This is a genomic window from Enterococcus saccharolyticus subsp. saccharolyticus, from assembly GCF_029023825.1.
GTDB lineage: Bacteria > Bacillota > Bacilli > Lactobacillales > Enterococcaceae > Enterococcus_F > Enterococcus_F saccharolyticus.
In genome coordinates, this window is sequence record NZ_CP118957.1 from 1 (window position 1) to 115,343 (window position 115,343).

General features: G+C 37.7%; 115 protein-coding genes, 2 pseudogenes, 1 riboswitch and 1 other annotated feature (1 of these 119 running past the window's edge). Of the genes and pseudogenes, 90 read left to right on the top strand and 27 right to left on the bottom strand.

Annotated features, from left to right (window positions below; all coding sequences use genetic code 11):
• From dnaA to gyrA, 6 genes are all read left to right on the top strand, one after another.
• Positions 1-1,338 carry a chromosomal replication initiator protein DnaA gene (gene dnaA / locus PYW32_RS00005; RefSeq protein WP_016176034.1) on the top strand — a complete coding sequence of 446 codons (1,338 nt, stop codon included), beginning with the start codon at positions 1-3 and terminating at the stop codon, positions 1,336-1,338.
• Positions 1,339-1,497: 159 nt separating this feature from the next.
• Positions 1,498-2,628, top strand: a complete 1,131-nt coding sequence (gene dnaN, locus PYW32_RS00010) for a DNA polymerase III subunit beta (protein ID WP_016176035.1) — start codon at positions 1,498-1,500, stop codon at positions 2,626-2,628.
• Between the two features lie 226 nt (positions 2,629-2,854).
• Positions 2,855-3,091 carry a S4 domain-containing protein YaaA gene (gene yaaA / locus PYW32_RS00015; protein WP_016176036.1) on the top strand — a complete coding sequence of 79 codons (237 nt, stop codon included), beginning with the start codon at positions 2,855-2,857 and terminating at the stop codon, positions 3,089-3,091.
• Positions 3,078-4,202, top strand: coding sequence for a DNA replication/repair protein RecF (gene recF / locus PYW32_RS00020; RefSeq protein WP_016176037.1), 1,125 nt, complete (start codon positions 3,078-3,080; stop codon positions 4,200-4,202). The genes yaaA and recF overlap by 14 nt, the downstream gene beginning before the upstream one ends.
• Positions 4,199-6,148 carry a DNA topoisomerase (ATP-hydrolyzing) subunit B gene (gene gyrB, locus PYW32_RS00025; RefSeq protein ID WP_016176038.1) on the top strand — a complete coding sequence of 650 codons (1,950 nt, stop codon included), beginning with the start codon at positions 4,199-4,201 and terminating at the stop codon, positions 6,146-6,148. The genes recF and gyrB overlap by 4 nt, the downstream gene beginning before the upstream one ends.
• Before the next feature lie 18 nt (positions 6,149-6,166).
• The gene (gene gyrA / locus PYW32_RS00030) at positions 6,167-8,632 is read left to right on the top strand and encodes a DNA gyrase subunit A (protein ID WP_016176039.1); all 2,466 of its coding nucleotides are present in this window, start codon (positions 6,167-6,169) and stop codon (positions 8,630-8,632) included.
• Between the two features lie 47 nt (positions 8,633-8,679).
• On the opposite strand, the gene PYW32_RS00035 is transcribed toward gyrA, so the two are convergent.
• Positions 8,680-9,477 (bottom strand): MurR/RpiR family transcriptional regulator, encoded by a 798-nt coding sequence (locus PYW32_RS00035; protein WP_016176040.1) that lies wholly within the window; start codon positions 9,475-9,477, stop codon positions 8,680-8,682.
• Positions 9,478-9,639: 162 nt separating this feature from the next.
• Between PYW32_RS00035 and PYW32_RS00040 the strand changes: the two genes are divergently transcribed.
• The 12 genes and pseudogenes from PYW32_RS00040 (at position 9,640) to PYW32_RS00095 (ending at position 21,583) form a co-directional block, all read left to right on the top strand.
• Positions 9,640-11,085: a glycoside hydrolase family 1 protein gene (locus PYW32_RS00040; RefSeq protein ID WP_016176041.1), complete on the top strand. Its 1,446-nt coding sequence runs from the start codon at positions 9,640-9,642 to the stop codon at positions 11,083-11,085.
• A 238-nt stretch (positions 11,086-11,323) separates the two neighbouring features.
• Positions 11,324-11,623, top strand: a complete 300-nt coding sequence (rpsF, locus tag PYW32_RS00045; RefSeq protein WP_016176042.1) for a 30S ribosomal protein S6 — start codon at positions 11,324-11,326, stop codon at positions 11,621-11,623.
• A gap of 47 nt (positions 11,624-11,670) precedes the next feature.
• Complete coding sequence (gene ssb, locus PYW32_RS00050) at positions 11,671-12,177, top strand: single-stranded DNA-binding protein (protein ID WP_016176043.1); 507 nt, start codon at positions 11,671-11,673, stop codon at positions 12,175-12,177.
• 24 nt (positions 12,178-12,201) lie between these two features.
• The gene (gene rpsR, locus PYW32_RS00055) at positions 12,202-12,441 is read left to right on the top strand and encodes a 30S ribosomal protein S18 (RefSeq protein ID WP_016176044.1); all 240 of its coding nucleotides are present in this window, start codon (positions 12,202-12,204) and stop codon (positions 12,439-12,441) included.
• 152 nt (positions 12,442-12,593) lie between these two features.
• Positions 12,594-14,051, top strand: a complete 1,458-nt coding sequence (locus tag PYW32_RS00060; RefSeq protein ID WP_016176045.1) for a GGDEF domain-containing protein — start codon at positions 12,594-12,596, stop codon at positions 14,049-14,051.
• 5 nt (positions 14,052-14,056) lie between these two features.
• Positions 14,057-14,509, top strand: a complete 453-nt coding sequence (gene rplI, locus PYW32_RS00065) for a 50S ribosomal protein L9 (protein ID WP_016176046.1) — start codon at positions 14,057-14,059, stop codon at positions 14,507-14,509.
• A 104-nt stretch (positions 14,510-14,613) separates the two neighbouring features.
• A complete protein-coding gene (dnaB, locus tag PYW32_RS00070; protein ID WP_016176047.1) occupies positions 14,614-15,984 on the top strand; it encodes a replicative DNA helicase in 1,371 nt (456 codons plus the stop codon).
• 95 nt (positions 15,985-16,079) lie between these two features.
• Positions 16,080-18,005: a fructose-bisphosphatase class III gene (locus PYW32_RS00075; RefSeq protein ID WP_016176048.1), complete on the top strand. Its 1,926-nt coding sequence runs from the start codon at positions 16,080-16,082 to the stop codon at positions 18,003-18,005.
• A gap of 147 nt (positions 18,006-18,152) precedes the next feature.
• A pseudogene (locus tag PYW32_RS00080) lies at positions 18,153-18,353 on the top strand (tagatose-bisphosphate aldolase); the annotation flags it as partial.
• A gap of 220 nt (positions 18,354-18,573) precedes the next feature.
• Positions 18,574-19,866 (top strand): adenylosuccinate synthase, encoded by a 1,293-nt coding sequence (locus PYW32_RS00085; RefSeq protein WP_016176050.1) that lies wholly within the window; start codon positions 18,574-18,576, stop codon positions 19,864-19,866.
• Positions 19,867-19,954: 88 nt separating this feature from the next.
• Positions 19,955-20,824, top strand: a complete 870-nt coding sequence (locus PYW32_RS00090) for a DegV family protein (protein WP_016176051.1) — start codon at positions 19,955-19,957, stop codon at positions 20,822-20,824.
• Positions 20,825-20,938: 114 nt separating this feature from the next.
• Entirely contained in the window at positions 20,939-21,583 is a 645-nt protein-coding gene (locus PYW32_RS00095) for a VTT domain-containing protein (RefSeq protein ID WP_016176052.1), read from the top strand.
• Positions 21,584-21,620: 37 nt separating this feature from the next.
• Here PYW32_RS00095 and PYW32_RS00100 read toward each other — a convergent pair whose 3' ends face one another.
• Positions 21,621-23,243, bottom strand: coding sequence for an ABC-F family ATP-binding cassette domain-containing protein (locus PYW32_RS00100; protein WP_016176053.1), 1,623 nt, complete (start codon positions 23,241-23,243; stop codon positions 21,621-21,623).
• A gap of 111 nt (positions 23,244-23,354) precedes the next feature.
• Positions 23,355-23,627 (bottom strand): hypothetical protein, encoded by a 273-nt coding sequence (locus PYW32_RS00105; protein ID WP_016176054.1) that lies wholly within the window; start codon positions 23,625-23,627, stop codon positions 23,355-23,357.
• A 118-nt stretch (positions 23,628-23,745) separates the two neighbouring features.
• Here PYW32_RS00105 and PYW32_RS00110 point away from each other — a divergent pair, with 118 nt between their 5' ends.
• Positions 23,746-24,564: a ZIP family metal transporter gene (locus PYW32_RS00110; protein ID WP_016176055.1), complete on the top strand. Its 819-nt coding sequence runs from the start codon at positions 23,746-23,748 to the stop codon at positions 24,562-24,564.
• Positions 24,565-24,609: 45 nt separating this feature from the next.
• On the opposite strand, the gene PYW32_RS00115 is transcribed toward PYW32_RS00110, so the two are convergent.
• A complete protein-coding gene (locus tag PYW32_RS00115) occupies positions 24,610-25,107 on the bottom strand; it encodes an FUSC family protein (protein ID WP_016176056.1) in 498 nt (165 codons plus the stop codon).
• Between the two features lie 176 nt (positions 25,108-25,283).
• Between PYW32_RS00115 and PYW32_RS00120 the strand changes: the two genes are divergently transcribed.
• Positions 25,284-25,976, top strand: coding sequence for a PASTA domain-containing protein (locus PYW32_RS00120; protein ID WP_016176057.1), 693 nt, complete (start codon positions 25,284-25,286; stop codon positions 25,974-25,976).
• Positions 25,977-26,083: 107 nt separating this feature from the next.
• On the opposite strand, the gene PYW32_RS00125 is transcribed toward PYW32_RS00120, so the two are convergent.
• The 3 genes from PYW32_RS00125 to proB all read right to left on the bottom strand — a co-directional run bounded on the left by PYW32_RS00125 (position 26,084) and on the right by proB (position 28,407).
• A complete protein-coding gene (locus PYW32_RS00125; RefSeq protein ID WP_245558504.1) occupies positions 26,084-26,284 on the bottom strand; it encodes a hypothetical protein in 201 nt (66 codons plus the stop codon).
• Between the two features lie 75 nt (positions 26,285-26,359).
• Positions 26,360-27,604 (bottom strand): glutamate-5-semialdehyde dehydrogenase, encoded by a 1,245-nt coding sequence (locus PYW32_RS00130; RefSeq protein WP_016176059.1) that lies wholly within the window; start codon positions 27,602-27,604, stop codon positions 26,360-26,362.
• A 2-nt stretch (positions 27,605-27,606) separates the two neighbouring features.
• Complete coding sequence (gene proB / locus PYW32_RS00135) at positions 27,607-28,407, bottom strand: glutamate 5-kinase (RefSeq protein WP_016176060.1); 801 nt, start codon at positions 28,405-28,407, stop codon at positions 27,607-27,609.
• A gap of 249 nt (positions 28,408-28,656) precedes the next feature.
• Here proB and PYW32_RS00140 point away from each other — a divergent pair, with 249 nt between their 5' ends.
• The 4 genes from PYW32_RS00140 to PYW32_RS00155 all read left to right on the top strand — a co-directional run bounded on the left by PYW32_RS00140 (position 28,657) and on the right by PYW32_RS00155 (position 32,961).
• Complete coding sequence (locus PYW32_RS00140) at positions 28,657-29,637, top strand: P1 family peptidase (protein ID WP_016176061.1); 981 nt, start codon at positions 28,657-28,659, stop codon at positions 29,635-29,637.
• Positions 29,638-29,877: 240 nt separating this feature from the next.
• A complete protein-coding gene (locus tag PYW32_RS00145; RefSeq protein ID WP_016176062.1) occupies positions 29,878-30,381 on the top strand; it encodes a dCTP deaminase/dUTPase family protein in 504 nt (167 codons plus the stop codon).
• An 11-nt stretch (positions 30,382-30,392) separates the two neighbouring features.
• The gene (gene radA, locus PYW32_RS00150; protein ID WP_016176063.1) at positions 30,393-31,763 is read left to right on the top strand and encodes a DNA repair protein RadA; all 1,371 of its coding nucleotides are present in this window, start codon (positions 30,393-30,395) and stop codon (positions 31,761-31,763) included.
• Positions 31,764-31,842: 79 nt separating this feature from the next.
• Positions 31,843-32,961 (top strand): PIN/TRAM domain-containing protein, encoded by a 1,119-nt coding sequence (locus PYW32_RS00155; RefSeq protein ID WP_016176064.1) that lies wholly within the window; start codon positions 31,843-31,845, stop codon positions 32,959-32,961.
• Positions 32,962-33,408: 447 nt separating this feature from the next.
• Here PYW32_RS00155 and istB read toward each other — a convergent pair whose 3' ends face one another.
• From istB to PYW32_RS00190, 7 genes are all read right to left on the bottom strand, one after another.
• Positions 33,409-34,188, bottom strand: coding sequence for an IS21-like element helper ATPase IstB (gene istB / locus PYW32_RS00160; RefSeq protein ID WP_016176065.1), 780 nt, complete (start codon positions 34,186-34,188; stop codon positions 33,409-33,411).
• A gap of 11 nt (positions 34,189-34,199) precedes the next feature.
• Positions 34,200-35,420 (bottom strand): IS21 family transposase, encoded by a 1,221-nt coding sequence (istA, locus tag PYW32_RS00165; RefSeq protein WP_016176066.1) that lies wholly within the window; start codon positions 35,418-35,420, stop codon positions 34,200-34,202.
• Positions 35,421-35,619: 199 nt separating this feature from the next.
• Complete coding sequence (locus PYW32_RS00170) at positions 35,620-37,116, bottom strand: FtsX-like permease family protein (protein ID WP_016176067.1); 1,497 nt, start codon at positions 37,114-37,116, stop codon at positions 35,620-35,622.
• Positions 37,117-37,142: 26 nt separating this feature from the next.
• Positions 37,143-37,550: a YxeA family protein gene (locus PYW32_RS00175; protein ID WP_016176068.1), complete on the bottom strand. Its 408-nt coding sequence runs from the start codon at positions 37,548-37,550 to the stop codon at positions 37,143-37,145.
• Positions 37,551-37,576: 26 nt separating this feature from the next.
• The gene (locus PYW32_RS00180; protein WP_016176069.1) at positions 37,577-38,212 is read right to left on the bottom strand and encodes a putative bacteriocin export ABC transporter; all 636 of its coding nucleotides are present in this window, start codon (positions 38,210-38,212) and stop codon (positions 37,577-37,579) included.
• Complete coding sequence (locus PYW32_RS00185; protein WP_245558503.1) at positions 38,209-40,356, bottom strand: hypothetical protein; 2,148 nt, start codon at positions 40,354-40,356, stop codon at positions 38,209-38,211. Before PYW32_RS00185 ends, PYW32_RS00180 begins: the two co-directional genes overlap by 4 nt.
• A gap of 70 nt (positions 40,357-40,426) precedes the next feature.
• On the bottom strand, positions 40,427-40,729 hold the full coding sequence (locus tag PYW32_RS00190) for a lactococcin 972 family bacteriocin (RefSeq protein ID WP_016176071.1): 303 nt from the start codon (positions 40,727-40,729) through the stop codon (positions 40,427-40,429).
• Positions 40,730-41,141: 412 nt separating this feature from the next.
• Between PYW32_RS00190 and gltX the strand changes: the two genes are divergently transcribed.
• From gltX to PYW32_RS00240, 10 genes are all read left to right on the top strand, one after another.
• Complete coding sequence (gltX, locus tag PYW32_RS00195; RefSeq protein ID WP_016176072.1) at positions 41,142-42,599, top strand: glutamate--tRNA ligase; 1,458 nt, start codon at positions 41,142-41,144, stop codon at positions 42,597-42,599.
• Positions 42,599-42,796 (top strand) — a binding site (T-box leader). It overlaps the preceding gene by 1 nt.
• Positions 42,797-43,173: 377 nt before the next feature.
• Positions 43,174-43,728: a serine O-acetyltransferase EpsC gene (gene epsC, locus PYW32_RS00200; RefSeq protein WP_016176073.1), complete on the top strand. Its 555-nt coding sequence runs from the start codon at positions 43,174-43,176 to the stop codon at positions 43,726-43,728.
• Positions 43,700-45,106, top strand: coding sequence for a cysteine--tRNA ligase (cysS, locus tag PYW32_RS00205; protein WP_016176074.1), 1,407 nt, complete (start codon positions 43,700-43,702; stop codon positions 45,104-45,106). Before epsC ends, cysS begins: the two co-directional genes overlap by 29 nt.
• Positions 45,106-45,498, top strand: coding sequence for a Mini-ribonuclease 3 (locus PYW32_RS00210; RefSeq protein WP_016176075.1), 393 nt, complete (start codon positions 45,106-45,108; stop codon positions 45,496-45,498). The genes cysS and PYW32_RS00210 overlap by 1 nt, the downstream gene beginning before the upstream one ends.
• A 19-nt stretch (positions 45,499-45,517) precedes the next feature.
• Positions 45,518-46,459, top strand: coding sequence for a ferrochelatase (gene hemH, locus PYW32_RS00215; RefSeq protein ID WP_016176076.1), 942 nt, complete (start codon positions 45,518-45,520; stop codon positions 46,457-46,459).
• 55 nt (positions 46,460-46,514) lie between these two features.
• A complete protein-coding gene (gene rlmB / locus PYW32_RS00220; RefSeq protein WP_016176077.1) occupies positions 46,515-47,348 on the top strand; it encodes a 23S rRNA (guanosine(2251)-2'-O)-methyltransferase RlmB in 834 nt (277 codons plus the stop codon).
• The gene (locus PYW32_RS00225) at positions 47,345-47,881 is read left to right on the top strand and encodes an NYN domain-containing protein (RefSeq protein ID WP_016176078.1); all 537 of its coding nucleotides are present in this window, start codon (positions 47,345-47,347) and stop codon (positions 47,879-47,881) included. The genes rlmB and PYW32_RS00225 overlap by 4 nt, the downstream gene beginning before the upstream one ends.
• A gap of 86 nt (positions 47,882-47,967) precedes the next feature.
• Positions 47,968-48,519, top strand: coding sequence for a sigma-70 family RNA polymerase sigma factor (locus PYW32_RS00230; RefSeq protein ID WP_016176079.1), 552 nt, complete (start codon positions 47,968-47,970; stop codon positions 48,517-48,519).
• Between the two features lie 161 nt (positions 48,520-48,680).
• A complete protein-coding gene (locus PYW32_RS00235; RefSeq protein ID WP_016176080.1) occupies positions 48,681-48,926 on the top strand; it encodes a Veg family protein in 246 nt (81 codons plus the stop codon).
• 56 nt (positions 48,927-48,982) lie between these two features.
• Positions 48,983-49,417, top strand: a complete 435-nt coding sequence (locus tag PYW32_RS00240) for a GNAT family N-acetyltransferase (RefSeq protein WP_016176081.1) — start codon at positions 48,983-48,985, stop codon at positions 49,415-49,417.
• Between the two features lie 37 nt (positions 49,418-49,454).
• On the opposite strand, the gene mscL is transcribed toward PYW32_RS00240, so the two are convergent.
• A complete protein-coding gene (mscL, locus tag PYW32_RS00245; RefSeq protein WP_245558560.1) occupies positions 49,455-49,919 on the bottom strand; it encodes a large conductance mechanosensitive channel protein MscL in 465 nt (154 codons plus the stop codon).
• 156 nt (positions 49,920-50,075) lie between these two features.
• Between mscL and yfmF the strand changes: the two genes are divergently transcribed.
• From yfmF to PYW32_RS00310, 13 genes are all read left to right on the top strand, one after another.
• Positions 50,076-51,335, top strand: a complete 1,260-nt coding sequence (yfmF, locus tag PYW32_RS00250; protein ID WP_016176083.1) for an EF-P 5-aminopentanol modification-associated protein YfmF — start codon at positions 50,076-50,078, stop codon at positions 51,333-51,335.
• Position 51,336: 1 nt separating this feature from the next.
• Positions 51,337-52,632: an EF-P 5-aminopentanol modification-associated protein YfmH gene (yfmH, locus tag PYW32_RS00255; protein ID WP_016176084.1), complete on the top strand. Its 1,296-nt coding sequence runs from the start codon at positions 51,337-51,339 to the stop codon at positions 52,630-52,632.
• A gap of 72 nt (positions 52,633-52,704) precedes the next feature.
• Positions 52,705-53,616 (top strand): helix-turn-helix domain-containing protein, encoded by a 912-nt coding sequence (locus PYW32_RS00260; RefSeq protein ID WP_016176085.1) that lies wholly within the window; start codon positions 52,705-52,707, stop codon positions 53,614-53,616.
• 40 nt (positions 53,617-53,656) lie between these two features.
• Positions 53,657-54,238: a CDP-diacylglycerol--glycerol-3-phosphate 3-phosphatidyltransferase gene (gene pgsA, locus PYW32_RS00265; protein ID WP_016176086.1), complete on the top strand. Its 582-nt coding sequence runs from the start codon at positions 53,657-53,659 to the stop codon at positions 54,236-54,238.
• Positions 54,239-54,363: 125 nt separating this feature from the next.
• Positions 54,364-55,608 carry a competence/damage-inducible protein A gene (locus PYW32_RS00270; RefSeq protein ID WP_016176087.1) on the top strand — a complete coding sequence of 415 codons (1,245 nt, stop codon included), beginning with the start codon at positions 54,364-54,366 and terminating at the stop codon, positions 55,606-55,608.
• Between the two features lie 110 nt (positions 55,609-55,718).
• Positions 55,719-56,759 carry a recombinase RecA gene (gene recA, locus PYW32_RS00275; RefSeq protein WP_016176088.1) on the top strand — a complete coding sequence of 347 codons (1,041 nt, stop codon included), beginning with the start codon at positions 55,719-55,721 and terminating at the stop codon, positions 56,757-56,759.
• Between the two features lie 265 nt (positions 56,760-57,024).
• Positions 57,025-58,581 (top strand): ribonuclease Y, encoded by a 1,557-nt coding sequence (gene rny, locus PYW32_RS00280; RefSeq protein WP_016176089.1) that lies wholly within the window; start codon positions 57,025-57,027, stop codon positions 58,579-58,581.
• Positions 58,582-58,647: 66 nt separating this feature from the next.
• Positions 58,648-58,863: a hypothetical protein gene (locus tag PYW32_RS00285; protein WP_016176090.1), complete on the top strand. Its 216-nt coding sequence runs from the start codon at positions 58,648-58,650 to the stop codon at positions 58,861-58,863.
• Positions 58,864-58,932: 69 nt separating this feature from the next.
• The gene (locus tag PYW32_RS00290; protein ID WP_016176091.1) at positions 58,933-59,127 is read left to right on the top strand and encodes a hypothetical protein; all 195 of its coding nucleotides are present in this window, start codon (positions 58,933-58,935) and stop codon (positions 59,125-59,127) included.
• Positions 59,124-59,369 (top strand): hypothetical protein, encoded by a 246-nt coding sequence (locus PYW32_RS00295; RefSeq protein WP_016176092.1) that lies wholly within the window; start codon positions 59,124-59,126, stop codon positions 59,367-59,369. Before PYW32_RS00290 ends, PYW32_RS00295 begins: the two co-directional genes overlap by 4 nt.
• 157 nt (positions 59,370-59,526) lie before the next feature.
• Complete coding sequence (locus PYW32_RS00300) at positions 59,527-60,744, top strand: ammonium transporter (protein ID WP_016176093.1); 1,218 nt, start codon at positions 59,527-59,529, stop codon at positions 60,742-60,744.
• Positions 60,745-60,757: 13 nt separating this feature from the next.
• Positions 60,758-61,099 carry a P-II family nitrogen regulator gene (locus PYW32_RS00305; protein WP_016176094.1) on the top strand — a complete coding sequence of 114 codons (342 nt, stop codon included), beginning with the start codon at positions 60,758-60,760 and terminating at the stop codon, positions 61,097-61,099.
• A gap of 124 nt (positions 61,100-61,223) precedes the next feature.
• On the top strand, positions 61,224-61,499 hold the full coding sequence (locus PYW32_RS00310) for a hypothetical protein (protein WP_016176095.1): 276 nt from the start codon (positions 61,224-61,226) through the stop codon (positions 61,497-61,499).
• A 40-nt stretch (positions 61,500-61,539) separates the two neighbouring features.
• On the opposite strand, the gene treR is transcribed toward PYW32_RS00310, so the two are convergent.
• From treR to PYW32_RS00325, 3 genes are read right to left on the bottom strand one after another with little or no spacing between them, the layout of a single operon-like run.
• Positions 61,540-62,256, bottom strand: a complete 717-nt coding sequence (treR, locus tag PYW32_RS00315) for a trehalose operon repressor (RefSeq protein WP_016176096.1) — start codon at positions 62,254-62,256, stop codon at positions 61,540-61,542.
• 53 nt (positions 62,257-62,309) lie between these two features.
• Complete coding sequence (gene pgmB / locus PYW32_RS00320; protein WP_016176097.1) at positions 62,310-62,960, bottom strand: beta-phosphoglucomutase; 651 nt, start codon at positions 62,958-62,960, stop codon at positions 62,310-62,312.
• A 15-nt stretch (positions 62,961-62,975) separates the two neighbouring features.
• Positions 62,976-65,582 carry a glycoside hydrolase family 65 protein gene (locus PYW32_RS00325; RefSeq protein ID WP_016176098.1) on the bottom strand — a complete coding sequence of 869 codons (2,607 nt, stop codon included), beginning with the start codon at positions 65,580-65,582 and terminating at the stop codon, positions 62,976-62,978.
• A gap of 293 nt (positions 65,583-65,875) precedes the next feature.
• On the opposite strand from PYW32_RS00325, the gene treP reads away from it, so the two are divergent.
• The 15 genes and pseudogenes from treP to PYW32_RS00400 form a co-directional block, all read left to right on the top strand.
• Positions 65,876-67,903, top strand: a complete 2,028-nt coding sequence (gene treP, locus PYW32_RS00330) for a PTS system trehalose-specific EIIBC component (protein ID WP_016176099.1) — start codon at positions 65,876-65,878, stop codon at positions 67,901-67,903.
• An 81-nt stretch (positions 67,904-67,984) separates the two neighbouring features.
• On the top strand, positions 67,985-68,383 hold the full coding sequence (locus PYW32_RS00335; protein WP_016176100.1) for a hypothetical protein: 399 nt from the start codon (positions 67,985-67,987) through the stop codon (positions 68,381-68,383).
• Between the two features lie 19 nt (positions 68,384-68,402).
• Positions 68,403-68,849: an IS200/IS605 family transposase gene (gene tnpA, locus PYW32_RS00340; protein WP_016176101.1), complete on the top strand. Its 447-nt coding sequence runs from the start codon at positions 68,403-68,405 to the stop codon at positions 68,847-68,849.
• Complete coding sequence (locus tag PYW32_RS00345; protein WP_016176102.1) at positions 68,839-69,981, top strand: RNA-guided endonuclease TnpB family protein; 1,143 nt, start codon at positions 68,839-68,841, stop codon at positions 69,979-69,981. Before tnpA ends, PYW32_RS00345 begins: the two co-directional genes overlap by 11 nt.
• A 346-nt stretch (positions 69,982-70,327) precedes the next feature.
• Complete coding sequence (locus tag PYW32_RS00350) at positions 70,328-71,131, top strand: Cof-type HAD-IIB family hydrolase (protein ID WP_016176103.1); 804 nt, start codon at positions 70,328-70,330, stop codon at positions 71,129-71,131.
• A gap of 9 nt (positions 71,132-71,140) precedes the next feature.
• The gene (locus PYW32_RS00355) at positions 71,141-71,728 is read left to right on the top strand and encodes a pentapeptide repeat-containing protein (RefSeq protein WP_016176104.1); all 588 of its coding nucleotides are present in this window, start codon (positions 71,141-71,143) and stop codon (positions 71,726-71,728) included.
• A gap of 283 nt (positions 71,729-72,011) precedes the next feature.
• The gene (ispE, locus tag PYW32_RS00360) at positions 72,012-72,863 is read left to right on the top strand and encodes a 4-(cytidine 5'-diphospho)-2-C-methyl-D-erythritol kinase (RefSeq protein WP_016176105.1); all 852 of its coding nucleotides are present in this window, start codon (positions 72,012-72,014) and stop codon (positions 72,861-72,863) included.
• Positions 72,864-73,025: 162 nt separating this feature from the next.
• On the top strand, positions 73,026-73,955 hold the full coding sequence (locus tag PYW32_RS00365; RefSeq protein ID WP_016176106.1) for a metal ABC transporter substrate-binding protein: 930 nt from the start codon (positions 73,026-73,028) through the stop codon (positions 73,953-73,955).
• 12 nt (positions 73,956-73,967) lie between these two features.
• Complete coding sequence (locus PYW32_RS00370) at positions 73,968-74,648, top strand: metal ABC transporter ATP-binding protein (protein WP_016176107.1); 681 nt, start codon at positions 73,968-73,970, stop codon at positions 74,646-74,648.
• Positions 74,621-75,454: a metal ABC transporter permease gene (locus PYW32_RS00375; protein ID WP_016176108.1), complete on the top strand. Its 834-nt coding sequence runs from the start codon at positions 74,621-74,623 to the stop codon at positions 75,452-75,454. Before PYW32_RS00370 ends, PYW32_RS00375 begins: the two co-directional genes overlap by 28 nt.
• A gap of 153 nt (positions 75,455-75,607) precedes the next feature.
• Positions 75,608-76,429: a pur operon repressor gene (gene purR / locus PYW32_RS00380; RefSeq protein ID WP_016176109.1), complete on the top strand. Its 822-nt coding sequence runs from the start codon at positions 75,608-75,610 to the stop codon at positions 76,427-76,429.
• 169 nt (positions 76,430-76,598) lie between these two features.
• Positions 76,599-77,000: a nucleoside-diphosphate kinase gene (ndk, locus tag PYW32_RS00385; protein ID WP_016176110.1), complete on the top strand. Its 402-nt coding sequence runs from the start codon at positions 76,599-76,601 to the stop codon at positions 76,998-77,000.
• A 91-nt stretch (positions 77,001-77,091) separates the two neighbouring features.
• A complete protein-coding gene (glmU, locus tag PYW32_RS00390; protein WP_016176111.1) occupies positions 77,092-78,465 on the top strand; it encodes a bifunctional UDP-N-acetylglucosamine diphosphorylase/glucosamine-1-phosphate N-acetyltransferase GlmU in 1,374 nt (457 codons plus the stop codon).
• Positions 78,466-78,579: 114 nt separating this feature from the next.
• A complete protein-coding gene (locus PYW32_RS00395; RefSeq protein ID WP_016176112.1) occupies positions 78,580-79,560 on the top strand; it encodes a ribose-phosphate diphosphokinase in 981 nt (326 codons plus the stop codon).
• 403 nt (positions 79,561-79,963) lie between these two features.
• Positions 79,964-80,266: pseudogene (locus PYW32_RS00400) on the top strand (histidine phosphatase family protein); the annotation flags it as partial.
• Between the two features lie 13 nt (positions 80,267-80,279).
• On the opposite strand, the gene PYW32_RS00405 reads toward PYW32_RS00400, so the two are convergent.
• Both PYW32_RS00405 and PYW32_RS00410 read right to left on the bottom strand, forming a co-directional pair.
• Positions 80,280-81,899, bottom strand: a complete 1,620-nt coding sequence (locus PYW32_RS00405) for a peptide ABC transporter substrate-binding protein (RefSeq protein WP_016176114.1) — start codon at positions 81,897-81,899, stop codon at positions 80,280-80,282.
• Positions 81,900-81,909: 10 nt separating this feature from the next.
• Positions 81,910-82,227 (bottom strand): cupin domain-containing protein, encoded by a 318-nt coding sequence (locus tag PYW32_RS00410; RefSeq protein WP_016176115.1) that lies wholly within the window; start codon positions 82,225-82,227, stop codon positions 81,910-81,912.
• A gap of 164 nt (positions 82,228-82,391) precedes the next feature.
• Positions 82,392-82,493: riboswitch (TPP riboswitch) on the top strand.
• Positions 82,494-82,559: 66 nt separating this feature from the next.
• Between PYW32_RS00410 and thiT the strand changes: the two genes are divergently transcribed.
• From thiT to thiD, 7 genes are all read left to right on the top strand, one after another.
• A complete protein-coding gene (gene thiT / locus PYW32_RS00415; RefSeq protein ID WP_016176116.1) occupies positions 82,560-83,129 on the top strand; it encodes an energy-coupled thiamine transporter ThiT in 570 nt (189 codons plus the stop codon).
• Between the two features lie 16 nt (positions 83,130-83,145).
• Entirely contained in the window at positions 83,146-83,355 is a 210-nt protein-coding gene (locus PYW32_RS00420) for a thiaminase II/PqqC family protein (RefSeq protein WP_016176117.1), read from the top strand.
• A gap of 126 nt (positions 83,356-83,481) precedes the next feature.
• Positions 83,482-83,775: a thiaminase II/PqqC family protein gene (locus tag PYW32_RS00425; RefSeq protein WP_248636502.1), complete on the top strand. Its 294-nt coding sequence runs from the start codon at positions 83,482-83,484 to the stop codon at positions 83,773-83,775.
• Positions 83,776-83,786: 11 nt separating this feature from the next.
• Positions 83,787-84,302 (top strand): energy coupling factor transporter S component ThiW, encoded by a 516-nt coding sequence (gene thiW / locus PYW32_RS00430; protein WP_016176120.1) that lies wholly within the window; start codon positions 83,787-83,789, stop codon positions 84,300-84,302.
• Complete coding sequence (gene thiM / locus PYW32_RS00435) at positions 84,299-85,114, top strand: hydroxyethylthiazole kinase (protein ID WP_016176121.1); 816 nt, start codon at positions 84,299-84,301, stop codon at positions 85,112-85,114. The genes thiW and thiM overlap by 4 nt, the downstream gene beginning before the upstream one ends.
• On the top strand, positions 85,111-85,731 hold the full coding sequence (thiE, locus tag PYW32_RS00440; RefSeq protein WP_016176122.1) for a thiamine phosphate synthase: 621 nt from the start codon (positions 85,111-85,113) through the stop codon (positions 85,729-85,731). Before thiM ends, thiE begins: the two co-directional genes overlap by 4 nt.
• Positions 85,732-86,553 carry a bifunctional hydroxymethylpyrimidine kinase/phosphomethylpyrimidine kinase gene (gene thiD / locus PYW32_RS00445; RefSeq protein WP_016176123.1) on the top strand — a complete coding sequence of 274 codons (822 nt, stop codon included), beginning with the start codon at positions 85,732-85,734 and terminating at the stop codon, positions 86,551-86,553.
• 190 nt (positions 86,554-86,743) lie between these two features.
• Here the strand turns inward: thiD and PYW32_RS00450 are convergent, their stop codons facing one another.
• Positions 86,744-87,532: a hypothetical protein gene (locus tag PYW32_RS00450; RefSeq protein WP_016176124.1), complete on the bottom strand. Its 789-nt coding sequence runs from the start codon at positions 87,530-87,532 to the stop codon at positions 86,744-86,746.
• Between the two features lie 195 nt (positions 87,533-87,727).
• On the opposite strand from PYW32_RS00450, the gene PYW32_RS00455 reads away from it, so the two are divergent.
• The 15 genes from PYW32_RS00455 to PYW32_RS00525 all read left to right on the top strand — a co-directional run bounded on the left by PYW32_RS00455 (position 87,728) and on the right by PYW32_RS00525 (position 104,899).
• The gene (locus PYW32_RS00455; protein WP_016176125.1) at positions 87,728-88,441 is read left to right on the top strand and encodes a class A sortase; all 714 of its coding nucleotides are present in this window, start codon (positions 87,728-87,730) and stop codon (positions 88,439-88,441) included.
• A gap of 20 nt (positions 88,442-88,461) precedes the next feature.
• On the top strand, positions 88,462-90,135 hold the full coding sequence (locus PYW32_RS00460; protein ID WP_016176126.1) for a patatin-like phospholipase family protein: 1,674 nt from the start codon (positions 88,462-88,464) through the stop codon (positions 90,133-90,135).
• Between the two features lie 31 nt (positions 90,136-90,166).
• Positions 90,167-90,385, top strand: coding sequence for a YdbC family protein (locus PYW32_RS00465; protein WP_016176127.1), 219 nt, complete (start codon positions 90,167-90,169; stop codon positions 90,383-90,385).
• A gap of 15 nt (positions 90,386-90,400) precedes the next feature.
• On the top strand, positions 90,401-91,282 hold the full coding sequence (locus PYW32_RS00470; RefSeq protein WP_016176128.1) for a YicC/YloC family endoribonuclease: 882 nt from the start codon (positions 90,401-90,403) through the stop codon (positions 91,280-91,282).
• Between the two features lie 143 nt (positions 91,283-91,425).
• Positions 91,426-92,040, top strand: coding sequence for a guanylate kinase (gene gmk / locus PYW32_RS00475; protein ID WP_016176129.1), 615 nt, complete (start codon positions 91,426-91,428; stop codon positions 92,038-92,040).
• A gap of 5 nt (positions 92,041-92,045) precedes the next feature.
• Positions 92,046-92,351, top strand: a complete 306-nt coding sequence (gene rpoZ / locus PYW32_RS00480; RefSeq protein ID WP_016176130.1) for a DNA-directed RNA polymerase subunit omega — start codon at positions 92,046-92,048, stop codon at positions 92,349-92,351.
• Positions 92,352-92,511: 160 nt separating this feature from the next.
• Positions 92,512-94,866, top strand: coding sequence for a primosomal protein N' (gene priA, locus PYW32_RS00485; RefSeq protein ID WP_051113394.1), 2,355 nt, complete (start codon positions 92,512-92,514; stop codon positions 94,864-94,866).
• Between the two features lie 15 nt (positions 94,867-94,881).
• Positions 94,882-95,373: a peptide deformylase gene (gene def, locus PYW32_RS00490; RefSeq protein WP_016176132.1), complete on the top strand. Its 492-nt coding sequence runs from the start codon at positions 94,882-94,884 to the stop codon at positions 95,371-95,373.
• Positions 95,366-96,307 carry a methionyl-tRNA formyltransferase gene (gene fmt, locus PYW32_RS00495; RefSeq protein ID WP_016176133.1) on the top strand — a complete coding sequence of 314 codons (942 nt, stop codon included), beginning with the start codon at positions 95,366-95,368 and terminating at the stop codon, positions 96,305-96,307. The genes def and fmt overlap by 8 nt, the downstream gene beginning before the upstream one ends.
• 1 nt (position 96,308) lies before the next feature.
• A complete protein-coding gene (gene rsmB / locus PYW32_RS00500) occupies positions 96,309-97,658 on the top strand; it encodes a 16S rRNA (cytosine(967)-C(5))-methyltransferase RsmB (RefSeq protein ID WP_016176134.1) in 1,350 nt (449 codons plus the stop codon).
• Positions 97,659-97,671: 13 nt separating this feature from the next.
• Positions 97,672-98,412 carry a Stp1/IreP family PP2C-type Ser/Thr phosphatase gene (locus PYW32_RS00505; RefSeq protein ID WP_016176135.1) on the top strand — a complete coding sequence of 247 codons (741 nt, stop codon included), beginning with the start codon at positions 97,672-97,674 and terminating at the stop codon, positions 98,410-98,412.
• Positions 98,409-100,628, top strand: a complete 2,220-nt coding sequence (pknB, locus tag PYW32_RS00510) for a Stk1 family PASTA domain-containing Ser/Thr kinase (RefSeq protein ID WP_016176136.1) — start codon at positions 98,409-98,411, stop codon at positions 100,626-100,628. The genes PYW32_RS00505 and pknB overlap by 4 nt, the downstream gene beginning before the upstream one ends.
• A 132-nt stretch (positions 100,629-100,760) precedes the next feature.
• On the top strand, positions 100,761-101,228 hold the full coding sequence (locus PYW32_RS00515; RefSeq protein WP_016176137.1) for a CtsR family transcriptional regulator: 468 nt from the start codon (positions 100,761-100,763) through the stop codon (positions 101,226-101,228).
• A gap of 5 nt (positions 101,229-101,233) precedes the next feature.
• Positions 101,234-103,714 (top strand): ATP-dependent Clp protease ATP-binding subunit, encoded by a 2,481-nt coding sequence (locus tag PYW32_RS00520; RefSeq protein ID WP_016176138.1) that lies wholly within the window; start codon positions 101,234-101,236, stop codon positions 103,712-103,714.
• Positions 103,715-103,852: 138 nt separating this feature from the next.
• Positions 103,853-104,899 (top strand): LLM class flavin-dependent oxidoreductase, encoded by a 1,047-nt coding sequence (locus tag PYW32_RS00525; RefSeq protein ID WP_016176139.1) that lies wholly within the window; start codon positions 103,853-103,855, stop codon positions 104,897-104,899.
• 310 nt (positions 104,900-105,209) lie between these two features.
• On the opposite strand, the gene PYW32_RS00530 is transcribed toward PYW32_RS00525, so the two are convergent.
• From PYW32_RS00530 to PYW32_RS00555, 6 genes are all read right to left on the bottom strand, one after another.
• The gene (locus PYW32_RS00530) at positions 105,210-106,199 is read right to left on the bottom strand and encodes a helix-turn-helix domain-containing protein (protein ID WP_016176140.1); all 990 of its coding nucleotides are present in this window, start codon (positions 106,197-106,199) and stop codon (positions 105,210-105,212) included.
• Positions 106,200-106,522: 323 nt separating this feature from the next.
• Positions 106,523-106,747 (bottom strand): ATP-binding protein, encoded by a 225-nt coding sequence (locus PYW32_RS00535; protein ID WP_016176141.1) that lies wholly within the window; start codon positions 106,745-106,747, stop codon positions 106,523-106,525.
• A gap of 33 nt (positions 106,748-106,780) precedes the next feature.
• Entirely contained in the window at positions 106,781-107,413 is a 633-nt protein-coding gene (locus PYW32_RS00540) for a sensor histidine kinase (RefSeq protein WP_016176142.1), read from the bottom strand.
• A gap of 13 nt (positions 107,414-107,426) precedes the next feature.
• On the bottom strand, positions 107,427-108,092 hold the full coding sequence (locus PYW32_RS00545; RefSeq protein WP_016176143.1) for a response regulator transcription factor: 666 nt from the start codon (positions 108,090-108,092) through the stop codon (positions 107,427-107,429).
• Between the two features lie 8 nt (positions 108,093-108,100).
• Complete coding sequence (locus tag PYW32_RS00550; protein WP_016176144.1) at positions 108,101-108,418, bottom strand: hypothetical protein; 318 nt, start codon at positions 108,416-108,418, stop codon at positions 108,101-108,103.
• 212 nt (positions 108,419-108,630) lie between these two features.
• Positions 108,631-109,512 (bottom strand): LysR family transcriptional regulator, encoded by an 882-nt coding sequence (locus PYW32_RS00555; RefSeq protein WP_016176145.1) that lies wholly within the window; start codon positions 109,510-109,512, stop codon positions 108,631-108,633.
• 251 nt (positions 109,513-109,763) lie between these two features.
• Between PYW32_RS00555 and PYW32_RS00560 the strand changes: the two genes are divergently transcribed.
• The 6 genes in view from PYW32_RS00560 to PYW32_RS00585 are tightly spaced (at most 42 nt apart) and all read left to right on the top strand, a layout consistent with a single transcriptional unit that may run on beyond the window.
• Positions 109,764-110,510 (top strand): amino acid ABC transporter ATP-binding protein, encoded by a 747-nt coding sequence (locus PYW32_RS00560; protein WP_016176146.1) that lies wholly within the window; start codon positions 109,764-109,766, stop codon positions 110,508-110,510.
• A 10-nt stretch (positions 110,511-110,520) separates the two neighbouring features.
• On the top strand, positions 110,521-111,225 hold the full coding sequence (locus PYW32_RS00565) for an amino acid ABC transporter permease (protein ID WP_016176147.1): 705 nt from the start codon (positions 110,521-110,523) through the stop codon (positions 111,223-111,225).
• Positions 111,222-112,073, top strand: a complete 852-nt coding sequence (locus tag PYW32_RS00570; protein ID WP_016176148.1) for a transporter substrate-binding domain-containing protein — start codon at positions 111,222-111,224, stop codon at positions 112,071-112,073. Before PYW32_RS00565 ends, PYW32_RS00570 begins: the two co-directional genes overlap by 4 nt.
• A 20-nt stretch (positions 112,074-112,093) precedes the next feature.
• Positions 112,094-112,936 carry a dimethylarginine dimethylaminohydrolase family protein gene (locus PYW32_RS00575; RefSeq protein WP_016176149.1) on the top strand — a complete coding sequence of 281 codons (843 nt, stop codon included), beginning with the start codon at positions 112,094-112,096 and terminating at the stop codon, positions 112,934-112,936.
• A gap of 13 nt (positions 112,937-112,949) precedes the next feature.
• Entirely contained in the window at positions 112,950-114,584 is a 1,635-nt protein-coding gene (locus PYW32_RS00580) for a hypothetical protein (RefSeq protein WP_016176150.1), read from the top strand.
• A gap of 42 nt (positions 114,585-114,626) precedes the next feature.
• On the top strand, positions 114,627-115,343 hold the 5' portion of the coding sequence (locus PYW32_RS00585; RefSeq protein WP_016176151.1) for an NAD(P)-dependent oxidoreductase. The gene runs 237 nt beyond the window's last position; only the first 717 of its 954 coding nucleotides appear in the window; its start codon is at positions 114,627-114,629; the stop codon falls past the right edge of the window.

Sequence of the window (115,343 nt, forward strand, 5' to 3'; positions counted from 1 at the left end):
ATGCCATCTCTGGATGCTATATGGAAAGAGTTGCAAGACAGCTACAAAAAAGAAATGAATCCAGTTAGTTACAATACATGGATCGAACCTGCTATGCCTCTTTCCTTTCAAAATAACGAATTAATTATTGAAGTACCGACAGCTGTTCAAAAAAATTATTGGGAAAAAAACCTTGCAGGTAAAATTCTTGAAACCTTCTTTATGATGAGTGGTGAAGAAATTCTTCCAGTATTTGTGACACCAGATGAAGCCGATATCTATAAAAAGCGCGTAGCAAAACAAAATCGAGACCTTGCTGCAACCAATGAATCAAATGCTTCTATGTTAAATCCCAAATATACATTTGACACGTTTGTCATCGGAAAAGGAAATCAAATGGCTCACGCTGCGGCATTAGTGGTTGCCGAAGATCCAGGGTCTATTTATAATCCCTTGTTTTTCTATGGTGGGGTTGGTTTAGGAAAAACCCATTTAATGCACGCCATTGGACATCAAATGTTGGTCAAACGACCACATGCTAAAATCAAATATGTGAGCAGCGAAAATTTCACTAATGATTTTATTAACTCCATTCAAAAGAATAAAATGGAAGAATTTCGAAATGAATATAGAACCGTGGATTTATTATTGGTAGATGATATTCAATTTTTGGTTAATAAGGAAGGAACACAAGAAGAATTCTTTAATACCTTTGAAGAACTTTATCGAAACAATAAACAAATTGTGTTAACGAGTGATCGTTTGCCAAATGAAATTCCAACATTGCCACAACGACTAGTTTCACGTTTTGCTTGGGGATTATCTGTGGATATCACACCACCGGATTTAGAAACACGAACTGCTATCCTACGTAAAAAAGCCGAAGCTGAAAATTTGGAAATTCCTGATGATACTTTGAGTTACATTGCTGGTCAAATCGATTCTAACATTCGTGAATTAGAAGGTGCTTTAGTACGTGTACAAGCCTTTGCGACCATTCAAAGTGCCGATATTACAACGAGTTTAGCTGCGGAAGCCTTAAAAGCTCTCCAAGCAAGCGAAACTTTGCGCCAAGTATCTGTCTTAGACATTCAAGAAGAAGTAGCCAACTACTACCATATTCAAATAAAAGATTTAAAAGGAAAAAAACGCGTCAAAAGCATCGTGGTTCCACGTCAAATTGCAATGTATCTGTCACGTGAAATGACGGATAATTCCTTGCCCAAAATCGGTGCAGAATTTGGTGGCAAAGATCACACGACAGTTATCCATGCCCACGAAAAGATTCAGCAATTATTGAAAAATGATCCCATCATTCAAAATGAAATTTCTGAAATCAAAGGCTTGTTACTAAGGTAGTGTGTATAACTAACAAAAACTGTACACAAGTTACCCCCAGCTTATTCACAGGCAAATAACTCGATTCTATTGTGTTTATAGCTAGTTTTCCACATTATTAACAGCCCTACTACTACTACTATCTTTATTCTTTAAAATAATATAAAAGGAGATCCTAATATGAAAGTAACGTTAAATCGTTCAACCTTTATTCAAGAATTACAAACAGTCCAAAGAGCTATCTCTTCAAAAACTACCATGCCGATTTTAACAGGTGTTAAAATTGAGCTTTCAAATAATGGATTAACCTTAACAGGAAGTAATGCAGAGATTTCAATCGAATCATTTTTAAGTGTTACGAATGAAAAAGCACAAATGATGATTGAACGTACCGGAGCAGTTGTTTTACAATCTCGATTCTTCGGAGAAATTATCCGTCGTTTACCAGAAGACAACTTTACGATGGAAGTCATTGAAAACAATCAAGTCAATATTACTTCTGGAAAAGCCAACTTTACTGTTAATGGATTAGACGCTGATAGTTATCCACATTTACCAGTTGTGGATAGTCAAAACCAAATTACGATTCCTATCCATGTATTGAATAAATTAATTGGAGAAACTGTTTTTGCTGTTTCTCAACATGAAAGCCGTCCTATTTTAACTGGAGTTCATTTCATTTTGGAAAATCAAAAATTATTAGCTGTTGCTACCGACTCACATCGTTTAAGCCAACGTGTCATTCCTTTAGAAAGTGGTACGGAAGCATTTAATATTGTGATTCCTGGAAAAAGTTTAACTGAACTTTCTCGTTCAGTGGGCGATGAAGGAGAAGATGTCAAAATTAGTATCATGGACAACCAAGTATTGTTCGAAACGAAAACGATGAAATTTTATTCTCGTTTATTGGAAGGAACCTATCCAGATACAAATCGTTTGATTCCAACAAGTTTTAATACAGAAATTGAATTCACTGTCCCAGAATTGTTATCAGCAATTGAACGTGCTTCTTTACTGTCTCATGAAGGACGTAATAACATCGTTCGTTTGCACATTGCTAGCGATGGAGTTATTTTATATGGAAACTCTCCTGAAATCGGGAAAGTAGAAGAAGTATTAAATTACGAAAAAGTTTCTGGTGATCCGTTAGATATTTCTTTCAATCCGGATTATATGAAAGCTGCGTTACGTGCCTTTGGTCCAACAACGATTAGTGTTCGTTTTATTTCAGCCATTCGTCCCTTTACGTTGGAACCAACAGAAGGCAATGGAGAATTTATCCAATTAATTACTCCGGTTCGTACAAATTAGTCACGATTTTCAATCCTTTTGAAAAATTGCTGAAAGGTCAAACTGAAATGAGAATTATGCAAAGAAGGGCTTAAAAACGATTTTAAGCCCTTCTTTTTGTTTTAAATAAAAATTGTCTAAATGAATCAAAACTTCTGAAAACGAGAAATATACGGATAAATTTGTTTTATTCCTCTAAAAGAGGTATAATATAAGCATATGTCTCTAAGTAGAATTGAGGGAAAAAATGAAAGAGAAAATCATTTTAAAATCAGATTACATGACACTCGGTCAAGTTTTAAAAGAAGTGAATGTTATCAGCAGCGGCGGTCAAGCCAAATGGTATTTAGCTGAGAACACTATTTTTATTGATGGAGAACCTGAAAATCGTCGTGGTCGTAAAATATATGATGGCATGATGATCGAGATTCCAGAAGTCGGTACCTTCTTTATGACAAAGGAACACGACGATGCGTCTGAGTAATCTTCAGCTACAAAATTTTCGAAACTATGATGACTTGTCTTTGACGTTTACCAAGAACCTAGTTATTTTTCTAGGCGAAAATGCACAAGGCAAGACAAATGTGTTAGAAAGTATTTTTGTACTGGCGATGACGCGTAGTCACCGAACAACCAACGAACAAGAATTAATTCAATGGGACAAAAATCTTGCAGCCATTCGAGGAACCATTGAACGCCAACATACTTCCGTCCCTTTGGAATTATTTTTAACGAAAAAAGGGCGTAAGACAAAAGTTAATCACATCGAACAAAAAAAATTAAGTAGTTACATTGGTCAACTCAACGTCATTTTATTTGCCCCGGAAGATTTGTCCTTAGTCAAAGGTAGTCCACAATTAAGACGTAAATTTTTGGATATGGAAATCGGCCAAATAGATCCAGTCTATCTCTATGATTTGGTGCAATATCAAAAAGTCTTAAAACAACGTAACCAATATTTAAAGCAACTAGCAGAGAAAAAACAAACAGATGAACTATACTTAGAAGTTTTAACTGAACAATTAGTGGAATTTGGTAGTAAAGTGCTGATTGCAAGGCAAAAATTTGTCAAACGTTTGGAATATTGGGCAAGTCAACTGCACCACAAAATTAGTCAAAACAAAGAAAATCTAGTCATTGATTATATTTCCAGTGTGCCTGACGCGCCTTGGGATAATTTGGAAGCTGTGCAAACAGCCTTTCGTCAAGCGCTAGAAAAAGTGAAAAACAAAGAGCAATTTCGTCAAGTCACATTAGCGGGTCCACACCGTGATGATTTGATTTTTTTGATTAATGAGAAAAATGTTCAAACATTTGGTTCTCAAGGACAGCAACGAACCACAGCTTTGAGTGTGAAGTTAGCTGAAATTGATTTGATGAAAGAAGAAACAGGGGAGTATCCAGTCCTCTTACTGGATGATGTGATGAGTGAATTAGATGACGCCAGACAATTGCATTTACTAGAAACAATTGAAGGCAAAGTCCAAACGTTTTTAACAACCACCACGTTAGAACATGTGAAAGATAAAATGACCGTAGAACCAGAAATTTTCTACGTTCGTCAAGGTCAATTAGAAGGAGAGAGTGCGGAGTGACAGAAGAAGAAAAAATGTTAAATGAACGCGCAAAAGAATATGATGCGAGTCAGATTCAGGTCTTAGAAGGTCTAGAAGCAGTAAGAAAACGTCCCGGAATGTATATCGGTTCTACCAGTTCAGAAGGTTTACACCACTTAGTATGGGAAATTGTGGACAACTCGATTGATGAAGCTTTAGCCGGTTTTGCGACTAGTATTCAAGTGATTATTGAAGAAGACAATAGTATTACGGTTATTGATGATGGACGTGGTATTCCTGTGGATATCCAAGCAAAAACTGGTCGACCAGCTGTGGAAACAGTCTTTACCATCTTGCATGCTGGGGGTAAATTCGGCGGTGGCGGCTATAAAGTGTCTGGTGGATTGCACGGGGTAGGTTCGTCAGTTGTTAACGCGTTATCCACAACTTTAGATGTAAAAGTGCATAAAGAAGGCAAAATCTATTACCAAGAATACAGTCGTGGAAAAGTCGTTGCTGATTTGGAAGTGATTGGTGAAACAGACCGTCATGGAACCGATGTTCACTTTATCCCTGACCCAGAAATTTTCACCGAAACGACTGTTTTTAACTTTGAAAAGTTAGCGACACGTGTTCGTGAATTAGCCTTTTTAAACAAAGGATTATTTATTTCGATTGAAGATCGTCGTGAAGAAGAACCAGTGAAACGTGAATACCATTACGAAGGCGGAATTAAGAGTTATGTTGAGCATTTAAACGCGAATAAAAATGTCTTATTCCCAGAACCGATTTTCCTTGAAGGCGAACAACAAGATATTACGGTTGAAGTTTCGATGCAATACACAGACGGTTACCATTCAAACATTTTAAGTTTTGCCAATAATATCCACACATATGAAGGTGGAACACATGAATCAGGTTTTAAAACAGCTTTAACACGTGTGATTAATGATTATGCTCGTAAGCAAAAGTTGATGAAAGACAATGATGAGAACTTAACGGGTGAAGATGTCCGTGAAGGCTTAACAGCTGTCATTTCGATTAAACATCCTGATCCACAGTTTGAAGGACAAACCAAAACAAAGCTAGGTAATTCCGAAGTACGTACAGTGACTGACCGTCTATTTTCAGAACATTTTTCTAAGTTCTTAATGGAAAATCCTTCTGTAGGTCGCCAAATTGTGGAAAAAGGTCTATTAGCTTCAAAAGCACGCCTTGCAGCCAAACGTGCACGTGAAGTGACTCGACGTAAAGGCGCGTTGGAAATCAGTAATTTACCAGGAAAATTAGCTGATTGCTCAAGTAATGACCCTGAAAAAACAGAATTATTTATCGTCGAAGGAGATTCTGCCGGTGGTTCTGCTAAGCAAGGACGTAGCCGTGAATTCCAAGCGATTTTACCGATTCGTGGGAAAATCTTGAATGTGGAAAAAGCCAGCATGGATAAAATTTTAGCGAATGAAGAAATCCGTTCGTTATTCACAGCTATGGGGACAGGTTTTGGTGCTGATTTTGATGTTGCCAAAGCGCGTTACCACAAGTTGGTTATCATGACCGATGCCGATGTCGATGGGGCACATATTCGTACGTTGTTATTAACATTATTCTATCGTTACATGCGTCCAATTGTGGAAGCAGGCTATGTATATATCGCCCAACCACCATTGTATGGTGTCAAACAAGGGAAAAACATTACCTACATTCAACCAGGCAAAAATGCCGAAGAAGAATTACAAAGAGTCATTCAATCATTACCAGCAACACCAAAACCAACTGTTCAACGATACAAAGGGTTGGGAGAAATGGATGACCATCAGTTGTGGGAAACAACAATGGACCCAGAAAATCGTATGATGTTACGTGTTAGTGTAGATGATGCCATTGAAGCAGACCAAGTTTTTGAAATGTTAATGGGTGACAAAGTAGAACCACGTCGCGCATTCATTGAAGAAAATGCCCACTATGTTAAAAATCTTGATATTTAACGATAAGGAGGAGAAATTTTGGAAGATCAAAAGAAAAATATTCATGACGTCAATCTGACCAGTGAAATGCGCGAATCCTTTATCGATTATGCCATGAGTGTCATTGTTGCCAGAGCGTTACCAGATGTGCGAGATGGATTGAAACCTGTTCACCGTCGTATTCTTTACGGCATGAATGAATTAGGGGTAACACCAGATAAACCACATAAAAAATCTGCCCGTATTGTTGGGGATGTTATGGGGAAATATCATCCACATGGGGATAGTGCAATTTACGAATCAATGGTTCGAATGGCGCAACCATTTAGTTATCGTTATATGCTTGTGGATGGCCATGGAAACTTTGGTTCTGTGGATGGCGATGGTGCCGCAGCGATGCGTTATACCGAAGCGCGTATGAGTAAGTTAGCTGTGGAAATGTTGCGAGATATTAACAAGAATACTGTGGATTATGTGAGTAACTATGATGATACCGAACGTGAACCACAAGTTTTACCCGCACGTTTCCCTAACCTGTTAGTAAATGGGACAACAGGGATTGCAGTAGGGATGGCAACGAACATTCCTCCTCACAATTTGAATGAAGTTATTGCTGCGATTGATTTATTGATGGACAATCCTGAAGTGACGACCAATGAATTGATGGAAGTTTTACCTGGACCAGACTTTCCCACAGGTGGATTAGTCATGGGGAAATCCGGTATTCGTCGGGCGTATGAATCAGGAAAAGGTTCGATTACTGTCCGCGGAAAAGTCGAAATTACGGAAATGCCAAATGGGAAAGAACGTATCTTAGTAACGGAATTGCCTTATATGGTTAATAAAGCCAAACTAATCGAACGTATTTCTGAATTACATCGTGAAAAACGAATTGAAGGTATTACCGATTTACGTGATGAATCGTCACGTGAAGGGATGCGTATCGTAATTGATGTCCGTCGTGACGTAAGTGCTTCGGTTATTTTAAATAACTTATACAAAATGACAGCATTGCAATCATCTTTTGGTTTCAACATGTTGGCGATTGAAAATGGTGTGCCAAAAGTATTGAGTCTAAAACGTATTTTAGAAAACTACATTGAGCATCAAAAAGAAGTAATTACGCGTCGTACGATTTTTGAAAAAGAAAAAGCCGAAGCGCGTGCGCACATTTTAGAAGGTTTACGAATTGCTTTAGATCACATCGATGAGATTATCGCGATTATTCGTGGTTCAAAAACCGATGGTGAAGCCAAAGCAACTATGATTGAAAAATTCCGTTTATCTGAACGTCAAGCACAAGCGATTTTAGATATGCGTCTGCGTCGTTTAACTGGTTTAGAGCGCGATAAAATCGAAGCTGAATACCAAGAATTATTGAAATTAATTGAAGATTTAGCAGATATTTTAGCACGACCAGAACGAGTAGCAGAAATTATTCAAACCGAATTACATGAATTAGGTCAACGTTTTGGGGATGCACGTCGGACAGAATTATTAGTCGGCGAAGTCTTGAGCTTAGAAGACGAAGATTTAATTGAAGAAGAAGAAATCGTGATTACGTTAACTAACAATGGATACATCAAACGTGTGGCGAATAGCGAATTCCGCGCACAACGTCGTGGCGGTCGTGGTGTGCAAGGAATGGGCATTCACGATGAAGATTTCGTGCGTACCTTAGTTTCTTGTTCGACACATGATACTTTGTTATTCTTTACGAATGCTGGGAAAGTATATCGTGCAAAAGGATACGAAATTCCAGAATATGGTCGTGCAGCGAAAGGAATTCCTGTGATTAACTTATTAGGAATTGACTCAAGCGAACGAATTCAAACAATTATTTCCGTTTCTGGTAAACCAGAAGAAGGTAATTACTTGTTCTTTACAACAAAATTAGGTGTGGTGAAACGAACTTCTGTGATGGCCTTTTCGAATATCCGTAGCAACGGATTAATTGCGATTGGTTTGAAAGAGGGCGATGAATTAGTCAATGTCTTATCAACAAAAGGCGACGACGTCATGATTATCGGCACTCATAAAGGGTATTCGGTCACATTTAAAGAAGAAGTGGTTCGTGACATGGGACGTACAGCTGCCGGTGTTCGTGGGATTCGCTTGCGTGAAGACGATTATGTTGTAGGCGCTGCGGTCATTCGTGAAGGTGATGAAGTGTTAGTCATCACCGAGAATGGGTATGGAAAACGTACAGCAGGTAGTGAATATCCAATTAAAGGTCGCGGTGGTAAAGGAATTAAGACTGCGAATATCACAGCGAAAAATGGACCATTAGCTGGTTTAACAACAGTCACTGGTGAAGAAGACATCCTATTAATCACAAATAAAGGGGTCATTATTCGCTTTAGCGCAGAAACAGTTTCGCAAACTGGACGTGCTACATTAGGGGTTCGGTTGATGAAAATGGAAGAAGATGCCAAGGTAGTGACAATGGCATCTGTTGATCCAGAAGTAGATGAAGTAGTGGAAACACCAGAAATAGCTGAATAATAAAAAGTCGTACCTTGCAAGATTTTCCTGCAGGTACGACTTTTTTATTAGTGTTTGCCATAAAGACTAGCAAAACGGCGAACAATAAAATCAATGAAAAAGGTTAATGGATACGTGCCTATTTGTAAATAATTATTACTTGTTGCATGGATAGTTTGATCAAAAAAATTCGTGAAGACATTTTTGGTATGTTGTGTAATTAAGACGGAGTATGCAGCGCTATTCGTAATTTTATTCACCAAATCGGCATTTTTATTAAAAATTGTGCCAAAAGAAGAAAAGACAATAATCATCGTTTGTTCATTAGCTTGTTGAATCATCGTGTTCAAAAGGGCTTCTTCTTCAGGAACAACGGTGATTTTGTTGCTCATCATTAAGGAGGTCTGCATACTCTTGGCTAAGTCTAACGTTGAACTATAGCCAATTAAAATCACTTCTTGTGCCTCGTGAATGTTTTGTAGTAGTCGATCGATTTCAGCATGATTCAGATGCGAAACGACATCATCTATCGATTGCTTGATTTCATTGGCGTAAAATTGTAAATATTCTTGCGGATTACTTTGAATATGCTGGGCTTCTTTTTTGGACATTCGTAGTCCTTGGAAATTAGAAAATTTTTTAGCTGCGGCAATTTCTTTCTTTAAAGTGGCATAAGAATGCAAGTTAAAATGTTTGCAAAAGCGTGAAATCGTAGCGGCTGAAACGAAACATTCGTCAGCTAATTCAGAAATACTCATAGTTGGAATTTTTTCTTGATGATTTAAAATATAGAGGATGATTCGAAAATAAGTATCATTTTCGTCATGGGCATTTAAGTATTTAAGGAAATTTTGGTAATCAAACATGGATTGGCTTCCTTTCTAAATCTAAAACCAAAATTTTCATAAACATGAAAATTTTAATTGGAAATGAAAAATTGTCTCTGATTTCGAAAAAATTATTCGTTGCCTTCATGATACACTATCCTCAGAAATAAGAAAACAAACAACGGAAGGAATGGACACACAATGGGATTTCCAGAAGGATTTTTATGGGGTGGCGCGACAGCTGCGAATCAATTTGAAGGTGCTTTTTTAGAAGATGGTAAAGGGTGGTCAACAGCCGATACAGCAAGATATACAAAACTAGATGATCCGACCAAATTTTCATTGTTACAACCAATGACAACTGCGGATGTAGCATTCGCTCAAGCAGATCAAGACGGCATTTATCCAAAGCGTTACGGCATTGATTTTTATCACCGTTACCAAGAAGATATTGCGTTGTTTGCTGAAATGGGATTCAAAACGTTTCGTCTATCGATTTCATGGCCACGTATTTTTCCAAATGGGGACGAATTAGAGCCAAATGAAGCAGGGCTGCAATTTTATGATAAGGTATTTGATGAATGTTTAAAATATGGGATTGAACCATTGGTGACTTTATCGCATTATGAATTTCCTTTAGGATTAGCCTTAAAACACAACGGTTGGGAAAGTCGTGAAACGATTGCTCATTTTGAGCGTTATGCCCGTGTCGTTTTCAATCGTTACAAAGATAAAGTGAAATATTGGTTAACATTTAACGAAATTAATATTATTGGCATGACTGGCTACCTTAGTGGTGGGATTTTAGCCGATAAAACGGATCATTTATTACAAGCGCAGTACCAAGCTGCGCACCATCAATTTTTAGGTAGTGCTTTAGCCGTGAAAGCCTGTCATGAAATCATTCCGGATGCTAAAATTGGTAATATGTTAGCTCGTATGGAAGCTTATCCTGAGACCTCTAACCCTAATGATGTGATGGAAAGTATTTATGCGGATCATACGAATTTATTTTATAGCGATGTACAAATTCGTGGCTATTATCCTGCCTATATGGATAAATTCTTTAAAAAACATCAAATTGTGATTCAAAAAGAAGCAGGTGACGATCAATTGTTGCGTGAAGGAACCGTAGATTTTATGTCCTTTAGTTATTACATGAGTAGTATTGCTTCTTCTGACACGGAAGGGGAAGAAACTGCGGGCAATTTACTGGGTTCTAAGAAAAATCCTTATCTAAAATCAAGTGATTGGGGTTGGCAAATTGATCCAGTTGGCTTACGTGTGACGCTGCATAAGTTATATGATCGCTACCAAGTGCCTTTATTTATTGTAGAAAATGGCTTGGGTGCAAAAGATGTCGTTGAAGAAGATGGTTCCATTCATGATGATTACCGCATTGATTACATGCGTGACCACATTCAAGAAATGGCTTTGGCGATTGAAGAGGGCGTCGATTTAATGGGATACACACCATGGGGCTGTATTGATTTAATTAGTGCGAGTACCAGTGAAATGTCGAAACGCTATGGTTTTATCTATGTCGACCAAGATGATGAAGGCAATGGGACACTTGCACGTTCGAAAAAAGATTCCTTTGAGTGGTATAAAAAAGTGATTGCGACAAATGGCGCGGATATTGAGTAAGTATTAGCGAAGCGAAAGTGACGAAACATGCCGTTACTTTCGTTTTTTTTAGTGGTTTTTTGTTATAATGGCGTACTTAATTATGAAAATCAAATTCATTCAATTTAACAATCATAACAAAAAACTTGCGTGGGGAATAAAAAGAGTGTATAATTTATCTTTGTGAGTAGTCTTATGAAGACCATTCTCTGCTCCTAGATTGTACTAGGGGCCAAAGTCCATAGGGAGGTGAAAATCAATGGAAAATACGAAATATGAAATTCTTTATATTATTCGTCCAAACATTGATGAAGAAGCAAAAACTGCTTTAGTGGAACGTTTTGACGCTATTTTGACTGATAACGGAGCGGAAGTTCTTGAGTCAAAACTTTGGGAAAAACGCCGTCTAGCATATGAAATGAACGGATTCCGTGAAGGTATCTATCACATCGTTAAAGTGTCTTCTCCATCAAACGCAAATGCAATCAACGAATTTGACCGTCTTGCTAAAATCAACGACAGCATTATTCGTCACATGATTGTTAAAGAAGAAGCTTAATAACTTGTTTCACGTGAAACAAAATAACGATGAAGGGATGATGAATTTTGATTAACAACGTTGTATTAGTAGGAAGATTGACAAAAGATCCTGATTTACGTTATACCGCAAGTGGTACGGCTGTTGCTACTTTCTCATTAGCAGTGAATCGTAATTTTACGAATCAGAGTGGTGAAAGAGATGCAGATTTTATTAACTGTGTGATTTGGAGAAAATCAGCAGAAACACTAGCAAATTATGCCCGTAAAGGTACATTGCTTGGAGTGACAGGAAGAATTCAAACAAGAAACTATGAAAACCAACAAGGTCAAAGAGTTTATGTTACTGAAGTTGTAGCAGAAAACTTCCAATTACTAGAATCTCGTTCAACTAGCGAACAACGTCGTGGAAGCGATGGCGGCGATTTTGGTGGAAATCAATCAAACTTTGGAAACAGCTACAATCAAAATCAAACATCTCAACAATCAAACGGAATGCCTAGTTTTGATCGAGACAACTCTGATCCATTCGGGGGTTCATCAATCGACATTTCAGATGACGATTTACCATTCTAAGAAATTTGATAGGAGGGAAATAGGATGGCACAACAAAGAAGAGGCGGACGCAAACGTCGTAAAGTAGACTATCTTGCAGCTAATCATATCGAACACGTTGATTACAAAGACGTTGAATTATTAAAAAGATTTATCTCAGAACGCGGTAAAATTTTACCACGTCGTGTAACTGGTACTGGTGCTAAAAACCAACGTAAATTAACAGTTGCTATTAAACGCGCACGTATTATGGGATTACTTCCATTCGTAGGCGAAGAAAATTAATTTTCCAAGATCTCACTGGTTTAGCTAGTGAGGTCTTTTTTTGCCTAAAGAAAATGAAAAAGCAAGATTCATGAATTTGTGGTAAAATAAAGGGCAAAGTTTTTCATTTTGTTGGCGTTCATTATAGATGAATCGAGATAAAGGAGTAAAATATGACAACAGCAATTGGTATTATCTCACTAGATAATTACGATGATGTAATTGATAAAATGGATGACAAACATATTTCTTACCTCAATACTTTAGTCACAACATTGATTTCTGACTGGGCAAGTGACTATCATATTTTTTATAAACGTATTAATTCAGAACGTTATTTTTTTGTAGCGGATACAGCAGATATTTTACGGATGCAAGAAAAACAATTTGATTTATTACAACATATGAAACAAGCTGATATTCATAGTGAATTAGTTTTGACGATGAGTATGGGGATTGCTTATGGTGAGGCATCTGCTGAAAAAATCGGCGAAATTGCTCAAAGTAATCTGGATATGGCTTTGGCTCGTGGGGGCGACCAAGTTGTAGTCAAAGATACAAATCCACAAGCAAAACCACAATTTTTTGGTGGCAATACAGATGGAACAATTAAACGGACGCGAACTCGTTCACGCGCAATGAATATGGCATTAAACCGTATTTTTAAAGACAATCAAAAAATCTTTATCATGGGGCATCGTTACCCTGATATGGATGCGATTGGTGCTGCTTTTGGGGTGGCAACGCTTGGAAGATTTTTAAATAAAGAGTGCTATATTATTTTGAATCGTGATGAAGTAACAGCCGATATTACACGTGGATTAGCAGAAATTGATAATTATCCTGAAGTCAAAGATATGGTTATTTCGAGTCATGAAGCATTGGCATTGTTGGATAAACACAGCGTATTAGTGATGGTTGATTATCATAAACCTTCGATGTCGATTTCTCAAGAAGTCTATGAGGCTTGTGAAAAAATCGTTATTATTGATCATCATCGTCGTGGCGATGAATTTCCTATAAATCCACTATTGACGTACATTGAAGCTTCGGCATCGTCTGCGTCAGAATTAGTGGCGGAATTGATTCAATATCAAGCGGATAAGACACATGGACTATCCAAAATTACTGCGACATTATTATTGGCCGGTATTTATGTGGATACGAAAAGTTTTGCTGTCCGTACCACAGGAAGAACATTTGATATTGCAAGTTATTTAAAAAATCATGGAGCGGATTTATCAATTGTCCATGATTTATTGAGTTCTGATTTAGAAGCGTATTTACAAATTAGTGAATTGGTTTCGCGCAGTGAACATGTGACACCGGATATTGTGGTTTCCATCGGTCCAAACGATAGAGCCTATGATAATGTGACTGTAGCCAAAGCAGCAGATACACTGTTATCAATGAATGACATTCAAGCAGCTTTTGTGGTGACCAAACGCTTGGATCAACGTATTGGGATAAGTGCCCGTAGTTCTGGTAAAGTGAACGTTCAAAAGTTAATGGAAAACTTCGGTGGTGGCGGACATTTCACGAATGCGGCGACGCAAATTGAGGGGCAAACGCTTGAAAAAGTCCGGGAAATGCTATTTAATGAATTAAGAAGACTAGCAAAAAAGGAGTAATCAATATGAAAGTTATTTTCTTAGAAGACGTAAAAGGAAAAGGCAAAAAAGGGGAAGTCAAAGAAGTTCCTACTGGTTATGCCCAAAATTACTTAATTAAAAATAATCTGGCAAAAGAAGCGAATCGTGAAAGCTTAGCAGAAATGTCAGGCAAGAAAAAAGCTAAAGAAAAACAAGATGCTGAAGCACTTAAAGAAGCACAAACACTCAAAGATTTCTTAGAAAAAGAAGAAACAGTCGTTGAAATTAAAGCAAAAGCAGGTGCTGATAGTCGTCTATTTGGTTCAATTCCTTCCAAACAAATTACAGATGCACTAAACAAACAATACAACGTTAAAGTAGACAAACGTAAGGTGGATTTGAAACAACCGATTCGTTCATTAGGTTTTACTGATGTGCCAGCCAAATTGCATCCAGAAGTTACAGCAACCATTAAGGTACATGTAGTTAGCGAATAATACACACGTAGGCAGATTTCGAGAGTTCGGGTCTGCCTTGCGCTTTGCATTTTAGCCAAATAATTGTAGAATAAATGGACTGACTAAGTATAGGAGAGAAACGTATGAATGAAGTTTGGCAAGATCGTGTGCCACCACAAGATATCGAAGCAGAACAAGCCGTCTTGGGGGCCGTTTTCCTTGATTCTGATGCCATTATCGAAGCAATGGAATTGATTGAGCCCCGTGACTTTTACCGTCGCAGTCATCAAATTATCTTTCAGTGCATGATTCAATTGAATGACCGCAATGAAGCGATTGATCTGATTACATTAAAAGCTGAAATTGAAAAAAGTAATGCCTTAGAAGATGTAGGTGGAATTAGTTATTTAACTGAACTAGGTCAAGCGTCTCCCTCTTCAGCAGGTGTCTCCCACTATGCAAAAATCGTGGATGATAAAGCAACTTTGCGTAATTTAATTCAAGCTGCCAACCGAATAGTCACGAAAGGTTTCGAGCAAGATGAAGAAGTTCAAGCAATTGTTGATGATGCAGAAAAAAGCATTTTAGAAGTATCCGAAAAAAGAAACAGCACAGGCTTTCAATCCATTGCGGATGTCTTAAATCGAACAATTGAAAATATTGACCGTTTGGCACAAAATGATGAAGAAATCACTGGCCTACCAACGGGGTATCAAGCCTTAGATAAAATGACAGCAGGATTACAAAAAGAAGAATTAATTATTTTAGCCGCACGACCAGCTGTAGGTAAAACTGCATTTGCATTGAATATTGCTCAAAATGTAGGGACAAAAACCGATAATACGGTCGCTATTTTTAGTTTGGAAATGGGCGCTGAATCATTGGTAAGTCGGATGCTTTGTGCAGAAGGTTCGATCGAAGCAAGTCATTTGCGTACCGGGCAATTAACAGATGATGAATGGCGAAATTTAATTGTTGCAATGGGGAGTTTATCCCGTGCTAGTATCTATATCGATGATACACCCGGGATTAAAATTTCAGAAATTCGCGCACGTTGCCGAAAATTAGCACAAGAAAAAGGGAATTTAGGCTTAATTTTAATTGACTACTTGCAATTGATTGAAGGAACGGGTCGTGAAAGTCGTCAACAAGAAGTTTCGGAGATTTCACGTCAATTGAAAAAACTCGCTAAAGAATTAAAAGTACCCGTAATTGCATTGTCTCAGCTTTCACGTGGTGTGGAACAACGTCAAGACAAGCGTCCGGTTTTAAGTGATATTCGTGAATCGGGTTCGATTGAGCAAGATGCCGATATTGTGGCCTTTTTATATCGTGATGATTATTATCAACGAGAAGGCGATGAGGATGAAAATAGTGAGGAACCACAAAACGATAACGTTATCGAAGTCATCATTGAAAAAAACCGTAGTGGTGCTCGTGGGACGGTGGAATTACTTTTTATCAAAGAATATAATAAATTTTCTTCGCTTTCTCCAAGGGAAGAATTTGCTTAAGAACTGCTTTGGCGGTTCTTTTTTTTATGACTTGTATTTTAATCTTGTACAAGTTAAATAATTTTGATATAGTACTGAACAAACGGGGTGAGTCTATGTCAAAGGAAAAATATTATGCTTTATTAAAAGAAAAATTTCAAAATAAGGAAAATGTTGTTACCGAGATTATTAACTTAGAAGCGATTTTGCATTTACCGAAAGGAACAGAGCACTTTGTGAGTGATGTTCACGGGGAATTTGCGGCATTTGATCATGTATTACGCAATGGTTCAGGGAGTGTCAAAGAAAAATTAGTCGAGTGTTTTGCAGATACGTCTGTGGATATTGATGATTTAGCAACCTTGATTTATTATCCAGAAGAAAAAATGCAATTGGAAAAAGCGCGGATGACCCAAGCCGAACGTGAGCAATGGTACGGTGAAAAAATCCAATTGTTAATTCAAGCGATTAATTTTTCTAGTAGAAAATATACACGTTCCAAAGTACGAAAAGCTTTACCGAAGCGTTTTAGTTATATCATTGAAGAATTATTAACCGAATCCCAAAAAGAGCCAGGCAAAGAAGGCTATTTTCATGCCATTATTGACAAAATTATTCAACTCCATCAAGCGACGGCATTAATTAAAGATTTATGCTATTTAATTCAACGCTTTGTTGTGGATCACCTGCATGTTGTCGGTGATATTTATGATCGTGGACCAGCACCGGATTTTATTATGGAGCGCTTGATTCAACATCATTCTGTTGATATACAGTGGGGCAATCATGATATTGTTTGGATGGCCGCGATGGCCGGTTCACCGATTGCGATTATGAATTTACTACGTATTTGTGCGCGTTATGGCAACTTAGATATTGTTGAAGAACGTTATGGTATCAATGTTCGTCCGCTTGTTGAATACAGTAAAAAACATTACGTTGCGGATGCGAAATTTGCCCCTAAATTAGCGCCAGATGAAGACGAATTAACCGAAACAGAAAAAGAATATTTGAATGTTGTCCAACAAGCAACGACAATCTTGCAATTTAAACTCGAAGGTCAACTTATTGATCGTCGCCCTGATTTTCGCATGAATGACCGGCATATGTTGAAAAATATTCATTATGAGACGCAAGAAATTACATTGAAGGGGAAGACGTATCCTCTGGTTAATTTTCAAGCGCCAACAGTCAATCCCCAAAATCCTTGTGCTTTAACGACAGAAGAGGAGCGCTTATTAAAGAAATTGATGCTCTCATTTCAAGCGTCAGAAAGACTGCGTCGTCACACGGATTTCTTAATTGAAAAAGGCAGTATGTACTTGTGTTATAACGGAAATTTATTGCTCCACGGCTGTATTCCATTACATGAAAATGGTGATTTCAAGTCGTTTCGTATCAATCAAAAACAATATGCGGGCAAAGAATTATTGGATTTCTTTGAAAAACAAGTGCGTAAAAGTTACAAAGATTATTCGGTTTCTGATGATCTAGCGACCGATTTATTGTGGTATTTGTGGACAGGCGAATGCTCTTCGTTATTTGGTAAAAATGCGATGACTACTTTTGAACGTTATTACATTGAAGATAAGAAGATTCATAAAGAAGAAAAAAATGCCTATTACTATTTGCGTAATGAAGAACACATTTGCCAAGATATTTTGGCACTGTTTGATTTACCAATTACTGGGCACATTATTAATGGCCATACACCTGTGAAAGCAAAAAAAGGCGAAAGCCCGATTAAAGCGAATGGTCGCTTGTTAGTGATTGATGGAGGCTTTGCGAAAAGTTATCAACAAGAAACAGGGTTGGCAGGTTATACGCTGCTTTCAAATAGTTATGGCTTACAGTTAGTCGCCCATCAACCATTTTCATCTGTGGATGAAGCTGTGGAAAGTGGCACCGATATTCTATCGACCAAACGTTTGGTCGAGCGCGTGGATACGCGAACGACGGTTGGTAGTACGAATACTGGTCAGAAATTAAAACAAGAAATGACTGCCTTAGAAACCTTGTATCAAAATTATGAAAAATGTTAAAAAAGCTATCCGCCAAAGCTGCTTGGCGGATAGCTTTTTTTATTGTTTTTCCACAGTGATTGTGGATAACAGCGCATTCATTTGTTCATCGGTGACTTCTGGATACCAATTCATCGCATTACAGGTAGAAAATTGTAAGGCACTAGTCAACGTTTGCGCTTTGCAAAAGACGCTGGTTCGACCTTTAATGGTGTCTTATGTGGACGTGCAATATGGGCAGATGGAGTGGAAGTTTTCATTCAAGAAGGTGAAGCAGCAGCGATTGAATGGTTACGCACACAAGGAAAACAAAATGTGGATGAATTGAATGCTATGTTAGCAGAAACGGCAACACCAGTCACCGTATAAAACATCAAAACTATCAATCGAATGGTTGATAGTTTTTTTGTTGATTCCACTTTGTTTTGTTCGTTTTTTTTATCCATTTATCAATTTTATTTCGATTAATGTTCGTCTTTTTCTTTTTTTAATAATTAAAAATATGTGAATATTCGATTTTTATTGAAATTACTTGAAAAACTTGTTACAATAATTTAGGAATGCACTAAATAAAGAAAGAGGTATTCATATGTCATCAGTGGTAGTTGTAGGTACGCAATGGGGCGATGAAGGAAAAGGGAAAATCACCGATTTCCTAAGTGAAAATGCAGAAGTCATCGCTCGTTATCAAGGTGGAGACAATGCAGGTCACACAATCAAATTCGATGGTGTCACATACAAATTGCACTTAATCCCATCAGGAATTTTCTACAAAGAAAAAATTAGCGTGATCGGAAATGGTGTGGTAGTTAACCCGAAATCTCTAGTAAAAGAATTAGCTTATTTAAAAGATCATAATGTTAGCACAGAAAACTTACGTATTTCAGATCGTGCGCACGTTATCTTGCCTTACCATATCAAATTGGATCAATTGCAAGAAGATGCTAAAGGCGAAAACAAAATCGGTACAACAATTAAAGGTATCGGACCAGCTTACATGGATAAAGCTGCTCGCGTGGGTATTCGCGTAGCTGATTTGTTAGACAAAGAAATTTTTGAAGAACGTCTACGTATTAACTTAGAAGAAAAAAATCGTCAATTCGTTAAAATGTTTGATTCAGAACCAATTGAATTTGCTGATATTTTTGAAGAATATTATGAATATGGGCAACAAATTAAACAATATGTGACAGACACTTCAGTTATTTTGAATGATGCGTTAGATGAAGGCAAACGTGTCTTATTCGAAGGCGCACAAGGTGTGATGTTGGATATTGACCAAGGAACATACCCATTCGTTACTTCGTCTAATCCAGTTGCAGGTGGTGTCACAATCGGTAGTGGTGTGGGACCTTCTAAAATTGATAAAGTAGTGGGTGTATGTAAAGCATATACTTCTCGTGTGGGTGATGGCCCATTCCCATCAGAATTATTTGATGAAGTTGGCGATACGATTCGTGAAGTTGGTCGTGAATATGGTACAACAACTGGTCGTCCACGTCGTGTGGGTTGGTTTGACTCAGTAGTGATGCGTCACTCTCGTCGTGTATCAGGAATCACGAACTTATCATTGAACTCAATTGACGTATTGAGTGGTTTAGAAACTGTTAAAATTTGTACAGCTTACGAATTAGATGGTGAATTGATTTACCATTACCCAGCAAGCTTAAAAGAATTAAACCGTTGTAAACCAGTCTATGAAGAATTACCAGGTTGGTCAGAAGACATTACTGGATGCAAATCATTAGCTGAATTACCAGAAAATGCACGTAACTATGTTCGTCGTATTTCTGAATTGGTTGGTGTTCGTATTTCTACTTTATCAGTAGGTCCAGACCGTAACCAAACAAACATCTTAGAAAGTGTTTGGTCTCAAATTTAATTAATCAAAGATTCATCAGAATACACATTTTCTGATGAATCTTTTTTCTTTTGGTATAATAATAACACTAGGTCAGGAGGCGAAAGAAATGTTTCAAATTATTACTGATGCGTGTTGCGATTTACCTGCAGAAATCCTAGATCAAGCAAATGTTGCCTATATTCCGATGATATTAACTCTAGACGGGAAAGAGTATGTCGATGATTTAGGTCAAACGTTTGATTACGATGGATTTTTAAAATGTCTACAAGAAAATAAACAACCGATAACTTCACAGATTAATATCGGTCGTTATATGGAATATTTTCGTCCACATGTGGAAAATGGCGTGCCCATTTTATATATCGGTTTTTCTTCGGGGCTTAGTGGCTCCTATAGCAGTGCCTTACAAGCAGTAGAATTGTTAAAAGAAGAATATCCACAAGTGACGATTCACTGTGTGGACACGAAAGCTGCCAGTTTAGGGGAAGGTATGTTAGTCCTAGAAGCTGCACGTATGCAACAAACAGGTCAAACATTAGAAGAAATTGTGCAATGGTTAGAAACGTATAAAATGCATGTCCGTTCTTGGGTTATGGTGAACGATTTGAAGCATCTTGAAAAAGGTGGACGTATTTCTAAGGCAGCGGCGACCATTGGTGGTCTATTACATGTGAAACCCATTATTACAGTCGATACAGAAGGCAAGTTACAAAATGTGGATAAAGTACGAGGACGCAATAAAGCCATTCATAAAATCGTCGAAGAAACGACGCGTGATGCCGATTTAACGATGGTGAATCAATTTTATTTAGCCCATAGCGGTGATGAGGCAACTGCTCAACAAATTTTGGATGAATTAAAAGCCAGTTATCCAGAGGTTCCAATCATTCGTTATTCATTAGGGCCAACGATTGCAAGTCATACTGGGTATGGCTGTCTGGCATTGTTTTCGATGGGGAAAAATGAACGTGTCTAGGTATAATTTTTGATTATTTCTTATGTTTTTTCTTTTCGTCTGTTCTTTTCTATCAAAAGTGGTATGATAAAAAACAGTAAAAAACGATACTAAGAAAAGATGGATGGGAAGAAAATGATTATTATTGATTTTATTTTGCATGTAGATGAACATTTACTTTATCTAGTGCAACAATATGGGGCGGGGATTTATCCGCTATTATTTGCTATTTTATTTATTGAAACAGGATTGGTGGTTTTTCCTTTTTTACCAGGCGATTCGTTGCTGTTTGCAGGTGGTGCTTTAGCGGCCATTAGTGATAGTTTGAGTTTACCGTTAATCCTTGTAACATGTGTTGTTGCTTCTATTTTAGGCAATACGATTAATTATAGTTTAGGTCGTCATTTTGGTACACATGCACTATACGAAGGGAAATTATCACGTTTTATCAAAGCAGAGGAATTGCAAAAAGCGGAAGATTTCTTCAATGAAAAGGGCAAGTTCACAATTTTTATTGGACGCTTCTTACCCTTTATTCGGACATTCGTACCATTTATTGCTGGTTCAACTAAAATGAATCGCAGTACGTTTATGTTTTACAATGTCATTAGTGGTTGTTGCTGGGTATTCATCGCAACCCTCGCTGGTTATTTCTTAGGAAATATTCCTTTTATTAATGCCCATTTTTCAATGATTATGCTCGTTATCATTTTTGTTTCATTATTGCCAATGCTAATTTCTGTAGCAAAAGGCTGGCGAGCAAGAAGACAAGCACAATAAAAAAGGTTCGTGAATGTGACATTCACGAACCTTTTTTTTATTCGTATAACGCAGCGACGCGTTTTTGTAAATCTGCATTTTCTAAGAATTCATCGTAAGTTGTTTCTGCACGATCCACAATTCCATTAGCAGAGACCACGATAATGCGGTTAGCTAACGTTTGGATAAATTGATGGTCATGTGAAGCAAATAATAATGAACCTGTAAATGCCATTAACCCTTCGTTTAATGCTGAAATTGATTCTAAGTCTAAGTGGTTGGTTGGATCATCTAAAACCAAGACGTTTGCTTTTGACAGCATGTTTTTTGATAACATACAACGGACTTTTTCGCCCCCAGATAGGACGTTGACTTTTTTCAATACTTCATCGCCAGAGAACAACATTCTTCCTAAGAAACTACGTAAGAAAGTATTGTCATCTTCTTCTTTGCTCGCATATTGACGTAACCAATCTAAAATTGTTAAATTGTTGTCAAATTCCGCGCTAGGGTCTTTTGGCAAGTAAGATTGACTTGTTGTTACACCCCAACGAACAGTTCCTGTATCAGGTGTTAATTCGCCCATTATTACTTTGAATAAAGTAGTCGTTGTAATATCGTTGTTAGCGACAAATGCCACTTTATCGTCTTTGTTCAAAGTAAATGAGATGTTGTCTAAGATTTTTTTACCGTCGATTGTTACACTAACATTTTCAACTTGTAACAAGTCATTGCCGATTTCGCGTTCTGGTTTGAATCCAACGAATGGGTAACGACGAGAAGAAGGTTGAATGTCATCTAAAGTAATTTTATCTAACATTTTTTTACGAGAAGTCGCTTGTTTCGATTTTGAAGCATTCGCAGAAAATCGTGCGATAAAATCTTGTAATTCTTTGATTTGTTCTTCTTTTTTCGCATTTGATTGCGATTGTAATTTCGCAGCTAATTGACTTGATTCTAACCAGAAATCGTAGTTTCCGACATATAATTTAATTTTACCAAAATCTAAGTCAGCCATGTGCGTACATACTTTGTTTAAGAAATGGCGGTCATGAGAGACCACGATAACTGTATTTTCAAAGTTAATTAAAAATTCTTCTAACCAAGCAATCGATTGGATATCTAATCCGTTGGTCGGCTCGTCTAGTAATAGAACGTCTGGTTGGCCAAATAGCGCTTGTGCTAATAACACTTTGACTTTTTGTCCAGCAGTTAATTCGCCCATGTGTAGTTGGTGTAATTCTTCTGGGATGTTTAATCCTTGAAGTAAGACAGCAGCTTCTGGTTCAGCTTCCCAACCATTTAATTCGGCAAATTCACCTTCTAGTTCAGCAGCACGAATACCATCTTCATCGCTGAAATCTTCTTTCATATAAATTGCGTCTTTTTCTTTCATCACGTCATAAAGGCGTTTATGTCCCATAATCACTGTTTCGAGTACACTATAATCTTCGTAGTCGAAGTGATTTTGCTTTAAGACGGCCATACGTTCATCAGGACCTAATGTCACATTTCCTGTTGACGGTTGGATTTCTCCGGATAATATTTTTAAAAAGGTTGATTTACCAGCACCATTTGCACCGATCAAACCATAGCAATTTCCGGGTGTAAACTTAATATTCACATCATCAAAAAGTTTGCGATCTGAAAAATGCAAACTAACATCACTTACTGTAATCAATTCTTTTCCTCACTTTTACATGTATTCTAGACCAAGGTCTCCTAGCATTATATCGGTGATAGTCAAAAGTTTCAAGGTATTGCGTTGGAATTCACGAATTCATCGATTTTTTTAAGGCGCAAATGAAATTTTTATAAAGAGAATGGCTAAAAAAGACAAGGTAATAAAAAGCAAGGGACTAAAACTAATAATCAGTGTGATGAGATGAATCGGTGAGTGTTCCTTTTTATAAGAAATAAATGACACGATACCGGAGATGAATGACAGAATAATTGCGAGCCAATCACCAAATGCCGATCCGACTAAAAATGTTCGTGTGATAGGTACCCACACAACGGCAATAACCAAAACTGCTAACCCAACAGTCACTATTTTTCGCAACATAAGCTTTTCCTCCTTTTCTATTAGTATAACAGGTTTTATCGCACCTTTTCTTGATATTTCTTTTGGTTAACCTTAAAATAAAAACGATATCATTGATTAAAGATAGTGGAGGAAAAAAATGGTCGATTGGTTAGTAAGTTTACAACCGTGGCAACAAGCATTAGTGGGGACAGGATTTACGTATTTTATGACAGCTTTAGGTGCCGCATTGGTTTTTTTCTTTAAAAGTATTAACCGTAATGTATTAAGTACGATGTTAGGGTTTGCTTCAGGGGTAATGATTGCGGCGAGCTTTTGGTCGTTATTAGATCCAGCGATTGAACGAGCAACAGAAAATGGCGATATTCCGTGGTTAGTCGTGAGTATTGGCTTTGGTTTGGGTGGGTTATTTTTATATGTAGCTGATAAAATTTTACCGCATTTACATTTTGGACAAGATGAGCAACCAGAAGGCATTCCGAGTCATTTTAAGCGGACTATTTTGTTGGTCTTCTCAATCACACTGCACAATATTCCAGAAGGATTAGCTGTCGGCGTGGCTTTTGGGGCAGCTGCCAATGCTGATGATCCACGTGCCGCGATTTTAGCAGCATTATCAGTCGCCATTGGGATTGGTATTCAAAATTTCCCAGAAGGTGCTGCAGTTTCGATTCCATTACAACAAGAAGGCTTAAGTCGCACGAAGGCCTTTTTCCATGGGCAAGCCTCAGGATTTGTTGAACCAGTTGCTGGCGTTATTGGTGCATTATTAGTCACAAAAATGACCGTCATTTTACCTTATGCGTTAGCATTTGCAGCAGGCGCAATGATTTATGTCGTTGTGGAAGAATTGATTCCAGAAGCACATTTGTCTTCGCCAACGAGACGTCATTTTGGCGTGTTTGGTACAATGTTAGGATTTGTCATTATGATGATTTTAGATGTGGCGTTGGGGTAGAGGTTTTATTAAAACAAATATTAACTAGAAAAAAGATTTGGAAACTCAGTTGTTTAACTGTTTTTCCAAGTCTTTTAGCATTTTTCTATTGGGCAATAATTGATTCACACCTATTGCTACAAACATTCCGATAAAACTATCGATGACTCGCGCAAAAGCATAGTGATACGATTCAGTTTCAGGAATCATAAATAAAATCGTCAATAAGGTTGCACATGCGCCAACGGTTCCTTCTTGATAGCCAAAATGTGACAAGAGGGAAATCATAAAAATAATCAATAAGGGCATAATAAATAGTTGTACTTCTTTACCATCGCCAAATAATTTAAACAGAAAAATAGCCACAATTGAAAACATCGCACCAAAGGTATTTCCTACCACGCGGTGTTTCCCAAATTTCAACGTGTTTATCATATCTTCTCGTAACGTAAAAACGGCTGTTAATGCAGCGACGACATAGGTTTCACGATGAAAGACAATACTAATTAAAATACAAATAAAAACACTTAGCCCAGTTTTAATCGTACGTAATCCGATTTTCACAGATGGTTCCTCCATTTTTTGCTAGATAATTGGTAGTATAGCAAGAAATTTACTGAAAATGAAATGAAAAATAAAAATGACATTCAAAATCTCCACAATATCTCACAAGTGTCGTTGTGAATATTCTTTGCTATAATGGTATTGAGAGCGGATTTTCTTAAATAGGAGGAAGGACGATGGCAAAAAAAGAAAGAAGTATTGGGAAACTTCTCGGTCCAGTGGGCAAAGTGTTACGAGTGCTTCCTGATTCAACCGAATTGATTAATAAAACAATTGAAGAAACGGCCCCGATTATTTCCAAAGAATTGGATAGTCGCCGTGAAAATAAAAAATTGTATCGTGATGTGCCGGAAGTTGTAGAATTAGATATCACACGCGCCAAAGATATTTTAGAAGATTTAGGCTTTATCACACAGGAAGTTTTAGCCAAACCAATGAAAAAATATCAAAATAAAACAGCGGGTGAAGTGGTCGCAATTTCACCTAAAGGAAAAAAAGCGAAAATCGGCTCATTAATTAAACTGTATTATGTGGATGAACAAGTCATTTCCGAATCACGTCAACGTGAATTACCTGATGTGATTGGAATGAATGTAGAGGAAGCAAAAGAATTTTTATTGAATGAAGGCTTAAAACCTGTGTTGAAATTAGCGACACCGCATAAAAAATATGCGCATACCCATGAAAATATTGTGGTAGATTCTGATCCCAAGTTAGATTTGTTTCATAAATATGTGAAAACTGGTAGTCTCATTTATCTGTATTATGTCAATGATTACGTGGTCAAGCAAAGCAAACAATTGTTAGAAGAAAAAACAGTAAAAGAAACAAAACCTAAGAAAACCTTGTTTTTTAAGCATAAAAAATAAAGAGGCTGAAAAACAGCCTCTTTTAGATGGGAGATTGCCCAATAGGAGCTTTCTCTGCAGTTTAAATCGAGTAACCTTTTGTGAGGTCACTCGTTTTTTGTCTATTATTAGTAATATCGACGATTGTTATATTTTTTAGAACCAGTTAACCAACGGACAATAAAGAATGCGATTAATAAGGGAATACCAAATTTAAAGGCTACGTAAAACAATCCACCTACTAAGGATAAAATAATTTTAAGAGCGAAACTTGCGATAATCAAACCAATCACTAACTTCATAATATTTGACACTGTCGAATTATTCATCATTTTTTCCTCCTGTTTTCTTCTTGTATTTAATTTATCAAAAATAAGAGAAGAAAACATCCGACCTAAGAAGGATTATCCACGAATTTGTCCATCACCGTAGACGATATATTTTGTGGATGTTAGTTCTGGTAAGCCCATTGGTCCGCGAGCATGCAGTTTTTGGGTAGAAATCCCGATTTCTGCACCAAAGCCAAAAACAAATCCATCTGTAAAACGTGTGGATGCATTGACGTAAACAGCAGCAGCATCGACTTCTTTTAAGAATTTTTGTGAGGCAAAGTAATTGTCGGTAACGATAGCTTCTGAATGTTTGGTGTTGTAACGATTAATATGCGTAATGGCTTCTTCAATCGAATCCACAACTTTTACTGCCAAAATATAATCAAGATATTCTGTTGCCCAATCTTCTTCTGTCGCTACGCTAGCATTTGGTAAAAATGGCAGCGCACGTTCATCGCCACGGAATTCAACTTGACCATCAAGGGTTTCTGCCAATTTTGGCAAGAAAAATTCAGCAACATCTTGGTGTACTAATAGCGTTTCGATTGCATTGCAGACAGAAGGGCGTTGCACTTTGGCATTGACTGCAATATCTAGTGCCATTTGTAGTTGTGCGTCTTTATCCACATAGACATGATTGTTTCCAGTTCCTGTTTCAATCACTGGTACAGTCGCTGTTTCTTTCACGCGTTGAATTAACCCAGCACCTCCACGAGGAATTAACACATCTAAATATTCTGTTAGTCGCATCAATTCGTTGGCAATAGCATGTGAAGTATCATCAATAAATTGAATCGCATAAGGTGAGAAATCATTAGCAACGAGTGTATCTTGCAAAATTTTTACTAAAATTTGATTGGAATAGAAGGCTTCTTTCCCGCCCCGTAAAATGACCGCATTGCCGGTTTTGAAACACAAACTAGCGGCATCTGTTGTTACGTTTGGACGTGATTCATAAATAATCCCGATGACGCCTAATGGCACGCGTTGACGACCAATCATCAAACCATCCGCGTTTTTCCACATTTTTTCCACTTCACCAATTGGATCTGGTAATTGAATAACTTGGCGAATGCCATCTGCCATTTCTTTAATGCGTTCTTCAGTTAAACGTAGACGATCTTTCATGGTTTCTTTGATGCCATAATCATCCGATTTTGCTAAGTCTTGTGCATTTGCTTCTAAAATTACAGGCGTATTTGCTTCTAGTGCATCGGCCATTTTTGCCAATAATTGATTTTTTGTTGCGGTATCTAACAAACCTAATTGATACGCACTTTCTTTGGCTTGTTGCCCTAATTTGTTTAAATCTGTCATACTCATTCCTCCTTAAAGAATGTTCCAATTTCTTCGCCGTTGACAATATCAAAAATAACTTTGGGACTTTTACCATTTGCTAAGACCATGGCACTGTGATTTTCCAACACGCGTTGCGCTGCTTTTAGCTTGCTGTACATGCCACCTGTACCATATTGACTGCCTTTGCCACCTGCACGAGAATACAAATCATCATTGATTTCTGTCACTCGTGAATACAATTTGGCATTTTTATTCGTCGTTGGGTTATCGGAATAAAAGCCATTAATATCAGAAAGCATAATCAATAAATCCGCATCAATCAATTGTAGTACGATAGCAGAAAGTTGGTCATTATCACCAAACTTGGTGGTGTGATCTAACTCATCGACTGCCACCGTATCATTTTCATTAATGATGGGAATGATGCCCATTTTTAACAACTGATTCAAGGTATTGACTACATTTTTGCGGCTTTCCGGAAATTCAATGACATCACGTGTTAATAAGACTTGCGCTGTTTGTTGGCTATAGGTTCCAAAACGTTGGCCATAAATAGACATAAGTTCGGCTTGTCCAACAGCTGCGACGGCTTGTTGTTCAGGGATTGACGCTGGGCGACGTCCCATGTTCAATTTATTCATCCCTACACCGACTGCTCCAGAAGAAACCAAGATAACTTCTTTCCCACGATTTCTTAAATCTGTTAATGCAAATGCCAATTCATCAATACCAGCTAAATTAATATTGCCATTGGGGTAGATTAAGGAACTAGTTCCAATTTTAATGACGACACGTTTGGCTTTGTGTAAATTTTTTCGCATAAGCTACCTCTTTTAGTTTATATAGTGTTTCTATTGTACTAGCAAAAAGGTATTTCGTCATGTAAATTCTTTCAAATTTCAGAAAAATTGAGCGAGATTTTTTTATAAAAAAGATACGTCCCCTTCTAGCAATGTCTAGGTTATAAGCCAGTCACCAAAATAGTGCTAGCGAAATAATGCAAACTTGCTTACAATTAATACCAATAACTAACGTAGCGAAAAAAATTGAAATGAAAGCAGGAACAAGCGATGGCAAATAATACACAAAGTCTTAACTGGAAAGTTATTCCAATCAGTGCAATCGAAGGTGTGCGTTTTGGTCAAGTGCAACGGATGGATGGTATGACTGGCGTCTCTGTTGCTTTGTTAGAAAAGAATAACGCAGGAGTAGATATTAGTGGGGGCGGACCAGCAAGTCGTGAAGCACATTTATTGTCGCCACTCACAGATGATAAATCAATGAATGCGGTGGTTTTTTCAGGTGGTTCAGCTTATGGATTAGCCGCTTCGGACGGTGTCATGCGTTACTTAGAAGAGCGTCACGTTGGGTATGCTGTGGGAAAAGTCGTGGTCCCCTTAGTGGTTCAATCGTGTATTTTTGATTTGAATATTGGACATGCGAAGATTCGACCTGATGCGGACATGGGGTATGCGGCTTGTGTTGCTGCGGAACAAGCCGCAGAACCACTTTCTGGAAGTGTGGGTGCCGGTACCGGAGCAACAGTCGGCAAATTATGTGGGATGCCACAAAGTCAAAAAGCTGGGGTGGGGTATTTTGCTGTGGAAGTGGGAGACTTGCAAATTGGCGCCATGGTTGTGGTGAATGCTGTCGGTGATGTTTTCGATTATCAAACAGGAAAAAAAGTAGCGGGAGTAGTTACCCCAGACCGGCGCAATTTTTTACCAACAGATGACTTAATGATTCAGGCACAACAAGCGTTAACGAACGGTGCCAATACGACATTGGCAGCTATTTTTACGAATGCAAAATTTTCAGCACCTGAAATGAATCGTATTTCAGTCATGGCACGCACTGGTTTGGCTCGTTCTGTGCGACCAGTCAATACGATGGCAGATGGCGATGCGATTTATACTTTTTCACTTGGAGAGGTGGTAGCTGATGTGAATATGGTGGGAGCGTTAGCGGCAAATGTTCTTTCAGAAGCTATCTTAAAAGCGCTAGCACACTCAACGATTTCTGAAACAGACTATTTGCAGCTAATTGAATAACTTTTCTTTGATCCAGTAGACAGATGAACGATGCAATTAGTGTCGTTCATCTTATTTGTGTACGCAACTACAACCATTGTCGTTCAATTACGAAAAAAGGTAGTCATAGTTTTACGTTTTCTCAACAGAAGAAACAAACTTTCTTCGTATTTTTTGCGTAAGCTAAGAGCAAATCCATTAACTTTCAGTTTTTATGCGAACTTATGTTAAAATGAGCATAGTATTTATTGGAGGTTTATGATGAAAAAACGAGGATTTGAACGTGTCACAAGTTTTGAAGGACAAAATATTAATTTACCTGTACGTGCAACCAATCATGCGGCAGGTTACGATTTTGAAGCAGCAGCAGATGTAGTAATTCCAAGTATTTGGAAGCAGTTTTTCTCACGAAAAGTTGGCGACAATCAAACGCTAGAAAAGAAAATTAAACCTGTATTAGTTCCCACTGGTATTAAAGCTTACATGGGTGACGATGAATTTTTACAATTAGCGAATCGCTCAAGCAATCCCTTAAAACGCTTTTTGATTTTAAGCAATGGAGTAGGCGTCATTGATAGCGATTATTATAACAATGCTTCAACTGAAGGACATATCATGTTCCAATTTACCAATGTTGGTTTACGTGATGTCACGATTAAAAAAGGAGAACGAATTGGTCAAGGAATTTTCTTGCCATTTTTAAAAGCCGATCAAGATGAAACAACTGGTGAACGCACAGGTGGTTTTGGTTCTTCTGATAAATAAGGAGGGCAAAGATGGCAAAAAAAGCAAAAACACAATTTGAATGCCAACACTGTGGGTATATTTCCCCTCGTTATTTAGGAAAATGTCCGCAATGTGGCAGTTGGAATTCAATGGTGGAAGAAAAAATTCAAGATACCTCGGATCGTAGGTCACGCACCACTTTGACAGGACAAAAGATGCAACCAATGAAATTAGCGGACGTTGTGCCCAAAAAAGAACCCCGTGTCCAAACGCAACTAGGCGAGTTAAATCGTGTGTTGGGTGGCGGAGTGGTACCTGGTTCAATGGTATTGCTTGGTGGTGACCCGGGAATTGGGAAATCGACGTTACTGTTGCAAGTCTCACAACAATTGGCGGCAACCGGCGGCAAAGTCTTATATGTTTCCGGAGAAGAAAGTGCCGAGCAAATTAAAATGCGGGCGCAACGTTTAGGCGTGGTGGATAATGAATTTTATTTATATGCAGAAACGGACATGCACGATATTAGTCGGGCGATTGAAAACTTGGAACCCGATTATGTCATTATTGACTCGATTCAAACGATGACACAACCTGATATTAGCAGTGTCGCAGGAAGTGTGAGTCAAGTTCGTGAAACCACAGCTGAATTGCTGAAAATTGCCAAAACCAATGGCATTGCGATTTTTATTGTTGGTCATGTGACCAAAGAAGGTTCGATTGCTGGTCCACGAATGTTGGAGCACATGGTTGATACAGTGTTATACTTTGAAGGAGAACAACATCAAAGTTTCCGAATTTTACGGGCGGTTAAAAATCGTTTTGGTTCAACCAACGAAATTGGTATTTTTGAAATGCGTGAAGGTGGTTTGGAAGAAGTCGCTAATCCATCACAAGTTTTTCTGGAAGAACGTTTAGCAGGAGCGACGGGTTCTGCGATTGTCGTAGCAATGGAAGGCAGTCGCCCGATTCTTGTCGAAATCCAAGCTTTAGTCACACCGACAATGTTTGGGAATGCCAAACGGACAACGACAGGTCTTGATTTCAATCGTGTATCGTTGATTATGGCCGTTTTGGAGAAACGAGCAGGCTTGTTATTGCAAAATCAAGATGCCTATTTAAAAGCGGCTGGTGGCGTGAAATTAAACGAACCTGCGATTGACTTGGCGATTGCCGTTAGTATTGCTTCAAGTTACAAAGAAAAAGGCACCGAAGCGACAGAATGTTTTATCGGTGAGATTGGATTAACTGGTGAAATTCGTCGCGTGAATGCGATTGAACAACGTGTCAAAGAAGTGCAAAAGTTAGGATTTAAAAAAGTCTATGTTCCTAAAAATAACTTAGTCAATTGGGAACCACCCAAAGGAATTGAAGTTGTTGGTTTAGTAACATTAGATGAAGCATTAAAACGTGTTTTTCGTTAAGAAAAAGAAAACATCGTAGATTAAACTCATTCAGTATGAGAAAATAGAGTCATACTGAATGAGAATTGGAGGATGGAATATGCAAAAACGTGTCATTACAGCTCTCATGGTTATTGCCGGTGCAAGTATTGGTGTGTCGTTACTACCACTTGCTTGGAATACCATTGGACAAACCAACAATGACTGGCTAAATAATACAGTAACCAATAGCTTATTAGGTGCAATTATTTTTTATTTATTTTCATTGCTAGTGGTGAATCAAATTTCAGCTGGGATTAAAAAAATTGAGAAAAGGCTAAGCGAATTTAGTCTGACGTACTTATTATTTGGTGCGATTGGGACGATTATCGGTTTAATTATTGGATTAATTGTTTCGATTCCGTTTTATAATTGGAATGTTCCTTTTGTAAATAGTGTGGCACCGATTTTGGTGATGTGTTTACTTGGTTATTTAGGATTTCAAATTGGTACTACGCGTATTGAAGAATGGAAGAAAATTTTTGGTCCGAAAAATAAAAAAGTGGAACCACAAACAGAACAGCAATTGTTAGATCGTAAATCCGAAGATGCGTTTCATAAATACAAAATCTTAGATACGAGTGTCATTATTGATGGCCGTATTTATGATATTGCTAAAACAGGCTTTTTAGAAGGCGTTATCATGATTCCAAATTTTGTCTTGTATGAATTACAATACATTGCTGATTCTGGCGATAGCTTGAAACGTGTACGTGGACGTCGTGGTTTGGATATTTTAAATGCGTTACAAAAAGAAGAAGGAATCACAGTGGAAATGTATGACGGTGATTTTGAAGATATTGCTGAAGTCGATAGTAAATTGTTGCGTTTAGCAAAATTGTTAGACGGTGTCGTTGTGACCAATGACTACAACTTAAATAAAGTTGCGGAATTTCAAAATGTACCAGTTTTAAATATCAATGCGTTAGCTAATGCAGTGAAACCTGTTGTCATTCCAGGTGAAGCGATGGAAGTGCTAGTTGTCAAAGCTGGAACGGAACGTCAACAAGGGGTAGCGTATTTGGATGATGGAACGATGGTCGTTGTGGAAGATGGGCAACATTATATGAACGAACGAATCAAAGTCATTGTGACGAGTGCTTTACAAACAGCAGCCGGTCGCATGATTTTTGCCAAACCAGCACATTCTGGTCGTGGTATTGATAATAAAGAGAATTAAGAAGTCTGTGACAACAGCTTCTCTCTCAAACTAGTCGAATGTAGTGTTCGGCTAGTTTTGTTTTTACTTATCTAGAAACAATCAATACTCCATTCAATACAGTGAAGGCATTAAAGTTATTTTTTAATAAATCACTCCTCTTATTGAATGAAATCTTATGGATCTTTTATTATTTTTTTAGTAGGTATTTACTCAATGGTTTGAGAAAATATAGTTGAATTTGGCTATATAAAAATCAATAAGTGATAATAAACTATCAAAGTAATTTTTGAAATCTATTTTGTGGTCTTTCTGATTGATATAGTACATCATTATGTTTGTAAAATGTCAACCCCGGTTAGGAAATGCTCTTTTTCACCGGTTTGAAAAATGTCGTTTTTCACCGGTGACATTTTGTACTTCACCGGTTGAATTTGAAAAACAACGGACCGGCATTTGAAACACCGGTTAAGTTTTATTAGTTATCGGTTCTTTCATTCGAAGCTCTTTTGATTCACGGTAATCCTTCATACGATAAGACTGACCCGTGATTTGAAACCTGATGGAATGATGAACCAATCGATCCAGAATAGCACCCGTCACGGCCGTATCCTGAAAGATTTCGCCCCACATCGATAGTGGGGTATTCGTTGTAAAAATGGTTGAATGAGCTTCATATCTTAATCGTATCAGTTGGAAAAGCAAGTTTGCTTCCTGTTTGGCAATGGGAAGGTAGCCGATTTCATCAATAATTAATAGATGATAGTTGGCATAACGCTTAAGCACACGTTCCAAAGTCCCTTTTTGATAAGCAGCTTGAAGCTTTTGAATCAACTCATGACAATTGATAAATAGAGTTTTTACGTTCTGACGGCAGGCTTCCACACCAATCGCTATCGCTAAGTGTGTTTTCCCTACTCCAGAATTTCCAATAAAGAGGATATTCTGTGTCCTCTCCATAAATCCCAAGCTTTCTAACGAAAGGATTTCTTGTTTAGGGATACTCGGCTGGAATTGGAAATCAAAATCTTTTAATTCTCGGTGCGTTGGAAATTTCGCTTTTTCAATCATCCGTTGGATTTTGGTATGATGACGGAATTCTAGTTCACGAGTAGTCAATTCAAGGAGTGCATCAGAAAAAGAGATTCCTTCTCGATTGACCAATTCGGCATAGTTGGGATAATATTCCTGGATTCTTCTTAAACCAAGTCTTTCAAAATTATCAAGCAGCTGAATGTGTTTACTCATACTCTTATCTCCTAGACCTCATCATATTGGGACAACGAATTTTCAATATAAGAGAGAATATCCGCCTCGTCATCATGTTTCATTAAATCCGATTTTAGAATCTCGACAAGATCCGTCCGTTGATAGTTAAATTTTTTATCACTTAGATAGTGAGAATTGATTCGTTCTCCGTTATAATGAATATGAATTTGGTCGTCTGAAGATAATTCAATATCGACCTCTTCACCAATATATTTAGTGGGAACTGAGTACTTACTATTTCGAAATTGAACGAGCGATTCTGCGGTAACGATACGGGTAATATCGTCTTCCGTGTATTTGTACAACAGCTGGTCATCGAAATCGTGTAAGTGCTCTTTTTCTGCTTCCAACAAATATGCCGGCGCTTCACCAGTTGCCTGAGAATGTTCATAATTGAGTTCATCCATTAACATATGGACGAGTTCAATTAATTCCGTTTCATCATAAAATAAGTAATTCCACACTCGAAGTCGTTCTACGGTTCTGGCCAATGCCTCTACTTTCCCTTTGGTTTGTGGGCGAAAGGGACGGCAAGCGATTGGATTAAATCCGGCATCTTTGGCGAATTCATAGAAAGTATCATTAAATTTCACTTTCGTGAATTGTGTTTTTGAACGATCAACGACCGTTTTCATATTATCGAACCATATCTCCGTTGGAACACCTCCAGATAATTTAAATGCCTCAATCAAGCAGTTAAATAACGTATCTTGTTTGCGATCAAAGGTTAGATCTAGATACTTGTATCGTGAATAACCCAAGACATACAGAAAAATGTTAAAAGTAATTGCTCGGCCCTCTCTGGTATAAAGCGTCATATTCTCTTTCCAATCGACTTGGGCGGAAAGTCCTGGGGACGTTTCAATTCGTATCGTTGCTTTTTTGACTTTCTCTACCTTGATCGTGCGGCAATAATCGCGCAGGATCGTAATTTTACCCTCATAGCCTAAGCGCTTGATTAATGAATAAATAGCTGTGGCAGAACAGCCGTCCGCAACTTTCTCTTCAATCAGCGGTTTAAATGGATCCAATTTACTAATTTTTTTAGAAGAAGACCTCTTGATGATTTTGGTTTTCTCACCTGTACCTTCTCTAAAATGATTACGTACTGTTCGTGGGTCACAGTCGTATTGTCTGGCCAATTCGGCGTAATTTGGTTTGATATTGTTCATAATGTAGAATTTCACTCCTTCTTGAATATCTTTCCTCACTCAGTTACCTCCTTGTAATGGGATGAGTTAAGTATATATTCAAAATTGTATGATTTCCGACATTTTTCAAACCGGTGTTTTAGGACATTTTACTACCGATGTTTACAGTAAAAATTATAATAAAATAAAACATCCACGTAACATATGATACTACGTAGATGCTTTATTAAAAAAAACTCTTTTTATATTATACTATTGATTAAATTAACAGTATCTTTTTAGGATTTAGGTGCAAAATATATAATAAAGATCCAATTAAAGACAGTAGAATAAGTAAAATTATTACCAATACTATAAAAATATAATATATACTTTTGTAGCTTTCCTTGTATAATTCTTGAACATCATCTTGGGAAATTGATTCATCGGAAATTTTGCTCATTAAATACTCTTCTTCTGAATTACTAACATTATCTTCTAGTAATAAACTATCAGTAGAATAAACAAAAGAGTTAGAAATATGCTTTTCTAGAATTATGCTCGACACTAGAGATAAACTGACTGATATACATGATATTATTAATACCTCTATTATTATTTGTTCCATTATTTTTTTCTTTTGCGCACCTAATGCTAATAACACAGCTATTTCATTTTTTCTTTGTTTCATAAATAAAATGACTACTAAATTTATGATTATAATGCTAGACAATACAGTACCCAACAAAATATTTATAGAAATTTTATTAAGATTTTCTATATTTCCACTTATCAAGGAATATTGATTATCTGTGGTTATGACTTTGAAATAACTATTTTGTAAAATAGCATTCGCTTCTTCAGTAAAATAACTTACACTGTCAATATTTTTCAACTTATAATATGGGGTTCCCAAAGTAACAAGTTCATTTATTTGTTTTTCAGTCATAGGGGTTCCATCTGAATTGATATAAAAATCAGGATTCAACTCATTAAAAATTGCTATGGTCTTTTTATTGTAATTCTTCACAAACTCATTAGAAAAATACATAGTGTTAACTTGTTCTTCCAATAGAGCAGCTTGGTTTTCATCAATATTTTTATTTTTGATATTAGATTTTGTTATATCGAAAATACCAATAATTTCAATAGGAACACTGTAAGTTTTGATATTGAAACTTTCATTTGTTTGCAGCACTGATTTGATTAATATATCTAAAGTAATCTTATCATTGATATTCAAATTATTACTATCTGCTAAATTTTTTGATATTATGGCTTTACCAGAATCGTCTTTTATATCGTTCTTTTCAAACAGAACACCATTTTCTAGTTCGATTATACCATTGTCAATGTCTATTAACTCATGATTGTTTACACCCTTGAATGTTACTATATTCTGTTTTTCAGTATCATTGTTAGTATCTAATTTTACAGCATTAAGATTCTTCGTTTCAGCAATTCCATATATATTATATTCAAATTTTTTGATATATGGGCTTTTAGAAATATCTTCTATCATATCGACAGTTAATATTTCTTTATCAGGAGAATAACTATTATTTTCCTTATCTTTTTCTATCAACTCATAGTTTAATGATATAGTACCAGAAGCACCCAACCTACTTTTAATCTCTTTCTCTACTTTTTGGCTACTTGTGTAAATCATAAAAGAGCTTATTATCACAGTTCCTAATATAAATATAATCATAAATAGAATAAGTGTCATTTTTTTTTGCCTATAAATACTTAGTAATGCTCTATCTAAAATTTTCATTGTCATTCTCATCTTTTATATTGATATTATTTTTGTAAATATGGTTTTATTTCATCAGGTATCTGATTCCAAGAAATAAAATTTATTTTATATACGTATGCGCCTTTATGGACTACTTCTGCATAATTTTTCCCCTCTGGTGATTGCCCACCTGAAAATGTTAGTCTGTTAATATCTTCAGGTGAATCGACTACCAAAGTATCATAATCATCAGGAATTTGAAATTCTCTATTTTTGGCTTTATCTACATCATAATCTTGGCCATTATTATAAGTCACTTGTTTTGGCAAAGAGGCATAGCCTGTAGTTTTTTTTAGCAATGGATTTAATCTATCTATCACGTCATTTTCATATACTATCTTATTAGCATAAATACTAAAAGATCCAAGAATAATAAAGACAGCAAGTAGGAAAAATATAAAAATTTTTTTCATTGTTCAGTCACCTCATAATTATTTATCTATAATTCAATTATTCGATCGCATTCATTAGCTACATGTTCATCATGCGTTACTATTAAAATAGTTTTGCCCATACTATTAATCTTTTTTAATATATTTAGTACCAAGTCTCTATTTTTAGAATCGAGTGACCCAGTAGGTTCATCAGCTAAAATTATACTACTAGGTTTTATTATGCTTCGCGCCAACGACACTCTTTGTTGTTCTCCACCAGAAAGTTCATATACTTTCATCTTTTCATACCCTATCAGATTTACTTCTTTTAAAGCATTACTAACGATTTGTACTTTTTTTTCTTTTGAATTATTAGTATACTTTAGTGCCATAATTAAGTTTTCTTCAACGGTAAAATTGTCAATTAGTGCAAAATTTTGAAATAAATACGATATCTCTTGTCTGATAATAATATTTGCCTTTTTTGAATTAATTTTAGGAGCCCGTTTGTCATGTATATATAATTCTCCAAATTCCAATTTTTCTATTAGACCAATAGTATTTAATAAAATAGACTTACCACATCCACTAGGCCCTACTAAAGCAATCATTTCTCCTACTTTAATCGAACAATTAAAATCAGAAAAAAGAATTTTTTCATTAAATTTTTTTGAATAGTTAGTAATTTTTATAGCATTCATAAACTTCCTCCTTTTAAAGAAGTACTCAATAATAAACTGTCTTGTTTTTTTAACATAAAGGATAAGATAGAAAAATCCAAAACTAGCATAGTAAGATAAATAATTAAGGATAAAATACTGACTCCTAAAACAATGGATTCAATAGTACCAAAAATATATATGATTAAAACATTTACTATTTGTCTTTTGTATCTATCAAGAAAAGAATAACCTAGGAATCGTGAAACTAAAAGCTCTTTTCTTTGCGTGATTATTGTTATTAAAGAAATATAGAAGGAACTCAAGGAACTTATACAGAGAAATAGTAATAACACTATTATCATTACAGACGTGCTTATTTTTATTTGATCTAGTTGGGTCTTATAACCTGCACTAAATGCGTCTGTTAATTTCAAGTTGTTATCCTCTAAATTATGCTGAGTAATAGCTTTTTGTATATTATCTAAATGATTTTCTGTGTTTATAATTTTTAAAGGATTGGATATTGCACTATCTAACAATCTACTGTTATTTGCTGTTAAAGAATATTCGTCCATTAATAAAATTATAGGGTTATTTAATAAGCCTTTATTATCATCAATCAATTCAATGTTATTAGAAAAAAGTTCAATATCTTCGTAATAATATAAAATCGTAACAGGAATTTCATCAATACTTGTATATCGTTTACTTTCTTCTATATAGCTATTTATGTGAGGTTTGATAAAAGCTTCGATTTTTTTTGTTTCGCTTTTTTGATTAATAGGCACTAACAAATTAAAAGAGTTTGATATTATATTATTTTTGTTAATTAAATTAAATTTATTTATATAATTCCAATTAGCCTGAACAACATGATAAAAATCGTTTGACTTAAAATGAATATCTTTATATTCTTTCGTATTTATTGGATCTAAATCAATAGGTAATAATTTTTCACTAAACATGTATTCTGCATCAGAATTTTTTTCTAATGTTTTAAAAAAATTCAATACTTTATTACTCAATATACGATTATTATCCAAGCTTTCTTGAAATTCGTTACCTGTATATTCATAATTTGATAAAGTTACATATTTTTTTTGTTCTTCATATATACTTTGAACATTAAGGTTTTCAATTAACATGTTTATCCCAGATGAAACACTAGGAATGATTAATATCAAAATTGTAAATATTATAAATTTACAAAGATAATTAAAGTATAATGTTAATTTAGTGTTAAAGTAATTCTTTATCATATTTGATAACTTATATGTGTCTATTATAATTAATGAAAACAAAAGACACGCATTATAAAAAATAAGAATTAATATTTGAAGGAAAATAAGATATACTAAATATTCAATAGTAACATTTGGTATAAGAAAAAAGTGTATTGGAATAGACATAATGAGAAGGATGATTGGAATAATTAATTGGTTTTTGGTGAGTATTCTCAACGCATGTAAATTAGTAAACCCTTGTAATTTTAAAACACCAATCAGTTTTAGATTGGATAATGGTTCAAAAAAGATTACCATCATCAATAGTAATACTAAAATAGCTACTATACCTATTAAGATGTAAAAAATAACCCCTTGCTTATATTCTTTGAAATAAGGGATATTTAATAAATCCGCTTTATCTAAATCGAATTCTGTAGATATGGAATTTAAGAAGGACTCTTTATCTTCCACTACAATAGTATACTTACCATTTATCGAAGTGTTATTGTCTTTAAAAAAGGCTTGCAGTGGTCCAAAAACAAGTGGAGTATCATTAAACATGTCATTAATTAGACCTACTTGATTGCTATTTTCAGTTTTATATGTAGCAATAATTTCATCTTTGTCATTTGGTAATCTACCCGAACGTAAGTTGATGTCCAATGTCTCAAAGTAATTTTCTGCAAAAATTCCAGATTTATATATTGTTAAGATGTTGTTTCGATATATTTCATCTGTCCTAATAATTGAAGCGTCATACTTTCTAGCTATAGATTCCAGTGTAGTTAATCCTTGATTAGCATTCATTTTAGAATTTTTAATATAAATTTCAAATGAATTATTTAATCTGCCTATATTTTCAATATTATTGATATCTTTTTCTTTGTAATATAAAGTAAAAACAAGGCTAGAAACTACTAGTATTAGAGACATAATTACTGTAATTGTTTTTTTCAAAGCTATTCCCCCAATAGCATAAAATATAATAAGTAACACGTGGATTAATTATCCACGTGTTACTTATTTTTTACCAGTTATTGTAATAAAAATTACAACCAGAAAATTCAAATAATCTAGCAGTAGCCGTTAAATTAGCACTTTTTGATTGAGAAGCAATTTTGTCCCCTTTTGTTACAGTTGCTGAATGTGCTTTAGTTCTATGCCAATATCGTGACTGAGAACCTAAACCACTAACAACTGTATCCCAAGTATGAGTACTGTTAGAGAAATGTATTGCTCCAAAAACAGTTGTTCCTGAGGTAAATAAAACTACACTCATTAACGAAAGAATAACAACTTTTCTAATATTCCACTTTTTCTTTTTAATCATTTTTACCCCTCCTTATCTAGTATTTAATATTACTATATTTTAAATATTCATTCAACCAGTTGTGATGAAATAACTGGTTGAATTTTATTTTAAAGGGTGTTTTTTTGAATTTTTGACTACTATCAGGATGATTTTTCACCTTTTTTTATTTTTGTTATACACTTATTCGTTGTTTTCACTTGATTTTATATAGTTAGTCTTTCAAAAGTTTATTAATCATGGAGGAAACCTTTAGTAAAAGCCTAAAGAAAGAGAAAAAATTGTTCGAAAAGTGGATTAGTTGGTCGGTTGACTTTACTAATCTGCTTATTAAATGTACAATTCTAGCTGAAGGCTTATTTTTTAGATAAGCAGGAATCTATTATCGAAGCTAATTGTTAGCATTCGCATTCAAAAGAAGAGGAAGATGACAATGACAAAAGTACGTGTGCGTTATGCACCAAGTCCAACTGGGCATTTACACATCGGAAATGCTCGAACAGCATTATTTAACTATTTATATGCGCGTCACAACGATGGCGAATTTATTATTCGTATTGAAGATACTGACCAAAAACGTAATATTGAAGATGGCGAAAAAAGCCAATTAGAAAACTTAAAATGGTTAGGCGTTGAATGGGATGAATCTCCAGAAAATCCAGGAGCATATGGTCCGTACCGTCAATCAGAACGTAAAGAAATTTACCAACCATTAATTGACCAATTATTAGCAAGCAATCGTGCGTACAAATGTTATTGTACAGAAGAAGAACTAGAAGAAGAACGTGAAGCGCAACGTGCGCGTGGCGAAATTCCTCGTTACAGTGGCAAATGTGCGAACCTTTCTGTGGCAGAACAACAAGCAAAAGAAGCAGCGGGAATTCAACCAGTGATTCGTTTCCGCGTACCAAAAAATGCGGAATACAAATTTGATGACATCGTAAAAGGTGAAATTGTTTTTGAATCAGATAATGTTGGTGGCGATTTTGTTATTCAAAAACGTGATGGTATGCCAACTTACAACTTTGCGGTAGCCGTTGATGACCATGAAATGAAAATCACCCATATTTTACGTGGCGATGACCATATTGCCAATACGCCAAAACAAATGATGATTTATGAAGCATTTGGTTGGGAAACACCACGTTTTGGTCACATGACATTGATTATTAATTCTGAAACAGGGAAAAAATTAAGTAAACGTGACGAATCAATTTTACAATTTATCGAACAATACCGTGAACTAGGGTACTTACCAGAAGCAATGTTTAACTTTATTGCGTTATTAGGTTGGTCGCCAGTGGGTGAAGACGAATTATTCTCTCCAGAAGAAATCGTTAAAATATTTGATCCAACTCGCTTAAGCAAATCACCAGCTGCTTTTGACGGTAAAAAATTGGAGTGGATTAACAACCACTACATGAAACAATTAGACTTAGACGTATTAACAGATATGTGTTTACCTTATTTAATTGCAGATGGTCGTATGGAAGAAAATCCAACACCAGAACGTTTGGAATGGTTGAAAAAAGTTGTTAGCTTGTATCAACCACAAATGAGTTATGCTGCTGAAATCGTTGATGTCTCTAACTTGTTCTTTACAGAGCATCCAGTATTAGATGAGGCAGCTAAAGAAGTGTTAGCAGGTGAAACCGTTCCAACTGTTTTACAAGCCTTTAAAGCACAATTAGAAGCGATGGATGTTGTTGATGCACCAACTGTCAAAGCAGCCATTAAAGCAGTTCAAAAAGAAACTGGCGTCAAAGGTAAAAACCTGTTTATGCCAATCCGTGTTGCTGTTTCAGGACAAACACATGGACCAGAATTGCCAGATACAGTTGAATTACTAGGAAAAGAAAAAGCTTTAGCACATTTAAATCAAGTTTTATAATAAACACAGTGAACAGACGAAGTACAAGTGCCCTTTTTTAAAGAGAGATTGCGGGTGGTGAAAGCAATCATTAAGGACTTGGAAATGCACCTGGGAGTGGCTTTGGTAAAAACCAAAGACGGCAAAGCCCGTTACGCTTAGATGAGGCAGAGAGATTCTGCAAATAAAAGTGGAACCACGCCCAAAGCGTCTTTTAAATAGGGAAACCTATTTAAAAGACGCTTTTTGCTGTGAATCACAGCGATTCGTCGACCGTAGGGAGAACGAGAGCTGATGATGAACAGCACTAGCAGAGCGAAGCGAGGGTAGTTCCCCTCCCCCGAATCACAGCGATTCGTCGACCGTAGGGAGAACGAGAGTTGATGATGAACAGCACTAGCAGAGCGGAGCGAGGGTAGTTCCCTTCCCCCAAATCACAGCGATTCGTCGACCGTAGGGAGAACGAGAGCTGATGATGAACAGCACTAGCAGAGCGAAGCGAGGGTAGTTCCCCTCCCCCGAATCACAAAACAAAGCAAGGTTAGACAGATCCCTAAAGATACACACAACAATGAAAAAAAGAAGGTGAATGAACATGAGTTGGTTAAAAAAGGCCGTCCAAGCAGTTAAAAATAATGATCCTGCCGCGCGTTCAACTGCTGAAGTTATCTTGACTTACCCCGGAATTCATGCGCTATTTTGGCATCGTATTTCTCATTTTTTATATCAACATCAATGGTATTTATTAGCAAAAATGAATGCACAATTCTGGCGGTTTATGACCGGTATTGAAATTCATCCTGGAGCAAAAATTGGTCAAGGCGTTTTTATTGATCATGGAATGGGTTTGGTGATTGGTGAAACAGCAGAAGTCGAAGATGATGTGATTTTGCATCATAATGTCACATTAGGTGGAACAGGAAAGCATAAGACAAAACGTCATCCGACTGTTAAAAAGGGCGCACTGATTTCTGCTCATGTTCAGATTTTGGGGCCTGTGACCATTGGTGAACGAGCAAAAGTCGGTGCCGGAGCGGTCGTATTACATGATATTCCAGCCGATGCAACTGCCGTTGGTGTACCAGCGAAAGTTGTCCGAATGAAAGGAGAGAAAATTACGAATGATCAAGATTTACAACACATTAAGTAGAACAAAAGAAGAATTTCATCCTCTAAAAGAGGGAAAAGTGAAAATGTACGTTTGCGGACCAACCGTTTATAATTATATCCATATTGGGAATGGTCGTAGTACGGTTTCTTTCGATACAGTTCGTCGTTATTTAGAATTTCGAGGGTATGAGGTTAATTATGTTTCTAATTTTACAGATGTTGACGATAAAATTATTCGAGCAGCAAAAGAATTAAAAATCACTGCGCCAGAAGTAGCAGATCGTTTTATCGAGGCATTTACCGAAGATACGCAAGCCTTGAATGTCAAACCTGCCTGCGCCCATCCACGTGTTATGGATCATATTGATGATATTATTGATTTCATTCAAGTTCTGATGGATAAAGGGTATGCTTATGAAGCAAAAGGCGATGTGTATTATCGTACACGTAAGTTTGAAACTTATGGGAAATTAAGTGACCAATCGATTGATGAATTAGAAGTTGGTGCTAGTCAACGAACTGGTGAGGAACAACAAATTAAAGAGGATCCATTGGACTTTGCATTATGGAAATCCGCCAAACCTGAGGAAATTTCTTGGGAGTCACCATGGGGACATGGGCGTCCAGGTTGGCACATCGAATGCTCGGTAATGGCGACGAAATTACTAGGGGATACCATTGACATTCACGGTGGTGGGCAAGATTTAGAGTTCCCACATCATGAAAATGAAATTGCCCAAAGTGAAGCCAAAACTGGTAAAACTTTCGCGAACTACTGGATGCATAATGGTTATGTAACAATTGGTGATGACGATGAAAAGATGAGTAAATCCCTAGGTAATTTCGTGACAGTTCATGACATGGTACAACAAATTGACCCACAAGTTTTACGTTTCTTTATGGCGACAACACAATACCGTCGTCCAATTCGTTACAGTGAAACAACGTTAAAAGAAGCGGCAACCAACTTGCAACGACTACGCACAGCGTATGAAAATGCTGGTTTCCGTTTAGCTGATGCCCAAGAATCACTAGCTGAAGACACTGAAAAAGTGACAGAAATCGAAGCGTTAGTGATTCGTTTTACCGAAGAAATGGATGATGATTTCAACACAGCTAACGGTATTACAGTTGTTTATGAATTAGCAAAATGGTTGAATATGTATAGTGAACAAGCGGCAGTCTCACAAGTTGTTTTGGAAAAAGCCCGCGCAACCTTTACGCAATTACTAGACGTTTTCGGAATTGTTTTCCAAGAAGAATTAGTGGATGCAGACATTGAGGCATTCATTGAAGAACGTAATCAAGCACGTAAAGATCGTAATTTTAGTCGCAGTGATGAAATCCGTGATTTATTGAAAGAACAAGGGATTATTTTAGAAGATACCCCTCAAGGAACCCGATGGAGAAAAGAATAATGAGAGATTACCGACAATTAAATGGTTTAGCCTTAGCGTACGTAGGGGATGCAATTTACGAAGTGTATATTCGTGATTACCTCGTGTCGCAAGGACAGACTCGCCCTAATCAGTTGCATCGCCTGGCCACTCACTATGTTTCTGCAAAAGCCCAAGCAGCTTTGGTCCAAAAAATGTTAGAAGAAGACATTTTAACGGAAGAAGAGCAAGATTTTTATCGTCGTGGACGAAATAGTAAAAGTCATACAAGTGCCAAAAATGCTGATATTACAACGTATCGTATTTCGACTGGTTTTGAGGCACTGATGGGTTATTTGCATTTGACTGAACAAAAAGCACGTTTAGAAGAACTCATTCAATGGTGCATTGAAGCAGTCGCTGAACAAAAATAGAAGCAGAAGGAAAAGTGGCATGACGAAAAAAGGGATTCTAATTGTGAATCTGGGAACGCCTAAAAGTCCCACTACGGCACATGTAAGAGAGTATTTAAAAGTATTTTTGTCTGACCCACGTGTGATAAAAACGCCGCCTGCTATTTGGAAACCTATTTTAAATGGCATTATTTTGCGGACACGTCCGCAAAAATCGGCAAAACTATATGAAAGCATTTGGCGCAAAGAAGGTTCGCCACTGTTGATTTATGCCAAGCAACAACAAGCATATTTGCAAGCATTATTGCCGGATACTAAAGTCGCATTAGCCATGTCTTATAGTCATCCATTCATTCCAGAAGCGATTGATCAATTGCTAGCAGAAGGCATTGATGATTTAACAATTTTACCTTTGTATCCGCAATACTCTGGTACAACAGTTGGTTCAGTTTTTGATGATGTCATGAAGTATTTTGTGAAAAGCGATAAAATTATTAACTTGCATTTTGTCCGCTCGTTTTATGATCATCCGTTGTATATTCAATATTTTGCGGATAAAATTAAAGCCCAACTTGCCAAACAACCAGTGGACGCGTTATTGTTTACGTATCATGGGATTCCCGTTTCTTATGTAACCGATGGCGATGATTACCCAAGCGAATGCACGAAAACAACGGAATTAATTATGCAACAACTGAGTGATGTGCCTTTTTACCAAACGTATCAGTCTAAATTTGGTCCAGCAGAATGGTTAACTCCTGCAACTGACGCGACCTTAACCGATTTGCCGAAAAAAGGGGTCAAAAAAATCTTAGTGATTGCTCCTGGATTTGTCGCAGATTGCTTAGAAACAATTGAAGAATTGGAAGAAGAAAATAAAGGATATTTCATGGAAAACGGTGGCGAAGAATTTTATTATCTCCCACCATTTAATGATGATCCACAATTAGCAGAAATTTTAAAACAATTAGCAACAAATTAATGAAACGCCGCCTCAGTCTTCTGGGGTGGGCTTTTTATACAAAGGATGAAGAATAATGAAGAAAAATTTTAAAAATGATCGTCGTCGTAATGATAAGCACAACGACAAACGTCGACCAAATGCGCGTGAAGATAAGCCGACTGTCCGAACTGATGAAGAAATCGATGAGAACTTTGTTTTTGGTCACCATGCAGTCGTGGAAGCCTTAAAACAAGGTCGTGGCAATAAATTATTCGTTTCAGAGGATGCTCGCGGTGATAAAATTGATGAATTAAAAGAAGTGGCTCGCGAACAATCCGTTCCGATTAAATGGGTACCAAAACAAAAATTAGATCAAATGAGTAATCAAGGAGTACATCAAGGGCTAATTTTAGCAATCACACCGTATGAGTACTTATCATTACCTGAATTAATGGAGCAAAGCAAAGAAAATCCGTTTTATTTGATTTTAGATAATTTGGAAGACCCGCATAATTTTGGTTCAATTTTACGTACAGCCGATGCCAGTGGAGTAGATGGTATTATTATTCCTAAACATCGCGCAGTGGGTATTACTCCAGTTGTAGTCAAAACATCTACAGGAGCTGTGGAACATGTTCCCGTTGCTCGAGTGACAAATATTCATCAAGCCATCAAAGAACTAAAAGAAAAGGGTTTTTGGATTTTTGGTACCGATATGAAAGGCACACCGTATTCTAAATGGAATGCCCAAGGTTCAATTGCTTTAATTATTGGGAATGAAGGTCGTGGTATGAGTGAAGGCTTGAAAAAAGACGTCGATGAAATGCTGACGATTCCAATGGTAGGTCATGTGCAAAGTTTGAACGCATCGGTTGCTGCCGGCCTGTTAATGTATGAAGCCTTTAGACAACGAGGCGATAGCCTATGAAAACACAACTGTTGCTAGTCGATGGATACAACATGATTGGTGCTTGGCCGGAATTAGCGACATTAAAAAATCAAGATCGTTTGGAAGATGCACGTGAAGCCTTGTTGCAACGTCTATCAAACTATGCGAAATACGAAAACATTCGCGTGATTGTGGTTTTTGATGCCCAATTAGTGCCGGGCATTACGCAAAATTATAACAAATATCAGTTGGAAGTTGTCTTTACCGAAGAAGGCGAAACAGCAGATAGTTACATTGAGCGGACAGCCGGTGAATTAAATAATCGCTTAACCCAAGTAACTGTAGCAACAAGCGATTTAGCAGAACAATGGGTGGTATTTTCACAAGGCGCCTTGCGTACTTCCGCTCGAGAATTATATAAGACCGTTCAAAAAACGGAAAAAACGATTCATCAACACCAACAAGATATCCATTTTACTAATTATCGTCGCAACTCGCCATGGGACGAAAACCAGTTAAGTGCATTAGAACAGAAATTAAAAGAATTGAGTCAGAAGAAACCAAAAAAATGACCAAACTTGAAACAATCAATGAGAGAATCTTCAACATAAACATGCTATGCTCTTTTCATCAACTGATGGAAGGAGCTTTTGTTTTTATGCAGCATTTAATTCGCCAAGCAAAAAACGGTGATGATGACGCCTTGCGTGAATTGTTTTCACATTATCGCCCGTTAATTTATAGTATTCGTAATAAGTATTTTTTGCGTGATTTTGACGATCAAGATTGGCTTCAAGAAGGCCTGATTACGTTCCATGATTGTCTCCAAAGTTTTGAACCGGGATTTGGTACCACTTTAGGAGCTTTTTTCAAGCGTGCATTTGAAAATCGGATTCGCAGTTTTGTGCGAAAAGAATGTGCATATAAACGGAAAAGCAATCAACAAACCGTCTCATATGAACAAAAATTTTTACAAGAAGGTAGTGAAGGAATAGCTGAATATACAATGACTGACAATCCTTTAGATCATATTGTGATACAAGAAACGTTAGCAGAATGCCAAGACTTATTATCAGCCTTAGAAAAAGAAGCATTTGCTGTTTACGTTTTAGGAAATCAGGTCAGCAACTATTCCGAACGCACCTTGCGCAGTGCCTATGATCGTTCTAAACGAAAAATTACGCAGCAATTACGACAAGCTGAAAAGTAACAACTTGCTTTTGTTAGCTATGAGCAAATACGCGGCATGAATAAAATTTTGTGCATTATTTTTCTGATGAACCGGTAGATAGAAGTTGAAATTTTATTTGTATTGTGGTAAACTTGAAATTTTCAGACAATTATGTTAGAATAGATTTCGAGGTGAACGTGATGCCAACAACTTTAGCTACAATTAAAAAAGACTTGGAAGGTCGTATCGGCAGCGAGATTATGCTGGTTGCTCAGACTGGACGTAAACGTCAAACAGAACGCCGCGGAATCTTGACAGAAACATATCCATCTGTATTTGTGGTGGACCTTGATCCAGACGAAAATTCGTTTGAACGTGTTTCCTATAGTTACTCAGATATTTTGACAAAAACAGTCGAAATTGAATTTCTATCAGAGGCAGTCTAATAAGAAATTAAAAGGGCTTAGCGAATGCGCAAGCTCTTTTTTAGTGGAGGAAATGAATGAATATTCAGATAAAATCTTTTTCAGAATTAACAACGGTTGAGTACCATCGCTTACTAGAGACGCGCGTAGCAGTTTTTGTCGTAGAACAAAACTGTCCTTATCAAGAAATCGATACCATTGATTTAGAAGCAACACATCTTTGGTTTGCAGATGAAGCAGAACATATTTTAGCCTATGCCCGGATTTATCAAGAGGCTGAAACGGTACATTTTGGTCGTGTCTTAGTGGCAAAAACCATGCGTCAGCAACAATTAGGCAAAAAATTGTTAACCGAAGTGATGAGCTTTATTGAAGAAAACTATCCACAGCAACCGATTGAAATCGGTGCACAAGCCCATTTACAAAAATTTTATGGTGCATTTGGCTTTCAACCGATTTCTGAAGAATATTTAGAAGATAGCATTCCACATATAGATATGGTGAAAAAATAACGCACATTGAGTAGAATCAATGTGCGTTATTTTTTTATTATTTCGTTTCTTCGCTTTCTTGTTTCTCTTCCTCAACGATTTCAACGTCGATTGGTAAACCAGATTGTAAACGTAATAAATCGCGAATTTCAGCTAAGTAATCTTCAGCTGTTACTTCTTCTTCCTCTTCTTCTTCAGGAGCTTTGTGGAAGTTTTGTAGCTTGTTGATACCTTTAACGACTAAGAATAACACGAAACCGGTAATTAGGAAGGTAATAATTGCGCTAATCACACTACCGAAATCGAATATTACGCCTTTTCTTGGGGACCAAATTAATGCACCTAGGGAATCATCCATGCTTGTTGAGTTAGTGAATAGACTAATAACTAAAGCGATCAATGGAGTAATTAAACCATCAACGACTTTGGTAACAATTGCTGTAAATGCACTACCAATAACAACCCCGACTGCAAGGTCAATGACATTGCCTGTAACGATAAACTCTTTAAATTCTGCCAATATTTTTTTCATTGGAATTCTCCTTTCTACTTTGGTAAATGTAGTATAACGGAATTGTAGGTAATTGAAAAACAATAAACGCCACAATTCTGTTAATTTTCTGTAATCCATGCCCTATGTTATAATCGATAAGAATGACATAGAAAAAGGAGCAAAAAGATGGCGATACAATTACAACCAGGTATTCAATTAACGGTAATTCCAACTGAAAAATATAAAACAATTCGTACCTTTCTTCGCTTTTCAGCACCTCATAGCAAGCAAACAGCGGCGAAGCGTACCTTATTAACTAGTTTACTGGAAACCAACAGTTTACATTACCCAGACCAAACAGACCTCAGTGCGAAACTAGCAGATTTATATGGTGCAAGTTTTGGTTTAAACGTTGGTAAAAAAGGAAATCTTCATCAAATTAATGTGGCGCTATCTTTGGTGAATGGTAAATACATCGGTAATGATGAGGTGTTTACCGAGGGAATGAATTTCTTAAAAGAAATTCTTTTTTATCCTAATATTAAAGAGAATACCTTTGATCAAGAAACATTTCGTTTAGAAAAAGACAATCTTATTGCGTATATCAAAAGCTTATATGAAGATAAACAAACGATGGCATCACTACGTTTACAAGAACTGTATTTTAGTGAAGATGCCAATCAAAAAGTACCAAGTTTTGGTACGTATCAACACCTAGAACAAGTTACTGCGCAAGAATTAGTGGAAACATATCAAGCGATGTTGCACCATGACCAAATTGATATTTTTGTGGTTGGCGATATTACCGAAGCCCAAGTCAAAGCAGCTTTTGCTACTTGGGAATTCCCACAAACCAAACGTCAGCGTCCGGAAATTTTCTACCAACAACCTGCTAGTGCTACTATTAAAGAAGAAGTGATCCATGAACCAGTTACTCAAGCAAAGCTTAATCTAGGGTATCAAACATCGGTTTATTATGGAGACTCTCGTCGATTTGCGTTGATGATTTTTAATGGATTATTTGGTGGATTTCCACATTCAAAACTCTTTTTAAATGTGCGAGAAAAAGAAAGTTTAGCTTATTATGCCTCAAGTAGTGTGGATACTTTCCGTGGGTTAGTGACTGTGCAAACAGGAATTGATGGTAAAAATCGTGCACGAGTCTTGGCTTTAGTTGAAGAACAGTTGGCAAGTTTGTGTGCCGGTGAATTTACCGAGGCAGAAATTGACCAAACCAAAGCGATGTTACGCAATCAATTTTTATTATCCTTAGATAATCCACAAGCATTGATTGAAACTGCGTATTTGAATCAATGGTTACCAGAAACAAAACTATCAGAAGAGGAATTTCTATCTTCCTTAATGGCTGTAACAAAAGAGGAAATCCAAGCAGTTGCACAAGATATCACACTACAAGCAATCTTTGTTTTGGATGGAGAGGAATAGCATGGAGAAAAAAGTTTACGAACAACTCAATGAAACACTTTATAAAGAAGTCTTACCGAATGGTTTGCGTGTCTTTGTTTTACCAAAACCAGGGTTTCATAAAACCTATGGGCTATTCAGCACTAATTATGGTTCAATTGACAATGAATTTGGTTATGCTGGTGAAGAAATGACCCGTGTTCCTGATGGGATTGCGCATTTTTTAGAGCATAAATTATTTGAAAAAGAAGATGGCGATGTCTTTCAGCTATTTGGCAAACAAGGAGCATCTTCCAATGCATTTACAAGTTTTACAAAAACGAGTTATTTGTTTTCGGCGACCGATCATGTCAAAGAAAATTTGTTAACGTTGATTGATTTTGTCCAAGACCCATATTTTACAAAAGAAACCGTTGAAAAAGAAAAAGGGATTATTGGCCAAGAAATTCAAATGTACGATGATGACCCAACATGGCGTCAATTTTTTGGTATTTTGAAAAACCTATACCCAAAACATCCGTTGCACATTGACATTGCAGGTACGATTGAAAGTATTGCCGAAATTACAGCAGAAGACTTGTATCACTGCTATCACACGTTCTATCATCCAAGCAATATGACTTTATTTGTGGTAGGAAATGTTGATCCAGAAGAAATTTTAGCAATGGTTCGTGACAATCAAGCAAGTAAAACCTTTGCGGAAATTCGTGAAATTAAGCGTCATTTTCCAGAAGAAACTGCTGCAGATATTGTCCCATTTAGTACCGCGCAAATGCCAGTGAATCGAACCAAAGTCGTGATCGGCATTAAAGGATTCCAAGCAGACTTACCACAAGAATCTTATGAATTATTGCGTTTTAGAACAGCACTTAATTTATTGTTCCAATTGTTAATTGGCAACACCAGCAAAAATTATTTACGTTTGTATAATGAAGGTGTGATTGACGATACGTTTGGCTTTGAATTTTCGTTAGATCGTAGTTTCCATTTTGCCGATTTTTCTGGAGATTCGGATAACCCAGATGCTTTTTCAGCAGCAATTGAAGAACTACTGTTGGGCTTTGCAAAAGATCCGGAAGTAAATGAAGCGAATTTAGTACTTTTGAAGAAAAAAATGCTAGGAAAATATTTCCAATCGCTGAATTCATTAGAATTTATTGCCAATCAATTTACACAAGATTTGTTTGGTGACGTGACATTATTTGATGTCCCAGAAGTGATTCAATCGATTCAATTAACCGATGTTTTAAATGCCGGGCATCAATTTATTCAAAAAGAAGCATTTAGTCGTTTTTATTTGTCACCATTAGAAAAATAAGTTTTAAAATTTGTTTGAGACTGCACAATTAGCTATCCTCAACACGTTTTATTTATGGTATTCTAGGATATAATGATTTTAAAGACTGGAGAAGATGGACGAGTGGGCAATGAACTAATTATTGGAGATCGTTTACGGCAAGCCCGAAGAAAACAAAATATCAGCATCAATGAATTGCAAAAGCAAACCAAAATTCAAAAACGCTATTTAGAAGCCATTGAACGAGGTGCATTTGATGTATTGCCGGGAGAGTATTATGTACGTTCTTTTATTCGTGAATATGCAGCAGCAGTAGGCGAGGATGGCGATTATTTAGTCGCAGTTTTTGATGGGAAAGACAGCTTTGAAAAAGAGCCACCTAAACGCTCGGAACTAGAAAAAGTAAGTGGTTCACGCAAAGCGCAACACGAAGAGACTGTGCGACGTAGAAAGACACTAACTGAATATACGCCAATAGTTTTATTAGGGTTGGTTGCTTTGACGATTATTACAATTGTCGGCTATATGACCTGGCAAGATCGCCATGCGACACCAATTATTGGCAATCAGAGTCAACCGGCTGTCACTGTAGACCCATCTCTTGTTTCCAATACCGAAACATCGACTCATGTTTCAAGCGAGAAACAATCAAGTGAGTCTGAACTTGAAAAAAAGTTGTCAATCAAACGTGAAGAATCGACACAATCAGATGCAATTTTTACCATTTCCGGAGCAAAGAATCCTCTTGAGTTGACGTTTGTAGGGAAAAAGGATCGTTGTTGGATAGGTGTATTGGTAAATAATGACTACGTGTTTCAACAAACATTAACACAAGATGAAGAAGCAACAATGACTTTACCAGAAGGTGTCACCGAAGCAATGGTTACTTTAGGAGAAAGTGCAAATGTTGAGGTGAAAGCCGATGGAGAAGTGGTGGATTTTAATGATTCAAAATTTGCTATGCTGCAAAAAAATCTTCATTTCACGATTTCTTATCAAGAGTAGTTGTTTTTTGTAACCGAGACGAAAGAAAAGGGGAACGTAAGTGAATTTACCAAATAAGTTAACTGTTTTAAGAATTTTTATGATACCAATTTTTATCGTGATTTTAGCGATACCATCCCTAGACTGGGGAACGCTGACAGTGGGATCTGTGGAATTAGAAGTGACCCATTTAGTGGCTGCAATTATTTTTGCGATAGCAAGTTTTACTGATTGGTTGGATGGTTACATTGCTCGTGCGCGTGGCTTAGTCACTAACTTTGGGAAATTTGCTGATCCATTAGCAGATAAAATGTTGGTGATGACAGCATTTATTATGTTAGTCGAATTAGGAAAATCACCTGCATGGATCGTGGCGATTATCGTTTGCCGTGAATTAGCTGTGACTGGCTTACGACTATTGTTGGTTGAAGGTGGCGAAGTAATGGCAGCTGCCTGGCCAGGGAAAATCAAAACAGCCACACAAATGTTGGCAATTATTTTCTTATTAGTGGATAATGTCCCATTTAATTTAATCGGTGTACCCGTAGATCAAATCATGTTGTATATTTGCTTAATCGCAACCATTTATTCAGGTGTAGATTATTTTGCGAAAAATACAGCGGTATTCAAAGGTTCAATGTAAAAAGAAAGTCAAACATCTTTGCGGTGTTTGGCTTTTTTAGTGTAAACGACTTTCTTTGCGAAATTTCTTCAATGCTTTAAAATAAAAAGGGTAAAACGACGTATATTAGAGTAGGAGTGTGACACATGAAGGCAGAAATTATTGCAGTAGGAACCGAGTTGTTATTGGGGCAAGTAGTCAATACAAATGCGACTTTTTTATCAGAAGAATTAGCAGGATTAGGCATTGATGTTTATTATCATAGCGTGGTAGGTGATAATGCAGAACGTTTGGAATCATTGCTAGAGTTAGCAGATCAACGTAGTGAATTGATTGTTTTGTGTGGGGGCTTAGGACCCACCGAAGACGATTTAACCAAACAAGTCACAGCAGCGCATGTAGGGCAAGAATTAGTGCGCGATGAAGTAGGGTATCAAAATTTACTATCATTTTTTGAAAAACGCCAACGCCCTATGACGGAAAATAATCTTTTGCAAACGTTAGTTTTTAAAGAAGGTATTTCATTGCAAAATAGCGCTGGTTTAGCGGTAGGTATCTTTTATACTTCTATTAAGGGAAATCATTACTTACTACTTCCAGGCCCCCCTAGCGAGCTAAAACCGATGTTCTATCACGAAGTCGTACCTTTGCTTCAAAAACAATTCCAAAAAGAAGAACAATTAATTTCTCGTGTGTTACGTTTTTATGGGATTGGTGAATCACAATTAGTTACGGACTTAGCAGATTTGATTCAAGGCCAAACGAATCCTACGATTGCGCCTTATGCAAAACCAAATGAAGTAACGTTGCGTTTAACGGTCAAAACAACCGATGAAACCGAAGCAATCACTCAACTGGATGTATTAGAAGCAGTCATTCAAGAACGAGTCGGCGAATTTTTCTATGGTTATGGCGAGGAAAATTCATTGGCCAATGTCGTGGTTGATTTATTAAAAGAAAAACAGCAAACTTTAACAGCCGCAGAAAGTCTCACAGCAGGCGCTTTTCAGTCAGCATTAGGAGATATTTCTGGTGTTTCTGAAGTGTTTTTGGGTGGATTTGTCACATATTCTGCACAAACAAAAGCGAATTTTCTAGGAATTGATCGCGACTTTTTAGAACAAGTTGGCACAGTGAGTCAAGCATGTGTTGAACAAATGGCTCTGCATGCACGCAAATTGGCACAGACAGATTATTCAGTAGCTTTTAGTGGGGTAGCTGGACCAAATGAATTAGAAGGGCAACCAGCGGGAACTGTGTGGATTGCTTTAGCAAGTGAGCAAGGTGTCCATAGTCAAAAATACCATTTTAGTAGAGATCGCAGTTACATTCGTCATAGTGCAGTAATGGCAGGACTTGATTTGCTTCGTCGAGAACTTTTAAATAAATAGGCGAATGTTTGTTCGCATGTTTGTTGCTTTTTATAAGAATAAAGGGTATGATAGATACATGAAGAAAAACATGTAATTGACATGATTTGAATATAAGGAGGATTATCCGAGTGGCAGATGATCGTAAAGCAGCCTTAGATGCTGCATTGAAAAAGATTGAAAAGAATTTCGGTAAAGGCGCAGTAATGAAACTTGGTGAAAAAGCAGATCAACGTATCTCAACTATTCCAAGTGGTTCATTAGCACTGGATGTCGCATTAGGTGTAGGTGGATTCCCACGAGGGCGTATCGTAGAAGTCTATGGACCAGAAAGTTCTGGTAAAACAACGGTTGCTTTACATGCTGTTGCAGAAGTTCAAAAACAAGGTGGAACTGCCGCATTTATTGATGCAGAGCACGCTTTAGATCCTCAATATGCAGAAAAATTAGGTGTAAATATTGATGAACTATTACTTTCTCAACCAGATACTGGTGAACAAGGTCTAGAAATTGCCGATGCATTAGTATCAAGTGGTGCTGTTGATATTGTTGTTATTGACTCAGTAGCAGCCTTAGTACCACGCGCTGAAATTGATGGTGAGATGGGTGATGCTCACGTTGGTTTACAAGCACGTTTGATGTCTCAAGCATTACGTAAACTTTCAGGAACAATCAACAAAACAAAAACAATTGCCTTATTCATTAACCAAATTCGTGAAAAAGTTGGGGTAATGTTTGGGAATCCAGAAACAACACCTGGTGGACGTGCCTTAAAATTCTATGCGACAGTCCGTTTAGAAGTACGTCGTGCTGAACAATTAAAATCTGGAACAGATATTATTGGGAACCGCACAAAAATTAAAGTGGTAAAAAACAAAGTAGCGCCACCATTTAAAGTAGCCGAAGTTGATATTATGTATGGCGAAGGAATTTCTCAAGTTGGGGAATTATTAGATATGGCAGCTGAAAAAGACATCATTGATAAAAGTGGTGCATGGTATTCATATAAAGGTGACAGAATTGGACAAGGTCGTGAAAATGTCAAAAATTATATGAAAGATCATCCAGAAATGGTTGCTGAAGTTTCTGCACGTGTTCGTGATGCGTACGGTATTGGTACAGGCGAAACGTTAGTGGAAGAAGAACAGGAAGAACTTCCGGTAGAAAAATAAGCAGTTATGATACGGTAAGAGCCTGTTAGAGGTTCTTATCGTATTTTTTATACGAAAAAAAAGCGAAAATTAAACAATGGTAGCGCATGCGTTTTCGTTGAACATCGCCTTTTTTAAGTTGACACTCTTCCTTACAAACATTAGAATAAAATTGTGTGTATAACACACATATGCAAGTAGGCATATTGATAATTTTATTCTAATGTTTGTTTATCAAAAAACTACAAATTGAAAATAAGAAAGATAGTATGGAGGTGATTCATCAATGGGACTTAACATTCTCCTCGCTATCATCGGATTAATTGTCGGTCTATTCGCTGGTATTTTTGTCACAAATTCTCGCCATGAAAAAGCTGTGAACGGCGCGAAAAATACTGCAGAAGGTATTTTAACTACTGCCAAAAAAGAAGCAGAGACTTTACGAAAAGAAGCGTTGTTAGAAGCTAAGGAAGAAAATCAAAAGTACCGATCAGAAATTGAAAGTGAGTTGAAAGAAAGCAGACTTGAGCTAAAATCACAAGAAAACCGCTTACTACAAAGAGAACAATTACTTGATCGCAAAGATGATTCTTTGGAAAAACGTGAACATTCGTTGGCTAATAAGGAACATAAAGTCAGTGAAAAACAACAATTAATAGACGAGCGAGAAAAAGAAGTTGAAAAACTAATTGGCGAACAACAAGCAGAATTAGAACGAATTGCTGCATTGTCTAGAGAAGATGCAAAAGACATCATTATGAAAGCAACCGAAGAAGAGTTGAATCATGAATTAACGGTTATGGTAAAAGAATCCGAACAACGTGCCAAAGAAGAAGCTGACCGCAAAGCGAAAAACTTGCTTTCATTAGCGATTCAACGTTGTGCAGCAGACCAAGTATCAGAAACAACCGTCTCTGTTGTAACCTTACCAAATGATGAAATGAAAGGCCGAATCATCGGTCGTGAAGGAAGAAATATTCGTACGTTAGAAACATTAACAGGCATCGATTTAATTATTGATGACACACCAGAAGCAGTTGTGTTATCTGGTTTTGATCCAATTCGACGCGAGATTGCTCGTATGACATTAGAGAAACTGATTCAAGATGGACGTATTCATCCAGCGAGAATCGAAGAAATGGTTGAAAAATCACGGAAAGAAATGGATGAACGCATTCGCGAATATGGTGAACAAGCAGCCTTTGAAGTTGGTGCGCATACTTTACATCCAGATTTAATCAAGATTTTAGGACGTTTACGCTTTAGAACAAGTTATGGTCAAAACGTCTTGAATCACTCAATCGAAGTGGCGAAGTTAACAGGCGTGTTAGCTGCTGAGTTGGGTGAAGATATTCAATTAGCAAAACGTGCAGGTTTATTACATGATATCGGAAAAGCACTCGATCATGAAATTGAAGGTTCTCACGTACAAATTGGTGCAGAACTAGCTGCGAAATACAAAGAAAATCCAGTGGTAATCAATGCCATCGCTTCTCACCATGGCGATACAGAAGCAACTTCTGTCATCTCTGTCTTGGTAGCAGCAGCTGATGCCTTGTCTGCGGCTCGTCCGGGAGCACGTAGTGAATCACTTGAAAACTATATTCGTCGTTTAGAAAACTTAGAAAATATTTCAAACAGCTTTGCCGGTGTTGCCTACAGTTTCGCTGTTCAAGCCGGTCGTGAAGTGCGTGTGATGGTTAAACCAGAAGAAATCTCAGATATGGATGCTGTTCGTTTAGTACGAGACATCCGTAAGAAAATTGAAGATGAACTGGATTATCCAGGAAATATTAAAGTAATCGTCATTCGTGAGACACGAGCAACTGATTACGCTAAATAATCAAAAAGGCATCCTCTAAAAAGAGGGTGTCTTTTTTCATGTTATACTACAAGAAGAGGTGATTTTATGCGTAAAAACGACCAACAATTCATTAAAACTCATCCGTATCTCCATCTTATTTTGGTGATGATTGTGGCTAGTCTTATTGGCATAACGATTGAATATGTCATCAATCAAGATTTTATTGGTTCGGGTTTTTTTACAAGTCTCATTTTATTACTGATTGAAATGTTACGAATACGAAAAAAAGAGACACATCACAAATTAGATAAACAGAAGTAGGAGCGTGGCTTTGTTTTTAAGACTTGCCATGCTTTTTCAGTGTAATAGGCAATAGGCAGGAGGTATCACATGAAAAGTAAAATCGGCTTAATCTTAACCTGGGGAATGATAATTAGTGGGGCGTTAGGTTTTATTGTATTTGGTAATAAAGAAGGTCGCTTCAAATACTACCAAGATGGATTAAGTATAATCATTCAAAATCAAACCAACCCTTGCAGATTAATGTCTTACAATCAGAAGCGGAACAAATTTTGTTTTCAATGAACGTATCACCACACACTATTCACAGTGTAACCAACCAAAATATTTTGCCTAATGATCAAGATATGTCTGTGATTATAGATTATAAATTCTCTGGAGAAACGCATCGTTTACAAGGTTTTCCCTATATTGATTCAATGGAAACGAAATATGTGTTGGAATTAGAATTTAATGAAAACGGAGAAGTTTTTTCTTCCGGATTAGGAGATGGACGTGTCATTTTAAGAGATAACGTATTGGAATAAATGATGAAGACTTATTCCAAATAAAAATTGCTTATCCATGTTATAAAATGTAACATCAAAAGTTATAATTTTCAGATTATTTTCACTTTTTATGTAAAAACACTAGATTTACTGAAAAAGTGATGTTATGATTTCTAACATAAAAGGAGGCGGTACTATGGATACAGGAAATATTGCATTTATCTTGCTATGTGCGGCACTAGTTTTTCTTATGACGCCAGCATTAGCATTCTTCTACGGGGGGTTAGAACGAAGAAAAAATATTTTAAACACAATGATGATGGTTATCGCAACCATTGGACTAGCATCCGTCTTATGGATTATTATTGGGTATTCGTTATCATTTAGTGGTGAAAATTCATTTGTTGGAAACTTTGATAAAATGTTCTTTAATGGGGTCACTGCAGAAGATGCAGGGGGGATTCCAGAATCATTATTTGCAGCATTTCAAATGATGTTTTCAATTATTGCTGCAGCGATCATTACAGGTTCAGTAGTAGGTCGTATGCGTTTTTCAGCAATTTTTACATTTATTGCATTTTGGTTAATCTTAATTTATTATCCAATGGCTCATATGGTATGGGGCGGCGGATTTTTACATCAAATTGGTTCGATTGACTTTGCCGGTGGGAACGTGGTGCATATTAGTTCAGGATTTGCGGGATTAATTTTAGCAATCGTTGTTGGTCGTCGTCGCGAGTTCCACCAATCGGAATATCGTCCACACAATATTCCATTCATCGTATTAGGTGCTGGTTTATTATGGTTTGGTTGGTTTGGTTTCAATGCAGGTTCTGCTTTAGCAGCAGATGGTTTAGCAGTTCATGCGTTATTAACAACGAATACAGCGGCAGCAAGTGCGATGTTATCATGGATGTTAGTTGAAAAATTAATGATTGGTAAACCAACAATTGTTGGTGCGTGTACTGGTGCGATTGTCGGTTTAGTTGCAATTACACCAGGTGCTGGTTTTGTTTCTCTATGGTCTTCATTTATTATTGGTGCAATTACGAGTCCGGTTTGTTATTACTTTATTTCAAAATTAAAACATCGTTTAGGATTAGACGATTCACTTGATGCATTTGGTTGTCATGGTGTTGGTGGTATCATGGGAGGAATTTTAACAGGAATCTTCGCTGATCCAGCAATCGGTGGCTACAGTGGTTTAGTTTATGGCGAAACATCATTATTCATTGCACAAGTCTTAAGTATCGTATTCACACTTGTTTATGTAGGGATTATCAGTTACATTATTATCTTTGTTATCAAGTTAGTAATGCCAATCCGTGTAACAGAACAAGAAGAAGCTTTAGGGATGGATAACACAGAACATGATGAAACAGCCTACCCAACATTTATGGGCTTAGATTCTTAGGAGGAGTGAGCGTATGAAAAAAATTGAAGCGATTATTCGCCAAGAAAAATTGGAAGAATTAAAACTTGCTTTGGATAATGACTTTCAAATTAGCGGAATGACGGTCACTCAAGTTTTAGGTCATGGGAATCAAAAAGGGGTTGCGGAGTTTGTCCGTGGACAAAAAGTTATTCCAACGTTATTACCTAAAATTGTGTTTTGGTTAGTCGTTGATGATGCACAAGTAGAGTCAATTACCGATAAAATTATCGAGATTTGTCACACTGGTGAAGTGGGCGATGGGAAGATTTTCCTTTACAATGTAGAAGAAGTGATTCGTATTCGTACCAAAGAACGTGGGACAGACGCAATTTAACGAAAAGCCGTACGTATTTTTCAATAATACGCACGGCTTTTTTTCTGGATACTACTTGTGAAAACGCTTTTGTTATAATACAATATTTATTGTATTATAACAAAAATTCAAGGAGGTTCTTACAATGAATGAAAAGTATTTAAATTATGTTGGTGAATTGATGACGGATGTGGATTATATCGCGTCGGGGTATCCGAAAGATTTTTTAGAAGTCAAAGTAGAACAAGCTTTACCTTTTCGTTTTTACTGTAGTATGCAAAAAAATGATTGGGAAGAAGTCACTCCTGAACAACGAACGCAGTTAATTCAACAATTCAAAGACCGAAAATCAACCTATTCAAAAAGTGACCATCGTTATTACATGTTAGATTTTTATTTAGCAAGTTTGGGTGGTATCTAACGAAAAAAGTTCTAACGCTCAAATGAACGTTAGAACTTTTTTAGGCTTTTCGACGTCGTGCAAAATCGACGAAGCGGAATTTGTCTAAGCGGTGAATGGATTCAGTGTATTCAAAACAACGGGTATCTTCTAAATACACTAAACTGCGCACCGTTACGACGTGTTGGTCTTCAGGGTGTAGATCCATCAAATCACGTAATTCTTTATTGACTGGATCGACAGAAATTTCTTTTTGTGCATACGCAATTTCTAAACCTAAATCGTTCTCGAAGTAATCGTAAATAGATTTTTGGGCTTTATTTTCAGGTAGTTCTGGAATGATATCTGCGATTAAATAGTCTTTATCTAAAATAACGACTTCGCCATCAATTCGACGTTGACGAATCAAACGCCATGCTTCTGCTGCAACAGGCCAATCGGTAATCTCGTGTAACGAAGGGGAGACGGCAATTTTGCGAATCTCGACAACACTTGTTTCACTAGGAATGCGTTGGGCTGTTTGCAACTCTTTAAAACTAGTTAATCCTGAAATTGGAAAATCAAAACGATTTAAGTCTAAGACAATTGAACCTTTCCCTTGTTTCTTTTGGATATAACCGGCGTCGCGTAATAAATTTAAGGCTTTACGCACGGTTTCTCTAGAAACGCTATACATTTTAATCAATTGATTTTCACTTGGTAATAGCGTGTGGGGCGGATATTCTTTGGCTAATATTTTTTGTTCCAAATCTAGAAAGATTTCTTTGAATTTATTCATCACTCACCCTCCTCCAATCCATTATAGCGACAGGAAGTTAGGAAAGCAAACGACTATTTTTGTAATAATTCAGCAACAGAAATGTCTGTTAAGTGATGGACGATTAAATCAGCACCGTGTAGTTCTTCTCCGGAATAAACGCCGACTGCATACATACCAGCAGCTTTAATTCCGTCTAAACCAGCTTGTGCATCTTCAAAGCCAACTGCTTCGGCTGGTGTAATGTTGATTGCTTCGGCCGCACGAACAAAGATTTCTGGGTCGGGCTTTCCTTTTGTTAAAGTTGCAGGATCAACAATGGCATCAAACGCATCTTGCACGCCTAATTTTTCTAAGATAAATGGGGCATTTTTCGATGCAGAGGCAATGGCACATGGGACATTTTGAGCTTTTGCATCATTTAAAAATTCTTGAACCCCAGGTAATAAGTCATCTGGGGTTAAATCTTGTAATAACTCGACATAGTGGGTATTTTTCTTTTCTGCTAAGGCTTCTTTTTGTTCTGTCGTAAACGCATCAGATTTATTGCCATAGGCTAAAATACGTTCCAATGAATCCATCCGACTAATGCCTTTTAGTTGTTCGTTAAATTTTAAGTCAATTTCAATGCCAATTTCATCCGCTAAATCTTTCCATGCTAGATAGTGAAATTTGGCAGTGTCCGTAATTACGCCGTCTAAATCAAATACAAATCCTTTTTTCATCTTGTTGTCCGCTCCTTAGTAGTTGATAGTGGTTTGTTCGTTGGCTGATAAATCAATTGCTTGACCATTTACTTCAATCGTTGTTGCTTGGTCAGCGGTTACTTGCAAGGCTGTTTTTGTTACTTCTACGTGTAAATGAATGCCGCGAATGGTTAAGTTAAAGGCAATCGCATTCCACGCTTTTGGTAAGTTTGGTGTGAAACTAATCGTTGCTTTACGAATATCCAAACCAGCAAAGGTAGTTAATGGAATAAACAATGTTGCTGCCATGACGCCAGCGTGAATACCTTCCGCAGTTGTTCCACCTTGAATATCACGATAATCTGAGTATAACGCTTCTTGATAGAGTTTCCAAGCTAAATCTTGATCGTCCACCATAGCTGCTAATTGGGCATGAACCACGCGAGAAAGTGTAGAACCATGTGAGGTACGTTCTAGGTAATAATTCAAATTACGTTCCACGTAGTCTGTTGGTAATTCATAATTTAAGTCTTCTAAAATCAAACGAACTTGCTCTTTTGAAAAATTATAGAAAATCATTAAACTGTCCGCTTGTTTAGCAACTTTATACGCATCCGCTGACTCACCTTCTGCATTTAAGATGCGGTCCATTCGGTAAATGTTGCCATATTTTTCTTTGTAATGAGCCCAATCTAAATCTTTTAAGTCGAAATAGCCTTCAAATTGAGCAATAATGCCGTCTTCGTTGATTTCTAATCCTAAGTGGTGTTTCATTGCAGCCATTTTTTCTAATTGTTGCGCTGTTACACCAGTTTTTGCTTGAATCGTTTGGACGATTTCGGTTGGTAATTGTTGACTGAGACGCTCAATTTCTTCAAATAACCAAACGACCATCATGTTTGTGTAGGCGTTGTTTTTCAAGCCGCCTTTTTCCGCATTTGGATAGCTTTCATGGAATTCATCTGGTCCCATCACACGATCAATGAAGTAACGTTGTGTGGTTTCGTCAAAAGTAGCTGCACTTTGCCAGAATTGAGCGATTTCCAACATTAATTCTAACCCGTATTGTTCCATGAATTCAGTATCTTTGGTATTGTGCCAATATTGCCATACATTGTAAGCAATCGCTAAAGACACGTGACGTTGCAAACGACTATGGTCTTCTTTCCATTCACCGCTGATTGGATTTAAGTGTAGCTCTTGAGATTGTTCCGTCCCATCTAAACCAGATTGCCATGGGAACATTGCCCCTGCGTAGCCGGCTTTTGCTGCGTCTTTTTTCGCCATTTCTAAACGACGATAACGGTACAATAATAATTCCTTCGCTGTTTCAGGGAAGTGAATAATGTAAAACGGTAGGATAAACAATTCATCCCAGAAAATATGGCCACGATAAGCTTCTCCGTGTAACCCACGTGCCGTCACACTCGCATCTAAGTCTTTGTTGCCGTTTGGTGAAGCAGAAGCTAACAAGTGGAAGGTATGCAAGTTCAACATTTTTTGTGACATTAAATCGCCATCGATTTGGATACCAGCAGTTGCCCACAATGTTTCCCAAGCGGCAGCCGAAGCTTGATAACTTTCTTCAAAAGTTGGGAAGTCCATTGAAAAATCAATAGTTGGTACGGCTTCATTTGCACGATATTGATGCACAAATACGGTTTTTTCAAACGTATATGTTTGGCCTTCTGTTGCTTGGAACAGAACGGTTTGGCGAGCTTTTGTTGCTGTTTGTTCGGTTTTAGCTTCAGCTAAGGTTTCATCGTAATGTAGCTGTGCTTGTTGTGCGACAGTAATGTGGGATGTCTTGGTTTTTGCAGTCAACGCAACGTTGTTTTTAGCTACTTTTATTTCAGTTACGTCTAAATGTTCACGGGATAAACTACGGTAACGAGCAACATTGTAGTTGTACACGTCCCCATCAGCTTCTGAGACAAAGGTCATTTCCCCAGAGAAATTTAGTGGGGTTACACTGTAAGAAAGGTTAAATTGATGCACATTTGCCATACTAGCAATTTTTTTCGTATGAATGGCTAATTCTTTGCCATCAGTTAATTGAACAGTTGTCCAAGATTCAAATAATCCGGTTTTTAAATCTAAGCGACGTTTCATCGAAAGAATGGTATTATTCGCAATGTCTACACGTTCGCCATTTACAATTACAAACATTTTTTGTAAGTTAGGTGCATTTACAAAGTCTTCATTGTAAATTGTTCGATCAGCGACTTGTGAAGCTGCCGTGTTGTATAAGCTCGCTAGATAAAGTGCAGGATAATTTTCTTCAGCAATTTCCATTTCTGGTGTCGTTCCTCGTAAGCCTAAAAAACCATTGCCGACTGTTAATAAGGATTCTACTGAATATTCATCTTTTCCTGGTGTGTATCCATGATAAACAACTTCCCATGGAATTGTAGCGATAGTTTCAATTTCTCCGACTACAAATGGACGATTCGTTGTTTCAGTTAAATATTGTGCGAGTTCAACTAGTTGTCCATTCACCTCCACAAATTCTTCTGCGTTTACCGTACCTTGTGCAACTTCATGGGTGGCAATCAGTTCTTGGAGTTGTGTGAGTCTCTCCGCAGCATCTCCGTCTAAAGTAATGGTAGTGTCATTTGCTAAAGTGACTGTCCAGTTTGTCGCTTGTACATCTATTTTCATTTTATTTCTCCTTTCTACTTGTCTATACATGCAACCAAAGTATAACGGAAAATGAAAGCTTTTACAACGAATATTCTCGTTTTTTATTTGTAAAAATTAAAAAAGGGTTTTAAAAATTGCTGTTTGTAAATAAAAACAGTATTTATAAATAGTCATATATCAATGTTTTTATAGATTGATAAAATTTTTTTTACAAAAAAAATAATAAAACGCTTGCATTATTAGAAAGCGCAAGTTATGATTACCTTGTAAGTACACATGTATATACAAATTAATGTTAGGAGGATGAAACAATGGGAAAATATCAAGCTGATGCTGAGAAACTGCTTGAGTTTGTTGGAGGGAAAGAAAACATTGCCGCAGTCACGCATTGTGCGACACGTATGCGTTTTGTTTTAAATGATCCATCAAAAGCAGATGAAAAAGCAATCGAAGAGATACCGAGTGTAAAGGGGATGTTTACGAATGCGGGGCAATTTCAAGTAATTATTGGAAATGATGTCTCTACTTTTTACAACGATTTTACAGCGGTTTCAGGAATTGAAGGCGTTTCAAAAGAACAAGGAAAGGCCTTGGCAAAACAAAATCAAAATATTATTCAACGAGTGATTGGTGTTTTAGCCGAAATTTTCACGCCATTATTACCAGCTATTATTGTCGGAGGTTTGATTTTAGGTTTTCGTAACTTATTAGAAGGTGTACAAATTGAATCGTTAGGTCAAAAAATTATTGATGGCATCGCTCAAGCCAATGCAGACGGCTCACCAATTTATCAAACAATTGTTGATGTATCACCATTCTGGGCAGGCGTTAACCATTTCTTATGGTTGCCAGGGGAAGCGATTTTCCACTTCTTACCAGTAGGAATCACTTGGAGTATTACTCGTAAAATGGGTACGACACAAATTTTAGGGATTGTTTTAGGGATTACGTTAGTCTCACCACAATTACTTAATGCGTATGCTGTAAATGGCACGGCGGCAGCGGATATTCCGTATTGGGATTTTGGCTTTGCACATGTCAACATGATTGGTTACCAAGCGCAAGTTATTCCAGCGATGTTAGCTGGATTTACGTTAGTTTATTTAGAAAAATTCTTTAGACCGAGAATTCCGGAAGCGGTTTCGATGATTTTCGTCCCACTGTTTTCATTATTGCCAGCAATTTTCTTTGCACATACGATTTTAGGGCCAATTGGTTGGAAGATTGGTACCGGCATTTCTTATGTGGTAAATGCTGGACTAGAATCACCAATTTCATGGTTATTTAGTGCAATTTTTGGTGCAGTATATGCGCCATTAGTTATCACTGGTTTGCACCATACAACGTTAGCAATTGATGCGCAATTGATTGCCGATTTTGGTACAACAAACTTATGGCCAATGATTGCTTTATCAAATATTGCTCAAGGTGCAGCGGTATTTGCAGTATTATTCTTACACCGTACAGATAAAAAAGAAAAAGAAATTTCATTACCATCAGGAATTTCTTCTTGGTTAGGTGTTACAGAACCAGCGATGTTTGGGATTAACTTGAAATATGTGTATCCATTTGTCGCAGCAATGATTGGTTCAGGGATTGCCGGAATGTTCAGTAATGTCATGGGTGTTCGTGCCAATGCAATTGGTGTTGGTGGTTTACCAGGTATCTTAGCAATTAACGGTAACATTGGCGGTGGTTGGACAGCCTTTGCAATTGCGATGTTAATTGCGATTGTCGTGCCATTTATTTTAACTATTGTCTTCCGTCAACGTGGTTGGTTCAATAAAATTGATCGTGTGGGTGAACAAGCTGTCGCAGCAGGTGTGGCTGTGGATGTTCCTGTTGAAACAGCAGCGGAAACAACTACTTCAAATACTGTGGTGACAGAAGAATTATTTGCTACTGTCAATGGTACTGTTATCGGAATTGGTGAAGTCAATGATCCAGTATTTGCTCAAAAAATGATGGGCGATGGCTTTGCGGTACAACCAACAGACAAACATGTTTTTTCTCCTGTAACAGGAAAAGTGACGAGTGTCTTTGATACGCAACATGCGATTGGTATTTTAACACCAGCTGGAGCAGAAGTTCTGGTTCATATGGGCTTAGATACTGTGGAGTTAAAAGGTGCGCCATTTACTGTAAAAGTAAAAGCCGGCGACCAAGTGACACCGGAAACAGAATTAGCTGAAATGGATTTAGAAGCAGTGATTGCTGCTGGTAAAGCAACAGATATTGTGACAGTAATTACCAATGCTGATCGAGTAGCTGGTTTGACAGTCACATTAGGTGAAATAACTGCGAAGACCCCGATTGGGAAAGCAGAAATGTTAGGATAAGACAGTACAATTATAAAAAGTGCTAGGAAATTTTTGATAGAAGATTTCCTAGCACTTTTGTTATAGTGAAGGAGAAGATAGATGTATTTTGAGAGACTATTACTGACCAATAAATACGAAATTTATCGATTTTCAAGAGAAATAGAAGTCATTACGTATTTAGTTTTTGAAGATACTTTTTCTAAGGCTGGACAAGCGTTTGGTGATGCCATTTATGATCAAGATTTTGAAGCAAATAACAATCAAATTGTTGTTCGCTGTGCAACGTTGGCAGATTTTACAGAGAAGGATCGAGAAGAAATTCTTTCATTTTGTGAAAGCATGCTTAGTTTTAAACCATCCATTGATTATTGCGTCGATTTTTTTCTAATTATTTGGGCGAAAAACTCGGCTCTTCAGTGCCGAGATGAAAGCCCTCTTTATTTATTTTTTTTTTACAAAGCATTAAGGTATTCCTGTCTTACACATGGTGTGGTATGATATAGACAGAGGTGTTGATATGAAAGATAATAATCGCTTTACATATGGTAGGACGTCTGTCTACAATTTAAACTACCATTTAATCTGGAGAACAAAATATCGTAAAAAAGTATTGCAAGGTCAAATTGAATCTGACCTTAAAAAAATACTCTATGAAGTAGCCGATGAATATGGATTTACTATCTCCCACATGGAAATAGGATTAGATGACCATATTCACCTTCTAGTGTCTGCTCCGCCAAAATTGTCTGTAACAAATATTGTTCGATGGTTAAAAGGTGTTAGTGCTAGAAAATTGTTTCAACTATATCCTGAACTTAAAACATCTTATTGGTTATCTGAAGGAAACAGACATCTTTGGGCACCAAGCTACTTTGTTGAAAGCATAGGGACTACAAACGAACAAGCTGTTGCTAAATACATTGATGACCAACGTAAAAAGGAGACGAATCATAATGAAACTTAAAGGCGTTAAAATAAAATTAAAACCCAATGAAAGCCAAAAGAATCAGATTGACACAAATATCAACCTTCGGCGTTTTGTCAAAAATCAATTATTAAACATGCAACAAACTCGTTACCGTAACGGTGGGAATTATACATCTAAATTTGGTATGATTTATTGCTTAAAGGCATTGAAAATAGAGTTTCCATTTTTGCGACAAGCGGAAAGTACTTGTTTAGAATATGCCTGCGCCGATTTAGACCAGTCATACCAACGCTTTTTTAAAAACCAAAATGATAGTCCTAAATTTGAAAGTAGAAAAAGACCACATAATAGTTACAAATCAAAATGTATCAATAACAATATTCAAGTTGTTGATAATCATGCAATTAAACTCCCAAAGCTAGGAACAGTTAAGGCTTACGGCTTAAATCGAATTAACGGAAGAATTAAAAGCGTTGTTGTCCATAAAGATTCAGCAGGAATCTATACAGCTACAATCCAAGTAGAGCATGAACCAGTTGAGTTACCTAAAACTAATAAACAAGTTGGATTAGACTTAGGTTTAGCTGATTTAGTTATCCAATCTGATGGTTTCAAACTTAAAAACAAAAAGTTTGAACGTTCGTTAGCCAAAAAACGTCATGCCTGGGAACGAAAACTAGCTAGACGTCGATTGCAAGCTAAGAAAAAAATAGAAGCTGCTAAAAAATCTGGCGTTGAATTAGAATGGTCTTCTTTTAAAAACGTTGAAAAAGCCCGTAAAATGGTTGCGAAAATCAATCGCAAAATTGCAAATCAACGAGAAGATTATCTTCAAAAATATACCACACAATTAGTTAAAGAATTTGATTTAATTGTTATGGAAGATTTGAAAACCAAAAATCTTATGAAAAACAAACGATTATCACGTTCAATAGCTGACTCTTCGTGGGCAAAAATTAAAACCATGCTTCAATACAAGTGTGATTGGTATGGAAAAGAATTAATTCTTGTCGCACCTCAATACACAAGCCAAAACTGTTCATCTTGTGGAAAAAACACTGGTAAGAAACCACTCCATATTCGTGAGTTTACTTGTCCACACTGTGGTGTCCACCATGACCGAGATGTAAATGCTGGAATTAACATTTTAAACAAAGCGTTCGCCTAACGTTGAAAGGCTTAGGTATGGGACAGTCTATCTAAAAAGATGGTTTGCCTTGGTTAATAAGAGAAACCGCTGTTAAGTAAAAGAAATCTGTTTACAAAACAAGTATGCTCTGTTCCCAGAAGCTCTGGTCATTTATGACCGAGCAGTCCCCATTGAGCATGAAATAACCTTTAATTACCCATACGATACAGGTTTTATCGAAATGATTGCCCAGTTCAATAAACTTTTTGGAATGACGATGGCAGTCGAAAACTATGGGTCTTTTAACAATCTTATCCAAAAATGAAACTTGTCCTCTGACACCAACCTATGCTATCGTTTGAGTAACAACTTTGAGGAGGCGCTTATGGTTCAATTAATTGCAGTAGATATGGATGGCACGTTTTTAACAACGGACAAAACGTATGACCGCGCACGTTTTGAAACGATTTTGGCAGAGTTGCAGCAACGTCAGATTAAATTTGTGGTCGCTAGTGGGAATCAATATGCTCAGTTGACATCCTTTTTTCCTGAAAAAAATGACTTGTCGTTTGTTGCTGAAAATGGTGTGTTAGTATATGACCAAGGTAAATTGATTCGTGAAAGTCATTTTGACAAAGAGACTGTGACTGCGATGATTCATTTTTTACGAGAACGATATCCTGAAGTCAACATGGTGTTAAATGGGATTCAGAGTGCGTATATGGAACGACATATGCCAGCAGAATTTCAACATTTTGTCACTTTTTATTGCCATGCGTTAGAAATTGTGGATGATTTATTGGCGGTAGATTTTGAACAAGAAAAGTACGTGAAATTTGCATTAGGTGTTCCTGTAGAGCGTACCGAGGAAATTGCGCGTGCAATCTCTGAAGCTTTTCCCCAACAAGCACGAGCAGTTTCAAGTGGGCATGGGAGTGTGGATATTATTTTGCCAGACTATCATAAAGCGAACGGCTTGCAATTTTTAGCTGATTATTGGCAAATTGATCCACAAGAGATGATGGCGTTTGGCGATGGACACAATGATTTAGAAATGTTAGCTTACGTTGGACACAGTTACGCGATGGAAAATGGTGCGCCTGCTGTTTTGCAAACAGCTAAATTTACAGCCCCTTCGAATGATAAAAGTGGTGTTTTACAAGTTATTGAAGAATTTTTGTCACAATAGGAGAATCAGATGATTGAAAATCAAACGTTAACGATTGACCAACTAGAAGCAGGAGAGACGTACAAAAATTGTCGTTTGGCGCCATCTGGAAAAGGTAGTTCATTTTCTGACATCGTATTTGATCACTGTGAATTTGAAAAGCAACGTTTTACCCATAGTGAATGGTTAGACTGCACGTTTAACAATAGTGTATTTTCAAATCAGGATTTTTCTGACAGTGTCTTTTATCGTTGTTCATTTGACCATTGCCAGCTTCTAGGAACAAATTTCTCACGTAATCGTTGGAAAGAAACACGAGTGATTGACTCACGTGGGGATTATCTTAATTTTAGTGAATCTCTGATGGAGAAAAATGTATTTGTGCAAGTTTCTTTAAATGAAGCTTTTTTTCAACAAGTCACCATCAAGAAAAAATTAGTTTTTGATCAATGTGAAATGAATCAAGCAGATTTTTCTGAGACAAAGTTAGCGCAAGTGGATTTTTCAACGAGTGCGTTTGAGACACTCTATTTTTCACCCCAATTAATGAAAGGTGCTGTGATTTCTCCGTATCAAGCCGTACAGATGATGGCGATGATGGGTGTGAAAATTCGATAGGGCACGTGATTGTATCCGCCTATTTAACTGAGAGATATCCGAATGATAGTAGAGCTTGGCAGAAAATCCTAGTCGCAAATTCATTAGAATGAGCGTCAGTCACTCTATATAGTTCGGTTATTTTTTTGTGTGACAGATTCTTTTTAGTTAAGATTGCTTGATATAGCTAGGTTTTACCATAAGCTATGAAAAATATTTGTAGAAATAGAAGATTCTCAGTGCCTATACAAGTGAAATTTGCTATGATAGAATACAACACGACTATTTTCGAGTAGGTGGAAATATGGAAATTATAGAGAAAGCACCCGCAAAAATCAATTTGGGCTTAGATATTCTGCGTAAAAGAGAAGACGGATATCACGAACTTGAGATGGTCATGTCTAGTGTAGATTTAGCGGATCGTTTAACGTTTGAAACGCTCCCTGAAAATAAAATCATTGTGGAGACGAATAAAGCATTTTTGCCAATTGATAAACGCAACAATGTTTATCAAGCAGCGACGATTTTAAAAGAACGCTATGGTATTCAAGATGGCATAAAAATTTCTATTGATAAACATATTCCAGTAGCTGCTGGTTTGGGCGGTGGAAGTACCGACTGTGCGGCAGCATTACGTGGAATGAACCGTCTATGGCAGCTTGGTTTATCGATGGATGAGCTCGTTTCGATGGGCGTAGAAGTCGGTACCGATGTTCCTTATTGTGTCTATGGAACGACTTCGTTTATTGCTGGTAAAGGAGAAATTGTCCGACCATTGATTCCAATGCCTCAATGTTGGGTTGTTTTAGTCAAACCACGTATCAGTGTATCTACGCGTAAAATTTTCCAACAAGTCGAAATGGACCAATTGTCTCATCCGGATATGCACAAATTATCCGAAGCAATTTTAAAACAAGATTATGAGATGATGTTGGCCCATATGGGAAATAGTCTAGAAGATGTGACCATACCGAAACATCCAGTCGTGCAACAAATTAAAGATCGTATGTTAAAATATGGCGCTGATGCAGCACTGATGAGTGGTAGTGGCCCGACTGTCTTTGCTTTATGTAAGAAATATTCTCGCGCACAACGCATTGTCAATGGCTTAAAAGGCTTTTGTGACGAAGTGTATCTAGTGCGCACCTTAAAGTGATGTTAGCGAAAAAAGCGAATTCTTCTTCTATAAGAAGTCTTCGCTTTTTGTTTGCTCTCTTTTCCTTGACGAAACGGCGACTGTTTGATACATTATTCTCTGTTATCAAATCGTAAGCCTTACGATTTGTTTTATTCGAAGAAAAAGTGAGGATCGTAAAAAATGAAAAAAATCCTTTTAACAAGCGCTCTATTAATTGGTAGTGTTCTTTTAGGTGCGTGTGGTCAAAGTAAAGAAACCAATGATGAGTTAAAAATTATGACAACTTTTTATCCAATGTATGAATTTAGTAAGCAAGTTGTCGGTGATGAAGGCGATGTCGAATTATTGATTCCAGCAGGAACTGAAGCGCATGATTATGAACCAAGTGCTAAGGATATTGCGAAAATTTCCGAAGCTGATGCGTTAGTCTACAACAGTGCAGAATTAGAAACATGGGTGGATCGTCTAGGTGAAAGTATCGATACCAAACAAACAACGTTTATCGAAGCAGCTGGTCAGATTGATTTAATGGCTGGCGCCGAAGACCATGACCACGAGCATGATGAACAGGAAGAAGAGCATCATCATGCCCATGATCCACATGTATGGGTGGACCCAGTCTTAGCGATGAAAGAAGTCGAAACGATTCGGGATGTGTTAAGTGAAAAATATCCAGAAAAAAAAGCTAATTTTGAAAAAAATGCAGCGGCCTATTTAGAAGAGTTACAAACATTAGATCAAGAATTTCAAGCGGCGTTTAAAGATGCGAAAAATAAAACATTCGTGACGCAACATGCGGCATTTGCTTACCTAGCAAAACAATATGGTTTGATCCAAGAATCCATCGCGGGTATTTCACCCGATGAGGAACCAAGTCCTAGTCGTTTAGCAGAATTAAAACATTATGTAGAAGACCATCACGTCAAAGTGATTTATTTTGAAGAAAATGCATCTTCGAAAGTGGCTGAAACGTTAGCACAAGAAACAGGTGTTTCGCTAGAAGTTTTAAATCCTTTGGAAAGTTTAACGAATGAACAACTCAAAGCCGGTGAAAATTATGTCAGTGTGATGCGTGACAATTTGGACGCATTAAAAGCAAGTATTCAATAAGGAGGCGCACTTGTGCATTATATAGAAGTCAAAGATTTGACGTTTTACTACGATGATGAACCTGTTTTAGAAGGCGTGAATTATCATGTGGACGCAGGAGAATTTGTCATTTTAACAGGTGAAAATGGGGCGGCAAAATCGACCCTTGTTCGTTCGACGTTAGGGTTATTAAAACCAGCCAAAGGCGAAGTCACTGTTGCGAAAAAAAATACAGCAGGCAAACGCCTTAGTGTGGGCTATATTCCCCAACAAATTGCCTCGTTTAATGTGGGCTTTCCAAGTACCGTTTTAGAATTGGTGCGTTCCGGACGTTATCCTAAAAATCGTTGGTTCAAAAAATTAACACAACGCGACCATGACCATGTGCAAAAAGCTTTAGAAGCAGTTGGAATGTGGGAGATGCGTCACAAACGCATTGGTGAGCTATCGGGCGGACAAAAACAGCGCATTAGTTTAGCGCGTATTTTTGCTACCGATCCAGATTTGTTCATTTTAGATGAACCGACAACAGGAATGGATGAAGAGTCACGCAATAATTTTTATCGTTTGTTGCGTCATAGCGCGCATCAACATGGAAAAGCCATTTTAATGATTACTCATGACCATGAAGATATTAAAAACTATGCGGATCGTCAAATTCGTTTAGTACGAAAGGAGGATTCTCAATGGAGATGCTTTCATATGAATTCATGAGACGGGCCTTTTTAGCGGCTATTTTTATTGCAGGAATTGCGCCGATGTTGGGTGTATTTTTAGTCATTCGTCGTCAATCATTAATGGCAGACACACTGTCGCATGTTTCGTTAGCAGGGGTCGCATTGGGTTTCTTTTTAAATCTAAATCCGACGTTAACGACCATGTTCGTCGTTATTTTGGCGGCGATTGTTTTGGAATATTTACGAATGATGTACCGTAGTTACTCAGAAATTTCGATTGCTATTTTGATGTCGGGAGGATTAGCATTAGCGTTAGTCTTGATGAACTTGAGCGGGGGCAATTCTTCGACGAGTATTCAGTCGTATCTTTTTGGTTCGATTGTCACGATTACGTCAGATCAAGTCGTCTTTTTAGGGATACTGTTTGCTGTTACCGCTGTGCTATTTTTATTGTTTAAAAAGCCGATGTATGTCTTAACTTTTGACGAAGATACTGCCCATGTAGATGGGTTACCCGTTCATTGGATGTCGATGATGTTTAATGTTTTAACGGGGGTAGCGATTGCGGTGATGATTCCGATTGCGGGCGCATTATTAATTTCCGCAATTATGGTTTTACCGGCAGCGATTAGTATGCGCTTAGGTAAAAGTTTTAACATGGTGATTTTGATTAGTATTGTGATTGGGTTAGCTGGAATGATGACGGGTTTAACTAGTTCGTATTACTTATCAACCCCACCTGGAGCAACGATTACGCTAGTTTTTATTGCTGTCTTCTTACTTGTGAATCTGATTCGTCGAGTGATCATCTTATTGCAACGAAAAAAACAAGCAAAAAATTAGAAAAAAGCACGAGAAACGAAAATTTCTCGTGCTTTTTTTAATTATTCTTAATAAAGTACGAACAATTTTTCAAATAATTAAGAAAATACTCGATAAAATCTGTGAAAAGCTTTATAATAAGGAGAAAGAATTTAGGAAAAGGAGTTGAAGTTTGTGAAGGTTCGTCGTAGTGAACGATTGATTGATATGACCCACTATTTATTGGATCATCCACATGAATTGATTTCGTTGACATTTTTTGCCAAACGTTATGAGTCAGCAAAATCATCGATTAGTGAAGATTTAGCCATCATTAAAAAAACATTTAGAGAAAGAGGTACGGGTCTACTAGATACCATTCCTGGTGCAGCAGGAGGCGTAATTTTTGTACCGATGATTTCTAAAGAAGAAGCAAAAGAATATGTTGTGGCGTTGTCTGAACGTTTATCTGAACAAGATCGTCTGCTTCCAGGTGGTTATGTGTATTTATCTGATTTATTAGGAGAACCCGAATTATTACGCCAAGTCGGTCGCATTATTGCGTCGAAATATTTAGGTGAAAAAATTGATGCGGTGATGACAGTAGCCACAAAAGGTGTGCCGATTGCCCAAGCTGTTTCCTATTATCTAAATGTCCCATTTGTCATTGTACGTCGCGATTCAAAAATTACAGAAGGTTCAACTGTGAGTGTGAACTATGTATCTGGTTCGTCTGAACGTATCGAAAAAATGGAATTATCAAAACGTAGTCTAAAACGAGGATCACGTGTTTTAGTCGTTGACGATTTCATGAAAGGCGGCGGAACCATTAACGGTATGCAAGGCTTGATTGAAGAATTTGAAGCAGAACTAGTTGGGGTAACTGTTTTTGCTGAAGCGAAATTCCGTGGGGAACGTGCCGTCAAAAAATACAATTCATTGTTATTTGTTGAAGATGTAAATACACAAACCAAAACAATTTCTGTGGTACCTGGAAATTATTTTGACGAAGAGTAACTTATTGACTGGTTTCTGACTATTTTGTTGGAAGCCAGTTTTTTGCTATTTTTTAGGAATTATCTGGATGAGCCGCATACCATGAAATAGAAGTAGGGAAGGCGTTTACATCTGTCGGGACTTTTTGTAAACTAAAGCTACGATAGTGAAGGAAAGTGAGCGTGGTACGATGGAACAGACACTTGTGATTATCAAACCAGATGGAGTAGAACGCCAATTAGTTGGACAAATTATTCAACGCTTTGAAGCAGCTAATTTAAAGATGAAGGCAGTCAATATGACGCTTCTAACTACAGAGCTGCTGAAAGCACATTACCAACATTTAATCGGACAGCCTTTTTTTCCGAAATTATTGGCATATATGACAGAAGGACCAGTAGTATTATTGATTTTAGAAGGTGAGCAGGCAGTAGCACGCGTTCGGAAAATAGTAGGGGCGACAAATCCATTAACTGCAGACATGGGAACCATTCGTGGTGATTATGGAATCAATCAGACCCGCAATTTGGTGCATGCTTCGGATTCATCCGCAAATGTTCAAATTGAAATTGCACGTTTTTTTGGAAAATAAATTGGTCTACCTAGAAACGTTCCGATATAGTTGAAAAGTTCAAGTAATTGGGCTACACTTAAAAAAGCAAAAATCGAATGGAGTGAGTTACGTGGATACACGTTACGCAATTATTTTAGCTGCCGGCAAAGGCACACGTATGAAATCAAAACTATACAAAGTATTACACCCGGTTTGTGGCAAACCAATGGTGGAACACATTATTAACCGAGTAGAAGAAACCAAACCTGCAGAAATTGTGACTATCGTTGGTCATGGCGCTGATAAAGTGCAATCACAATTAGGGGAACGCAGTCAATATGCGCTACAAGCAGAACAATTAGGTACAGGTCATGCGGTGATGCAAGCTGCTGAATTTTTAAATGGGAAAAAAGGCACGACGTTAGTTATTAGTGGGGATACACCGTTGTTAACTTCTGAAACGTTGGATGAATTATTTGAATACCACCAAGGAAAAGGCGCTTCGGCAACGATTTTAACCGCCCATGCAGAAGACCCAACTGGTTATGGCCGTATTTTACGTGACCGTGTCGGGATTGTGGATCGTATTGTCGAACAAAAAGATGCGACACGTGAAGAAGCGCAAGTCAAAGAAATCAATACAGGGACGTATTGTTTTGACAATGAATTGTTATTCGATGCGTTAACTAAATTAACTACCGACAATGCGCAAGGTGAATATTATTTAACTGATATTATTGAAATTTTAAAAGACGAAGGCAAAAACGTCGCCGCGTATCAAACGCAAGACTTTAACGAATCTTTAGGGGTTAATGACCGAGTGGCATTAGCGGAAGCCAACCGCATTATGCGGGCACGTATCAACCACCAACATATGGTGAATGGCGTGACTTTTGTTGATCCAGCAGCGACATATATCGATGCAGGGGTCAAAATTGGTGCCGAAACGGTCATTGAACCAGGCGTATATTTAAAAGGTGAGACCGTGATTGGTGAAAACTGTGTGATTACGGCACAATCACAAATCGTGGACAGTATCATTGGGGACAATGTGGTGGTCAAATCATCCGTTGTGGAAGAAAGCATTGTGCATTCAGGTGCCGATGTCGGTCCGTATGCCCATTTACGTCCAAAAGCTGAAATTATGGCCGATGCGCATATTGGGAACTTTGTCGAAGTCAAAAATGCGACGGTCGGTGAAGGCACAAAAGTGGGGCACTTGACGTATGTAGGTGATGCCACATTAGGCAAAGAGATCAATGTTGGTTGTGGGGTTGTTTTTGTGAACTATGATGGCAAAAATAAACATCAAACAGTCATTGGGGATCATAGCTTCATTGGCTCAAGTGCCAATATTATTGCGCCGGTCAATGTCGCAGCGAATAGTTGTATTGCGGCAGGTTCAACGATTACCGAAGATGTCCCAGAACATGCCTTAGCGATTGCACGTGCACGCCAAGTGATTAAAGAAGATTACGCAAAAAATTTCCCTTATATGCAATAAGTCAGACGAAAGTCTTGATTTATTTGTCAAAAATGACTACTATTTACTAGGAAGATGATTCTAGTAGATTGTAGTCTTTTTACTAGTCGTAATGTATAGAAAGTGGAGGTTCTCATGTCGAATCAATATTCTGATCCAAAATTAAAGATTTTTGCGCTAAACTCTAATCGTCCGTTAGCTGAAAAAATCGCTGCTGCAGTAGGTTTAGAACTAGGTAAATGTTCGGTAAAACAATTCAGTGATGGTGAAATTCAAGTCAACATTGAAGAAAGTATCCGTGGTGCACACGTATATATCATTCAATCAACAAGTAACCCAGTAAATGATAATTTAATGGAGTTATTAATCATGATTGATGCCTTAAAACGTGCCAGTGCCAAAACAATTAACGTGGTAATGCCTTATTATGGGTATGCACGTCAAGACCGTAAAGCACGCTCTCGTGAACCAATTACAGCAAAATTAGTGGCAAATATGATCGAAAAAGCTGGTGCAAACCGTATGGTAACACTAGACTTGCATGCATCACAAATCCAAGGATTCTTTGATATTCCAGTCGATCACTTGATGGGCGCACCATTAATCGCAAATTACTTCTTAGAAAATAACATCAAAGGAGACGATGTAGTTGTCGTATCTCCAGACCATGGTGGTGTGACTCGTGCCCGTAAATTAGCTGAGTTCTTAAAAGCGCCAATTGCCATCATTGATAAACGTCGTCCACGTGCAAATGTGGCAGAAGTGATGAACATTATTGGTCATGTCGAAGGAAAAATTTGTGTCTTAATCGATGATATCATTGATACAGCAGGTACCATTACTTTAGCAGCCAATGCTTTAAAACAAGCAGGTGCGAAAAGTGTTTACGCATCTTGTACGCATCCAGTATTATCAGGACCAGCATTAGAACGCATTGAAGCATCAGCAATTGAACGCTTAGTTGTCACTGATTCAATTAACTTACCAGAAGAACGCAAAATCGCTAAAATCGATGAAATTAGTGTAGGTAATTTAATGGCAGAAGCAATCAAACGTATCCATGAGAACAAACCAGTTAGCCCATTGTTTGAATCAAAAGAGGCTTTCATTAAATAACCTTGTAGCGACTGAAACATCACTCAAAACAAGACAAAACTATCCGAGCTATTGAGATTGAGTCGTGCGAATGCGACTATAGGGACAATCTTTCAATAGTTCGGATAATTTACTGCTAAAGAGGCTTGGATGAGAGCCTCTTTTTTATTTTTACACAAATTATATATCAAATTTACAATAAAATAAAAACGTTTACAAAAAGATGTTTGATAGTGAGTTTGAAAAATGAGAGCCTTTTCATGTGGGTTTTCGCGTGTCGAAAATTCCTACACCAATTGATTAGGAATGTTATCTGAAAAGAGCATAACCTATAACTGCATCCAAGCAACATGGGACAGTTATGGGCTTTTTTTGTTGTCTTGGAAAACATTTTTAATCAGAAAAAAAGAGGAGGAAGAAAAGTATGAAGAAATTATTGGTTGCAGCAGGTGTTTTGTTCTCATTTGGTTTAGTTTTAACAGGGTGTCAAAGCGGTGGGACCAGTGCAAGTTCAACAAATGAAACAACTTCCCCATCGTCATCGGTTGCCAAAGGGGAAGTTGCTGATGAGTTAACGTTATATGTCGTTCGTCATGGAAAAACGATGTTAAATACAACTGACCATGTCCAAGGTTGGTCAGTTGCGGTATTAACGCCAGCCGGTGAAGAAGTTGTGACGGCAGCAGGTGTTGGTTTGAAAGATGTTGATTTCCAAGCAGTGTATAGTATCTCACTGCTTTCTATTTCTTATAAATATTTTTCAACGTTAATGGTGCTGCAAATGTATGGTAATTTAAGCCTTCAATTGCTTCATTTTGTAAGACAGATTGTTGGTTTTGGCTGATAATAATCATACCTGGATTATTTTCAATGACTTCTTTTTCTGCCGCAATCAAAGTTTCCCAACGTTTTTCTAAATCATTTGCGTATTTGATAGAAGCATCATCAAGTAATTGATCATAAGTTGGGTTTGAGTAGTTACGGTCGTTGCCAGAATAAAGTGTCTTTAATGTTGAAATTGGATCTTTATAGTCTGGTGTCCAATAAATTAAGAAGAGATCGTAATCACTATCACGTCCTAAGTTTAATGCTGTTTCAGTTGGTAAAGCTTTTAATTCAACGGTTAAACCAGGGAATGTTTCTTGCAAACTATATTGGATACTCTCACCCATTTTCTTATAACCACCATCATCAGTGACCATTAGTTCTAGAGTGATGTTATCTCCTAATTCGGCTTTGGCTTCTTCCCAATATTTTAAGGCTTCAGTTTTGTTATATTCCATTAAATTGCCGGCTTCTTCACGGAAATCGACACTGGTTGTTGGGTTGCTGACAAACCCTTCTGTCACTGCACCGTAAAGAGGTTTCGAACCATCTGCCATAATATTGTTTACTAAGGTTTCTTTGTCAATGCCTAAAGCGAGTGCTTTACGCAAATTAATATTTTTCAACGGTGTGTCCTTACCACCACGAATTTGATTCATACGAATGTAATTCATTGTTGCTGTTGGATACGAATGGAAGTTTTCGTTGTTCAGATTTTGTTTTGCTAATTCACCAGTTAGTGTGGCAACATCCAATTGGCCGTCATTGAATAAATTCAACGCTGTCGATGCTTCTTTGATTACATCATAATGAATCGTTTCAGCTTTGACATTGGCTTTATCCCAGTACTTGTCGTTTTTCACTAAATCCCAACTCGTTTCAGATTGTTTCCAATTTTCAACGATGAAAGGTCCGTTATACACGACACTGTCACTATCTTTCCCATAGTTATCACCAAATTCTTCCAACGCTTTTTGATTTTGTGGGAAGAACGTAGGGAATGTTAATAATGAGGTGAAGTAAGGTTTCGCTTCACTTAAATGAACTTCTAGTGTATGATCGTCAATTGCTGTTACACCCAACTCATCGACGGCTTTTTCTCCTGCTGAAATTGCTTCGGCATTTTCGACAGTATCAATTAATAAGAAACTGTAAATCAACGCATTTTTTGGATCAATCATTTTTTTCCAAGCAGCTTCAAAATCATGCGCTGTTACGGGATCATCATTACTCCAAATCGCATCGTCTCGCAAGGTAATCGTGTACGTTTTTCCATCTTCAGAAATTTCAGGCAATTCTTTCGCCACTGCGGGAATCACTTCATCATTTTCATCTAAGGCATACAACCCTTCAAAAGCTGCAGTATGTGTGATTGCATCGGGAAAATCTAACATATTTGACGTATCTAAAGTTGTTAATTCTGATGCAGACATTAAATTAATTGGTGTTGCTTCTTCTTCTTTTGGTTTCCCTGTTGAACAACCGACTAATGCTAAAGTTGCTAGGGCACCTAACCATATTCCCTTTTTATTCATTTTATTCCTCCTAGTCGCGGTCGACTAACATCCAGACAACTACTGCTGGTTCGTCGCCGTCATTGTAATTGATGTGACCTTCTCCTTTTTCAATCAATTGTGCATCGCCTGGTTTTCCAAGTAAGTCTTGTCCATCTTCTAAAATTGTATGTGCAGTTCCAGAAATGATGTACGAATATTCATCTTGGTCGTGGCGAGCAAACCCTTCTGCCGGATTTTTTTCACCAGGTTGTAACGTAATTAATCCCATAGTGACTCGATCGTTCGGTTGATTCTCTTTATCAAAAAAGATATTCATCTTTTCTGCCAGAGTCGGTTTAATAATCATAGCAACTCTCCTCTCCTTTTTGTTACACCTAATATTACTTGAAAACGTTACAAAGTCAATCTTTCAAAGGGGGAAATCGCAACAGCCAGAAAAAATATTGCATTTAGGTTTTCATTACCTAAAAACTGTGCTATGCTTTTGCTGTATTTAAAATTAAATAGAATCTAATCACAAAGGGGAGTCCATCTGGGCTGAGATTGAGTTTACTCTAAACCCTTCGTACCTGTTTCGATCATTCGAACGTAGGAATTGTGACGAGTTGAAGTGTACATTATAAATGTCATCCACTTCTCCTTTGTGAATTGTGAAGATTCTAAAGGAGGAGTTTTTTTATGCGTTCATCAACAACAAAAATTTGGGTGGAAGGAACGATTCTAGCAGCTTTAGCAATGGTGCTATCGTTTATTCCAGTCGATATTGGTTCGAGTTTTTCCATTTCACTGGGGCAAATCCCAATGGCAGTTTATGCCTTACGCCGTGGGCCCAAAGCTGGATTATTAGCAGCTTTCATTTGGGGAATGTTACATTTCCCGACAGGAAAAGTGTACTTTCTGAGTGTCATTCAAGTCTTAATTGAATATCCGCTGGCATTTACTTTTGTTGGATTAACAGGAGTCGTCGCGAAACAGTTACAACAAGCTATCGCCGAGGGAAATGCGATAGTAGCACGCAAACAAATTGTTTCCGGTGTACTGATTGGGGCGTTTGCTCGTTACTTCTGGCATTTTGTTGCTGGTTGGGTTTTCTGGGGCACCTATGCTTTATGGGGCATGAGTCCGATAGTATTCTCATTCATCATGAACGGGATTAGTGGTTTAGCAACAGCGATTGTCACAACCATCGTGTTATTAGTATTGTATCGTATGAATCCTACGATTTTTGTTCCTAAAGACACCGTTTGATAGAGGATAATATTTGATGAATTTTGTGACAATTGCACGTGAGGCAGCAACAGAGAGCTGGGTGTATAGTTTGGAACATCCTTTTATTCAAGAATTACAGCAAGGGCCATTATCTAAAGCCTGTTTTCGTTATTATTTATTGCAAAATCGCTATTATTTAGCAGCACTGCAATTGGTCTATTTAGCAATTGAGAAACAAACGGAGCAGCCCACGATAAAACAATGATGCAAGACGGTGCCAAACGTTTAATCGCAGGAGAGATTGGGATTCGAGATACTTTTTTTGATACGCTACAAATTACTGCAGAAGAAGTGCAACAAACACCGATTGCTACGGTTCCACAAGCATACGTTGCCCATAGATTCTGTTTCCGTGGCGTTTGCCAGTCTCTTACCGTGTGCGTGGTTGTATCAAGAAATTGGTTTAGCATTGCGTTCAGGATTACCGCATCCGGTGTATCAACGTTGGATTGATACTTGTATCACACCAGAAAGTATGCGTATTGTCCATGAAGAACAAGAATTATTGAACCACTTATATCAAGAAGCCTCCATGTTAGAACGTCAACAAATGGTCAATGCCTTTGTGACGAGTACCCAAATGGAAGTGGCTTTTTGGGACATGGCGTATGGTTTCGACAAATAAAGGAGTCCGTTATGGGAAATCAAAAATTACAGAAAGTAACCTATCTTGCGATGATGATTGCGTTAGATGTGGTATTATCCCCTTTGTTTCGTATTGAAGGTATGGCACCGATGTCGAGTGTCATGAATGTGTTGGCGGGTGTTTTATTAGGACCGATGTATGGAACTATCATGGCTTTGGTTTGTGGCATTATTCGAATGACCTTATTAGGCATTCCTCCATTGGCGTTAACAGGTGCTGTTTTCGGTGCCTTTTTAGCAGGTTTGGGTTATCGTCTATATCCATCAGTGATTTCTTCTATGGTAGGGGAAGTTATTGGTACTGGCATTATTGGTTCGCTAGTTTCGTATCCAGTAATGGTCTGGTTTACAGGAAGTAGTAATGAGTTTTATTGGTTAATGTATACGCCGCGGTTCATTGGTGCGGCCTGTATCGGTTCAGCAATTGCCTTTTTCATCTGGCAAAAAGCAAAAACAATTCCAGCTATTCAAAAAATTCAATCATTCTATCAAGGAGCGTCACTATGACAAATTGGCAAACAAAACTAGCAGAAGCGTTCCCTTTAAAAAAAGCGCCGTTGGTTCATTGCATTACCAATGAAATTACCAATGAATTATTGGCAAATGGTTTATTATTCGTTGGGGCAAAACCGATTATGGCAGAAGATGTTCGTGAGTTTCCAGATTTATTTAAAAGTACCGATGGCTTATTACTCAATATGGGGCGCATGTCGATTGCTCGTGAAGAGGCATTAGTAGCAGCAAGCAAATTAGCTCAGGACAAACCGGTAGTCGTGGATATTGTCGGGGCGGCAGCGACTCCTTTGCGGTTAGATTTAGCGCATCGTTTAGCGAAAAATCAACCAAGTGTGATCAAAGGCAATATTTCTGAACTCCGCGCATTTTGTGGGTTAACGTCAGGCGGACGTGGTGTAGATGGTAGTGCTTCAGATCAAGAAGATGCGGCAATCGACGAATTAATCGCAGCATTACAAAAACAAGATCCTGCGATTACTTATCTTGCAACAGGGAAAAAAGACGTTGTGGTGAAAGGGGATCAAGTTTGGTTATTGGCAAATGGCGTTCCGGAATTAGATTGTTTTACAGGAACAGGTGATTTAGTAGGCGCGTTGATTACCGCTTTTTTAGGCGCTGGTTATGAAGCTGTGGAAGCAACTCTTTTAGGTGTTAGTTATTTGAACTGTTGTGGGGAGCAAGCCAAAAAGCAGCTTTTACCGACTGTGGGCTTGGCTGATTTTCGTCATGAAACTTTAAATCAATTATCGCTATTGTCGCAAGATACGACTTGGAGTCAAGCGGTGAAAGGAGGAAAACGATGAAAGAACTCGCTTTATATTTAGTAACCCAACGTTATGGGACAACAGAAGATTTTTTGCAAACAATTGAAGAGGCCTGTCAAAGTGGTGTGACTCTAGTACAACTACGTGAAAAAAACTTATCAACACGGGACTTTTATGAATTGGCGCAGCAAGTAAAAACAATTACCGACCAGTATGCAGTGCCATTGATTATTAATGACCGTGTAGATATTTGTTTAGCAGTAGATGCAGCTGGTGTGCATATTGGTGATGATGAATTGCCAGTAGCGATTACACGCCAATTGATTGGTGAGAAGTGGTTAGGTGTGTCGGCAAAAACTGTCACACGTGCTAAAGAAGCCCAAAAAGAAGGGGCGGATTACCTAGGTGTAGGTGCTATTTTCCCAACAAAAACAAAAAATACGGCATTAACTTCGATGGAAACCCTGCAAGAAATTACCGAAGCAATTAGCATTCCTGTGGTTGCGATTGGGGGGATTACCGAGGAACGACTTGCGGCTTTTTCAGGAGTTCCGATTGCTGGTGTTGCAGTAGTTAGTGAGATTATGCGAGCAACTTCTGTTTCTGAAAAGGTAAAAAATATGCGTCAAAAAATCCAAGCATGGGAGGAGAAATAGATGGAAAACAGTACACCGCAAGTGGTAACAATTGCCGGTTCTGATTCTGGTGGAGGTGCTGGGATTCAAGCCGATTTAAAAACGTTTCAAGCACGCCATGTTTTTGGAATGAGTATTGTCATTGCCTTGACTGCACAAAATACTTTGGGCGTGCAAGCAAGTTATCCCATACCTTGTTCCTTTATTGATGCGCAATTTGCGTCATTAGCTGCTGATTTTGCCATTAAAGCGTCAAAAACGGGGATGTTAGCCGATAGCGAACATGTCGCCGCTGTGGTTAAAAATTTGCAAACATACGATTTTGGTCCATTAGTAGTAGATCCAGTGATGATTGCCAAAGGTGGACATCCTTTGTTAACAGAAGATGCCATTCAGTTAATTAAAGAAGAATTGCTGCCTTTAGCAACCATTGTGACGCCTAATTTACCAGAAGCCGAAGTTTTAGTAGGCTATGAGATTGAAACAGAAGCAGATATGCAAAGAGCAGCTCGTGATTTACAACATCTTGGTGTGCAACATGTTGTCATGAAAGGCGGACATAAAGCAGGGGATGAATCTGCGGATTATGTTTTGCTAGCCGATCAAACAGACTTTTGGTTACGTACGCCACGGATTGCAACGAAAAATACGCATGGAACGGGTGATACTTTTTCGTCTTGTATTGTTGCCGAATTAGCGAAAGGCGTTCCTGTGAAAGAAGCCATCATTACGGCGAAAAAATTTATTCAAGGTGCCATTCAAGAAGGAATTTTCGTTGGTCATGGGCATGGACCGACCAATCATTGGGCAAATTTGAGTGAAGACGTTCGGGTAGAAGAATAAGAAACACGCACATCAGACGAGAGAACAATCTGATGTGCGTGTTTCTTTATAGTAGCGAGCTGTTACCATGAAATAAGGCCTCTTTATTGACATTATGGAAATATAAAAAAGAAACAACTGACGATTTCTATTTTTAGAATCAATCGTTTGTTTCTTTTGTGTTGCGACACGCAACAGTATGGATAGATTATTAAAAATGAGTGCTTGATAATGAGGCGAAAGCTAAATGGTCTTCGTCGATATCTAATTGCCAAATATTTTTGATCAAATCATAAGATAATTGGCCGATTAAAGCATCTTCTTTAAAAGGTGGGGTAGCAACCCGAAAACGAGTGTCTTCCACAACAAAGATAGGAATTTGAAAAGCGTCTTCTGTTTTTATCGCTTGATCGAAAGAAAAAACGAGACCTTCACGCATCAATTCTCGCAATGATTTGACTAAATCGACATTTAATTTTTCAACAGGGCGTGGTTTTCGAAGGAAGCCACGTTTTTGATTGATAATTTCAAAAACAATGCGCGTTAATTTACTTGCTAAAATGCGATAGAACTCATCCAAATAACGATAATAGGTACGCGCGATATTGTCTTTTAAATCGAAGTAAACAAAGTTGTTTTGTAATTTATAAAAAAAGGGCGAATGCAGATGTGTTTTCATATGCCCAAAATAAAGTAATTCAGAAATTTCTAGCGGTGTTAATTCTTTTAACATTGCTAAATCAGTAAAATCAATCCATTTGTTTTCTTCTACGGGTCGAATTTTTTCGATTGTACGAAAATAATTTTCTACGGCTTCATTGCCACGAACAACTTTCATAGCGGTATGTGCTTCATAATCGCCTAAATCACTTGAAGGATTTAAGAGCAATAAATTCTTGGGTTGGTGAACAATCCCTTGATGAAAATCTTGTATGGTAATTCCTTGCGTTAACACAGCGTTGCTAATTGTATCAATATGTACATAAACCAATTCTTTCATGTCCAACCTCCCCCATCATGTTGTTCAGTCATAGGTACATTTTACAATAAAGATTTTAAAAAAGCTTGTTTCTTTTCCTTTAAAAATTGATTACAAAATGGAGAGTTTTACAAGAAATATTTCACGCGTTTTTCTACAACAATTGTTCTATGATATGATGAAAAGAGAAACTGAATGGAGAGAATGAGAATTAGAATGAAAAAGAAATCAAAAATAAAAAATTTGGTCATTAATTTACTGATTGTTCTATTAATTTTGTTAGGTTTGGCGTTGATTTTCAATAACAAAATAAAAAACTTTATTATAGAAAAACAAAGCGACAAATATACGATTTCACATGTTTCACGTGAAAACATTGTCGAAAATGCCAACAAAGAAGCGAGTTTTGATTTTGAGGCAGTCGAATCGGTCAGTGCAGAGAAAGTGTTACAAGCACAAATGAAACAGACAGAGTTGCCTGTTATTGCAGGCGTAGCGATTCCTAGTGTGGCAATCAATTTGCCGATTTTTAAAGGTCTAGGTAATGAAGGTTTATGGTATGGTGCTGGAACTTTTCGTCCAGACCAAGTAATGGGTGAGGGGAATTATGCGCTAGCGAGTCATCGCTTGGAAGAATCGGATTTATTATTCTCTCATTTGGATCAAGTCGCGATTGGTGATGTGGTTTATTTAACAGACCTTGAACATGTCTATACTTATAAAGTAACGGTTTCAACACGAATTGACCCGACACAGGTTGAAGTTGTTGAAGACGTTCCAGGGAAAAAAATGGTGACGTTGATTACTTGTGGGGAAGCTAGTGCAGTGACGCGTTGGATGGTTCAAGGGGAGTTGGTGCAAGTGACAGCAATGGATCAAGCGACAGAAGCGATGTTGGCTGCCTTTCAAATGGCACAAAAAACGTATTAATTTCTTAGGAGGTACCTCACATGAAAAGTGAAAAACTATTTTTGTCCGACCTCAAACAATCGCCTATTTTTTCAACAAGTCAATTAGCAGTCCCATTTTATTCGTCACATTCTGAAGCACGAGCAGCGTTTATTCAGCAAGTAAGAAAAAAGCAAGCGTGGCAATTGATGGGTTCGCACCACTTGTTTTTAGCGGTGGCATTTGATGAACAGCGAGCAACTTTGCGTAATTTATTGTATATCCCAATGGAAAATTTTTCTTGGAAGAAAAGTTTAGCATTAATTGAAACCTTTTTGCGTCAACATTTCGTCAAAGAATTTTTTATTCCCATTTCATTAGGAGAGATGATGACGCAATGGCTGATTGCCAAGGGATATGAGCAAACGGCTGCGGGCTTTAAAAAAGTATTTACGTATCATACAGCGTTGGTTTTAGGCGGTGGTGGTGCCCGAGGATCGTATCAAATTGGTGTGTGGCAAGCATTAAAAAGCTTGGGTATTTCATTTGATTTGATGACTGGTACATCGGTGGGCGCATTGAATGGCGCATTGATTTTAATGGATGACGTAGATGTTGCCCGCGACTTATGGTTAACAATTAGTACCGACAAAGTGTTGGCCTTTCCAGAGGCGTGTGCGACCAATCAAACATTGAAAGAATTAGTGCAACAAGTCGGATCGCTAGCCACGACAGCACTTAAAGAAAATGGAGCCAGTTCTAAACCATTGCAAGAATTACTCATCCAAACGTTTGATGCCGAAAAAATGCAAAAAAGGCAAGTGCCATTATTTGTTTGTACGACACGTTTTCCAGCTTTACAAGAAGTGGTTCATCATTATGATGTGACCAATGGTTTGGATGAATTGAAATGGTTAGTCGCGTCGGCGTCGTTTTATCCGGGAATGGTTCCCATGGAAATTGAGCAAGAATTCTATGTCGATGGTGGGTATCGCAATAATTTACCGATTGACGTTGCTTTAGCACATGGCGCAACGGAGTGTATTTGTGTCGATATTAAAGGCCCCGGAATTGCTAAAAAAACAACTATTCCAGAAGAAGTTGCAGTCGTCAATTACTGCTCCCCATGGTCATTAGGAAATTTATTAGTTTTTGATAGTAATCGTTCAGAAACCAACTATCGTTTAGGATATTTAGAAACGATGAAATCTTTTGACCAATTCAATGGCTATTGGTATACCTTTACTTTAGAGACGACTTGGCAAAAAGAATGGCACGCCTTTTTGCGTTATTTACAAAAGGACCAGCAGTCTTTAGCGCTACTCCAACGGACTGAGTTTTGGAAAAAAGTTGGAAAATTGTATCAACACAAAGCACCAGTGGAACAAGGTGGTTTGATTTTGTTAGAGTTAATTGGCCGATTTTTTGGTTTAGAAGCTACGCATGTCTATACGAAAGAAAGCTTTTTAACAGGTATCCAACAAGCCTTTCGTCAAGAACAGCTAGCAATTGGGACACTGTCCATTTCTGAATGGTTAGCAACTTATCGTAATCAACGTTTTGTGTTATCTGAAAAAAATCAATTGGCTCATCTCTACCAAATTATCATCGAGAAAAAGGAGCTACCGATACAAATCATTTCATTCGCACCAGTGCTTGTTGTCGCCGCGAAATTTTTAGTCTATTTATTAACAGAGACGGAATTTGTACACCCTTCCGAAAATACGTTACAATAAAAGAAATGAATCAAGAAAAGAGGCATGTGAAATGGCAAATGAATTTTCCTATGAAATTGTTGAAGAGATTGCCGTATTATCAGAAAACCCGAAAGGCTGGCGTAAAGAGTTAAACTTAGTCAGTTGGAATGGACGACCACCAAAATTTGATTTGCGTGATTGGAGTCCCGGTCATGAAAAAATGGGGAAAGGCGTCACGTTGTCTAACGAAGAATTTGCAGCTTTGAAACAGACGCTAACATCAATGTAAAAGGAGTTTTCGATAATGAAAAGTATGACTGGTTTTGGCAAAGCATTGTGTGAGTCAGCGCACTATCAGATTGAAGTGGAAATGAAAAGTGTGAATCATCGGTTTTTAGACATTCAGTTGCGTAACCCGCGCCAATTAAATGTCTATGAGCAAGCGATTCGCCAAACAATTAAAGATACGTTACAACGTGGACGCATTGAAGTGTATATCACGTTAAAAGAAAAAGGAGATAGCAACAAAGAAGTTGTGGTTCATTGGGATTTGATGGAAGAATTAGTTACCACGATGCAAAGTGAAGCGAAAGCACGATTTCAGACTGATTTACCAGCAAAAACTATCTTGAAACGTTTGATTAATAATGAAGCATTTATCGACATTCAAGAAAAACAAACCGAAGATCAAGAGTTAGAATTGTCTGTTTTAGCAGCTGTTAAACAAGCTGCCGAAGCCAACAATGCTAGTCGTGAAGTAGAAGGTGCTGGCATTCTGCAAATTTTAGAAGACAATCGACACGCATTAGCACAAAAAATCACTGAATTAGCAACATTTGTTGACACATACGAAGCAGACTACAAAGAACGTTTTGAAAAGAAATTAACGGACTGGTTAGGCGCGACAGTGGAACAAGACCGTTTGTTAACTGAAATGGCGATTTTATTGGAACGTGGCGATATTCATGAAGAGCTTGACCGCATGACAATTCATCTGTCATCAATGGCAACGATGCTGCAATCGGCAAAACCGGTCGGACGTGAACTCGATTTTCTGATTCAAGAAATGAATCGAGAAGTGAACACTATTGGTTCAAAATCAAGCCCGATTGTTATTAAAAATGCCGTTGTTCAAATGAAAACAATCATTGAAAAAATCCGTGAACAAGTCCAAAATGTGGAATAATACATCGGATAAAAGACTGGATTATACGGGCATTTAAATAGTTTTTTAATAAAATTCTCGTTATAATAAAGTAATTCTTGAAAGTTTTTGAAAAAAAGTGCAAAATAGACGTTAAGCAAATCGAACAGTGAAAGGACGTCAATATGACAGAGCGAGGATTATTAATCGTATTATCTGGACCTTCCGGCGTTGGTAAGGGAACAGTACGTAAAGCGATATTTGATAGTGAAGATAACGATTTTCAATATTCTATTTCAATGACAACACGTAAAAAGCGTATCGGAGAAGTAGAGGGTGTGGATTATTATTTCCGCAGTCATGAGGAATTTGAAGAGCTAATTGCTGCTGGTCAAATGTTAGAATATGCAGAATATGTAGGAAATTATTATGGTACGCCATTGTCTTATGTACAACAAACATTAGATGAAGGAAAAGACGTTTTCTTAGAAATCGAAGTACAAGGTGCCTTACAAGTAAAAGAGAAAGTGCCAGATGGTGTGTTTATTTTCTTAACACCACCAGATTTAACGGAATTACGTTCACGAATCACTGGACGTGGTACCGACTCAATCGAAGTTATTGATGAACGAATGCGTGTTGCTCGCGAAGAAATTGAAATGATGGCATTGTATGACTATGCAGTTGTCAACGATGAAGTTCCTTTAGCCGTCCAACGAATTAAAGATATCATTTCAAGCGAACATTTCCGCGTCGAACGCGTAATTGGAAAATATAGAAAAATGTTAGAGGAGTTGTAGAAACTATGATGTTAAAACCGTCAATCGATTCATTGTTGGATCGTGTTAATTCAAAATATTCATTAGTTATTTTAGCTAGTAAACGTGCCCACGAACTAGATGGTGGTGCTCAAGCAACCTTAGATAAATTTGATTCAGTTAAAAGTGTTGGTCAAGCACTCGAAGAAATCGAAGCTGAGACAGTTATCAGTGACCCACATCCAGAAGTGAAACGTGCACGCTTGAAAATGGAAGCAGAAGAGCGCCGCGCACAAAAAGAACAAGAACAAAAAGAATTAGAAGAACGTATTCGTCAAGAACAAAAATTATAATTATTGTGGGGTCTGGAAAAATATTCCAGACTCCTTTTGGTTGTAAAAGTTAAATTTTTTTTGCTTTACAGACAAAACTTGCCAAGTTTAGTAAAATGTAGGAAACCATGAAGGGAGGAAACGGTCATTGTTAGCAGAAGTTATTGTAGATGTACCAACAATGCAGACAGATCAACCCTTTACTTATTTTGTACCAGCAGAATTGCAAGAAGTGATTGAAGTCGGTATGCGCGTCGAGGTGCCATTTGGTGGTGCGGATCGTCACATCCAGGGATTTGTGACGGGATTAGTTGACGGAATAGAAACGGCACAATTAAAATCAATTATTCGCGTATTAGATTTAGCTCCAGTGTTAAATACGGAACTGCTACAACTAGCAGATTTTATGAAAGAGAAAACGTTTGCCTTTAAAATTACCTGTTTTCAAACGATGTTACCGAGTGTGATGAAAGCAGAATATCAAAAAAACTTCGTGTTAAAAGACCCTAGTCATCCAGTTCATACGTATTTTTCTGAAAAAGAGACGCTGGATTGGCAAGAGGTCGAGTCATTAGGGCTGTTAAACCAATTCAAAAAATTACGGGCTGAGAATGTCGTTGACGTGCAGTACGTGGTTAAAAATAAAAATAAAGTCAAAACCATTCGTTATGTGAAAAGTTTCGTTACATCCGACAACCGTTCGCAGATTGAAGAAACACTGAAAAAAACTGCCAAACGTCAGCAACAACTTGTTTCCTTATTAGCAGCAAATCCGACGCAACCGTTATCTTTTTATAAAGAACATGGAATTACAACAGCCATTTTAAACCAAGGCGTTGACAATGGATGGTTAGCTTTTGAAGAAGTGGAAGCATATCGCGATCCTTACCAACATCGAACATTTGAAAAAACACAATCATTGGCATTAAATCCAGAACAACAACAAGCCGTTGATGCGATTTTGTCTTCAGAAGGGCAAGCGGATGTCTTTTTATTGGAAGGCATTACAGGTAGTGGAAAGACGGAAGTGTATTTACAAACGATTGCTTCTCTATTAGCACAAGGGAAAACGGCGATGATGCTCGTTCCAGAAATTGCGTTGACACCACAAATGGTTGAGCGTTTTAAGAGTCGTTTTGGCGAAGCAGTGGCTGTCTTACACAGTGGCTTATCATATGGTGAAAAATACGATGAATGGCGTAAAATTGAACGTAAAGAAGCACAAGTGGTGGTCGGTGCGCGTTCGGCGGTATTTGCTCCTTTGGAAAATATTGGGGTGATTATTATCGATGAAGAACATGAAGCATCTTATAAACAAGACGAAGCGCCACGTTACCATGCCCGTGATTTAGCCATTTGGCGAGGAAATTACCACCAATGTCCAGTCGTGCTAGGTAGTGCAACCCCTTCTTTAGAATCACGTGCCCGAGCTCAAAAAAACGTGTATCGTTTATTGCCTTTAAGTCATCGCGCAAATCCACATGCGACATTGCCTAGTGTGCAAATTGTTGATTTAAAAGAAGAATTTGTACAAAAAAACACCAGTACGTTTTCACGTGTTTTGCAAGAAAAGATTACGGATCGTTTGGCTAAAAACGAGCAAATTGTTTTGTTACTTAATCGTCGTGGTTATTCTTCGTTTGTGATGTGCCGGGATTGTGGCTATGTTTTACCTTGCCCAAACTGTGACATTTCGCTAACGTTGCATATGGATACGAAAACGATGCGTTGTCATTATTGTGGACATGAAGAAGCCATTCCGTACCGTTGTCCTGATTGTGGGGGCAAGAAAATTCGTTATTATGGTACAGGAACTCAAAAAGTCGAAGAAGAACTCCAAGCGCTTTTTCCAGAAGCCCGTATTTTGCGGATGGATGTAGATACCACACGACGCAAAGGTGCACATGAAAAGATTCTCCAAACCTTTGGTGAACAGAAGGCCGATATTTTGTTAGGTACGCAAATGATTGCTAAAGGACTTGATTTTCCGAATATCACCTTAGTTGGGGTCTTGAATGCAGACACCGCCTTGAATTTACCTGATTTTCGTTCAAGTGAGCGGACGTTCCAACTGCTAACGCAAGTGAGTGGACGAGCAGGTCGAGCAGAAAAATCCGGTGAAGTGATTATTCAAACATTTAATCCTGAGCACCATGCTATTGTGTTAGCCCAAATGCAAGATTACGAGCATTTCTATCAAAAAGAAATGCTGATGCGTCATCAAAGTGGGTATCCACCTTATTACTTTACGGTGAAAATTTCTTGTAGTCATCCGGAAGAACAAGTCGTAGCGAAAAAAATGTTTCAAATTGCCCAACAAGTCAAACAAACATTAAGTCCGCAAAGTATCTTATTAGGTCCAATTCCAAGTGGTGTGGCACGTGTAAAAAATCGTTACCACTACCAATTGATTATCAAATATAAAAAAGAACCATTACTACAAGGATTATTACGTGATATTTTGGAAGATAGCCAAAAAGAACAGCGCAAAAATCTGTATGTATCAATTGACAATGAACCACTTAATTTTATTTAAACTAAAGGAGAAATTATGCGATATCCAATTATTATCCACCCTGAGGAACAACTTCGTAAACCCTGTGAACCGATTACTGTGGTGACCGATGAGTTAGTCCAGTTATTAGAAGATATGTATGAAACGATGCTAGCCCATGATGGTATCGGAATTGCAGCACCGCAAATTGGAAAAAATATCCAAGTTGCTGTTGTTGAAGTTGAAGAAGGCGAACTATTTGAACTGATTAATCCAGAAATTATTGAAGCAAAAGGGAGCGATATTGATGTAGAAGGCTGCCTAAGCATTCCGCATGTGTATGGAACAGTCGAACGTGCTGATGAAGTGACGGTACGTTATTATGATCGTGAAGGAGTTGAAATGGAAGTCCAAGCATTTGGTTACTTGGCACGGGCATTTCAACATGAAATCGATCATTTAAATGGTAAATTATTTATTGATACGATGATTGATCGTATTCCAGAAGAAGAACTAGAAGCTTATGTAGAGGAGCATGACCATGACTAAAATTGTATTTATGGGCACCCCCCAATTTTCGGTTCCAATCTTAGAAGGATTGGTAGCAAATGGTTACGAGGTTGTAGCGGCAGTGACACAACCAGACCGTCCTGTGGGCCGTAAAAAAATTATCACCCCAACACCTGTCAAAGAAGCCGCTTTGCGTTTAGACATCCCCGTTTTACAACCAGAGAAAATTTCTGGTTCACCAGAGATGGAAAAGATTGGTGAATTACAACCAGATTTGATTGTGACAGCAGCATTTGGTCAGTTTTTACCAGAGCGTTTATTACAAATACCAACACATGGCGCGATTAACGTGCATGCCTCTTTATTACCAAAATACCGAGGTGGTGCACCCGTACATTATTCTATTATGAATGGTGAAAAAGAAACAGGTGTCACAATTATGGAAATGATTAAAAAAATGGATGCAGGCGGTATTTATTCACAAGCCAGTTTACCAATTACTCGTCAAGATGATGTAGGTATGATGTTTGATAAACTTAGTCTATTAGGCAAAGAGTTATTATTAGAAACTTTACCTAAAATTTTAGATGGTTCCTTGCAACCAGTTCCACAAGATGAAGAGAAAGTGACTTTCTCACCGAATATTACGCGTGAACAAGAAGCGATTGATTGGCATAAAACGGCGGAAGAAATCGATTGTCAAGTACGCGGCATGCGTCCATGGCCGATTGCTTTTGCGATGTATAATGACCAACGTTGGAAATTATGGGCAGTAACTCCCTTAGAAGAAACCACTGACGCACAACCAGGGACGATTATTCATCGGGATAAAAAAGCGCTATGGATTGCTTGTGGCAATCAGACAGTAGTAGCAATTGATGAATTACAACCAGCTGGTAAAGGAAAACAAACGATTGCCGCCTTTTTAAATGGTAGTGGGCAACAAGTCGCAGTTGGACAACAGGTGAACTAGAATGAAAAACAAAACCAAGAAAACTGTGCGTTTTGTCGCACTTGATGCGTTAGAACGTGTACAAAAAGGTGGCGCGTATTCCAATTTGTTATTACGTGATGCCATTAACAAAGGACAATTAAACGAAAAAGATAGTCGCTTATTAACAGAATTAGTGTATGGAACCATTAGCCATCAGTTATTATTATCTTTTTACTTACAACCGTTTATTGCGAAAGCCAAAAAAGTCGATGATTGGGTCAAATTATTGTTACAGCTTTCGTTGTATCAGTTATTGTATTTAGACAAAGTACCGAGTCATGCCGTTTTAAATGAAGCGGTTGAGATTGCGAAAGTTCGTGGCAATGTGGGAATTGGCAAATTTGTCAATGGCGTGTTGCGCAATGTGCAACGTCAAGATGTCCCTGAACTAACGACTATCAAAGATCCAATGAAACGTTTGGCAACTGAAATTAGTATGCCTCAGTGGCTTGTCGAAAAATTAGTCAAAGAAATTGGAGTAGAAGAGACGCGCCAATTAGGCTTGTCTTTATTTGAAACTAGTCATGTAAGTTGTCGAGTCGATTCTCGTAAAATGACGCGTCAAGAAGCAATCCAAGTATTAATTGACGAAGGAATTGAGGCCAGAGAAAGCAGTGTGTCACCTGAAGGCATTATTGCAGAAAAAGGCTTTATTGCTGGTAGCCGTCTATTTAAAGAAGGCATTTTAACGGTTCAAGATGAAAGCTCGATGTTGGTTGCTCCAGCATTACAAATTGAGCCACATCATCAAGTATTAGATGCTTGTGCAGCTCCTGGAGGAAAAACCACTCATATTGCGACATTTTTAGATAAAAAAGCTGGCGGACAAGTGACATCGTTAGATATCCATCGCCACAAGGTTGCTTTAATTGAAGAGAATGCAGAACGTCTACACGTATCTGATGTTGTTTGTGCGTTGGAATTAGATGCCCGTCAAGCAGCCGATGAATTTTCAACGAATACGTTTGACCGTATTTTGGTTGATGCACCGTGTTCAGGTTTAGGCTTGATGCGCCGTAAACCAGACATTAAATACAACAAAAAACAAGCGGATTTTGACAAATTACCTGAAATCCAATTAGCAATTTTAGAGAGTGTTGCCCCTACTCTGAAAACGGATGGTCTTTTAGTTTACAGCACGTGTACATTTGCACCCGAAGAAAATCAAGCAGTCGTTGCCCGTTTCTTACAAGCACATCCAGAATTCACTTTAGTTGATATTCCAGTTAGTGATGTGTTACAACCAAGTATCGAGAACAAGATGCTGACAATTTATCCGCACCAATATATGACAGATGGATTTTTTATCAGCTGTTTACGCAAAAAATGATGAGGTGAAAAATATGGAGATTCGTTATAAAAGTGATGTAGGAAAAAGGCGTAATACCAACCAAGATTACGCTGCCGTATTTACCAATCAAAAAGGATATACGTTAGCATTATTAGCAGATGGAATGGGCGGACATCAAGCAGGTGACGTTGCCAGTCATGATACTGTTGAAGAAATTGGCAGTAAATGGCAAGCTTCTGATATTTCAGATAGCGAAAAAGCAGCCCAGTGGTTAATCCAGCATATACAAGCTGAAAATGAAACCATTTATCAGCGTGGTCAAGCGACCCCTGAGTTAAGTGGCATGGGAACTACGTTAGAAGCAGTTGTTATTTTGGATGATCAATTTACCTTGGCACACGTAGGGGATAGCCGTACGTACTTATTGCGAGAAAACGAGCTAATTCAACTAACAGAAGATCATTCCCTAGTGAATGCCTTGGTAAAATCAGGGGAAATCACCTTGGAGATGGCAACCAATCATCCACGCAGAAATGTGGTGACTCGCTCAGTAGGAATGCCTGGTGTAGTGGAAGTGGATGTAGCGACACATTTTATTGCAGACAATGACTATCTGATGCTTTGTTCAGATGGGTTAACCAATATGGTTAGCGAAGAGTTAATTTATGAATATATCATGACCAGTTCTTCATTAGAAGAAGCCATGGAGCGTTTAATTGATGCAGCGAATGAACAGGGTGGGGTCGATAACATCACTGTATTATTGATGGACCTTGGAGGTGTCAGTCAATGATTGAAACAGGAAAAAAATTAAGCGGACGTTATTTAATTTTGGGTAGTATCGGTAGTGGCGGTATGGCAAATGTTTATTTAGCACGCGACTTAATTTTAGATAGAGAAGTAGCGATTAAGGTTTTACGTTACGATTTCCGTGATGATACAGATGCTATTCGTCGTTTTCAACGCGAAGCTTTAGCTGCTACGGAACTGGTTCATCCTAATATCGTGTCTGTTTATGATGTGGGTGAAGAAGACAATATGCAATATTTGGTGATGGAATACGTGAAAGGCATGGATTTAAAACGTTATATCCAAACGCACTATCCGATTCCGTATCCAGAAATTGTTGATATTATGCAACAAATTCTATCAGCTGTCGCTTTAGCGCACCAACATCGCATTATTCATCGCGATTTAAAACCACAAAACATTTTGATTAATGAAGAGGGTGTCGTAAAAATTGCTGATTTTGGGATTGCGATTGCGTTATCGGAGACGTCCATCACCCAAACAAACACAATGCTTGGATCGGTTCATTATTTATCACCCGAACAAGCACGTGGAAGCATGGCAACAAATCAATCTGACATTTATGCGATTGGGATTATTTTATATGAAATGTTGACTGGTCGCGTGCCATTTGATGGAGAATCAGCCGTGACGATTGCTTTAAAACATTTTCAGGATGATATTCCATCGATTCGTATTTATGATAAAGAGGTTCCGCAATCACTTGAAAATATTGTGTTAAAAGCAACTGCGAAAGAGCAAAGTGATCGTTACAAAGAAGCAGATGAAATGCGTCAAGATATTTCTAGCGCGCTTTCTCCAGAACGTTTAAATGAGCCACTTTGGGAACCACATGCGATGATTGATGAAACAAAAATTTTAACCCCAATTTCAGAAGATACGCCAATGCCAGATTCATTTAAAGAGATGCCATTGCCCAAAGAAGAAACAACAGAATCCGCACCACAGAAACCCGAAAAGAAAAAGAAGAAACGAAAATTATGGTTAATTTTACCCATCTTGCTTTTTTGTGCGGTTGCGGGATTGGTGTATTATTTAGTCTTTGGTGGTGGTAGAAACCAAGTGACGATTCCCGAAGTTGCTGGTTTAACCGAAGCAGCAGCCCGTGAAACGTTACATGATGCTGGTGTTGAAGTCGCCACTGAAACCAAAGAATTTCCAAGCGATCAAGTTCCTGAGAATCATGTGGTGAAAACTGATCCAGAAGAAGGCGCAGTGATTAAACGCACCAAAGAAGTCTTGTTGTACATTAGTACAGGGAGCAAAAAAGTTGAAATGAAAGACTATGTCGGTCAAGAGAAGGATAAAGTTCTTGCTGAATTGAAGTCACTAGATTTTGACGAAAAGAAAATTAAAATTGAAGAAGTCTTTGATGAAGATACGCCGGTGGAGGAAGTCATCGATCAAACACCATCAGCTGGAGAAGAAGTCGTTCCGAAAGACACCGAAGTAGAATTGACTGTCAGCAAAGGCCCAGAACCTGTGATGATGCCTAATCTCTATGGGTATAGTGAACGTGATGCGCGTGCCGAGTTAACGAATTATGGTTTAGGGAACAACGCTGTCGTGATTGCGGAAGAATTTAGCGATGTCAGTGCGGGATTAGTTATCCATCAAACACCAGAAGGGAATTCAGACATTGTACCGGGAGATACCGAAATTACTTTAACGATTAGTAAAGGACCCGAAAAAGTGAAGATGCCCAATCTGATTGGTTACACTGAATCCAATGCGCGTGATGAATTAAATGCCAATGGTCTAGGAAATAATTCTGTGCATATTACAGAGGTCTTTAGCAGTAATGAAAGTGGTACAATCGTGAAACAATCACCATCTGCTGGTTCGGATATTTCTCCGGGAGACACCACCATTACGTTAGAAATTAGTAAAGGCCCTGAACCACCAGAAAAAGTCGATTTACCAAATGTAGAAGGAATGAAAGAGTCTGCCGCAACTTCTCTCTTAAAAAGCCAAGGTCTTTCAGTTGAAACGAGTGAAGAATACAGTGATTCAGTAGATAAAGGTTTGGTTATTTCTATGAGTCCATCTTCAGGAACCTCTGTCGAAAAAGAGAGCACGGTTCGTTTGATTATCTCTCAAGGAAAAGAAGAGACTGAATCGTCGAGTTTTCCTCCAGAAGAAAGTGAAACTACGACTCCTGATAGCTCAGAACCAATGACAGAAACGTCTACCTCTTAAGACGAATAAAAAAAGATCAAGCAAAAGTTTAAACTTTTGCTTGATCTTTTTCTTTAAAGTCCTTCTTCTTTTCAAACTTCTGAAAATTCGCTATAATTAAGGTCAATATTAGTCAAGGGAGGTCGCGTTTAAATGGGTCATCAAAATACTTCTGATTTGATTGAAGCATATTTGAAGAAGATTCTTGAAGAAAGTGAAATGATAGAAATTCGTCGCGCAGAGATGGCAGATTTATTTAACTGTGTACCTTCGCAAATTAATTATGTCATCAATACTCGCTTTACGATTCAACGTGGTTACGCAGTTGAAAGTAAGCGTGGTGGTGGAGGCTATATTCGAATTGAAAAAATTCAAATTGCGAACTATCACCATTTTTTAGAGCAAGTGAATCAATTGTTTGACCAAACAATCTCTGAAAAAGATGCCGTCTCAATTATTCAGAAGTTATACGAAGAAGGTATTTTGTCAAAACGAGAAGGTAACTTATTGTTAACAACAATTAGCAAAGCGATTTTAGGTAAATCTGAAGAAGAAAATACAATTCGTGCGTCAATTATGCACGGAATTTTAGAACGATTAAGCTACGAAGATAAGGAGTGAGTGCGATGGATGAACTATTTACACAACGAGCAAAAGCGGTGCTTGCCATTGCTCAAGAAGAAGCAAAATACTTTAAACACCAGTCTGTAGGTTCAGAACATATTTTATTAGCATTGATTATCGAGCAAGATGGGATTGCAGGAAAAACCCTACGTGAAATGCGAGTAAATGAAAATGATATTCGTGAAGAAATCGAGCATTTGACCGGCTATGGTTCAATGAAAGATTATCCAACAGGTGGTTTTTTACCTTATTCTCCACGTGCGAGACAAATTTTTGCCTATGCTGGCGATGAAGCCAAACGTTTAGGTGCCCAACAAATTGGGACTGAGCACTTACTATTAGGATTATTACGTGATGAAGAAATTTTAGCTTCACGTATCATGTTGAACTTAGGAATGAGTTTAGCGAAAATGCGTCAATTATTGAAGAAAAAAATGGGCGTACAATCAAAAAGCAATTCAAGTCGTCGTCGTCCACAACAACGCCAACAACCGCAACAAGAAGGAACACCAACATTAGATTCATTAGCGCGTGACTTAACCAAATTAGCCCGTGAACAACGCTTAGATCCAGTTGTTGGACGTAGCAAAGAAGTGAAACGTCTGATTCAAATTTTAAGCCGTCGTACGAAAAATAATCCTGTTTTAGTTGGCGAACCGGGTGTTGGTAAGACAGCGATTGCGGAAGGCTTAGCCCAAAAAATTGTCAACGGGGAAGTACCAAAAGATATGCAACAAAAACGTCTGATGATGTTAGACATGGGAGCTTTAGTGGCCGGAACAAAATATCGTGGTGAATTTGAAGATCGTATGAAAAAAATTATTGATGAAATTTATCAAGACGGTCAAATTATCCTCTTTATCGATGAGTTGCATACATTAATTGGTGCGGGTGGAGCAGAAGGTGCGATTGATGCATCGAATATTTTAAAACCAGCCTTAGCTCGTGGTGAATTACAAACGATTGGTGCTACTACACTAAATGAATATCAAAAATATATTGAAAAAGATTCTGCTTTAGAACGCCGTTTCGCGCGTGTTCAAGTTGATGAGCCGACGCCGGAAGAAGCAGAAGAAATCTTAAAAGGATTACGTCCACGTTATGAAGAACATCACGGCGTAGAAATTACCGATGATGCGTTACATGCAGCTGTTCAACTCTCAGTTCGTTACATTAATTCACGTCAGCTACCAGACAAAGCCATTGATTTAATGGATGAGTCGGCAGCCAAAGTTCGTTTGGATAAAGCGGACGAAGTGTCAGAAGCGGCGTTATTACAAGAAGAATTAATGAAGTTAGCAGAAGAAAAAGAAGCAGCTATTCGTCAACAAGACTTTGAAACAGCCGCACGTTTACGCCAACGCGAAAAAGAAGTCAGTCAACAATTAGCCGAAGTGACTTTTGTGGAAGTCAAAGAAGCCACTGGCTATGAAAATAGCGTGACAGCAGAAGATGTAGCAGCCGTTGTTTCCCAATGGACAGGTGTGCCATTGCAACAAATGGAGAAAAAAGAGAGCGAACGTTTGTTAGACCTCGAAAAAATCTTACATCAGCGTGTAGTTGGCCAAGATGAAGCTGTTCAAGCTGTTTCTCGTTCCATTCGTCGTGCACGTAGTGGTCTAAAAGATCCCAACCGTCCGATTGGTTCATTCATGTTCTTAGGCCCAACAGGTGTTGGGAAAACCGAATTAGCAAAAGCCTTAGCTGAAGCAATGTTTGGCAGTGAAGATGCGTTGATTCGTGTGGATATGTCTGAATTTATGGAAAAATACAGTACCAGTCGTTTGATTGGTTCTCCTCCAGGATACGTCGGTTATGATGAAGGGGGACAATTAACAGAAAAAGTTCGTTCAAAACCGTATTCTGTTATTTTGCTAGATGAGGTAGAAAAAGCCCATCAAGATGTCTTTAATATCTTGCTACAAGTCTTAGATGATGGTCATTTGACAGATTCAAAAGGTCGTCGTGTTGATTTTAGAAATACGATTTTAATTATGACATCAAATATTGGTGCAACCGAATTACGCGAAGAAAAAAATGTCGGCTTTAATGTTGTAGATGCGTCTAAAGACCATTCAGCGATGCAAAAGCGTATCTTAGAAGCATTGAAGAAAGCGTATCGTCCAGAATTCTTGAACCGTATTGATGAAACTGTAGTTTTCCGTTCATTAGATAAAGAAGAAATTCATGAAATTGTCAAAATCATGAGTCGCTCGATTATCAAACGTTTGGCGGAACAAGATATTCAGTTGAAGATTACACCAGCGGCATTGGATGTCATTGGTAAAGCTGGTTTTGATCCAGAATATGGTGCACGTCCAATCCGTCGTGCATTACAAAAAGAAGTGGAAGATCGCTTGAGTGAAGCATTGCTTTCTGGACAAATCCATTTAGGCAACCAAGTAACAATTGGCGCGTCTAAAGGACAGATCACACTGAATGTGAAAGAACCAAAAACCGATAAAGTTTTACAACAAGTATAAAAATAGTACTCTCTCATTCGTATAGGATGAGAGAGTTTTTTTATGGAATAATAAACTTACAATTAGTAAGCATATTTGTTGGCTTTCGCTAAAAATGAGTTATAGTTAGAGTAAGACAAAGATAAAGGAGATCAGTTTATGACAACGAATGAAAAAAAAATTTTATTTGGTTTAGATACGTTTGGTGATGTTGCCTATCATGATGAGACCAAAGAACCATTAAGCTATGCTGAGTCATTACGAATGATTGTAGAAGAAGGCAAATTGGCGGATCAATTGGGGATAGATGTGATTGCTTTAGGGGAACATCACCGGAAAGAGTATTCAATTTCTAGTCCAGATACAGTACTTGCTGCTTTAGCGACTGTTACGGAAAAGATTATTTTGGGTACCGGTGTGACAGTTTTAAGTTCAGATGACCCTGTGCGTGTGTATGAGCGTTTTGCGACAGTCGATGCTTTATCGAATGGACGTGCACAAGTCATGCTTGGTCGTGGCTCATTCACGGAATCTTTTCCATTATTCGGTTATGATTTAAATGATTACAATGAACTGTTTGAAGAAAAAATTGCTTTATTTAATGAACTATTAACAGGAGAACCTGTTACCTGGGAAGGACATTTCACTCAATCATTAAATAACGTACAATTATACCCGAAAACAGAAAAACGCTTAGACGTTCAAGTCGGTGTCGGTGGATCACCCGACTCTATTATTCGAGCAGCAAAATATGGCTTTCCAGTGATGTTGGCAATTATTGGTGGCGAACCAGCTCGTTTTCTACCCTATATTGATTTGTATCAACGAGCAACGAAACAATTTGGTCAACCAACGCATCCAGTGGGCATGCATTCACATGGAGTGATTGCTGATACGGACGAAGAAGCCCAAGAAATTGCTTGGCAATACTTGAAAAAATCGATGGATAAAATCGGTTCTGAACGTGGCTGGGCACCCATGACACGTGAACGATTTGCATTTGAAATTTCAGAAGGTTCTTATTATGTGGGTAGTCCAGAAACCGTGGCACAAAAAATTGCGCATGTCATTCAAACACTCGGGGTAAAACGATTTGACTTTGTTTACGGAGCGGGTGGTCAATTACAGAAGGATCGCTTCCGTACGATTCAGTTATATGGTGAAAAAGTCGTACCAAGAGTCAAAGAGTTACTTAAAGAGGGATGAAAAACGTTACCTAGAGGTTTTCAGGGTGTAACCTTGGTGTTTACCTTGATGTAAATACTTATATATAAGTGTTTTGGGTTGTTTTGTTGTTTTTGGAAGGTATTTACCAGGTAATTACTTCGGTGGGGGATAGGTGGTCTTAACTGATGAAAATCAGGTTTTATATTAATTTTGCTTATTAAAAATAGTATTCAGGTAAATATAAAGTTAGTCGTAACCAGCTAATAAGAGGATGTATTCTGATTGTGCGTTTCACATAAGAATAATTTGTAAAAGGCACGAAACCTTGAGTATAGGTTTCGTGTCTTTTTTAGTCTTCTGAGACCATTAATTCGTTAGCAAACGACTGGTATCTTTTCAAAATACGTTGATACAACATAGGCAATTCTGGATGTTGTGCTAATAGTGTATCGTAATGAGGAAGCAACAAACGAAAACTTTGTGTAAGACGGTGCACTTCTTTTGAAATGCTCGTTGGTTCAAAAAATAACGTACCACTAAAGAATGAACAGCAACAATGAATCCGGTGAATGTGTTGTTGGACTTCTAATAAATAGCTCGTAGCTAGTGATGTATGGGCATGTAACGCAAAAGAAAGGGTTTCAGCCATTTCTTGGTTCATCCAAAGCGGTTCTAAACCGATAAGTTGGCGCCATAAAAAGGTACTACCACGTTCGTTTAGCTGAAACGGAGGTTGGTAATAATGGGTGATTGCCGGTTGCCAAGTGTCTAACCAGAGCGGTCGATGCAAGCAAATTTCTTCATAGCGATGCCACCAATTAATCGGCGACAGGTGAAAAGGTGGATCGGCAAGTAAAGAAACCAGTAGCGTGAACCAACGAATTTGCATTTCTGTGCCTTTTAGAGCAGGCATTTTCTTAAATGAGAGTTGCAAGTGATAATGCTGTAAAAGTGGTTCTAATTGGCGGACTCGCCGTTGAAAGCTTGCAGGACTTAGATGCATTTCCCGTTGTAATTGCACACCTGAAGCGTATGGATTATCTAGGACTTTTAAGAGCAATTGAAATGCTTCGCTACGATGCAATAAGGTACTAAAAAAGAGAGACGCATGTTCGTTTGCATAGATTCCTCGTATGTCTTCTTTGGTGACATAAAATCCAATTCCTGTTGAGCGATTATACGAATTTTTTTGCCACTGCCGAATTGTACGGCGTAAGACAGCTGGGCTTTTTTCTAATTTTATTGCCAATTTCGCTAATGGATAAGGATTGGTTTCTTGTAAACAACAAAAAATTTGATACATTAATCGATCTGGTTTTTCCAATAATAAGTTAAACATATTCTCACCTCGTTGCAAAAATACCATAAGAATCTTGTTACACAAAAATTCCCAATATGCTGAAGACCCCTCTTAATGCATCAAAATCTTGCTTAATTGGCTATTTTGCTCTTAAGACACCTGTTTTAGGCTAAAAAAAGAACAATTTACCCTCAATAAGCATGATTTTGATGTATTAAGGCATGTTTAGTTAGCAGTAAGTTTTTTCTTGTTTGTCTTATAAATACGAAGATACCGCGCATTTTCTTTTTTTTAGTGAATTTATAATGGGTGAAATTTCGTCATAAAATTGCGATTAAAAGCAAAAAAGTACTTCTGATTGTTTAATCAAAAGTACTTTCAAAGCTTAGTGTGAGACAAAATAGGTTTTCCTTTGAAGATGCGGTAATCGTGCCATTTAATTCATTGACCATTTTTTTGGTATAAAACAACCCTAATCCTGAGCCATTTTGATTTGTTCGACTAATGTTATCCGTACAAAAAGGCTCAAAGATGCGATTAATTGCTAAGATAGAATGGTCGGTATCGTTGCAAAAAGTGATTTTCAAATGGTTGTCCTCTTCTTCATAGTAAAGAAAGGCCTAGGTTTTTCCGTAGCGCAAAATATTTTGGATAAGATTTTCGATGATTCGTTGCAACTTTTGTTCATCAGTAATGAGCCAATAAGTAGAGCAATCTGTTGGGAAATCAACTTGAATACCTTGTTTTTCAAAATTTTCATAATAGTTTAAAAAGATGGTTTCAATTGTTTGAATGACTTCGATTTTTTGCCAGTTTGTTTGCGTTGAATCAATGGTGAATTTGGCTAATTCATAGAATTCATTCGTCAGTACAACCAATCGTTCAACTGATGCCTCAATTTGCATGAGATGTGTTGGATTTAACTCTTGCTCATTTTGTAGTAACTGTAGGTATCCTTTCATCGCAGTTAAAGGGGTTCGTAAATCATGGGAAATGCTGGTAATCGCATGTTGAACCGATTGTTCAGTCAGATTTAGCTGTTCTCTTTCTGCTTCATAAGCATCAATCATCGTGTTTATTTCATCAACTAACTTCACTAAATCAGGTTTATAAAAAGTATTAAAAAGACGACTGCCATATTTTGATGTTGTTGGGATATTACGAACAGATGTAGTTAATAAACGTATCTCTCTTTTTAAGAAAAAAAGATACAGCACTAGTCCAATCAATAACAAACTTAAAATCACAACCATAATTGCCTCCAGACTAGTCAAATTTGAATCCAATTCCCCAAACGGTTTTAATATACTGCTGATTGGATAAATTAATTTTTGCTCTTAAATTACTGATGTGTACATTGCTCGTTTTGTCGCTATCATAATAGGGTTCCTCCCAGATTGTTTCGTAAATAGTTTGTCTACTAAAAACTTTTTGCGGATAAGTTAAAAAGAGTGTGAGTAATTGAAACTCCTTCATTGTTAAATTGACGGGCTGATTTGCGACACTCACTTCATGGGTTTCCAGGTCTAGCTCAATGTCTTGATAGACGATTTTTTGTGTATTTTGAGTGTGTCTTTGGTGACGCAACTGGATTTGAATCCTAGCGAGTAACTCGGCTAAATCAAACGGTTTGATCAGATAATCATCTGCGCCATTTTGCAATAATTGGACGCGTTCTTGAACATCTTTTTTGGCTGAAATTACAATTACTGGTACAAAAGACAATTGACGAATGTTTCTTAACAATGCTTCGCCAGTCATACCTGGTAGCATTAAATCCAATAAAATTAAATCAACAGCTGTTTGTTGTAATAAGAGTTGGCCTTCTGTTCCAGAAAAAGCAGCTAGAATTTGGTAATTGGCTTTTTCAAGGCATTCTTTTAACATTTCTTGAATCGCTGGATCGTCTTCCACGACTAAAATTTTTGTCATTTGTTTACCTACTTGATATCTGTTTTATGAAATAATAAGACACCTACTAAAAACGATAGCACAATTGTTGAAATTGCTACAAGCAGAATCATTGGATATTGGTCGATTGTCGTTAATTGTGTAAAGTCTTTATATAATAAATGCGTTTGTACCACCCAATCAACTAAGAAGGTTAATTGCGGAATTTTATAAAATAGTCCTGGTAAAAATCCCATGATGACAGTATAGGACAGACAATAAATCATAGAAATCCCGATATGACGACTCCCAAACGCAATCATCAAATAAATGGATGAATTCGCTAATAAAATAAATAACTGAACCACTAACGTGTAAAAAGCATAACTATAATAAAGGATTAAAATATTTTAAAGAGTATGTAGAATTGTTAGAAACGTATATCAACAATTAGTTTAAAATGAAGCAATAATCCCCTGATGAAAGTTGTCTTTAAACAATGCTTTCATCAGAGGGGATTTTTTGTGCAATTTTTTAAGAAAGGGGTGTTTAGCGAGTAATGGTTTTTCGTACAAATTGCTTATAGCGGATGAATTTCGGACATAATTAAGTCGGAACATTTTTCAATTTGTGTGTGCATGGGGTTACTTGTACGGAAAATTAAGCGTGTTTTGATTTTCACTTCTTTAAAATCGGGTGTGGACAATACTTTGATTCGTCCTTCGTGAATATCTTTTTGTAATACTTCTTCAGATAACACAGCGATCCCTGTATGTCTTAGGAGAGCTTTTCGGATGAGCTCCAAATTGTTGAACGTAATTCGTTTTCTCTGTGTCAATTTGTTTTGAATCATAAAATCCATTAAAAAGCTACTATAGGAGGATTGGGAGCGATATTCAAGTAGCGGTAACTCCAATTCTGGATTTTTTTTGAGGGCAGCGGCCAATTCTTTGGAAGTAACTAAGGACACCTTGTCTTCACTCAAAACGCGTTGACGAATGCCAAAGGTTGAGTAATTCCCGCTCATGATCCCAATATCGTATTTATGATCACGCACGCCTTCAAAAATTTTTTTGGAATGTTCAACAGTGATGACTTCAATTTGAACGTGAGGAAAATTTTCATACAACTTGGGAATGAAATTAGACAAATGCATCGATAAATAATTTAAGTCTCCTGCGATACGCAACTGCAAAATGTCCTTGGATTGATTGTCAATTTTCCGAATCGCGTCATCTAATAAATTGAATATTTTACTGGAACATTGAAATAAAATTTCGCCTGAGTCTGTCAAAAATAATTTTCTACCGGCACGAATAAATAGTTCGTGTCCTAACGACTGCTCAATTTTTTTAATCTGATTGGTAACAGCTGGTTGACTAATGTTTAGATACTGCGCTGCTTTTGAGAAACTAAGATGTGTTGCACAATAATGAAAAGTTCTCAAATTAATCATGTCCATATTGTTAGCTCCTTGTAGTAAATGATAGTTATACTATAACTTCAAGTTATAATAAAATCAATTTATAAAGATAGACGATAAATGAAGTCATAAAATGTAACATAAAACTGAGAGAGAAGAAATATTTTTTACTCAAGATTTTCTTATAATCCAAAAGAGTGATAGCGCTTTATCGTGGGTGACGCGGGTTAGACGTTTCCGTTTTTTGCCAATATACTTAGACTAAATCCAAGAATGAAGGGTGATGTTGTATGGGGAAGCTAAGAAAAAAAGAAGTAATTCAAATTCATCATATCCAAAAAAAATTCGATGAGAATATCGTGTTAGATGATGTATCATTGACTATTTGGGAAAATGAAGTTGTGGTAATCATTGGCCCTTCCGGTTCAGGAAAATCGACTTTGTTGCGATGTATGAATAAATTAGAAAAAATCGATCAAGGAAAAATTTTTATTGAATACGAAGATGTCTATCAAAAATCGATTAATAACAATCAAATTAGAGAAAAAGTAGTCATGGTATTTCAGCATTTCAATTTATTTTCCAATTTGACGGTCAAAAAGAATATCACTATCGGGCCAGAAAAATTACAAAAACTTTCGCAAAAAGAATTAGATGAATTGAGTGATACTTTGCTCCATCGTGTCGGTCTGTACGAGAAAAAAGATTTTTATCCAGAAAGTCTATCTGGCGGACAAAAACAACGGATTGCCATCGCGAGAGCACTGGCGATGAAGCCAAAAGTTATTTTGTTTGATGAACCGACAAGTGCGTTAGATCCAGAAATGGTCGGTGAAGTCCTTAGTGTCATGAAAGAAACAGTGAAAGGCGGGATGACCGCAGTCATTGTGACACATGAAATGAACTTTGCCAAAGAAGTGGCAGATCGAATCGTTTTTATGGATCAAGGGAAGATTTTAGCAGAAATGACGCCTGAAGAATTAAATTCAGCGCATGAAAATCAGCGAATCGCCAACTTTTTACAAAAAATTCTTTAGGGGTGAAAATATGGAACGAGTACTAACGTTTTTAGAAAGATTTAGCAATTACTTAGTTCAAGGAACCTTGATGACGTTGACGTTAAGCATTTTGACAATGATTTTAGCGATTTTTCTGGGTATGTTAATTGCGACCATGCGGATGAGTAAAAAGAAGATAATAAAACGAATCGCTGTGTTGTACATTGAGGTTATTCGCGCCCTGCCCATCTTAGTGTTACTGTCTATTTTCTTTTACGGTCTCCCGTTGACTGGTGTGCGATTTCCAGACGCCATTGTTTTCGGAGTAGAAATGAGTCGGTTTATCGCCGCTGTGATTGCCTTGTCTGTCGGTAGTTCTGTCTACATTGCGGAAATTTTTCGATCAGGGATTCAATCGATTGATCCAGGGCAAACAGAGGGGGGACGTTCGATTGGGTTTTCTCGGTTGCAAACCATGTATTACATTGTATTTCCGCAAGCCTTACGCAACATTTTGCCTGCGTTGGGAAATGAATTCGCTAGTACGATTAAGGCGTCTTCTCAAGCATCCGTGATTGGGATTGCCGACTTGATGTATCAGGCGAATGTGATTCGAGGCATTAGTTATCAACCTTTCGCACCAATTTTAGCGATTGCGCTTATTTATTTAGTTCTTTCCGTGATTATTACGCGATTGATTGTCTTCATGGAAATTAAATTAAAACGAACAAACAGAGGAGGAACAACTGTATGAAAAAGAATATGATAAAAGGGTTTTTGATTATTTTGAGTGTAGGGATTTTGGCAGGATGTAGTTCTGGAGGAACATCGAGTTCTAACAGTGAAGGAACAGGCAATGCTGATTTTGATAAAATTATGGACAAAAAGGAGTTACGCGTAGCGACAGCCTCAGGTTATGCACCGTATGAATTCATTGATTTGAATGCTTCTTCTACAGAAGTTGTCGGTGTCGATATGGCTTTTGCAGAAAAAGTTGCGGAGGAGTTGGGGGTAAAATTAGTCGTGCAGGATATGACCTTTGGCTCGATTCTAGGTTCGTTGACGCAAGGTTCGGTTGACTTGGCAATCGCCGGTATGAGTATTACCGAAGAAAGAAAGCAATCGGTTGACTTTTCGGAACCATATTTGAAATCAGAGAACCGTGTGATTGCGTTAAATAAGAATGTTGATAAATTCAAAACAATTGATGATTTAAACGATGCACGTTTAGGCGCGCAACAGTCAACAACACAAGAAACCATTATTCAAGAAGCGATGACCCCAAAACAAACGGTCACTTTGGAAAAGATTCCTGATTTGATTTTAGAGTTACTGACGGAAAATATTGACGGTATCGTCATTGAAGATACTGTAGCGCAACAATACTTGATTTCAAATCCCGATATTGGGTTTACTGACATTGAGATTCCTGAAGAATACCGTTATAAAGAAACGGCTGTGGCTATTAAAAAAGGCAATCAGGAATTAGTAGATGCGGTCAATAAGGTTATTCAAGAAAATCAAGACAATGGTAATTTTGATCAGTGGGTCTTGGATTATTCAGAAATTGCTGCGCAGTCAGCAAAAACAGCAAGTAAATAAACAACAGGAAGGTAGATTTTATGGGCGTGAACAGTGGAACCGGCGAATTGAAACAAGTTCTTTTATCTCAACCGACAAATGTTCAAAAGGGAGAACAATTAAATGAGATAGCGAAAAAATGGGAGATTTCAACCATTGATGAGGCGTTAGTCAAGCAAGAATTTTATCGCTTGCAGACACTTTACACAGGGCTAGGGATTGACGTGGAAATAGCTACTCCAGCAGAAACTATGCCCCATGCAGTATTTGCTCGAGATTTAGGAGGTTGTGTCAAAGAAGGGGTCATTTTAGGCAATTTTGCACGAGAGATTCGCAAATCTGAGACGGAATTTTTTCATTCCGTCTTGGAGACGTTGGCGATACCGATCATCGGTGAAATAACTGGTGCTGGTACCTTTGAAGGGGGCGACTTTGCGTTTTTAAATGAACATACGATTGCTGTCGGACTATTAGATCGAACCAATCAAGAAGGGTACCGTCAGTTACAAGAAATTTTGGAACCGCTGGGGTATCGTTTGCATGCTGTACCGATGAATCCAGATTATCTTCATTTGGATATGTGTTTTAACCTAGTGACGCCAGATATTGCCATTGCCTATAGTAAAGGGCTACCGGCGCCTTTTTTAGAATTATTGGATGAATTGGGCATTACGCTAATTGAAGGACCGGAGTCAGAGGTCTTTACTCATGGGTACAATGTCCAGTCGTTAGGCAATCGGCAAGTTATCTCACTGGCACAAAATACAACCATTAATGAAAAGATGCGTCAAAAAGGGCTGACCGTTCACGAAGTAGCCATTACGGAAACACTTAAACTTGGGGGAGGCGTACATTGTATGACATTCCCATTACAGCGTTTATAGGAGGTGAGGACAAGTGTATCAGCGAATCTGTCAATTAACCCTGCCACAGCAAATTGAAGCAGTAGCAAAAGAGCTGGTGAATATCCCCAGTATCAATAATTCTTCTCACGGTGAAGCCGATATTTGTCAGAAAATCAATGACATTTTATTGTCCTTTCCGTATTTTGAAGAACATCCACAGTATGTTTGGACAACTGACTTACCTAATGATCCGTATCAAAGAAAGAATGTGTTTGCTTTTTTACCTAAAAAAGGTGTGGACAAAATCGTTGTACTTCATGCCCACATGGATACGGTTGGGGTTGAAGATTTTGGTAAAATAAAATCATCGGCGTTTCATCCAGAAGAATTGCTGACGTTCTTCAAAGCATACCAAGAAGATTCGGAAGTACAAGCAGAAGCACTCTCTGGAGATTGGGCTTTTGGTAGAGGCATGTTGGATATGAAAAGTGGGATGGCCGTCCATTTGATGAATCTATTATTTTATACGCAGCATTTAGAAGAATTGCCTTTTAACCTACTGTTTATGGGCAATCCCGTGGAGGAAAACGATCATACAGGTGCCATTGAAGCATTACCTGAATTAATGAAATTTAAACACCAAGGCTATGAATTTATTGCCGCCATTAATACAGATTTTGTCTCCCCATTGTATGAAGACGATCAGACGCGCTACTTATATACCGGCGCTGCTGGGAAAATGCTCTCTTGTTTTTATATTAAAGGGCGAGAAGCGCATGTGGGAAATACGTTACAAGGGGTAGACCCAACGTTATTATCAAGCGCAATTAATCTGGCAATCAATACGAATCCTGCCTTATGTGAAGAGATTCAAGACGAGGAAATTTTGCCGTCTTCGGCGCTCTATCAAAGAGATCAAAAGGATTTTTACAATGTACAAACCGCAAAAACGGCACATCTTTATTTCAATACATTTTTGTATGAAAAATCAGTGAAAGACGTCTTAACACTTTTACTGACTGCAACCGAACAGGCCGTTATGCAAGTGACAGAGATGTTGGATCACCGTTTAGCCACTTACCGAGAGAATATTGCTGTTCCACTTGGTAAGATTGATCATCGTGTACACGTATATTTATTTGAAGATTACGTGGAGTTTTGTCGCCAAAAAGTTAACCCGGAAGCAATCTTACAGACCCTTTTGACAAAAAAATTGGATAAACGCGAATTGGGATTTGCTCTGATTGACGCATTGGAACATGCAACTGGAGATGATTCCCCCAAAGTCATCTTGTTTTTAGCACCACCATTTTGTCCACACAATGAAATTGAAAAAAATTCTCGGCTAGATCAAGCCATTCAATCTGCAACAGAAACGATTACCCAAGAAACCGGTGACGTTTTCAAAAAAAGACGCTTCTTTCCTTTTTTATCAGATAGTAGTTACTTAGCGATGAATGAAACGGATAGTGAAATTGAAGCCATTATGAAGAATTTTCCGGGAATGAACACGATTTACCCATTGCCCGTTCAGGAGATTCAACAACTGTCCATTCCAGCCGTTAATTTAGGTGTGTTTGGGAAAGGGGCACATACTTGGAAAGAACGAATTTATAAACCGTATTCGTATGATGTATTGCCACGGTTGATTCGTCACGTATTGAAAAATTTAGAAGATCAAAAGTAGAAACTGACTAACAGAGTCACTTTAGTCGGAAGGGAGACGTTTATGAGAATACTGATTAGCGATTATCCAGATGTTTTAGCCAGCAGGGAGTTGTCGGTGGAAGTGCAGGCACTCAAAGCAGTTGATGCTAGTTTGGAAGTGGAAATCTATCCGTATCGCAACCAGCAAGAATTTTTGGAGAAAGTCAAAGATGCCGCTGGATTAATCACTGCATTTTTAGATTTAGATGCTGCATTTTTTCAAAATGATTTACAACTACAATGTATTTCAATCAATGCGACAGGGTTTGACAAAGTTGATTTAGATGCTGCCAAGCAAAAGAATGTGACTGTCGTTCCCTTAGTTAATTATTGTACGGAGGATGTCGCCGATCACACGTTGGCGCTTTTACTCGCGTTGAACCGTAAATTAAAAGCGTATGGCAATCAAATTGAAAACGAGCATGTTTGGCGTTATAAATCTGTAGGGCCGATGCATCGCTTGTCTACACAGACGCTAGCAATCTTTGGTTGTGGAAAAATTGGTTGTGCTGTAGCGAAGCGGGCGCAGAATTTCGGGATGGAGATTCTTGGGTATGACCCCTATAAAACAGTAGCAGAATTGGCTACTTTGGGCATCAAGAAAGTCGGTCTCGAGGAGATTTTACAAAAAGCCGATATTATCAGCAATCACATGGCAACGACTTCAGAAAACAAAGCCGTTTTCAACCGTCCTTTCTTTGAAAGCCTAGAAAAAGCGCCATTGTTTTTAAATCTTGGA

Excerpts from the sequence above, each read along its gene's own strand:
- dnaB (WP_016176047.1), top strand. The coding sequence starts at position 14,614 with ATGAATGAAGTTTGGCAAGATCGTGTGCCACCACAAGATATCGAAGCA.
- gmk (WP_016176129.1), top strand. The coding sequence starts at position 91,426 with ATGACAGAGCGAGGATTATTAATCGTATTATCTGGACCTTCCGGCGTT.
- PYW32_RS00410 (WP_016176115.1), bottom strand. The coding sequence starts at position 82,227 with ATGATTATTAAACCGACTCTGGCAGAAAAGATGAATATCTTTTTTGAT.
- PYW32_RS00155 (WP_016176064.1), top strand. The coding sequence starts at position 31,843 with ATGCAAAAACGTGTCATTACAGCTCTCATGGTTATTGCCGGTGCAAGT.
- PYW32_RS00145 (WP_016176062.1), top strand. The coding sequence starts at position 29,878 with ATGAAAAAACGAGGATTTGAACGTGTCACAAGTTTTGAAGGACAAAAT.
- rny (WP_016176089.1), top strand. The coding sequence starts at position 57,025 with ATGGGACTTAACATTCTCCTCGCTATCATCGGATTAATTGTCGGTCTA.
- PYW32_RS00090 (WP_016176051.1), top strand. The coding sequence starts at position 19,955 with ATGTTTCAAATTATTACTGATGCGTGTTGCGATTTACCTGCAGAAATC.
- yfmH (WP_016176084.1), top strand. The coding sequence starts at position 51,337 with ATGGAGAAAAAAGTTTACGAACAACTCAATGAAACACTTTATAAAGAA.
- PYW32_RS00125 (WP_245558504.1), bottom strand. The coding sequence starts at position 26,284 with ATGAATAATTCGACAGTGTCAAATATTATGAAGTTAGTGATTGGTTTG.
- tnpA (WP_016176101.1), top strand. The coding sequence starts at position 68,403 with ATGAAAGATAATAATCGCTTTACATATGGTAGGACGTCTGTCTACAAT.
- PYW32_RS00420 (WP_016176117.1), top strand. The coding sequence starts at position 83,146 with ATGAATTTTGTGACAATTGCACGTGAGGCAGCAACAGAGAGCTGGGTG.
- PYW32_RS00545 (WP_016176143.1), bottom strand. The coding sequence starts at position 108,092 with ATGACAAAAATTTTAGTCGTGGAAGACGATCCAGCGATTCAAGAAATG.
- PYW32_RS00570 (WP_016176148.1), top strand. The coding sequence starts at position 111,222 with ATGAAAAAGAATATGATAAAAGGGTTTTTGATTATTTTGAGTGTAGGG.
- PYW32_RS00540 (WP_016176142.1), bottom strand. The coding sequence starts at position 107,413 with ATGGTTGTGATTTTAAGTTTGTTATTGATTGGACTAGTGCTGTATCTT.
- pknB (WP_016176136.1), top strand. The coding sequence starts at position 98,409 with ATGATTGAAACAGGAAAAAAATTAAGCGGACGTTATTTAATTTTGGGT.
- def (WP_016176132.1), top strand. The coding sequence starts at position 94,882 with ATGCGATATCCAATTATTATCCACCCTGAGGAACAACTTCGTAAACCC.
- priA (WP_051113394.1), top strand. The coding sequence starts at position 92,512 with ATGCAGACAGATCAACCCTTTACTTATTTTGTACCAGCAGAATTGCAA.
- istB (WP_016176065.1), bottom strand. The coding sequence starts at position 34,188 with ATGAGTAAACACATTCAGCTGCTTGATAATTTTGAAAGACTTGGTTTA.
- PYW32_RS00395 (WP_016176112.1), top strand. The coding sequence starts at position 78,580 with ATGTCGAATCAATATTCTGATCCAAAATTAAAGATTTTTGCGCTAAAC.
- PYW32_RS00240 (WP_016176081.1), top strand. The coding sequence starts at position 48,983 with ATGAATATTCAGATAAAATCTTTTTCAGAATTAACAACGGTTGAGTAC.
- cysS (WP_016176074.1), top strand. The coding sequence starts at position 43,700 with ATGATCAAGATTTACAACACATTAAGTAGAACAAAAGAAGAATTTCAT.
- PYW32_RS00235 (WP_016176080.1), top strand. The coding sequence starts at position 48,681 with ATGCCAACAACTTTAGCTACAATTAAAAAAGACTTGGAAGGTCGTATC.
- PYW32_RS00530 (WP_016176140.1), bottom strand. The coding sequence starts at position 106,199 with ATGTTTAACTTATTATTGGAAAAACCAGATCGATTAATGTATCAAATT.
- PYW32_RS00375 (WP_016176108.1), top strand. The coding sequence starts at position 74,621 with ATGGAGATGCTTTCATATGAATTCATGAGACGGGCCTTTTTAGCGGCT.
- rpsR (WP_016176044.1), top strand. The coding sequence starts at position 12,202 with ATGGCACAACAAAGAAGAGGCGGACGCAAACGTCGTAAAGTAGACTAT.
- PYW32_RS00120 (WP_016176057.1), top strand. The coding sequence starts at position 25,284 with ATGGCAAAAAAAGAAAGAAGTATTGGGAAACTTCTCGGTCCAGTGGGC.
- rsmB (WP_016176134.1), top strand. The coding sequence starts at position 96,309 with ATGAAAAACAAAACCAAGAAAACTGTGCGTTTTGTCGCACTTGATGCG.
- PYW32_RS00225 (WP_016176078.1), top strand. The coding sequence starts at position 47,345 with ATGAAAACACAACTGTTGCTAGTCGATGGATACAACATGATTGGTGCT.
- fmt (WP_016176133.1), top strand. The coding sequence starts at position 95,366 with ATGACTAAAATTGTATTTATGGGCACCCCCCAATTTTCGGTTCCAATC.
- PYW32_RS00505 (WP_016176135.1), top strand. The coding sequence starts at position 97,672 with ATGGAGATTCGTTATAAAAGTGATGTAGGAAAAAGGCGTAATACCAAC.
- PYW32_RS00230 (WP_016176079.1), top strand. The coding sequence starts at position 47,968 with ATGCAGCATTTAATTCGCCAAGCAAAAAACGGTGATGATGACGCCTTG.
- PYW32_RS00565 (WP_016176147.1), top strand. The coding sequence starts at position 110,521 with ATGGAACGAGTACTAACGTTTTTAGAAAGATTTAGCAATTACTTAGTT.
- PYW32_RS00560 (WP_016176146.1), top strand. The coding sequence starts at position 109,764 with ATGGGGAAGCTAAGAAAAAAAGAAGTAATTCAAATTCATCATATCCAA.
- dnaN (WP_016176035.1), top strand. The coding sequence starts at position 1,498 with ATGAAAGTAACGTTAAATCGTTCAACCTTTATTCAAGAATTACAAACA.
- PYW32_RS00175 (WP_016176068.1), bottom strand. The coding sequence starts at position 37,550 with ATGAAAAAAATTTTTATATTTTTCCTACTTGCTGTCTTTATTATTCTT.
- PYW32_RS00345 (WP_016176102.1), top strand. The coding sequence starts at position 68,839 with ATGAAACTTAAAGGCGTTAAAATAAAATTAAAACCCAATGAAAGCCAA.
- proB (WP_016176060.1), bottom strand. The coding sequence starts at position 28,407 with ATGCGAAAAAATTTACACAAAGCCAAACGTGTCGTCATTAAAATTGGA.
- dnaA (WP_016176034.1), top strand. The coding sequence starts at position 1 with ATGCCATCTCTGGATGCTATATGGAAAGAGTTGCAAGACAGCTACAAA.
- PYW32_RS00555 (WP_016176145.1), bottom strand. The coding sequence starts at position 109,512 with ATGGACATGATTAATTTGAGAACTTTTCATTATTGTGCAACACATCTT.
- thiT (WP_016176116.1), top strand. The coding sequence starts at position 82,560 with ATGCGTTCATCAACAACAAAAATTTGGGTGGAAGGAACGATTCTAGCA.
- epsC (WP_016176073.1), top strand. The coding sequence starts at position 43,174 with ATGAGTTGGTTAAAAAAGGCCGTCCAAGCAGTTAAAAATAATGATCCT.
- PYW32_RS00465 (WP_016176127.1), top strand. The coding sequence starts at position 90,167 with ATGGCAAATGAATTTTCCTATGAAATTGTTGAAGAGATTGCCGTATTA.
- gltX (WP_016176072.1), top strand. The coding sequence starts at position 41,142 with ATGACAAAAGTACGTGTGCGTTATGCACCAAGTCCAACTGGGCATTTA.
- PYW32_RS00295 (WP_016176092.1), top strand. The coding sequence starts at position 59,124 with ATGAACGTATCACCACACACTATTCACAGTGTAACCAACCAAAATATT.
- PYW32_RS00300 (WP_016176093.1), top strand. The coding sequence starts at position 59,527 with ATGGATACAGGAAATATTGCATTTATCTTGCTATGTGCGGCACTAGTT.
- hemH (WP_016176076.1), top strand. The coding sequence starts at position 45,518 with ATGACGAAAAAAGGGATTCTAATTGTGAATCTGGGAACGCCTAAAAGT.
- PYW32_RS00260 (WP_016176085.1), top strand. The coding sequence starts at position 52,705 with ATGATTTTAAAGACTGGAGAAGATGGACGAGTGGGCAATGAACTAATT.
- PYW32_RS00210 (WP_016176075.1), top strand. The coding sequence starts at position 45,106 with ATGAGAGATTACCGACAATTAAATGGTTTAGCCTTAGCGTACGTAGGG.
- rlmB (WP_016176077.1), top strand. The coding sequence starts at position 46,515 with ATGAAGAAAAATTTTAAAAATGATCGTCGTCGTAATGATAAGCACAAC.
- PYW32_RS00335 (WP_016176100.1), top strand. The coding sequence starts at position 67,985 with ATGTATTTTGAGAGACTATTACTGACCAATAAATACGAAATTTATCGA.
- ndk (WP_016176110.1), top strand. The coding sequence starts at position 76,599 with ATGGAACAGACACTTGTGATTATCAAACCAGATGGAGTAGAACGCCAA.
- treP (WP_016176099.1), top strand. The coding sequence starts at position 65,876 with ATGGGAAAATATCAAGCTGATGCTGAGAAACTGCTTGAGTTTGTTGGA.
- PYW32_RS00095 (WP_016176052.1), top strand. The coding sequence starts at position 20,939 with ATGATTATTATTGATTTTATTTTGCATGTAGATGAACATTTACTTTAT.
- PYW32_RS00520 (WP_016176138.1), top strand. The coding sequence starts at position 101,234 with ATGGATGAACTATTTACACAACGAGCAAAAGCGGTGCTTGCCATTGCT.
- PYW32_RS00170 (WP_016176067.1), bottom strand. The coding sequence starts at position 37,116 with ATGAAAATTTTAGATAGAGCATTACTAAGTATTTATAGGCAAAAAAAA.
- PYW32_RS00575 (WP_016176149.1), top strand. The coding sequence starts at position 112,094 with ATGGGCGTGAACAGTGGAACCGGCGAATTGAAACAAGTTCTTTTATCT.
- PYW32_RS00190 (WP_016176071.1), bottom strand. The coding sequence starts at position 40,729 with ATGATTAAAAAGAAAAAGTGGAATATTAGAAAAGTTGTTATTCTTTCG.
- thiM (WP_016176121.1), top strand. The coding sequence starts at position 84,299 with ATGACAAATTGGCAAACAAAACTAGCAGAAGCGTTCCCTTTAAAAAAA.
- PYW32_RS00105 (WP_016176054.1), bottom strand. The coding sequence starts at position 23,627 with ATGTTGCGAAAAATAGTGACTGTTGGGTTAGCAGTTTTGGTTATTGCC.
- ispE (WP_016176105.1), top strand. The coding sequence starts at position 72,012 with ATGGAAATTATAGAGAAAGCACCCGCAAAAATCAATTTGGGCTTAGAT.
- PYW32_RS00310 (WP_016176095.1), top strand. The coding sequence starts at position 61,224 with ATGAATGAAAAGTATTTAAATTATGTTGGTGAATTGATGACGGATGTG.
- PYW32_RS00075 (WP_016176048.1), top strand. The coding sequence starts at position 16,080 with ATGTCAAAGGAAAAATATTATGCTTTATTAAAAGAAAAATTTCAAAAT.
- PYW32_RS00365 (WP_016176106.1), top strand. The coding sequence starts at position 73,026 with ATGAAAAAAATCCTTTTAACAAGCGCTCTATTAATTGGTAGTGTTCTT.
- PYW32_RS00325 (WP_016176098.1), bottom strand. The coding sequence starts at position 65,582 with ATGAAAATAGATGTACAAGCGACAAACTGGACAGTCACTTTAGCAAAT.
- rpoZ (WP_016176130.1), top strand. The coding sequence starts at position 92,046 with ATGATGTTAAAACCGTCAATCGATTCATTGTTGGATCGTGTTAATTCA.
- pgmB (WP_016176097.1), bottom strand. The coding sequence starts at position 62,960 with ATGAAAAAAGGATTTGTATTTGATTTAGACGGCGTAATTACGGACACT.
- yfmF (WP_016176083.1), top strand. The coding sequence starts at position 50,076 with ATGGCGATACAATTACAACCAGGTATTCAATTAACGGTAATTCCAACT.
- PYW32_RS00035 (WP_016176040.1), bottom strand. The coding sequence starts at position 9,477 with ATGTTTGATTACCAAAATTTCCTTAAATACTTAAATGCCCATGACGAA.
- yaaA (WP_016176036.1), top strand. The coding sequence starts at position 2,855 with ATGAAAGAGAAAATCATTTTAAAATCAGATTACATGACACTCGGTCAA.
- PYW32_RS00525 (WP_016176139.1), top strand. The coding sequence starts at position 103,853 with ATGACAACGAATGAAAAAAAAATTTTATTTGGTTTAGATACGTTTGGT.
- PYW32_RS00040 (WP_016176041.1), top strand. The coding sequence starts at position 9,640 with ATGGGATTTCCAGAAGGATTTTTATGGGGTGGCGCGACAGCTGCGAAT.
- PYW32_RS00515 (WP_016176137.1), top strand. The coding sequence starts at position 100,761 with ATGGGTCATCAAAATACTTCTGATTTGATTGAAGCATATTTGAAGAAG.
- PYW32_RS00305 (WP_016176094.1), top strand. The coding sequence starts at position 60,758 with ATGAAAAAAATTGAAGCGATTATTCGCCAAGAAAAATTGGAAGAATTA.
- PYW32_RS00290 (WP_016176091.1), top strand. The coding sequence starts at position 58,933 with ATGAAAAGTAAAATCGGCTTAATCTTAACCTGGGGAATGATAATTAGT.
- PYW32_RS00350 (WP_016176103.1), top strand. The coding sequence starts at position 70,328 with ATGGTTCAATTAATTGCAGTAGATATGGATGGCACGTTTTTAACAACG.
- PYW32_RS00405 (WP_016176114.1), bottom strand. The coding sequence starts at position 81,899 with ATGAATAAAAAGGGAATATGGTTAGGTGCCCTAGCAACTTTAGCATTA.
- PYW32_RS00180 (WP_016176069.1), bottom strand. The coding sequence starts at position 38,212 with ATGAATGCTATAAAAATTACTAACTATTCAAAAAAATTTAATGAAAAA.
- PYW32_RS00140 (WP_016176061.1), top strand. The coding sequence starts at position 28,657 with ATGGCAAATAATACACAAAGTCTTAACTGGAAAGTTATTCCAATCAGT.
- PYW32_RS00460 (WP_016176126.1), top strand. The coding sequence starts at position 88,462 with ATGAAAAGTGAAAAACTATTTTTGTCCGACCTCAAACAATCGCCTATT.
- PYW32_RS00355 (WP_016176104.1), top strand. The coding sequence starts at position 71,141 with ATGATTGAAAATCAAACGTTAACGATTGACCAACTAGAAGCAGGAGAG.
- PYW32_RS00450 (WP_016176124.1), bottom strand. The coding sequence starts at position 87,532 with ATGAAAGAATTGGTTTATGTACATATTGATACAATTAGCAACGCTGTG.
- thiE (WP_016176122.1), top strand. The coding sequence starts at position 85,111 with ATGAAAGAACTCGCTTTATATTTAGTAACCCAACGTTATGGGACAACA.
- PYW32_RS00130 (WP_016176059.1), bottom strand. The coding sequence starts at position 27,604 with ATGACAGATTTAAACAAATTAGGGCAACAAGCCAAAGAAAGTGCGTAT.
- rplI (WP_016176046.1), top strand. The coding sequence starts at position 14,057 with ATGAAAGTTATTTTCTTAGAAGACGTAAAAGGAAAAGGCAAAAAAGGG.
- rpsF (WP_016176042.1), top strand. The coding sequence starts at position 11,324 with ATGGAAAATACGAAATATGAAATTCTTTATATTATTCGTCCAAACATT.
- PYW32_RS00285 (WP_016176090.1), top strand. The coding sequence starts at position 58,648 with ATGCGTAAAAACGACCAACAATTCATTAAAACTCATCCGTATCTCCAT.
- radA (WP_016176063.1), top strand. The coding sequence starts at position 30,393 with ATGGCAAAAAAAGCAAAAACACAATTTGAATGCCAACACTGTGGGTAT.
- PYW32_RS00060 (WP_016176045.1), top strand. The coding sequence starts at position 12,594 with ATGACAACAGCAATTGGTATTATCTCACTAGATAATTACGATGATGTA.
- PYW32_RS00455 (WP_016176125.1), top strand. The coding sequence starts at position 87,728 with ATGAAAAAGAAATCAAAAATAAAAAATTTGGTCATTAATTTACTGATT.
- PYW32_RS00270 (WP_016176087.1), top strand. The coding sequence starts at position 54,364 with ATGAAGGCAGAAATTATTGCAGTAGGAACCGAGTTGTTATTGGGGCAA.
- treR (WP_016176096.1), bottom strand. The coding sequence starts at position 62,256 with ATGAATAAATTCAAAGAAATCTTTCTAGATTTGGAACAAAAAATATTA.
- PYW32_RS00085 (WP_016176050.1), top strand. The coding sequence starts at position 18,574 with ATGTCATCAGTGGTAGTTGTAGGTACGCAATGGGGCGATGAAGGAAAA.
- PYW32_RS00470 (WP_016176128.1), top strand. The coding sequence starts at position 90,401 with ATGAAAAGTATGACTGGTTTTGGCAAAGCATTGTGTGAGTCAGCGCAC.
- thiD (WP_016176123.1), top strand. The coding sequence starts at position 85,732 with ATGGAAAACAGTACACCGCAAGTGGTAACAATTGCCGGTTCTGATTCT.
- recF (WP_016176037.1), top strand. The coding sequence starts at position 3,078 with ATGCGTCTGAGTAATCTTCAGCTACAAAATTTTCGAAACTATGATGAC.
- thiW (WP_016176120.1), top strand. The coding sequence starts at position 83,787 with ATGGGAAATCAAAAATTACAGAAAGTAACCTATCTTGCGATGATGATT.
- PYW32_RS00110 (WP_016176055.1), top strand. The coding sequence starts at position 23,746 with ATGGTCGATTGGTTAGTAAGTTTACAACCGTGGCAACAAGCATTAGTG.